This window comes from Pseudomonas sp. LAM2023, from assembly GCF_016620375.1.
In the GTDB taxonomy this organism is placed as follows: domain Bacteria; phylum Pseudomonadota; class Gammaproteobacteria; order Pseudomonadales; family Pseudomonadaceae; genus Aquipseudomonas; species Aquipseudomonas anuradhapurensis.
On the sequence record NZ_JAENHV010000029.1, the window covers coordinates 226,997 to 327,322 of the forward strand.

Genomic DNA, 100,326 nt, shown 5'->3' on the forward strand with positions numbered 1-100,326 from the left:
TGGAAAGGCCTGGGAATAGTCGCGCGAGCGTCAGGTCCAGGTGGTGCTCGACCCCCTCGATGGGTGGGAGCAGTGCATCAAGCTGGTTGTCCAGGGTCTGGAAAAGGGGGGGGATCGGCATGGTCCGTCTCCTGTAGTGAGGGCGGACCATGCTGCGCCAAGGCGCCAGGGCTGCTGTGTTAGCGGGCTACCTCAGCGGTGCCACAGGCCCCGTAGCGAAAACCACGCGGGCAGGCCCAGGCCTAGCCAGGAAAGCCCGTCCCACCAGCGGTCACCGAGCAGGGCGGCGAACAGCCCGAGTGCGGTCAGCGCGGCGATCAGCGCAGGCCAGGCGAAGATACGCGCAGTGGCTTGTGACCTGTGGCTCATGCACGTGCCTCCCTGGCTTTGCGTTGTTTGCCCCACCACAGGTACAGCCCGCTGCACAGCACCACAATGGTCAGCACATCGAGCACCGCCCAGAGGATCTGCATCGGCCTGCCGCCGTAATCACCGAAATGCAGCGGTTGCGACAAGCCCATGGCGTCCATGTACCAGGGGCGCTCGCCAACCGCGGTCAGTTCAAGCGTGCGGGCGTCGATCAGTACCGGTGTGAACAGGTGCGAACTCAGGTGCGTGGCGCCATTCATGAATACGGCGTAGTGGTGTTCGCTGGAGAAGCGCGTACCCGGGAACGCGATGAAATCCGGTCGCATGCCAGGCGCGGCCTGCGCGGCAATTTCCAGCAGGCGGGTGGCCGGGGCGCGCTCGCTGAGCGCTGGAGCGTCGCGGTACGGCGCGACCATGGCGGCCAGGCTGTCGTTGCGCCAGGCGGCGATGACCAGGTCGGACAGGGCACTGATCACTCCGGTTACACCTACCGTCAAGGCCCAGACAAGGGTGACCACGCCGATCAGGTTGTGCAGGTCGAGCCAGCGCAGGCGCCGCGACTTGTCGTGGCGGACTGTGGCGAACGCCAGGCGGCGCATGAACGGCGCATACAGCACGGTGCCGGAAACGATCGCGACGACGAACAGCAAGCCCATGAACGCCAGCAACAGTTTGCCCGGCAGCCCGGCGAACATGTCCACATGCAGGCGCAGCATGAGCATCATGAAGCCGCCGTTGGCCGCGGGCATGGCGACTGCTTCGCCGGTGCGTGCATCGAGCATGAAGGTGTGCGACGAGTTGGGCTCGGTACCGGCAGTGGCCGCGGTGATGGCGACCACGCCGTTGGGTTCGTCTTCGTCATAGCCGAAGTACTGCACGACCTCGCCGGGGCGGTGCTGCTCGGCCTTGATCACCAGCTGTTGCAGGTCGAGGTGCGGGGTGTCGGCTGGCATGTCGCGCAGCTTCGGCGCGTCGCCGAGCAACTGTTCGAGCTCGTGGTGAAAGATCAGCGGCAGGCCGGTCAGCGCCAGCAACAGCAGGAACAGGGTGCAGACCAGGCTGCTCCAGGTGTGGATCGTCGACCAGCGGCGGATGGTTGGGCTTTTCATCACTGTCGGGTATCTGCCTTGTTGGACCTGGGCCGCAAGGCGGCCCCAGCTCACTCAGAACTTGTAGGTGGCACTGGCCACGACGCTACGTTCGTCGCCGTAGTAGCAGTAGTAGGAATCACAGGTCGACAGGTAGTCCTTGTTCAGCAGGTTGGTCGCGTTGATCGCCACGGACGCGCCCTTGAGGCTGTTGTCCAGGCGCCCCAGGTCGTAATGCACCGCTGCATCGAACACCGTGTAGGCGTTGGCCTTGCCCAGGTAGGTATTGGCCTGGTCGCCATAGGTATTGCCGGTATAGCGCGCACCCAGGCCGATGCCGAAGCCATCGAGTACGCCCGCATGCCAGGTGTAGTCGCCCCACACCGACGCCTGCTGGTTGGGCATCAGTTGCAGGCGGTTGCCTTTGAAATCGCCGTCCTGCACTTCCGACTTGGCCAGGGTGTAGGCAGCAATCACCTTGAGGTTCTCGGTCACATCGGAAACCGCTTCAAGTTCCAGGCCACGCACCTTCACTTCGCCGGTCTGGCTGGTGATGGTCACGCCACCAACGGTGTCGGTCACCGCGACGTTTTTCTGGGTCAGGTCGTACACGGCTGCCGACAGCAGGGTGCTGGAGCCCGGTGGCTGGTATTTCACGCCCAGTTCCCACTGCTTGCCTTCGGTGGGCTTGAACGAGTCGGTTGCCGAGGCACTGGCATTGCTGGATGGCTGGAACGACTCGGCATACGACAGGTAGGGGACGAAGCCCGAGTCGAACACGTAGCTGATGGCTGCGTTGCCGCTGAACTGCTGGTCGCGCTGGGTATTGGTGGCATCGCCCTTGTTGAAGAACTTGGTGCTGGTATGCACCCAGTCTTCGCGCCCGCCCAGGGTCAGGCGCCAGTTGCCGAGCGCCATCTGGTCCTGGACATACACGCCGGTCTGGCGGGTTTTCTGGTTGTAGTCATAGAACGCGGTGGTGCGGTCCGGACGGGTGATCGGCAGCCCGTAGACCGGGTTGTTGACGTTGCTGTCCGGCACGTTGAAGCCGAATATCGACAGGTAGTTGGTGTTGATGCGCTGGTGGTCCAGACCGAGCAGCAAGGTGTGGCTGATGTCACCGGTGGCAAAGTCGGCCTGGAAGTTGTTGTCCACCGCGAACTGGCTGATGTCTTCGTCGGTGTTGGTGGACATGCGGCTGACCGTGCCGTCGTCCTTCACCGGCGGATTGTCCTTGTTGTAGCTGCCGGGCGTGATGGTCTGGAAGGCCAGATCCGACTTGGTGTAGCGCAGGTTCTGACGGAACTGCCACACATCGTTGATGCGGTGCTCGAAGGCGTAGCCCAGCGCGTAGTAGGTACGGTCGTAGAACTCGTAGTCAGGGTCACCCAGGTTCTTGTGGTGGGAGATCTTGCCGAACGGCATGTCGATCTTGGTGCCCTGGATCGGCCGGAACTGGCTGGTGGCACCGGTATCGTCGCGGGTGAACTGGGTGAGCAAGGTCAGCGAGGTGTCTTCGTCGATGTTCCAGGTCAGGCTCGGGGCGATGTTGTAGCGCTTGTCGTCGATATGGTCGATCTGCGTGCCACCGTCGCGGATGACCCCGCTGACGCCATACAGAAAGCGGCCTTCGGCATCGATTCTGCCGGTGCTGGCAAAGTTGATCTGGCGATGGTTGTCATTGCCATATTGCAGCTCGATCTCATGCGCGCTGTCGGCCTGCGGGCGGCGGCTGAGCATGTCCAACAGGCCGCCGGGCGGGGTCTGGCCATAGATCGACGAAGCCGGCCCGCGCAGCAGGGCTAGGCGGTCGAGGTTCCAGGTTTCGGCTTTAGGGTTGGCGTATACGCCACGTGGCAACGGCAGGCCATCGAGAAACTGGGTTGGCTCGAAGCCCCGCACGCGCATCCAGTCATAGCGCGTGTCGCTGCCGAAGCTGGCCGACACGATACCCGGCATGTAACGCACGGCATCGTCGAGGCTATGCACGCCACGGTCTTTCATCTGTTCGCGGGTGGCGACAGAAACCGAACGCGGCAGCTCGACCAGTGCGGTATCGGTCTTGGTGCCGGCGGCGCTGCGCTTGGCCACGTAGCCTTCGACCGGGCCCCACGCGCTTTCGCTGATGCTCGCCGCCTCGATGGTGGTTGCCGGCAGCGCCAAGGTACCTTCCGCGACTGCCACCAGGCTGTAGCTGCCTGCGTTGCTCTGTTGCAGTTGTAACCCCGTGCCGCGCAGGGCCGCCTGCAGCGCGCCCAGGCCGTCATACTGCCCATGCACCGGCGCCGAGCTGCGGCCGCTGACCAGCGCCGGGTCGATGACCAGGGCGATGCCGGCCTGGCTGGCGATCTGGTTGAGGGTGGCGGCCAGCGGGGCGCTCGGCAGGTCGTAGCCGCGTGGGGCGGATTGCTCGGCGGCGCACAGGGCAGGGCTGGCCAATGGCGCGGCTACCGCGATGGCCAGGGCCACCAGGCTGGGGCGCAGGATACGTTCAACAGCACGGGACATGCAGCGGCTCCTCGACGGGTAAGTGCTTACTGCTTCCTTGCCGAGCGAGATTGGAAAAGTGACAGGGCGAATCTGAAAAATATCGAGAATTATTTGAAATTGGCTGTTCCTGTCTTGGCCTTTTCGTGGGTACCCGTACCCACGGGTATTCCACGAAGCTTGCAATCTGGGTGAGTCCTGCGTGAGCTGGCCTGTTTGCTTACTTGGGCACCACGTTCACCCACCACTGGGTATGTCGCTGGAGCTTCACCGGCAGTACCGGCAGCAACGACGCCAGGGCCAGGTCGGTATCGGTCAGCGGGAAGCTGCCGGTCACCCGCAGGTCGGCGACCTTGTCGTCCACCCCGAGGTAACCGCTGCGGTACTGGCCCAGCGCCGCCAGCAGGTCAGCCAGGCGCACGTTGTCCACCACCAGCATGCCGCGGGTCCAGGCGTCGGCACCGGCGGCTACCGCGCCGACCCGGCCAAGGCCGTTGGCGTGCATCAGCACTTGCTGGCCTTCGCGCAGCACCTGTTCCTCGCCGCTGTCCAGCGGCTGAGCAGCTACCGCGGCCTGTAGCACCTCCAGGCGCGTACCGTCGGCCTCACGGCGCACCAGGAAGCGCGTGCCCAATGGGCGCAGGCGCCCGTCGGCGGTACGGACCAGCAGCGGCCGCGGGTCCTGATGGCCGGTCTGTACCGAGATTTCGCCCTGGTGCAGCACGATGATCCGTTGTTCGCCCGCGTAGTCGATATCGACGGCGGTATGGCTGTTCAGGCTCAGCAATGTGCCGTCTTCCAGGCGCAGGGTACGCAGTTCGCCGGTAACGGTGCGTTGGTCAGCCAGCCAGTAGCTGGGCGCGAGCGACGGCGCGCCAACCCAGGCCAGCAGCGAGCCGAGCAGCAACATGCCAGCCAGCCCGCTGCCAACCTTGCCGATCCGTCGGCGCAGGCCGACGCGCGACTGCAGCAGGGCCTGGCGTGCCGGGCCGACGGCGGTGCCGACACGCTGGTCCATTGCGCCCAGCTGGCGCCAGGCGCGGGCATGCTCTTCGCTGGCAGCATGCCAGCGCATGAATTCACTGCGCTCATCGGCCGTACTGCTGCCACCGTCGAGGCTGAGTTTCCAGGCAATCGCGGCTTCCAGCACGCGGGACGAAACCGGGGCACTGCTCACGTCGGCTCCCCGTACAGGGCCGTGTAGCACTGGCGCAGGCCCTGGGCGATGTACTGGCGCACGCGCGACACCGAAACGCCCAGGCGCTCGGCAATTTCGGCATGGCCCATGCCATCCAGGCGGTTGTACAGGAAGGCTGCGCGGGCCTTGCTCGACAGCTTGCCCAGCAGGCGGTCGATGGCCTTGAGGTCTTCGAGGATCAGGTGTTGCAGCTCCGCAGACGGTTGCTCGGCTTGCGGCATCAGGGCCAGCTCGGCCAGGTAGGCCTGCTCCAGCGCGGCGCGGCGGAAGTGATCGAACAGCAGCCCCTTGGCCACCGCGGCGAGGAAGGCGCGTGGCTCACGTGGGGTGTCCAGTCGCTCGCGGCCGAGCAGGCGCACGAAGGTGTCCTGGCTCAGGTCTTCGGCACGCTGGCGGCAGGCCATGCTGCGCTGCAGCCAGGCGAGCAGCCAGCCGCGATGGTCGCGGTACAGCGCACCGACCAGATCGGCGTGTGGGCTCTGTGCAGAAGACAAGCAGCGTCCCCCCGGAACGTATGCATTAACTAACGATAATTATTCGCGATTGTTGCAGAGGCAAGGGGAGGGTGCAATGGGCGCTTATCGGATGACCAGTATGGCTGGGGTTGGCTGGTGTTGGGCGTGGGTGGTGTAGCGCCTGTGAGATCGCGCGCCGCCCGCGCGGCGCATCGCGAGCTGCGCTCGCTCCTACGTTTGTTTCGGGCCAATCATTCCTGTGAGATTTGCGCGCGAACGCCTTGGCGCATGACGGGATATCGCGTGGTATGAATCAGGCGGTCGCGCGCGCCTGTTACAGGCGTTACTGGCCTGAAACAAACGTAGGAGCGAGCGCAGCTCGCGATGCGCCGCGCGGGCGGCGCGCGATCTCACAGGCGCCGCACTACTCAAACCTCACAAGCCGTGACTCTGCACCTTGCGCCGCCGCCATCCGCGCAGCCGCTGTTCCAGTTGCAACGGGCTATCCAGCTGCTGGCGCCGGGCCTGGCTGAACAGGATCAGCGCCAGTTCGGCGGTCACCAGGGCATCGGCACTGGCATGATGGCGCTCTTCCACCTGCAGGCCGAAGCGCGCTACCCAGTCATCGAGACCGGCTTCGCGCAGTACCGTGTCGGGGTTGAGCATGGGGGCCAGTTCGGCGATGTCGAGGAAAGGCGACTGCAGGCGATAGCCCAGGCTGTCCTTCAATGCGCGGGCCAGCATGCGCTGGTCGAAGGGGGCATGGAATGCCAGCACCGGGCTATTGCCGATGAAGTCGAGCAGATCGAGCAAGGCTTCGGCCGGGTCGCAACCGGCAGCCAGGGCACTGGGGCCCAGGCCGTGGATCAGCACGCTGGGGTTGGTCTTCTGCGTTGGCCGGTGCAGAGTGCGCTCGAACTGCTGGGCAAAGTCGATGGCGCCGTCTTCGATCGCCACGGCGCCGATCGACAGCACCTGATCACGGTTGAGGTTGAGGCCGCTGGTCTCAAGGTCCAGTACCACCCAGCGCTGCTCACGCAGGGTACAGACCCCCAACGGTGCGGGTTTGGGCAGCCGGGCCAGGCGCTGGCGGGTGGCCGCATCCAGCTCGGGCGCGCTGGGGCGCAGCCAGGCGAACAGGCTCATAACTGGTACCGCAGCGCCAGGCTGCTCTGCAGGCGCTGGGCCTGGCGCAGGGATTCGCGCAGGATGCGCCGGTCAAGGTGGTTGAGGCTGTCCGGGTCGAGCCGGTTGGAGTAGGGCAGGTTATCGCGTGTCTGGCGCTGGTGCTGCTGCATGCGGGTTTGCTGGATGAAGTGGTAGGCCTCCTCATACGCGGCGCCGTCCTGCGCCTCGATGATGCCCTTGGCCACCAGCTGGCGCAGGCGCTCCAGGGTATTGCAGGCAGCAATGCCATTGGCCAGGGCCAGTAGCCGGGCACCATCGACGAAGGGCGTCAGGCCCTGCACCTTGAGGTCGAGGGTGGCGGCCTTGTCGTTACCCTGGCGGGTCAGCACGAACTCGCGCAGGCGGCCAACCGGCGGGCGCTGGCGCAGCGCGTTATCAGCCATCATGCGCTGGAACAGGCGGTTGTCGGCCACTTGCTCGAGCAGGCCCTGGCGCAGTTGCTCGCAACCCTGCTCGTCGCCCCACACCACCCGCAGGTCGAAGTAGATGGTCGAGCCCAGCAGGTTTTCCGGGCTGGCTTCGCGGACGAAACCGGCAAAGCGCCGAGCCCATTCGCTGCGCGACAGGCAGAGCTCGGGGTTGCCGGCCATGACGTTGCCCTTGCACAGGGTGAAGCCGCATTGGGCCAGGCATTGATTGATGTACTGCGCCAGCGGCAGCAGGCGGGTGCGGATGGCGTCGGCTTCGGCGCTGTCGGCTGCTTCGAAGAGGATGCCGTTGTCCTGGTCGGTATGCAGGGTTTGCTCGCGACGTCCTTCGCTGCCAAAGCACAGCCAGCTGAATGGCACGCCGGGGTCGCCGCGCTCGGCCAGCGCCAGCTCGATTACCCGGCACACGGTGTGGTCGTTGAGCAGGGTGATGATCTGGGTTATCTGCGTGGATGACGCGCCATGCGCCAGCATGCGTTCGACCAGCTGGCTGATTTCGCCGCGCAGCGAGACCAGGGTCTCCAGCCGTGGCGCATGGCGGATGGTGCGCGCCAGGTGTACCAGGTCGACTCGCTGCAGGGAAAACAGGTCGCGTTCCGAAACCACCCCGCACAGGCGGCGGTTTTCCACCAGGCATACGTGGGCAATGTGCCGCTCGGTCATCGCCATGGCCGCGTCGAAGGCGCTGGCCTGGGGGCTGAGGTAGAACGGCTGGGCGGTCATGTGTCGTTCGATCGGCGCGCCCAGCTCGGTATCGGCGGCGGCCACCACCTGGCGCAAGTCACGCAGGGTGAAGATGCCGGTCGGGTAGCGCTGTGCATCGACCACCACGATGCTGCCGACCTGCTGCTCGTGCATCAGCCTCACGGCATCGCGCAGCGGGGTGTCGGCGCTGCACACCACCGGGTGGCGCATGGCCAGTTCACCCAGGGGTGTGTTCAATGAATACTGGGTGCCGAGGGTTTCCACCGCACGCTGGCGCACCTGCTGGTTGACCTGGTCGAGCAGGCTGCTGACGCCGCGCAGGGCAAAATCGCGAAACACTTCCGACATCGAGAACACGCGGATGAACGCTGCCTTGTTCAGTTGCAGGCAGAAGGTGTCCTCACCGGCCAGGTGCTCCGTACGGGTCGCCCGCTCGCCGAGCAATGCCGCCAGCGGGAAGCATTCGCCGCTGGTGATCTCGAATGTGGTCTCGACGCCAGGCTTGACCAGGTGCTGGCGCTCGCCAACCACGCGGCCCTGCTTGACGATGTAGAAGTGCTCCACCGGCCCGTCGGCTGGTTTGACGATGCTTTCGCCGCTGGCATAGAAGCGCAGCTGGCACTGTTCGACCAGGTAGGCCAGGTGGCTGTGTTCCATCTGGTTGAACGGCGGAAAGCGCTGCAGGAACTGCAGGGTGCCCTGGATGTTCTGCAGCACTGCTGTCCTGCCCGCCTGGCTGTAGGCGTCCTTTTTGCTCATGAAACTGACCGTATCGCTATGCCGATCTATATATATCTATATATAGGTGCCGGCCATGTTGTTCTCTGCCTCCATGGTCGGCTTGCAGCGGGGTGGTGCCCATTGGACGTAAGTCTATGGGCCGCCCTGTCAAAGACCCGACGAAAGGCGAAACGGGTAACGCAAGTTCTGTGGTCCTAATGCTGAAGCGGAGTTTTTTTGACGAGATGACCATGGTTGAGCCACACGACATCCTGAGCGACGCCGAGCGCGAAGCCTTGGCCTTGGCCAATGCACCAGTAGCCGCCAGGCCACTGGTGCTGGTGGTGGATGACAATGCGGCGAACCGCGATGCACTGATCTACTACCTGAAAAGCCGGGGTATTGATTGCGTAGGGGCGGACGGCGCCGAGGAAGCCAGGCTGTACTTGCATTACCAGCCGCGGATAGGCTTGATGATCACCGATTTGCGAATGCAGCCCGAGGACGGCCTGACGCTGATCCGGCAGGTTCGCGAATCGGAGCGGGCGGCGTTGTCGATCATCGTGGTGTCAGGTGACACCGATGTCGAAGAGGCAGTGGACGTGATGCACCTGGGGGTGGTGGATTTCCTGTTGAAGCCGGTGGACCTGGACAGGCTGCTGGAGCTGGTGAGGAAAGAGTTGCAGATATTGTGAAGCAGGTGAGGGGCTACTTTGCAGCCCACTCGCGAAACAAGGCCGCTGCTACAGGAACGCCGCACGTTCGATGCCTGCGTTGTTCCTGTAGCAGCGGCCTTGTATCGCGATGGGGCCGCAAGGCGGCCCTTTTGGCGGATGCTACCTACAGCCCGTTACGCGCCTTGAACTCACGGCGACGGCGGTGCAGTACCGGCTCGGTGTAACCGTTCGGCTGCTTGCCACCTTCCAGCACCAGCTCCACAGCTGCCTGGAATGCGATGTTGTCGTCGAAGTTCGGCGCCATCGGCCGGTACAGGGCGTCGCCTGCGTTCTGCTGGTCGACCACCACGGCCATGCGCTTGAGGCTTTCCAGCACCTGCTCCTGGCTGACCACGCCGTGGCGCAGCCAGTTGGCCAGCAGCTGGGCCGAGATGCGCAGGGTGGCGCGGTCTTCCATCAGGCCGACGTTGTTGATGTCCGGCACTTTCGAGCAACCCACGCCCTGGTCGATCCAGCGCACCACGTAGCCGAGGATGCCCTGGGCATTGTTGTCCAGCTCGTTGCGGATCTCTTCGGCCGACCAGTTGGTGTCGGCCGCCAGCGGGATGGTCAGGATGTCATCCACCGATGCCGGGGTGCGCGAGGCCAGCTCACGCTGGCGCGCCTGCACGTCAACCTTGTGGTAGTGCAGGGCATGCAAGGTGGCGGCGGTCGGCGACGGCACCCAGGCGGTGTTGGCACCGGCCAACGGGTGGGCGATCTTCTGCTCGAGCATGGCCGCCATCAGGTCAGGCATGGCCCACATGCCTTTGCCGATCTGGGCACGGCCTTGCAGGCCGGTGGCCAGGCCAACGTCGACGTTGTTGTTCTCGTAGGCGCCGATCCACTTCTCGTTCTTCATGGCGCCCTTGCGCACCACGGCGCCGGCTTCCATCGAGGTATGGATTTCGTCGCCGGTGCGGTCGAGGAAGCCGGTGTTGATGAACACCACGCGCTCGGCTGCGGCCTTGATGCAGGACTTGAGGTTGACCGTGGTACGGCGTTCCTCGTCCATGATGCCGACCTTGACGGTGTTGCGCTTCATGCCCAGCAAGTCTTCGACGCGGCTGAAGATCTCGGCGGCGAAGGCGACTTCTTCCGGCCCGTGCATCTTCGGCTTGACGATGTACACGCTGCCGCTGCGGGTGTTCTTGCGGCTGGTGTTGCCGTTGAGGTTGTGCAGGGCGATCAGGTTGGTGAACAGGCCGTCCTGGATGCCCTCGGGAATTTCGTTGCCCTGGGCGTCGAGGATCGCCGGGTTGGTCATCAGGTGGCCAACGTTGCGCACGAACAACAGCGAACGGCCGTGCAGGGTCACGCTGCCACCGTTGGGCGCGGCGTACTCGCGGTCCGGGTTCATGGTGCGGGTAAAGGTCTTGCCACCCTTGCTCACGTTTTCCGCCAGGTCACCTTTCATCAGGCCCAGCCAGTTGCGGTAGACCACCACCTTGTCATCGGCGTCGACAGCGGCGACCGAGTCTTCGCAGTCCATAATGGTGGTCAGCGCCGATTCCATCAGGATGTCCTTCACGCCGGCGGCGTCGGTGCTGCCGACCGGAGTGCTGGCATCAATCTGGATTTCGAAGTGCAGGCCGTTGTGCTTGAGCAGCACGGCAGTCGGTGCGCCGGCATCACCGTGGAAGCCGATCAGCTGGGTGTCGTCACGCAGGCCGCTGTTGCTGCCGCCCTTGAGGGCAACGATCAGCTTGCCGCCTTCGATGCGGTAGCCGATGGAATCGACATGCGAGCCAGCCGCCAATGGCGCGGCTTCATCGAGGAAGGCGCGGGCGAAGGCGATCACTTTGTCGCCACGCACCTTGTTGTAGCCCTGGCCTTTTTCGGCGCCGCCTTCGTCGCTGATGGCATCGGTGCCGTACAGCGCGTCATACAGCGAGCCCCAGCGGGCGTTGGCAGCGTTCAGGGCGAAACGGGCGTTCATCACCGGTACGACCAGCTGTGGGCCGGCCATGTGGGCGATTTCTTCGTCCACGTTCTGGGTGGTGGCCTGGAAATCGTCAGCTTGTGGCAGCAGATAGCCGATTTCCTGGAGGAATGCTTTGTAGGCTGCGGCGTCGTGGGCCTCGCCTTTGCGTGCCTGGTGCCAGGCGTCGATCTTGGCTTGCAGCTCGTCGCGCTTGGCGAGCAGGGCTTTGTTCTTTGGAGCGAGGTCATTGATGATCTTCTCTGCACCCGCCCAGAACTGCTCGGCGACGATGCCGGTCCCGGGGATGGCTTCGTTGTTCACGAAGTCGTACAGGACCTTGGCGACCTGAAGGCCACCGACTTGAACGTATCCAGTCATTGCTTGCCTCACTCTGCTCAGCTATTTCGCTCTTCTGTATTAAGCCTGTAGCGCTTCTCTAAACACGGCACCAGTGCATGCGCCCAAGGAATGCCCGAGCGCGGCTGGGTGCGGCCTGCCAGACTGGCTGGCAGACAGTGTGCGTATTTTCACAGGCGCCTTGGCAGACATCCAAACAGCGTTTTGTAGTCCGCGCCACGGGATACTACATGAAGCAGTAGGCGGGGCAAAATCAGACTAAAAGCGCCGTTATGCGACCCGTTGGTCGCGTATGGTCACGCTGGGAGTGGGTATGTTCGCAAAAAACAGGTGGATTGTTCCAGATAAATCTTGAAACAGTACACGATTTGTTATGCAAATTGCCCTGCGGCAGGTTGCCGCGCCTTGCCTATACTGAGTCGATCCCCTGATTTCCTGCCGCCCGGCGCGGTCCGACACGAGGAACGGCTTGTGGATCATCTTGTACTGACTGTGATTGCCCCGGACAAGGCCGGGCAGGTCGAACGCATCGCCCAGTGCATTGCCGACCACAGTGGCAACTGGCTGGAAAGCCGCATGTCGCGCATGGCCGGGCAGTTTGCCGGGATCCTGCGGGTGGCGGTGCCGGCAGAAAACTACGCCGAGCTGGTGGCGTCGTTGCAGGGGTTGGTGCGGTATGACATTCGCGTGCTGATCGCCGAGAGCGGCATCGAGCCGTCATGCACCTGGAAACCGATTGCCATGGAGCTGGTAGGTAACGACCGGCCTGGAATCGTGCGTGACATTACCCGCTTGCTGGCGGACCTGGGCGTGAACCTTGAACGCTTCACGACAGAGGTGCGCCCGGCGCCGATGAGCAGCGAGCCGCTGTTTCATGCCGATGCGTTGCTGGCCATGCCGTTGACGCTGTCGCTGGATGAGTTGCAACAGAAGCTGGAGAGCCTGGCGGATGACTTGATGGTGGAGTTGAAACTGCGGCCGCAGGAATGACCAGAGGATGCCGGGGCCGCTTTGCGGCCCTTCGCGACACAAGGGCGCTCCTACAGCAAACCGGTTTATCCACAGCTTTCGCGGTCCCAGGTAGGAGCGGCCTTGTGTCGCGAAGGGCTGCAAGGCAGCCCCCTGCGGTTATCCCGATATCACGGGGAAGGCCCTGTGGATAACCTGGGGGTGCACCTCTCCAGCCCACAAGATCCGCGCTCTGCACAGCTTTGCTCAAAAAACACCCAAAAATCAGCAGCTTGTGCACAAAGCACGGGGACGAGGGTGTGGATAACCTTTGGAGATGTCGCTGCAGGCCCCGAGCCACGAGGCTTGCAGCATAATGGTTGTTTTTTGATCAGCTGCGCTTGCGCAAGCTCAACCACGCATCGACGCTATACACCGCCAGCCCCGCCCAGATGAACATGAACGCCACCAGTGTGCTCGGCGACAGATGCTCATCGAACAGCAACACTGCCTGCAGCAGCACCAGGGTTGGCGCCAGGTACTGCAGGAAGCCCAACGTGGTGTACGGCAGGTGCCGCGCGGCAGCGTTGAAGCACACCAGGGGAATCAGCGTCACCGGCCCTGCGGCCATCAGCCATAACGCTTCGCTGCTGGTGTAGAACGCGCCCTGGGCACTCATTGCCGCCGGGTGCAGCAGCAACCAGCCAAGCGCCAGCGGTACCAGCATCCAGGTTTCCACCACCAGGCCCGGCAGCGCCGCTACCGGCGCCTGTTTGCGGATCAACCCGTAAAAGCCGAAGCTCAGTGCCAGCGCCAGCGACACCCATGGCAGGCTACCCACCTGCCATACCTGCTGGGCCACGCCCACGGCAGCCATGGCCACTGCCAGCCATTGCAAGCGGCGCAGGCGCTCGCCAAGAATCAGCATCCCCAGCAGCACATTGATCAGCGGGTTGATGTAGTAGCCCAGGCTGGCCTCGAGCATGCGACCGTTGTTCACCGACCACACGTAGGTCAGCCAGTTGCCGGCAATCAGCGCCCCGCTCAGGGCCAGGATGCCCAGCCGGCGTGGGTTGTCACGCAGTTCACGCCACCAGCCGGGGTGTTTCCACACCAACAGCAGCAGCGAGCCGAAGAGTGCCGACCACAGCACTCGGTGGACGATGATCTCTACCGCCGGGACGCTCTGGATCGCTTTGAAATACAGGGGAAACAGCCCCCAGATGATGTAGGCGCTGAGGCCCAGTAGGTACCCGCGACGCGGGTTTGCGGCGTGCATGCAGAATCCTTGCTTAGGTAGCTAAATAACGCGACGCCTATTGTAGACAGAGACGGGCTCGCTTCTAGAACAATTTCAGTGGCGGTTCATCCAGGGCCGCCAACTGCTCGCGGAATGCCAGGATCTGGTCGCCCCAATAGCGTGGCTGGCCGAACCAGGGGAAACTGGGCGGGAAGGCCGGGTCGTCCCAGCGCCGCGCCAGCCAGGCGCTGTAGTGCAGTTGGCGCAGGGCGCGCAACGGTTCGATCAAAGCCAGTTCGCGCGGGTCGAAATCGTGAAACTCGTTGTAGCCATCGATCAGCTCGGCGAGCTGCCCCAGGCGCTCCTCACGGTTGCCAGCCAACATCATCCACAGGTCTTGCACGGCCGGGCCCATGCGACAGTCGTCAAGGTCGACCACGTGGTAGACCTCGTCGCGATGCATCAGGTTGCCGGGATGCAGGTCGCCGTGCAGGCGGATGAGCTGGTGCGGTGTGCGGGTGTAGGTGTCTTCCACGCGCTTGAGCAGGTCGCGGGCCACCGACTCGAAGGCCGGCAGCAGGTCACGGGGCACAAAGCCGCCTTCCAGCAGGGTGTTCAGCGCGGCGTGGCCGAAGTTTTCCACAGCCAGCGCCTCGCGGTGCTCGAACGGTTTGCTGGCGCCTACGGCATGCAGGCGACCAAGCAGCTGGCCAAGGCGGTAGAGCTGGTCAAGGTTGCCTGGCTCCGGGGCGTGGCCGCCACGGCGGGGGAACAGCGCGAAGCGGAAACCCTGATGTTCGAACAAGCTGCGCCCGCCGTGCTGCAGGGGTGCAACCACCGGCACTTCGCAGTCGGCCAGTTCGGCGGTGAAGCTGTGCTCTTCCAGGATAGCCGCATCGCTCCAGCGGCCTGGGCGGTAGAACTTGGCCACCAGCGGCTGCGCGCCCTCGATACCCACCTGGTAGACGCGGTTCTCGTAGCTATTCAGCGCCAGCACCCGGGCATCGCTGAGAAAGCCCAGGCTTTCCACGGCGTCCAGGACCAAGTCGGGGGTGAGGGTGTCGAAGGGGTGGGACATGAGGGCTCCGGGGGTAAGCGGCATGGGGGCCATGGTACCGCGTTATGCCTGTGTCGGCCTCTTCATGGGCACGCCCGCGCACCGCGCAACCAGCCTAGGCGGGAACCCCGATCAACACATAAGAAGGATGAAACTGCACCCGTACCGTACTGCCATCCGCCACCCGGTGCTCAGCCAGCCAGTGCGCCTCGGCAAACGCACACAGCGTCTGCCCGTTGCCCAGCGCCAGCCGCACCTCGCTCGGCCCATCAGGCTCCGCCAGCACTTGCTCCACCGTCGCCTTCAGGCAGTTGCTACCCGTTTCGGCCTCTTCCCCTGGCGCCAGCAACCGCACCCACCCGGCCTTGAGCAGCGCCACCACCGTTGTTCCCGGAGTCAGCTCCAGCCGGGCAGTGCTGTCATGCGTGATCAGCGCCTCGATCTCCAGCCCGCCGCCCAAGGCCAGGCTGACGCGGTCATGCCGTCCCTCGCGGCGAAGGCAGCTGACCTGCCCCTGCAACTGGTTGCGCGCGCTGGTGCGCAGCATCAGGCGACCAAGCAGGTCGAGGTCACTGGATTGTTCGGCCGCTTCGAGGATTTGCGCCTGCAGGGCCTGCAGGCGCTGATACAGGCGCAGTACCCGCTCGCCTTCCAGCGACAAGCGGGCACCGCCGCCGCCACGCCCGCCTGTGCTGCGCTCGACCAGCGGCTGGCTGGCCAGGTTGTTGAGTTCGTCGATGGCGTCCCAGGCGGCCTTGTAGCTGATCCCCGCTGCCTTGGCGGCGCGGGTGATAGAGCCTTGCTCGGCAATGTGATGCAGCAGGGCGATGCGCTGGGGGCGGCGGGCGATATGCTGGGTGAGGAGGGCGGGCAGGGACATAGGTAATGTAGTCGTCAACGGATAAAGGGACGGTGCCTCTCCTGTTCGGGCCAGTCAAGTGAGCCGGGGCCGTTTCGCGCCCCATCGCCGGCAAGCCAGTTCCTGCAGAGGCAACGTTGACTCCACGGCAACGCTCTCCGTGCAGGAACCGGCTTGCCAGCGATGGTGCCCCTGAGATCACACATGACCCGGCTTGGGCGTGCGTGCCAGGCAATACACATCGACCTGCCGCGCCCCGGCCTTGCGGAGTACTTCGGCAACCGCCTGCGCGGTGGCGCCGGTAGTCAGCACGTCATCGACGATGGCGACATGCCTGCCCGTCAACTCGCCTGCCACGGCGAACGCCTGGCGCAAATTGCGCCGCCTTGCCGATGCATCCAGTTGCTGTTGTGCAGGAGTGTCGCGGGTGCGTGCCAGCAACCGTTCGTCGCAATGTATGCCGAGTTGTGCCGACAACCAGCGCGCCAACATGCCTGCCTGGTTGAAGCCGCGCTCGCGCAGTCGACGCCTGGCCAGGGGCACCGGCAACAGCAGGTCGGGCCGGGCCAGCCCTTCGGCGAAGCGATGCAGCAAGCCATGCCCGAGCATTTGGGCCATCAGTCGCCCCAGGGGCCACTGGCGCTTGTGCTTGAAGCGGCTGACCAGCGTGTCTACCGGAAAGCCGAAATGCCACAGCGCAACCACCCGCTCGAAAGCCGGCGCACGGCGGCTGCACTGCGCGCAGGTCAGGCCAGCCATTGGCATGGGCAGGGCGCAGCGCAGGCATTGATCAACCAGCCAGGGCAGCTCCTGTTCGCAGGCGACGCACAACGGGTAGGCCTGCTCGGCACGTTCGTCGCACAATAGACACGTTTGATTAATAATTAACCACTTGTAAACCAGCCTTTTCCATTGCGGTTGACAGTTCATAGGCCTTCCATGACTATGCGAGCTATCCGTGATGCGCTGGCGGGCTTTCCTATCCCGGCGCCAGCTACAGCCTAAACAAGGAAACACCGATGAGCGCCAGCACAACTGCAACAACACGTCACGACTGGTCCCTGGCCGAGGTCAAGGCGCTGTTCCAGCAACCGTTCAATGACTTGCTGTTCCAGGCGCAGACCGTGCACCGCGCGCACTTCGACCCGAACCGCGTGCAGGTTTCGACCTTGCTGTCGATCAAGACCGGCGCCTGCCCGGAAGATTGCAAATATTGTCCGCAATCCGGCCACTACAACACCGGGCTGGAAAAACAGAAGCTGATGGAAGTGCAGAAGGTGCTGGAAGAAGCCGCACGCGCCAAGGCCATCGGCTCCACCCGCTTCTGCATGGGCGCGGCCTGGAAGCACCCGTCGGCCAAAGACATGCCCTACGTGCTGGAAATGGTCAAAGGCGTGAAGGCCATGGGCCTGGAAACCTGCATGACCCTCGGCAAGCTCGACCAGGAGCAGACCAAGGCCCTGGCCCAGGCCGGCCTGGATTACTACAACCACAACCTCGATACCTCGCCGGAGTTCTACGGCAGCATCATCACCACCCGCACCTACAGCGAGCGCCTGCAGACCCTGGCCTACGTGCGTGATGCCGGGATGAAGATCTGTTCCGGCGGCATCCTCGGCATGGGCGAGTCGCTGGACGACCGCGCCGGCCTGCTGATCCAGCTGGCCAACCTGCCCGAGCACCCGGAGTCGGTACCGATCAACATGCTGGTCAAGGTCGCCGGCACGCCGCTGGCCGAGGAAGAGGACGTCGACCCGTTCGACTTCATCCGCATGCTGGCGGTGGCGCGTATCCTCATGCCCAAGTCGCACGTGCGCCTGTCGGCCGGCCGTGAGCAGATGAACGAGCAGATGCAGGCCCTGGCCTTCATGGCGGGCGCCAACTCGATCTTCTACGGCGAAAAACTGCTGACCACTGCCAACCCGCAGGCCGACAAGGACATGCAACTGTTCGCACGCCTGGGCATCCAGCCCGAAGCACGTGAGGAACATGCCGACGAAGTGCACCAGGCAGCCATCGAGCAGGCGCTGGTCGAGCAGCGCAGCAGCGAGATGTTCTACAACGCCGCGTCTGCCTGAGATGGCCTTCGACCTGGCCGCGCGCCTGGCCGAACGGCGCGCGGCGGACCTGTATCGGCAGCGGCCACTGCTGCAGAGCCCGCAGGGGCCGCAAGTGGTGGTCGACGGCCAGCCCCTGCTGGCCTTCTGCAGCAACGATTACCTGGGCCTGGCCAACCACCCGCAGGTGATTGCCGCCTGGCAGGCCGGCGCCGAGCGCTGGGGCGTCGGTGGTGGCGCCTCGCACCTGGTGGTCGGCCACAGCACCCCGCACCATCAGGTGGAAGAGGCCCTGGCCGAACTCACCGGGCGCCCGCGCGCGCTGCTGTTCTCCACCGGCTACATGGCCAACCTGGGCGCTATCACTGCGCTGGTGGGGCAGGGTGACACGGTGCTGCAGGACCGTTTGAACCACGCTTCGCTGCTGGATGGCGGGCTGCTCAGCGGGGCCCGTTTCAGCCGCTACCTGCACAACGACCCGGCCAGCCTGGCCAGCCGCCTGGACAAGGCGGTCGGCAATACCCTGGTGGTGACCGATGGCGTGTTCAGCATGGACGGTGACCTGGCCGACCTGCCGGCACTGGCCGCTGTCGCCAAGGCGCGCGGCGCGTGGCTGATGGTCGACGATGCCCATGGCCTGGGCTCCCTCGGCAATCAGGGCGGCGGTGTCGTCGAGCACTTCGGCCTGGGCGTGGATGAGGTTCCGGTGTTGATTGGCACGCTGGGCAAGGCGTGCGGTACCGCCGGTGCCTTTGTCGCTGGCAGCGAAGAACTGATCGAGGCGCTGGTGCAATTCGCCCGCCCCTACATCTACACCACCAGCCAGCCACCGGCGCTGGCCTGCGCCACGCTGAAAAGCCTGGAACTGTTGCGCCGCGAAACCTGGCGCCGCGAGCACCTGGCGGCGTTGATTCGCCAGTTCCGCGAGGGCGCGCAGCAGATCGGGCTGCAATTGATGGACAGCCCGACGCCGATTCAGCCGATCGTCATCGGCGACAGCGCGCAGGCCCTGCGCCTGTCGCGCATGCTGCGCGAGCGCGGCCTGCTGGTGACGGCCATCCGCCCGCCTACTGTACCGGCGGGTAGCGCACGCCTGCGGGTGACCTTGAGCGCCGCCCACAGTGAGGCGCAGGTGCAGCTATTGTTGAATGCATTGGCCGAGTGTTATCCACAGTTGGAGAGCGCCGATGCGTAATCGACTTGTTCTGTTGCCCGGCTGGGGCCTGGGCACTGCGTCCCTGGAGCCGCTGGCCGCCAGCCTGCGCGGCCAGGACGCCCGCCTGCAGGTAGAGCTGATGCCCCTGCCGGAGCTGCCTCACAGCGATGTCCAGGCCTGGATCGAGTACCTCGATCGCAAGCTGCCGAACGATGCCTGGCTGGGTGGCTGGTCGTTCGGCGGGATGCTGGCCAGCGCCCTGGCGCACAAGCGCGGCGACCACTGCTGTGGCCTGCTGACCCTGGCCAGCAACCCTAGTTTCGTCGTGCGCCCGGGCTGGCCCCACGGCATGGCCGAAGATACCTTCGGCACCTTCCTCGACGGCTGCCGTAGCCATACCCAGGTCACCCTCAAGCGGTTCCGTACGCTATGCAGCGACGGTGCCCAGCAACCCCGTACCCTGCTGCGCCAGTTGGGTATCGGCGTGCCGGACACCGACCCGTTGTACCTGGCCACCGGCCTGGAAGTGCTGGCCAAGCTGGATACCCGCGAAGCCCTGCAGGCCTACGCCGGCCCGCAGCTGCACCTGTTCGCCGGCAGCGACGCACTGGTGCCGGCAGAAGCGGCTAAAGCCCTGAGCGAGCTGTTGCCTGATGTGGAAGTGGGCCTGGTCGAAGACAGTTCCCACGCGTTCCTGCTGGAGTACCCGCAGGAGCTGGCGGCGGGCATCAAGAGTTTCCTGCATGAGAGTGGCGATGACTGACCTTTCCCGTCCGACCCTGCCTGGCGCACTGCCCGACAAGCGCCAGGTGGCGGCTTCGTTCTCCCGCGCTGCGGCCAGCTATGACAGCGTGGCGGCGCTGCAGCGTGCCGTGGGCCTGAACCTGCTGGCGCAGTTGCCGCAAGGCCTGCAGCCGTCGCGCTGGCTGGACCTGGGCAGCGGCACCGGCCACTTCAGCCGGGCGCTGGCCGAGCGTTTCGCCGCCGCCAGCGGCGTGGCGGTGGATATCGCCGAAGGCATGCTGCGCCATGCGCGCAACGAGCAAGGTGGGGCGCACTATCACGTCGCTGGCGATGCCGAGCGCTTGCCGTTGCGGGATGCCAGCGTCGACCTGGTGTTTTCCAGCCTGGCGGTGCAATGGTGCGACCAGTTTGCCAGCGTGCTGGCAGAAGCGCGGCGGGTATTGCGACCGGGCGGTGTGCTGGCCTTCAGTAGCCTGTGCGTGGGTACCCTGGATGAACTGTGCGCCAGTTGGCAGGCGGTGGATGGCCTGGTGCATGTGAACCGCTTCCGTCGCTTCGAAGACTACCAGCGGCTGTGCGCGGCCAGCGGCCTCGAGCAACTCCAACTGCAGCGTTGCCCGCATGTGCTGCACTACCCTGATGTGCGCAGCCTGACCCACGAACTGAAGGCCCTGGGTGCGCACAACCTGAACCCAGGGCGGCCGTCCGGGCTGACGGGCCGGGCGCGCATGCAGGGCTTGCTGCAGGCCTACGAGGCGTTTCGCCAGCCTCAAGGGCTGCCAGCCACTTATCAAGTGGTCTATGGTGTGTTGCGCAAGACACAGGCGTGAGGGGAGCGAGATGAGCCAGGCCTATTTCATTGCCGGTACCGATACCGACGTTGGCAAGACCACCATCGCTGCCGGGCTGTTGCATGCGGCGCGCCTGCAAGGCTTGAGTACGCTGGGGGCCAAGCCGGTGGCGTCGGGTTGCACGATGACGGCGAAAGGGCTGCGCAACAGCGATGCCCAGGCGCTGATCGATGAAAGCTCGATCAAGCTGCCCTACGAGCAGGTCAACCCGTTTGCCTTCGAGCCGGCTATCGCACCCCATGTGGCAGCACGTGAGGCGGGGGTGACCCTTGCGGTACCGGAGCTGCTCGCGGCGATGCGCAATGTGCTGCAACAGAATGCCGATTTCACCCTGATCGAAGGGGCCGGCGGCTGGCGCGTGCCGTTGTCGGGGCAGGCCAACCTGTCCGACCTGGCCATTGCCCTCAAGCTGCCGGTGATCCTCGTAGTGGGGGTGCGGCTGGGGTGCATCAGCCATGCCCTGCTCAGCGCCGAGGCAATCGCCCGTGACGGGCTGCAACTGGTGGGATGGGTAGCGAACATCATCGAACCCCGTACTTCGCGGCTGGAAGAGAACCTGGCCAGCCTGGCTGAGCGGTTGCCGGCGCCTTGCCTGGGGCGGGTGCCCAAGCTCAAGCAGGCCAGCGCCGATATGGTGGCCGAGCATCTGCAGCTGGATCTGCTGGATTAGGCGGTTCCAGGCCAGGCCCCTCCGCGGGCACGGCCGCTCCGGCAGGTACTGCGCGGGGTTCAGGTAATCGGGCTACCAGGTATACCCAGGGCCTATCGAATGGCACCAGGCCATTAGGGATTTAAACGGGCCTTTTTGCGCCCGGCCTGCTTTAATTGGGCCTGTTCGTCATCCAGCGTCAATGGAGTCCTGACATGGAAATCACCGGTAGCTCCGCCTACTACGCAGGCCTGAGCGCAATCCAGACCGGCCAGAACCGCGTCGATCAGGCTGCCAGCCAGATTGCCAATACCACCGCCGAACGTTCTGCCACCAGCCAGTCCAGCGACTTTCAGGCTGAACGCTTGCGCGCGGTCGACCGCAGCCAGCAGATGGACCTCGCCACCAGCACCGTGCAATTGGCCGTGGGCAAACATGAGGTCGAGCTTGGCGTGAAGATCGCCAAGGCATCCGACGAAATGCTCGGCCGGTTCATCGATACCTACGCCTGATACGGCGGCCTTTCCCGAACCCGACGCTATCCCTGTGGGAGCGGCTTTGCCCGCGAATGCGTCCGCCCGGACATCTCTGTTTTCCGGGCTGGCCCATTCGCGGGTAAACCCGCTCCCACAGGGGTTGTGTCATGGCTTGGCGTTTTTGCCATTTTTCGTGGCGTAAATGGCACCATAGTCCATCCTTGACATAAGACGGAGCTAAACGTAAGTTTCAAACAACTGTTTGATCGTTGCCGCATGGCGCGCGTCACCCCACAGAACTCACCTAGAGGTTCATCGCAATGCCTGACTACAAAGCCCCCTTGCGTGATATCCGCTTCGTTCGTGACGAACTGCTCGGCTATGAGGCGCACTATCAGAGCCTGCCGGGTTGCCAGGACGCCACGCCCGACATGGTCGACGCGATCCTTGAAGAAGGCGCGAAGTTCTGTGAGCAGGTGCTGTCGCCGCTGAACCGTGTGGGTGACCAGGAAGGTTGCACCTGGAGCGAATCGGGCGTGAAAACCCCGACTGGCTTCAAAGAGGCCTACCAGCAGTTCGTCGAAGGCGGCTGGCCGAGCCTGGCGCATGATGTCGAGCATGGTGGCCAGGGCCTGCCGGAGTCGCTGGGCCTGGCCCTGAGCGAAATGGTCGGTGGGGCGAACTGGTCGTGGGGCATGTACCCTGGCCTGTCCCATGGCGCGATGAACACCATTTCCGCGCACGGTACCCCTGAGCAGCAGCACACCTACCTGACCAAGCTGGTCTCTGGCGAGTGGACCGGCACCATGTGCCTGACCGAACCGCACTGCGGTACCGACCTGGGAATGCTGCGCACCAAGGCCGAGCCCCAGGCCGACGGCAGCTACAAGGTGTCGGGTACCAAGATCTTCATTTCCGCCGGTGAGCACGACATGGCCGATAACATCGTCCATATCGTCCTGGCCCGCCTGCCGGATGCACCGGCCGGCACCAAGGGCATCTCGCTGTTCATCGTGCCGAAGTTCCTGCCTGACGCCGAAGGCGGCGTGGGTGAGCGCAACGGCGTCAGCTGCGGCTCGATCGAGCACAAGATGGGCATCCACGGCAACGCTACCTGCGTGATGAACTTCGACGGCGCCACCGGCTTCCTGATCGGCCCGGCCAACAAAGGCCTGAACTGCATGTTCACGTTCATGAACACCGCCCGGCTGGGTACCGCACTGCAAGGCCTGGCGCATGCCGAAGTGGCCTTCCAGGGCGGCCTGAAGTACGCCCGTGAGCGCCTGCAGATGCGTTCGCTGACTGGCCCGAAAGCACCGGACAAGGCGGCTGACCCGATCATCGTCCACCCCGACGTGCGTCGCATGCTGCTGACCATGAAGGCCTTCGCCGAAGGCAACCGTGCAATGGTGTATTTCACCGCCAAGCAAGTGGACATCGTCAAGTACAGCCAGGATGAAGAGGAGCGCAAGAAGGCCGATGCCCTGCTGGCCTTCCTCACCCCGATCGCCAAGGCGTTCATGACCGAAGTCGGCTTCGAGGCCGCCAACCATGGCGTGCAGATCTACGGCGGCCACGGTTTCATCGCCGAGTGGGGCATGGAGCAGAACGTGCGCGACAGCCGTATCTCCATGCTGTACGAAGGCACCACCGGCATCCAGGCCCTGGACCTGCTTGGCCGCAAGGTACTGATGACCCAGGGCGAAGCGCTGAAGGGCTTCACCAAGATCGTGCACAAGTTCTGCCAGGCGCAGGAAGGCAACGATGCGGTGAAGGAGTTCGTCGAACCGCTGGCGGCTCTGAACAAGGAATGGGGTGAGCTGACCATGAAAGTGGGCATGGCCGCCATGAAGGACCGTGAAGAAGTGGGCGCGGCCTCGGTCGACTACCTGATGTATTCCGGTTATGCCTGCCTGGCCTACTTCTGGGCCGACATCGCCCGCCTGGCCGCCGAGAAGCTGGCTGCCGGCACCAGCGAAGCGGCGTTCTACACCGCCAAGCTGCAGACTGCGCGCTTCTACTTCCAGCGTATCCTGCCGCGTACCCGTACCCATGTGGCAGCGATGCTGTCGGGTGCCGACAACCTGATGGCGATGGACGAGGAAAGCTTCGGCCTGTCCTACTGATTCAACAGTTGTAACTGAAACCCGCCTGCCTTCACCGGCAGGCGGGTTTTTTTGTGTTTCAGGCCCGGCGCGGCCCCTTTTGCAGGGGCAGTGCCTGATTTGAAATTCAACTGTTCATGTGCACTGCCGATGAAGTATGGGCACAATGCCACCATTGATCTGCCGGGTTGGAGATTACCCTTGCTTCGTCTTAATGCTGTTCGCGCGAGCCACTTCCTGCCTTCGCTGATCCTGTTGCTGGCAGGCCTCGCCGCGGCTTATGTGAGAGACCTCAGTGTCTTTTTCACATCGCTGTTCAATGTCCTGCCCACCTTGGTCCTGCTGCTGGGCGGCGCCTATTGCGCGGTATACCGTCGCCAGCGCGAGCTGTTCCTGATGCTCACGGTGTATATCGCCTACTTTTTGCTCGACACCCAGACCGACTTCTACCGTGACCATGGTCGCGTACGCGAGGATGCGGCGTTGGTCTTCCACTTGGTGTGCCTGTTGCTGCCGGCCCTGTTCGGACTGTATGGCGCCTGGCAGGAGCGCACCCATTTGCTGCAGGACCTGGTCGCCCGTGGCGCCGTGCTGTTTGCCGTCGGCAGCGTGGCGCTGGCCCTCGAGCAAAGCTATCCCGAAGCGCTGCTGACCTGGCTGGCAGAAATCCGTTGGCCGTCCCTGCATGGCCAGTGGATGAGCCTGATCCAGATGGTCTACCCGCTGTTCCTCGGCGTATTGATCCTGCTGGTGGTGCAGTACCTGCGCGCTCCCCGGCCGCTGCACGCCGCGTTGATCTCGGGCCTGCTGGGTATTTTCTGGATGTTGCCGCAAACCTTCATCCTGCCGTTCACCCTGAACATCATGTGCAGCCAGGTGATGCTGATGATCGCGGCTGCGGTGGCCCACGAGGCCTACCAGATGGCCTTCCGCGACGAGCTGACCGGCCTGCCCGGGCGCCGCGCGCTGAACGAGCGCATGCAACGCCTGGGGCGCAACTACGTGATCGCCATGACCGATGTGGACCACTTCAAGAAGTTCAACGACACCCACGGCCACGATGTCGGCGACCAGGTGCTGCGCCTGGTCGCCAGCCGCCTGTCCAAGGTGACCGGCGGTGGCCGGGCCTACCGTTATGGTGGCGAGGAGTTTGCCTTGGTGTTCGCTGGCAAGACCGCCGAAGAATGCGTGCCGCACGTGGAGGCGGTGCGCGAGGTGATCGCCAATTACGTGATGCACCTGCGCGACCCGCATAGCCGCCCGCAGGACGATACCGCCGGGCGCCAGCGGCGTGCAGGCAGCAGCGGTGGGACGGTGTCGGTCACCATCAGCATCGGCGTAGCCGAGCGCCAGGCCGAGCATCGCAACCCCGAGGCTGTGCTGAAATCCGCCGACCAGGCGCTGTATAGCGCAAAGAGCGCAGGGCGCAATTGTGTCATGGTGCACGGGCAACAATCGCAGCGTGGCGCGGTGCGCATGGCGTGACTGAAACTGACTGTACGGTCTGTTGATGACCCTATGTGTCGTAAAAGTTGTTCGGTTACACTGCTCGTTACCCAGTGTCGCGGTTCCCCGAGACCGCCCCGACCGACTAGCGAGAGGTTGTCATGGCTGAATATAAAGCGCCCGTGCGCGACATGCGCTTCGTACTGAATGAAGTCTTCAACGTGGCCGAGCAGTGGGCGCAACTGCCCGGGTTGGCCGAGGTTGTCGATGCCGACACAGCCATGGCGGTGTTGGAAGAAGCCGGCAAGGTCACTGCCAGGTCCATCGCGCCGCTCAGCCGCGCCGCCGATGAAGAGGGCTGCCACTGGGACAATGGTGCCGTACGCACCCCGGCCGGCTTCATCGAGGCCTACAACACCTACGCCGAGGGTGGCTGGGTGGGGGTGGGTGGCGACCCGATGTTCGGCGGCATGGGCATGCCCAAGGCCATTTCGGCCCAGGTAGAAGAAATGGTCAACGCCTCCAGCCTGGCGTTCGGCCTTTACCCGATGCTGACCGCCGGTGCCTGCCTGTCGATCAATGCCCACGCCAGTGAAGCACTGAAGGAAAAGTACCTGCCGAACATGTACGCCGGTGTGTGGGCGGGCTCCATGTGCCTAACCGAGCCGCACGCGGGTACCGACCTGGGCATCATCCGCACCAAGGCCGAGCCACAGGCCGACGGCAGCTACAAGGTCAGCGGCACCAAGATCTTCATTACCGGGGGTGAGCACGACCTGACCGAGAACATCATCCACCTGGTGCTGGCCAAGCTGCCAGATGCACCGGCGGGGCCGAAAGGCATTTCGCTGTTCCTGGTGCCGAAGTTCCTGGTCAATGAAGACGGCAGCCTCGGCGCGCGCAACCCGGCCACCTGCGGCTCCATCGAGCACAAGATGGGTATCCAGGCTTCTGCCACCTGCGTGATGAACTTCGACGAAGCCGTCGGCTATCTGGTCGGCGAGCCGAACAAGGGCCTGGCGGCGATGTTCACCATGATGAACTACGAGCGCCTGGGCGTGGGTATCCAGGGCCTGGCCTCGGCCGAACGCAGCTACCAGAACGCCGTGGAATACGCCCGCGAGCGCCTGCAGAGCCGCGCCCCGACCGGGCCGCAAGCCAAGGACAAGGCCGCCGACCCGATCATCGTCCACCCGGATGTACGCCGGATGTTGCTGACCATGAAGGCACTGATCGAAGGTGGCCGAGCCTTCTCCACCTACGTGGCCATGCAGCTGGACAGTGCCAAGTACAGCGAGGACGCCGGCGTGCGCAAGCGCAGCGAGGAGCTGGTGGCATTGCTGACGCCGGTAGCCAAGGCCTTCCTCACCGACCTTGGCCTGGAGTGCGCGGTGCACGGCCAGCAGGTGTTCGGCGGGCATGGCTACATTCGCGAGTGGGGGCAGGAGCAGTTGGTGCGCGATGTGCGTATCACGCAGATCTACGAAGGCACCAATGGCATCCAGGCCCTGGACCTGATGGGGCGCAAGGTGGTGGCCAGTGGTGGCGCGTACTACCGCCTGTTCTCCGACGAGATTCGCCAGTTCATTGCCAGTGCAGGTAGCCAGCTGGAGGAATTTGCCAAGCCGCTGGCGGCCGGCCTCGACCAGCTCGACGGGCTGACCGAATGGGTGCTGGAGCAGGCCAAGGGCAACCCGAATGAGATCGGCGCGGCTTCGGTCGAGTACCTGCACGCCTTTGGCTATGTGGCCTACGCCTACATGTGGGCGTTGATGGCGCGGGCGGCGCAGGCCGGTGACGGGGATGAGGCGTTCTACGCGGGTAAGCTGGGTACGGCGCGGTTCTACTTTGCGCGGTTGCTGCCACGGGTGGATTCGCTGGTGGCTGCCGTGAAGGCGGGCAGTGAATCGCTGTACCTGCTGGATGCTGAGCAGTTCTGACAGGTTATGGGGCCGCGCAGCGGCCTCGATTCCCAACCGGCATGCGAACAATCTGCTCGTGTAAGCTTTTTCCTACATGACGTGGTGACTTTTCACCACTGTTCTCACATTGGATCCACGGTTAATCTTTCCCACATGGACGTTGCGCAGGAAGCGCAAAGTACAGATCACGGAAGACAACGAAGGAACACCTGCCAGGATGGCGGGGCGATACGGATGTCACAGGGAAACAGTCTGGAAAACCCCGCTTAGGCGGGGTTTTCTTTGTGCCCGCGTTTTTTCAAGCGAGCACATCCAGTGGCGATGTCCCCAACAGGCGGGCGTCGGTTTCTTCCTCCAGCAGCGTGCGCAGCAGCTCCACTGAGGCCTGCTGGCGCTGGGCATCGCGAAACACCAAGCCCACCTTCAGCGGCACGCGCGGCTCGCTCAAAGGCTTCCACAACAACGCCTGGTCATCCTCGGCGGCCTCCTTGGCCCGGCCCGGCAGGATGGTCGCCAACGCCGTGTGGGCCAGGCTGTCGAGTATCCCGGCCATGTTGTTCATTTCCGCCTGTACCTGCGGCCGACGCCCCTGGCTGGCCAGCTGCGCCTGCCAGATCTGGCGGATCTGGAATTCTTCCCCGAGCATCAGCATGGGTAGCTCGGCGGCCTGGCGGATGGACACTTTCTTGAAGTCCTTCAGCGGGTGCGTAGCGGGGATGACCAACTGCAGCTCATCTTCGTACAACAACAGGCCATGCAACCCCGGCTGGCGTGGCGGCAGGTAACTGATGCCGATGTCCAGGCTACCGTTGAGCAGGCGCCGTTCGATTTCCAGCCCCGACAGTTCGTAGATCTGCACCACAAGGTGCGGCTGTGCCCTGCGCAGGCGTTCGAGCAGTTGCGGCACGAGGCTGGGGCGCACGGTCTGCAGCACACCGATGGCCAGGGTGCGTAGCGACTGGCCCTTGAAGTTGCGCATCGCCTCGTGTGCGCGCTGCAGGCCGTCGAGCAGCGGCAGGGCATGGTTGTACAGGGTGTGTGCGGCCAGGGTCGGCAGCAGGCGCTTGTTGCTGCGCTCGAACAGGCTCAGGTCGAGGCTGTGCTCCAACTGGCGGATCTGTTGGGAAAGCGCCGGCTGGGACAGTGACAGGCGCTCGGCGGCGCGGCCCACATGCCCCTCTTCATACACCGCGACGAAATAACGCAGTTGGCGAAAATCCATAAGTGATACTTATCGAAAATGCTGGAAAAACGAAATGGTCGAAAACCCCCGCGAGGCCTAGTCTATCGCTGTATTCCAAAGGGTTACAGCAATCAATGATTCGATTGTTACCTTGGATGAAAAACACTTTTGATAGGAAAGGCAAAATATCGAGTGGCGGCAAGCAGACCGCACCGACAACGCCTTCTACCGTGATTGGTTGGAGCCCTGATGAACCTGTTCAAGCTGCGCCGCCCGGCCCTCTCCGCCGTCGCCGAGCCCAAGCGTGCGCCGGTGATCGTGCCGGAAGCGCCGCAGCTGTCGCATGAGCGACTGATGCCTGGCAGCGAACGCGCCGCGCAGGTATTCGTACGTGGCCAGGGTTCCTGGCTGTGGGACAACGACGGGCATGCCTACCTGGACTTCACCCAGGGCGGCGCGGTCAACAGCCTGGGGCACAGCCCCAGCGTGCTGGTCAAGGCACTGGGCAACCAGGCCCAGGCGCTGATCAACCCGGGTTCGGGTTTCCGCAGCCGTGGTTTGCTGGAGTTGGCCGACCGCCTGTGCCAGAGCACCGGCAGCGACCAGGCCTACCTGCTCAACAGCGGTGCCGAAGCGTGCGAGGGCGCGATCAAGCTGGCGCGCAAGTGGGGTCAGCTGCACCGCAACGGCGCCTATCACATCATCACCGCCAGCCAGGCGTGCCACGGCCGTAGCCTGGGGGCGCTGTCGGCATCCGACCCATTGCCGTGCAATCGTTGCGAGCCCGGCCTGCCCGGCTTCAGCAAAGTGCCGTTCAACGACCTGGCGGCGCTGCACGCCGAAGTCAATTCGCGCACCGTGGCGATCATGCTGGAGCCGATCCAGGGCGAGGCGGGTGTCATCCCGGCGACGCAGGAATACCTCAAGGGGGTGGAAACCCTCTGCCGCGAGCTGGGCATCCTGCTGATCCTCGACGAAGTGCAGACCGGCATCGGCCGCTGTGGTGCGCTGCTGGCCGAAGAAAGCTATGGCGTGCGTGCCGACATCGTCACCTTGGGCAAAGGCCTGGGGGGCGGTGTGCCACTGGCAGCGTTGCTGGCCCGGGGCACGGCGTGCTGCGCCGAACCTGGCGAACTGCAGGGTAGCCACCATGGCAATGCGCTGATGTGTGCCGCAGGCCTGGCTGTGCTGGACGCCGTGCAGGAGCCTGGCTTCTTTGCCCAAGTGCAGGACAACGGGCGCCACCTGCGCGAAGGCCTGAGCCGCCTGGCCGGGCGTTACGGCCAAGGGGAAGTGCGCGGGCAGGGTCTGCTGTGGGCACTGCAGCTGAAAGAGAGCCTGGCCCAGGAGCTGGTGAGTGCAGCCCTGCACGAAGGCCTGCTGCTCAGTGCGCCACAGGCGGATGTGGTGCGCTTCTCGCCGGCCCTGACCGTGAGCAAGGGCAACATCGACGAAATGCTGCTGCGCCTGGCCCGCGCCTTTGCCCGCCTGCACGCCCGCCAGCAGGCGCGCCGGGAAATGCCGGCATAGCGGGTTGGCGAAACCGAGAATTCTACGAACCGTCTGGCGTTCCTGCGCATCGCCCCTGGCCTGTTTCATTCGGCCCGGGGCGTTTTTTTTGCGCGTGGAACCTCTGTGGCGAGTGGCTAGTCTGTGAGGTAACCCCTTCAGGAGAGACTCGCATGGACTTCATACGCATCATCATCGCCATCATCCTGCCGCCGCTGGGGGTGTTCCTGCAGGTGGGGTTCGGCGGGGCGTTCTGGCTGAACATTCTGCTGACCCTGCTGGGTTACATTCCGGGGATCGTGCACGCGGTGTACATCATCGCCAAGCGCTGAGTCCTTCTGGGCCGCAAAGCGGCCCTCGAATCTCACCCCCCCAACACCCGACAATAGAACTTCCACTCTTCTTCCAGCGCGTGCGCCAGGTTCTCGGCCTTGCGGAACCCGTGCCGCTCGCCTGCATAGAAGTGCCCTTCGGCCTCGATCCCGTTGGCCTGTAACGCCGCCAGCATCGAGCGCGTCTGCTCCGGCACCACCACCGCATCCAGTTCGCCCTGGAAGAAAATCACCGGCACCCCGATCTGCCCGGCATGCAGCAGTGGCGTGCGCTGGCGGTAGCGCTCGGCGTCATGCTGCGGGTCACCGATCAGCCAGTCCAGGTAGTCGCCCTCGAACTTGTGCGTGGCCCGGCCAAGCGCCAGCGGGTCGCTGACCCCGTACAGGCTGGCGCCGGCGCGGAACACATCATGAAACGCCAAGGCGCACAGCGTGGTATAGCCGCCGGCGCTACCGCCGCGAATGAACGCCTTGCTGCGGTCGATCAAGCCACGTGCCGCCAGGTGTTCGACAGCCGCACAGGCATCGGCCACATCGCTTTCCCCCCAGCGCAGGTGCAGGGCCTGGCGGTATTCCCGGCCGTAGCCGGTGCTGCCCCGGTAATTGAGGTCGGCTACGGCGAAGCCGCGCTGGGTCCAGTACTGCACGCGCGGGTCGAGCACCGGATAACACGCCGAGGTCGGCCCGCCATGGATGAACACCACCAGCGGCGTGGCCCCTTGCGAGCGGGCTGCCGGATAGAAAAAACCGTGCGCCTGGTGGCCCTCGCTGCCATAGTCGATCGGCTGCGGCAGGCTGATATGCGTGGCTGCAAGCACTTGCGCGCCACCAGCCAGAACGCTGACCTGGTGGTTGTTGCGGTCGATGCTGATGACTGCCGGCGGACTTATCGGCGAGGCGGCTATGGCGTACAGGTGGTCGGCATCCATGGCCAGGCTGCGAAAGCGCGTATAGGCACTGGCGAATCGCTCCAGGCCATCGACGGTGCGTAGCCCCAGTTGCCCAAAGCCGTCTTCGAACCAGCTGGCCAGGTAACTCTGCTGCCCCAGTGCCAACCAGGTGCTCGCGCCCAATTGCCAGGGGGCGGCGGCATGGTCCGCCGGCTCGGCAGGCAGCGCCTGCCAACCACCATCAAGCTCACCCCAGGGCTGCCAGAAGCCGTTACGGTCGGACAGGCAATAAAGCCGGCCTTGGGCATCGAAGCGTGGCTGCTGCAGTGACTCGTCGGCACCGGCCACATACTGCGCGGGCCCCCATTGGCCGCTGTTGTCGCGCGTGCGGCACATCAGCCGGGTGACCGTCCAGGGCTGCGCCGGGCGGTCCCACTCGATCCACGCCAGGCGCTGGCCATCGGCACTCACGGTGGGCGAGGCGTAGAAGTCGGCGCCTTCGGCAAGCACCTGCCGGCTTCGTTCCGCCAGGGCAACCAGTCGATGCTCGACCCGTTCGCCATGCCGCTCTTCGACCGCCAGCACCAGGCCGGCGTGCCACTGCAGGTCGCCGTAGCGGCAATTCGCGTCGTGGCTCAGAGGCCGTGGCGCTGCTGCTGCCAGGCCCTGGGTGTAGACCTGCTGGTCCTTTTCGTTGACGAACAGCAGTCCGTCGCCGCCCAGGCAGAAACTCCCCCCACCGTACTCATAGACCCGGCTGCGCACGCTGAAACCATCAGGTGTCAGGCAGCGGGCCTGCTGGTGCTGCCAATGCCAGATGCGGCACGCGCCATCGGCGGGGCGGAACTCGTTCCAGAACAGCCCGGCAGCGCTGACCTTGAGTTCGGCGAAGTCTGTGCCGGCCGCGACTGCCTGAGCCGCACTGAATTCAGCCGCGGGCGATGACACGGGAGTTTCGCTCATTGCGGAAGGTCATCTGTTCAATCGCGAGCTGGGCGCTTTCCGCCTCCTCGCGGGCCTTGAGGATGACGCCGTGGTCGGCCGACTTGGCGCATACGGGGTCGGCGTTGCTGGCATCGCCGGTCAGCATGAAGGCCTGGCAACGGCAGCCGCCGAAGTCCTTTTCCTTCTCGTCGCAGGAACGGCAGGGTTCGCGCATCCACTCATAGCCACGGAAGCGGTTGAAGCCGAACGAGTCATACCAGATATGCTGCAGGTCGTGGTCGCGCACGTTGGGGAATTGCACCGGCAGCTGACGCGCGCCGTGGCACGGTAGCGCGGTGCCGTCCGGGGTAATGGTAAGGAACAGGCTACCCCAGCCGTTCATGCAGGCCTTGGGGCGTTCTTCGTAGTAGTCCGGGGTGACGAAGATCAGCTTGCACGGGTTGCCTTCGGCCTTGAGCTTGTCGCGGTACTCGTTGGTGATGCGTTCGGCCCGTTCGAGCTGCGCGCGGGTCGGCAGCAGGCCCAGGCGGTTGAGGTGGGCCCAGCCGTAGAACTGGCAGGTGGCGAGTTCGACGAAGTCCGCTTCCAGGGCGATGCACAGCTCGATGATGCGGTCGATCTTGTCGATGTTGTGCCGATGGGTGACGAAGTTGAGCACCATCGGGTAGCCGTGGGCCTTCACCGCACGGGCCATTTCCAGCTTCTGCGCAAAGGCTTTCTTCGAGCCGGCCAACAGGTTGTTCACCTGCTCGTCACTGGCCTGGAAGCTGATCTGGATGTGGTCCAGGCCAGCCTTCTTGAAGTCGGCGATGCGCGCCTCGGTCAAGCCGATGCCCGAGGTGATCAGGTTGGTGTAGTAACCCAGCCGGCGCGCCTCGCCGATCAGTTCGGCGAGGTCCTGGCGCACCAGCGGCTCGCCGCCGGAAAAGCCGATTTGCGCGGCGCCCATTTCCCGCGCTTCGGCCATTACCTTGAACCACTGCGCGGTGCTCAGCTCCTGACCCTGGGCGGCGAAGTCCAGCGGGTTGGAGCAGTACGGGCACTGCAGCGGGCAGCGGTAGGTCAGCTCGGCCAGCAGCCACAGCGGCAGGCCGACTGCGGGCGTGGGTGGTAACTCAGGCGAGGACGATCCAGTGTTCGGCACGGGCCACCTCCATGAACTGCTCGATGTCGTCGGCCACTTGCGGGACACCGGGGAACTGTTGTTCGAGTTCGGCAATGATCGCGGCGACGTCGCGCTGGCCGTCGATCAGGCCTCCGATAAGGGCTGCGCTGTCGTTGAGCTTGATCATGCCCTCGGGGTACAGCAACACGTGGCCCTTTTGCGCCGGTTCGTACTGGAAGCGGTAGCCGGGGCGCCAGTTCGGCACTTGATTACGATCGAAACTCATAGGGTGATCCCTTTGTGCCATACCCGTTCCTGGGTGACGGAGTGATAGGGCGGGCGGTTCAGCTCGTAGGCCATGCTCATGGCGTCGAGCATGCTCCAGAGGATGTCCAGCTTGAACTGCAGGATCTCCAGCATACGCTCCTGGCCTGCGCGGGTGGTGTAGTGCTGCAGGGTAATCGCCAAGCCGTGCTCGACGTCACGCCGGGCCTGGCCCAGGCGGGTGCGGAAGTATTCGTAGCCGGCCGGGTCGATCCACGGGTAGTGCTGCGGCCAGCTGTCCAGGCGCGACTGGTGGATTTGCGGGGCGAACAGCTCGGTCAGCGAGCTGCTGGCCGCTTCCTGCCAGCTGGCCCGCCGGGCAAAGTTGACGTAGGCGTCCACGGCAAAACGTACGCCGGGCAGCACCAGCTCCTGCGAGCGTAGCTGGTCCGGGTCCAGGCCCACGGCCTGGCCCAGGCGCAGCCAGGCTTCGATACCGCCGTCTTCGCCGGGTGCGCCATCATGGTCGAGCAGGCGCTGGATCCACTCGCGACGTACTTCGCGGTCCGGGCAGTTGGCCAGGATCGCGGCGTCCTTCATCGGGATGTTGACCTGGTAGTAGAAGCGGTTGGCCACCCAGCCCTGGATCTGCTCGCGGGTGGCGCGGCCCTGGTACATCGCCACGTGGTAGGGATGATGGATATGGTAGTAGGCGCCCTTGGCGCGCAGGGCCTGCTCGAATTCGGCAGGGGACATTGGCAGTGCGTCGCTCATTCGGCTGGCTCCTGTATAGCTGAGTCTCGGCTCACCTCGCCCCCTGTGGGAGCGGGCATGCCCGCGAACACCGGCGAAGCCGGTGCCATACACCGTGTCGGATTTTTCGCGGGCATGCCCGCTCCCACAGGGTTTGTGTCACCTCAAGGGCTGTGCTTACAACTCGATACTCATGCCGTCGAAGGCCACTTCCACACCCCGGCGCAGCACTTCGGCACGCTCGGGCGAGTCTTCGTCGAGGATCGGGTTGGTGTTGTTGATGTGGATAAGTACCTTGCGCTGGCGCGGGAAGGCCTCGAGCACCTCCAGCATGCCGCCAGGGCCATTCTGCGCCAGGTGGCCCATTTCACGCCCGGTACGGGTGCCTACGCCACGGCGCTGCATCTCGTCATCTTCCCACAGGGTGCCGTCGACCAGCAGGCAGTCTGCGCCGTCCATCATCGCCAGCAGCTTGTCGTCCACCTGGCCCAGGCCTGGGGCGTAGAACAGCTTGCCGCCGGTGCGGGTGTCCTCGACCAGCAAGCCAAGGTTGTCGCCGGGGTGCGGGTCGAAGCGGTGCGGCGAGTAGGGCGGTGCGGCGCTGCGCAGGGGGAACGGGGTGAAGAGCAGGTTGGGGCAGGCGTCGATCACGAAGCTGCCTTGTAGTTCGATGCGGTTCCATTGCAGGCCGCCGTTCCAGTGGCTGAGCATGTTGAACAGCGGAAAACCGGTGGTCAGGTCCTGGTGGACCATGTCGGTGCACCATACCTGGTGCGGGCAGCCTTCGCGCAGGCTGAGCAGGCCGGTGGTGTGGTCGATCTGGCTGTCCAGCAGCACGATGGCGTTGATGCCGGTGTCACGCAGGGCGCGGGCCGGTTGCATCGGCGCAAAGGCCTGGAGCTGGGCGCGGATATCGGGCGAGGCATTGCACAGTACCCAGTGCACGCCGTCGTCCGACAGGGCAATGGACGACTGGGTGCGTGCCGTGGCCCGCAAGGTGCCGTCACGGTAGCCCTTGCAGTTGACGCAGTTGCAGTTCCACTGAGGGAACCCGCCACCGGCGGCGGAACCGAGAACCTGGATATACATGGCCACTCTCTATGCAGAAAACCGTAGCGAATAAACGAAAACGCCCCGGCAGGCCGAGGCGTTGAACCCTAAGCCAGGCTTAGCGGTTGGCGAAGTACATGGTGACTTCGAAGCCGATGCGAAGATCAGTGTAAGCAGGTTTGGTCCACATGGAATTACTCCTTCCGGATGAGGGTTGGGTTTGTCAGCTAATACTAGGGTACCGCCATGGGCTGGAGGTTCCCTTGATTCGAGATTGCGCTATCTTACAAGAAATAGGTGTACCGAAAGGTTAATTATTAGCAAAGTGTCCTTGCATCTAGCGTAATAATCACGCGGTCGCGGTCAACCAGGCGCCATCTGGCGCGGCGGCGTTGGCCAGGCACAGCCACCTGCTGTCGTTGCCGAGCAGGTGGTCCAGCAGGTCATCCAGATCCGCCTGCTGGGTGCCCATAATTGCCCTGCGCAGCGCATCCAGCCCACCAGCTTGCGTGGCCAGGCATGTCTGCCATGCCCATTCGGCAACTTCCTCGTTGGCCATCGCAGGTTCCGCGAATTGCCCGGCCAGTGCCCGGCGAGCGGCCGGATCGAAGGTAACGCCCTGGCGTAGCAAGGTGAGCAGGTGTTCGAGTATCTGCGCCTGGCTGGTGTGCGGCGACTGCACGCCGAACAGCAGGCCGCCGACCCCTTCGACCTGACGAAAGGCACTGAATACCGCATAGCCGAGCTGCAGTTCTACCCGCAGCCGTTGATAAACCGGCCCTTGCAGCGCTTGGGCGAGCAAGCGGCCAGCGGCTTCCATCGCCGCCGGCAAGGGGCAGAACAGCAGCAGGGCATGTTCACTGCCGGGGGCGTCGACCTGTTGCCAGCGGTGGTTGGCCCAGGCCGGTAGTGGGCCCGGCGCCGAACCTTGGCCGGGGCAATGCAGCAGCGCCGTCGCCAACGCATTCAGGGGGGGGGCGTCGAAGCCGACCGCCAGGCCATGCCAGCGCGCCTGCTGCCACAGGCTGTCGAGCTGGGCTTGTGCCAGCGTGCCGGGCGCACCAGGCGCCGGCAGCGCCCCCAGCACCGCGTCGGGTAGTTGCTTGAGCAGGGCCCTGAGCGGGATCAGTGCCGCAGGCGGCGGCGAGGACGCCTGCCAGCTGTCGGCCGGTGGCGATACCAGCAGCGTCAAGGCCTGCTGCACGGTGCGTAGCACCGCTGCCGGCAACCCGGCGCAGCGCAGTTGCCAGTATTCGCCAGCGGCACTGAACTGCAGCTGCACTGCCACGCGGGCGCAGCGCTCCTGCAGCGGCTGCAAGGCGCGTTCGAGGACCGGGTACAACTGTTGGCCTGCGGCTGAGGGAACCTGCCAGCGCAGGTACAGTGCCGCGTATTGGCGGGTACCGGGGAGCTGGTCGCTGATCTGCAGTGCCGCCGGCAGCGGTTGCGGCCTGGCAGCAGGCAGTTCGGCCTGGAGCAAGGGCTCGCCAGCGGGTAACTGCCAGTGCCCATGCACGCGACTCGGCAGGCCTGCCAGCAGGGCACGGAAGGCCTGCAGGGCTTGCCCAGGCAAACCGGCGAACGCTTGGCCGGCGCTGTCCCGTCGGGCCAGCTCAATGGCGCTGGCACTGCGTTCGCGGCTCTGCTGCAGCAACTCGAATTCGGCATTCAATGGCTCTGCCGCGGCCTGGCGGAGGAAGCCGAACCAACCCTGCAACAGGGCATCGACCTCTTCTTGGCAGGCGTCCTCGGTAAGCTGCAGGTCGATATGCCACAACAATTGCCCAGCGTACGCATACAGCGCCTCGGCCTTGAAACCCCGCAGCCAGCCACGCTGGCGAAGGGCCGCCAGCCAGGTGCCCGGGCGGCTGTCGCCAAGGCAGCTGATCAGCAGTTCCAGGGCTTGCTCGGCGCCCGCAGGCAGCTGCGCGTGGCTGAACACCCGCGGCAGGGTCGCGGCCGCCAGCGGCGGTGGCAGGGCCTGAGGTACACGTGCACCCGCGGTGAACTGCGCGGCATGCTGGCGGCCGAGCAGTTCCAGTTCATCCAGCGGCTGCGGGCCGCAGAGGCTCAGGGTAACTTGGCCGCCCTGGTAGAAGCGCTGGTGAAAACCCTGCAACGCTTGCTGGAAGGCCGGGTCGTGCAAGGCCAGGGTGTAGCGGTTGCCGGCATGAAAGGCAGCCAGCGGATGCTCGGGCGCCACCGCCTGCAGCAGGGCAAACTGCTGCTGGGCTTGCGGGTTGCGTGACCAGGCAATGAACTCGGCATGGATCACTTCGCGTTCGCGACGTTGGCGCTCGATGCCCAGGTCCGGTTCGGCGAGCATCTGGCACAAGCGCTCGAGCCCGCCTGCCAGGGCACTGGGCGGCACCTCGAAGAAAAAGTCGGTGGTGCGTTCCCAGGTGCTGGCGTTGACCTGGCCGCCCAGTGCCTGCACGTAGCGCATCAGGCCGTCTTCAAGCGGGAAGCGTGGGGTGCCGAGGAAGAACAGGTGTTCCAGAAAGTGCGCAAGCCCGGGCCATTTGCCCGGGGCATCGTGGCTGCCCGCGTGCACCCGCAGGGCCGCGGCCGACCGCTTCAGGCGCGGGGCGTGGCGCAGGGTCAGCTGCAGGCCGTTGGCTAGGCTCAGTTGGCGGGTGGCGTCAGGCATAGGGGCTCCGGTTGTTGCATGCCATGCTAACCCATTTGCTGGCAGGCTCGGCCTCTTTGCGGGTAAGCCCCTCAGGTCCGGAGCAAGCCTCGGTCCTGTGGGATGCATGCCCGCGAAAGGGCCTTCAGCTTTTACGCAGGTGCAGCTCCTGACGCAGATCGGTCAGGTAGGGGAATGCCGCCCGTCCCTGCACCACTCGGTCATGCTGGAGTTCGGCCAGCAACTGGCATTCGTCATGCCCGGCCATCGCCAGCAGGCTGCCATCGGGGCCGATGATGCTGCTCTGCCCACAATAGTGGATCTCGCCTTCCGCACCGCAGTAGTTGGCATACACCAGGTAGCACTGGTTCTCCTGTGCCCGTGCTCGCACGGTCACCTGGCAGACGAAGTCGTACGGCGCCATGTTCGCCGTCGGCACCAGGATCAGTTCGGCACCGTCCAGCGCCAGGCGGCGGGCATTCTCCGGGAACTCGATGTCGTAACAGATCAGCAGGCCGACCTTCCAGCCCTCCAGTTCCACCACTGGAAAGTGGTCGGGGCCTGCGCTGAACATCGAGCGGTCCAGTTCGCCGAACAGGTGGGTCTTGCGATAGTTGCCCAGGCTGCGACCCTGTGCATCGATCAACTGCACGCTGTTGTAGATCGCGCCGTCATCGCCGCGCTCCGGGTAGCCATAGACGATGGCGATGCGGTGCGCCTGGGCGATCTCCACTACCGCCATGGCTGCCGGGCCATCGTCGGCCTCGGCCAGGCGCCCGACCTGGGCCAGGCCGATGTTGTAGCCGGTCAGGAACATTTCCGGGCATACCAGCAACCGGGCGCCGCGTTCGGCCGCCAGTTGCGCCTGGTGGCGCAAGCGTTGCAGGTTGCCGGGCACGTCCAGTGGCTTGGGCGCGCCCTGGAACAGAGCGATGCGCATGCTGCCTCCTTGTCTCAGTCCGCCAGGGTGATCGGGCCGATTTCGTTGAACACGTCGCCTGGGCCAGGGTTTTCCGGGTGGGTGCGACCACCGAAGTGGTTCATGATACCCCACACCGCATTCAGCGAGGTTTGCACAGCGCCTTCGACCCAGGCGGGGGTCCAGGACACGTCGTCACCGGCGATGAAGATGCCACGCTGCTCGGCAGGCATGTCTTGCTGCATGAAATGGGCATACATGCGCTGGTTGTAGCGGTAATGGCCTGGCAGCGCGCCCTTGAAGGCACCGAGGAAGTACGGGTCGGCTTCCCAGGAAACGGTGATCGGGTCGCCGATGATATGCCCGGCGATGTCGGTCTTCGGGTAGATCTTCTTCAGCGCGTCCAGGGCCAGTTGCACGCGTTTTTCCACCGGGTGCGGGAGCATTTTCAGGGCGTCGCTCATCCAGGCGTAGGACAGGCAGATCACCCCCGGCTTGTCGTCGCCGTTGTCGAACAGGTAGGTGCCGCGGGTGAGGCGGTCGGTGAGGGTCATGCTCATCAGGTCGCGGCCGGTTTCCGGGTCCTTGTCCTTCCAGAATGGCCGGTCGACCATGACGAAGGTCTTCGACGATTGCATGTAGCGGGTGCGGTCCAGGGCCATCCACATCTTTTGCGAGAACAGCGATTCCTCGCAGTCGATCTGGGTGGTCAGCAGCCAGGTCTGGCAGGTGGCGAGCACGGCGCTGTAGTGCCGCGTGTCGCCCCAGTTGTCGGTGACCGCCAGGCGGCCGTCGGCAGCGCGGGCGATGCGCTTGACCCCGGTACGTGGCGCGCCGCCATGCAGCGCGCTCAGGCTGGTGCCTTCGGGCCAGTGCACGCAACGCTCCGGCACATGGCGCCAGATGCCTTGCGGCACCTGCTCCACCCCGCCGACCACCAGATGCTGGTGGTCGTCGCAATTGGTCATCACCACGCGGAAGATTTCCAGCATCGAGTTGGGGAAATCCGAGTCCCAGCCGCCGGTGCCGAAGCCGACCTGGCCGAACACCTCACGGTGCTGGAAGCTCAGCTTGGCGAACGAGCGCGAGGTGGCCACGAAGTCGTAGAAGGTGCGGTCGTCCCACAGCGGTACCAGCTTGTTCCACAGCTCTTTCAGGCGCGGCACGTCACGGTCGCGGATGGCCTGCTGGATGTCGGCGAACTGGGCGCCGCTTTCCAGCGCGTCGGCCCAGGCGTCGGCCACTTCCTGGAACAGCTTGGGCAGGTCGCCGGGTTTTTCGGCGTAGTAGGTCTGGCCTTCCAGGTCGATAACGGTGCTGCCCGAGGCCGGGGTCAGCGGGTTGGGGAAGGGCTTGGTTTCCAGGCCCAGCTTGTCCACATAGTGGTAGAAGGCGGTGGACGACACCGGGAAACGCATGCCGCCCAGTTCGGCGATGACCCCGTCGGTACCGTTGAAGGCTTGCGAGCGCAGCCGGCCACCCAGTTTGGAGGCCTCGTACACCACCGGCTTGAGGCCCAGCTTCATCAGCTCGTAGGCCGCCACCAGCCCGGCGATGCCGGCGCCGACGATGGCCACTTCCTCACCATGGCGCTCGGCCGGGATGCTGCCCAGGCCTGCGGGATGTTCCAGCCAGTCGTCGAAGGCGAAGGGAAAGTCCGGGCCGAAAATGGTGATGGGCTTTTTGCCGTCGGCGGGGTGGCGGTTTTTCTTGTTCATGGAGTGACCTTGCCAGAGGGGCTGCGCGAGGAGCGGAGCCTGAGTATAGGAGATGCCTGGGGTCATTTTAGGGAGTGGGGTGTTCGTTATTAAGGCTTATTGTGTTGTCTGAATGTAGGTTTTTTCGTCTAAATGATTGTTTGATTGTTATTTTTGACGGGTTTTCGTCTTGAGGTTTGTGGTGTCTGTGCGATCGAGCGCTGCCCGCGCGGCGCATCGCGAGCTGCGCTCGCTCCTACGTTTGTTTCGGGCTATTTATTCCTGGGGGATTGGCGCGCGGACCCTTTGGCGCATGGCACGATATCGTGTTGTATGCACCAGGCAGTCGCGCGCGCTTTTCACAGGCGTTACTGGCCCGAAACAAACGTAGGAGCGAGCGCAGCTCGCGATGCGCCGCGCGGGCGGCGCTCGATCGCACAGGCCCTGCAAATCGCAAGGCAAGCCCCTAGTGGCCCTCATGCGCCCTATCGGCATCCCGCGCATTTTGAAAGGCGCTGATCAGCCAATTCCTACACCCATCCCTAGATTCAAAGAATTACCCTACGCCAGCTATAGCCTCGGTCTGGCTGCGTGGGAAACGCCTCATCGTTAACTTCACTGGGTCGCCGCTGTTCGGGCGAGCGGGTGTGAGAACCCATCCTCCAACTTCGCACCAAGGCTTGTGTCATGGCAGCTGTGCGCGGGCAGGCTTCGGCCTGGCCGGATTTCCAAGTTGGCCGGTTTCTCACCCCGTGCATGGCTGCCGCCCATATCCCGTGAGAAGGAGTTGGCCGGCAGTTTCCTCAAGACTCAATTTGGAAATTGCATCGTGAAGAAATCTGATTCAGGCCAACCCGCAAAACTGCAACCCACCGCCGAAAAAACCTTCTGCAACTGCGAATCCAGCCACCCGCCGCTGTTCGCCATCCGCCCCGGCATCGACGCCGCAGACGCTCTGGTTCACGCCTGCCTTCTGGCCCGTGGCCTCGATCAGATCGTCACCGACTACGCCCAGCACCATGCACCCGAGCGCAGCCGCGACCTGGTCTGGGCGATGCAGCATTGCGCCGAAAGCCTCTCGGCGATCCTGGACAGCCTGCTCGACGCCCAGGAGGCCTGAGTGCCAGCCAGCTCAGAGCGGCTGCCCGCGGTCCACCTTGCTGCTGAGGATGATCGATGTGGTGGTCTTCTCCACCCCGTCGACACTGCCGATCTGGTCGAGCAACTGGTCCAGCTGTTCGGGCGAGTCGGTACGCAACCAAGCCACATAGTCGAACTCGCCGCTTACCGCGCACAGCTGCTGCACCTGCCCCATGGCACTCAAGCGCCGCACCACCTCCTTGCCCGAGCGCGGTTGCACCTTGATCCCCACATACGCTTGCAGGCCGCCGCCCAATACCCGCTGGCCCAGACGCACGCCATAGCCGGAGATGACCTTGTTCTTCTCCAGCCGCTCCAGGCGCGAGTTGACGGTAGTGCGGGCGATACCCAGCTGGCGGGCAAGGGTGGCGACACTTTCGCGGGCGTTGATCTGCAGCAGGGCGATCAGCTGGCGATCGATTTCATCCAGCGTGATGGAACGAGAATCCGACATGGCAAGTCTCTACGGTTGGCTCGCTAGCCTAGCCAGCGAGCGCTGACCAGAGCAAGTGCGGTTACAGCGGGCCGTGTCGACACGGTCTGCTATCGACTGGACTGGCCCTACGGCTGTGCCTTGGGCATCATGCAGTACATATCCAAATGGAACTTCAGCGTGAACCTCGACTATCTGTTCGAATGCTGGCGACAGGAAGTCTCCAACAAGAAAAAGGCCGGACGCCGCATCAGCCTGCTGTTCAACGTGGTGCGTCGCGCACGCAAGGACAACAAACTACGGTTTCTCTTCGCCTTCCGTCTGGCCCAGTACTTCAGCGCCCGTGGCGGAGTGTTCCGGCGTCACGCGCGGCGCATGCAACAACGCCTCAATCTCAAGTACGCCGTGGATATCGACATCGGCGCGCAGATCGCCCCCGGCCTGCGCATTGGGCACCTGCCCGGCGTGGTCATCACCCGGCACGTCAGCATCGGGCGGAATTTTTTCATTCGGCAGAACTGCTCGATCGGCATCAAGACCCTGGGCTTGCAGGAATACGCGCTGCGCATTGGCGACAACGTGAGCATGGGGGCCAACAGCTGTATCGTTGCTGATCACATCGACATCGGGGACGACGTGGTGATCGGGGCAATGTCGCTGGTTACGCGGGATATTCCGGGCGGAATGATTTTCTACAATCCGCGACAGGTTGAGATGCGGCCGCGAGGGGAATAGCCAAAAACGTTTCGTTCATAACGGCTATTCATCAATGAGCCGAATACTGATCCTATTCGGCTCACTATCGGATGCAAGCGAGTTGTCTGGGGCAAGAAACACGAAAGCCGCGCAATTGCGCGGCTTCGTCGTAGCTGGTGGGCCCACACGGACTCGAACCGTGGACCAAAGGATTATGAGTCCTCTGCTCTAACCGACTGAGCTATAGGCCCTCAGTAAGTGGCCGGATTATAACGAGGGTTTCGCACCTGTGCCATCTGAAAGATCCGATAGTGCTATGCGAAGGAACCCTGCCGCAAACTCCTCCGGTGGCAGCGGCAGGCTGACGATGTAGCCCTGGATCTGTTCGCACCCTTCAGCTGCCAGAAAACGCTGCTGGGCCTGGTTTTCCACGCCTTCGGCAATGATGGTCAGCTGCATGCTGCGGCCCAGGGCGATGATTGCCCGGGCGATGGCTGCATCGTGCGGGTCATCGGGCAGGCCGCGGATGAACGACTTGTCGATCTTGAGAATGTCCAGCGGCAGGCGTTTGAGATAGCTCAGGGAGGAATACCCGGTGCCGAAGTCGTCTATGGCCAGTTGCACGCCCAGCTTCTTCAATTGGTACAGCACGGCCAGGGCTTCTTCTGCCTGGCTCATGATGAAGTTTTCGGTGATTTCCAACTGCAGGTCGCCAGCTTGCAGCTGGTATTGCCTGAGCAACTGTTCGATACGCCGGGCCAGGTGCGGGTGGCGCAGCTGCGCGCCGGCGAGGTTGATCGACAGCGGGCCGAAGGGTTCGTAGTGCTGCTTCCAGGCCTGTATCTGGCGGCAGGCCTGCTCCAGTACCCAGTCGCCAAGCTGGAGAATGGTGCCGTTTTCTTCCGCCAGGTGGATGAAATGTTCCGGCGGCACTTCACCAAAGGTCGGGTGGCTCCAGCGGATCAATGCTTCGGCACCCACCAGGCTCTGGGTCCTGAGGCTGAGCTTGGGCTGGAAGCACAGGCTCATTTCATTACGTTCGATGGCGCGGCGCAGCTCGTGCTCCAGGGCAATGCGTTCACTGGCTTGGGCAGTGAGGTCGAGGGTATAGGCTTCGACGCGGTTGCGGCCTTTGGCCTTGGAACGGTACATCGCCGCGTCGGCGTTGCGAATCAATGTGGAAACGTCGGTGCCGTCCTGTGGATAAAGGCTGATGCCGATGCTGGCGCTGGTGAAGAACTCATGTTCGCCGGCCTGGAACGGCGCGTTGAAACAGGCCAGCAGCTTGTTGGCGATGGTGCTGGCGTCGCTGGGTTTGTGCAGGCCCGGCAGCAGGATGATGAATTCGTCACCGCCCAGGCGGGCCACGGTGTCGACGTCGCGTACCTGCTCCTTCAGGCGTTGGGCGATGCCCTTGAGCAGCAGGTCGCCGACCGGGTGACCGAGGCTGTCGTTGATGTGCTTGAAGCGGTCGAGGTCGAGGAACAATACCGCGCCCTGGCGGTTGGACTCCTGTTCACTGGTGAGTACGGCCTGCAGGCGGCTTTCGAACAGGGTGCGGTTTGGCAGCCCGGTGAGCGGGTCGTGGTGAGCCTGGTAGTCCAGCTTGGCCTGGGCGTGCTTGAGGCTGGAGATGTCGGCAAACACCGCGACGAAGTGGGTGATTTCGCGCTCGCTGTTGCGCACGGCGCTGATGGTCAGCCAGCCGGGGTACAGCTCGCCGTTCTTGCGTTTGTTGTAGATCTCGCCTTGCCAGTGGCCTTCGTCGGTCAGCTGGTGCCACATGGCTGCATAGAAGGCGCTGTCGTGCTGGCCGGAGGCGAGCAGGCGCGGGGTCTGGCCGAGTGCTTCAATCTCGCTGTAGCCGGTGATTTCGGTGAAGGCGCGGTTGACCGCACTGATGCGCTGGTCGATGTCGGTGATCAGCACCCCTTCGGCAGTGTTCTCGAACACGGTGGCAGCCAGTTGCAGCTTTTCCTGCATCAGGTGGCGCTCGGTGATATCGCGGGCGATGGTCAGCATGCAGTCTACGCCGGCAATCGGCAGGGGCCGGGCGGACAGTTCGCAAAGGCGGATCTGCCCGTCGCTGCGGCGAATGTGGCAGATGAAGTCACGCACGAAACCGTCGCGGTTGAGCTGCTCGACCAGGCGCTTGCGCTCGTTGAGGTCGACCCAGATGCCCAGGTCCAGCGAGGTCTGGTCGAGGGTCGGGTTGAGGTCGTAGCCGGTGAGGCGACAGAAGCCCTCGTTCACTTCAAGCAGCAAGCCGTCGGTCTGGCGCGACAGCAGCAGGCCGTCGGGGGAGGCGTGGAAAGCCTTGGCGAATTTTTCTTCCGAGGTTTGCAGCTGTTCCTGGGTTTCCTTGAGCTGGCTGATGTCGCGCACGGCCACCACCAGTGCTGGGGTGCCGTCGAGCTCGAAGGTTTCCGCCGAGGTCAGGCCGGTGAACAGTTGGCCGTTGCTGCGTCGGAAGCTCATCTCCAGGTTACGGATACCGCCCTGGTGCAGACGTTCGAGCAGGCGCGGGCCGGTACCTTCGACGCCCCACAGGTTCAGGTCGGTGGCCGTACGGCCGATGACCTGGTCCGGGGCCAGGCCGATCTGCTCTTCGAAGGCTTCGTTCACCTCCAGCAGGCAGCCGTCGCTGTGGCGGGCGATCAGCAGGATGTCCGGGCACTGCTGGAACACCGAGGCGAACTTCTGTTCCGACAGGCGCAGGGCGTTCTCGGTGCGCTTGGTCTCGCTGATGTCGATCATCAGCCCGCGCATCACCGGTTTGTGGCCGTACTCGATCATGCTGACGATGTTGCGTACCCACAGCGGCTGGCCATCGGCGCGGATCACCCGATAATCCAGGCTGTGATCACGCCCAGCCGCCGTTTCGCTGTCGCAATAGGCCTGGGCCCAGAGGGCGTCATCCGGGTGCAGGATGCTGCGCCAGAAGCCGGGCTTGAGCCATTCGCTGAGTGGATAGCCCAGCAGGTCCTCGGCGTGTGGCGAAACGTAACTGTAGATGAAGTCGTTGGCGTCGGCTTCCCAGGCAATGGCGGAAAGGCTCTCGACCAGGCTGCGGTAGCGGTATTCGCTGCTGCGCAGCTCCTGTTCGAGGGCGATGCGCCGGGAAATTTCTGAGCTGAGGCGGCGGTTGATGCGGATGACCACCGCCAGCACCACCATCAGCAGCAGTACCGCCGGCAGGCCGTAAGTCAGCAAGTCGGACCAGAACATCCGTTGGTCGACCACATTGCCCACCCAGCGTTGCTGGATCTGGCTGACTTCGCCGCTGCTCATGTCGGCAATCACCTTGTCCAGAATCCCGACCAGTATCTTCTTGTCACGCGGCACACCCATGGCCAGTTGGTAGCGGTAAGGGGTCTCGCCGCTGACGTAGAGGCCATCGAGCTTCAGCTGGCGCAAGCTCCAGATACTCGAGGCGAGGTCGCCGACCACGGCGTCTACCTGGTCGGTGGCCAGGGCCTGCAGCGTGGAGCTGACATTGGGCAAGGCCACCAGGTTGAGGTCTGGGTGGTGCGTGCGCAGTAATTCGTGCGGGGCGTAGTTCTCCACCACGGCAACCTTCAGGCCGTACAGCTCGTCGAGGTTGCGCGGCTGTGCAGCGCCTTTATGGGCGAGGATGACGATGGGGAAATCGAGGTACGGGCGGGTGAAGGCCAGGTAGCCTTGGCGCTCGGGGGTGGACATGATGCCGGGCAGCAGGTCGATGCGGTTTTCCCGCGCCATCGCCAACACTTCGGTCCAACTGCGCGGTTCGACCGGTTTGAGCGTCACCTCCAGGCGTTGCTGGATGGTGGCGATGTAATCGGCGGCCAATCCCTGGTACCGGCCCTCCTGGTCGCGAAACTCGAACGGTGGCCAAGAGGCGTCTACACCCAGGCTCAACTGCGGATGGGCAGCCAACCAGGCTTTTTCCTCATCTGTCAGGGTCAGGGCGCCGGCCGCTGTGTTCCACAAAAGCAGGAACATCAACAGGATGGCCGGCAACAGGGACATAGCGGCCTCGCTTTCAGGGGGGACTGAAGTCGAGTGTAGACGGGCATTGCTGCTGGTGTTGGGTGGAAGGTGGAGTCTTTCGTGCAGGCCTGCACGATCCATGCGGGAGTGGCAGGTTGCACAGGGCGGAAAGAAAAACCCCGGCCTGGGCCGGGGTTTGTCATCACTCGTCGAGGAAGGAGCGCAGGTGCTCGCTGCGAGTCGGGTGGCGCAGTTTGCGCAACGCCTTCGCTTCGATCTGACGGATCCGCTCACGGGTCACGTCGAACTGCTTGCCTACCTCTTCGAGCGTATGGTCGGTGTTCATGTCGATACCGAAGCGCATGCGCAGTACCTTGGCTTCACGCGCGGTGAGGCCGGAGAGCACGTCGCGGGTGGCTTCCTTGAGGCTTTCGACCGTGGCCACATCGATCGGGGACTGCATGGTCGAGTCCTCGATGAAGTCGCCCAGGTGCGAATCTTCGTCGTCACCGATCGGGGTTTCCATGGAGATCGGCTCTTTGGCGATCTTCAGTACCTTGCGGATCTTGTCCTCAGGCATTTCCATGCGCTCGCCAAGTTCTTCCGGGGTCGGTTCGCGACCCATTTCCTGCAGCATCTGGCGGGAAATACGGTTGAGCTTGTTGATCGTCTCGATCATGTGCACCGGAATACGGATGGTGCGTGCCTGGTCGGCGATCGAACGGGTAATCGCCTGACGGATCCACCAGGTGGCATAGGTCGAGAACTTGTAGCCGCGACGGTATTCGAACTTATCCACCGCTTTCATCAAGCCGATGTTGCCTTCCTGGATCAGGTCGAGGAACTGCAGGCCACGGTTGGTGTACTTCTTGGCGATGGAAATCACCAGACGCAGGTTCGCCTCGACCATTTCTTTCTTGGCGCGGCGGGCCTTGGCTTCACCGATCGACATGCGACGGTTGATTTCCTTGATCTCGGCAACGGTCAGGCCGCTTTCGTTCTCAAGGTCGATCAGCTTCTGCTGGCAAGCGACAATGGCAGCGTCCTTTTCACCCAGGGCGGCAGCCCACTTGGTGTTGCGCTTGGCCAGGTCACCGCTCCAGGTCTGGTCGGTTTCGTTGCCCGGGAACATGCGCAGGAAGTCGGCGCGCGGCATGCGCGCATCACGTACGCACAGCTGCATGATGGCGCGTTCTTGCTGGCGCAGACGGTTCAGGGCGTCACGCACACGCTCTACCAGTACCTCGAACTGCTTGGGTACCAGCTTGATCGGCATGAACAGGTCGGCCAGGGCCTGCAGGGCCTCGATGCTTTCCTTGTGGGCGCGACCGTTTTTCTTCAGGACCTTGTTGGTGGCCTGCAGCTGATCGGCGACAGCACCGAAACGCTGGCGGGCGACTTCCGGGTCCGGGCCGCTCTCGGCCTCTTCCTCGTCGTCACCGCTTTCGGATTCTTCCTCGTCGTCGTCGGACTCTTCCTTCGCGGTCGCGGCCTTGGCGCCCGGGATCGGCACTTCCTCGGTCGGTGCAGCGATGTTGTCGTCAGGGTCGATGTAACCGCTGAGAACGTCGGACAGCCGGCCACCTTCGCTGGTGACACGGTCATATTCGCCGAGAATGTAGTCGACAGTGCCCGGGAAGTGGGCGATGGCGCCCATGACTTCACGGATGCCTTCCTCGATACGCTTGGCGATTTCGATCTCGCCTTCGCGGGTCAGCAGCTCGACGGTACCCATTTCGCGCATGTACATGCGCACCGGGTCGGTCGTGCGGCCGATATCGGTTTCAACTGCCGCCAACGCAGCAGCGGCTTCTTCGGCCGCAGCTTCGTCGGTGTCGGCTTCCGCCAACAGAAGGGCATCCGCATCCGGAGCACTCTCGAATACGTTGATCCCCATGTCGTTGATCATGCGGATGATGTCTTCCACCTGTTCCGGATCTGAAATATCCTCAGGCAGGTGGTCGTTGACCTCCGCGTAAGTCAGGTAGCCCTGCTCACGACCGCGGGTGATCAACTCTTTGATACGAGACTGCTGTTGCGCTTTTCCGGACATAACACCCTATCCACTGAAGGTCTTGGCGGGCAAAAAACAAGCCGAGGATTATACCCGAGCATGGGCCTCACGCGCCAGATGAGGTCGGCGTTTGTGCGGGAACATTCCGGCTCAGCAGGGCGAGGAGCTGGGATTTCTCCTCGCTGGTCAATTCGCTTTGACGTGATTTCCTGAGCAGTTGTTCCAGGCTGCGCTCGCGTTGGCGGGCGGACAAGCTAGTTATAGTGTCGAAAAACTGTTGTTCAAGGTTGTCGGCCACGATCAGCCATTCCTTTTCCGCCAGCGCCCGTAGCAGGCGGCCCTGTTCGGTGCCGTGCCAACGTGCGATCAACTGCATTGAGCTTAGCCCAGGATTTTTCTGCGCGGCTTCGATCAGGGCCACCAGCAGCTGGCTGTACAGGTGTTCTTCGTCGGCAAAATGGCTGGCATCTTCCACCTTGCCGGCCAGCAGCGGGTGGTGCAGCAGCGTGCGCAGGGCGGCCAGGGTTGGCGGTTCGACCGGGGCCGGCACGCGCGGTGGCGCTTCGTCACGTTGTTGCCAGGGTTTGCCGCCCTTGCGGTTCTTGTCCCAGGGCTTGTCGCCCCATTGCTTCTTGCCGGCGCCCTTGTTCGGCTTCCACGCCTGTTCCTGCTGGGCAGGGGCGTAGTCGTGCTGCGGCATGTCGCCGTAGTCGGGGGTGTAGCTGGCCATGGCGTCGTAATCGTAGCCAGGGTCGTAGTCCGGCACGTTGCCGGGGGCCGGGGCGTGTTGCGCCAGTTGCTCGACCTGCTGCGGGTCGAGGCCGGTAATTTCGCGCAGGCGGTTGCGCATCAGCTGGCGCAGGTTGGCGCCGGGGATCTTTTCGATCAGCGGTGCTGCCAGGGTCGCCATGTGCGCCTTGCCTTCCAGCGAGCGCGGGTCGGCTTCCACGCCCAGTTGCTCGAAGAAGTAGTCGGCCAGCGGCTGGGCGTGCTGGTTGATGCGCGCCATGAAGGCATCGGTGCCTTCGGCGCGCACCAGGCTGTCCGGGTCTTCGCCTTCGGGCAGGAACAGGAAGCGCGCACGGCGGCCGTCCTGCAGGTTCGGCAGGGTCGACTCCAGGGCGCGCCAGGCGGCCTTGCGCCCGGCCTGGTCACCGTCGAAGCAGAACAGCACGCTGGGCACCACGCGGAACAGGCGCTTGAGGTGCTCTTCGCTGGTGGCGGTGCCAAGGGTGGCCACGGCGTTGCGCAAGCCCTGCTGGGCCAGGGCGATGACGTCCATGTAGCCCTCGACGACGATGATCTCGTCGAGGTTGCGGTTGTGCTTGCGTGCCTCGTACAGGCCGTACAGTTCCTGGCCCTTGTGGAACACCGGGGTTTCCGGGGAGTTCAGGTACTTTGGCTTGTCGTCGCCGAGCACCCGGCCACCGAAGGCGATGATGCGCCCACGGCTGTCACGGATCGGGAACATCACCCGGTCGCGGAAGCGGTCGTAGCGCTTGCCGCTTTCGGCGTTCTCGATCAGCAGGCCGGCGTCGATCATCACCTTCTGCTGCAGGCTGTCGGCACCCAGGTGCTTGAGCAGGTTGTCCCAGCCTGGCGGGGCGAAGCCCAGGCCGAAGTCGCGGGCGATTTCCCCGGACAGGCCGCGGCCCTTGAGGTAGTCCACCGCCGCCTTGCGGGTCGGGTGGCTGCGCAGGGCCTGGCGGTAGAACTCCGAAGCGGCGTCCAGCAACGGGTACAGCGGCGAATCGGTGGGCTGGCGCGGTTTGTGGTCGCGGCGGCCTTGCTCGCGGGGTACTTCCATGCCAGCGGCGCGGGCCAGTTCCTCGACCGCCTGGGGGAAGTCCAGGTTGTCGTGGTCCATGACGAAGCCCAGCGCGTTGCCACCGGCACCGCAGCCGAAGCAGTAGTAGAACTGCTTGTCGGGGCTGACCGTGAAGGAAGGGGTCTTTTCCTTGTGAAACGGGCAGCAGGCGGAGTAGTTCTTGCCGGTCTTTTTCAGCTGGACGCGCGAACTCACCACGTCGACGATGTCGAGGCGGTTGATCAGGTCGTCAATGAAACTCTGGGGAATCAGCCCGGCCATGGCAGTCTCGTCATCTGGCAACTGGCAAGTCTAATCGCTCACACGCCGAATGGGGCGGGTGCCGCTTGGAGAAGTACGAGGGAAAATGTGCTCGCCGCCAGCCCGGTGGGGCCCGTCAGTCGGACGTGCACGTCTGGTCATACAACAAGAAGGACCAGCTCTGACGTTTCAGGCAGGTTGCCCATGTGCAGTTCGCAAGAAGCTTATGCAGGGCCTTGAGCTAGCTGCTCAAGTTTGAAGCGACCACTGCCATCGCCCGGCGGTTAGCCGGGCAGGGCAGAAGCTTTGCGTAGAACGCCTGTATTAGTACAGACGAACGGCGCGGCGCTGTTCGCGCTGAACTTTCTTGGCGTGACGCTTAACAGCAGCAGCTGCTTTGCGCTTACGCTCGGCGGTCGGCTTCTCGTAAAACTCGCGGCTACGAACTTCAGCCAGTACACCGGCTTTTTCGCAGGAGCGCTTGAAACGACGCAGAGCTACGTCGAAGGGTTCGTTCTCTTTAACTTTGACGGCTGGCATCCAGGGCTACCTTAATTCATTACCGGGGTAGACGTGCTCCTGGCAAAACAAAGGTGTGCTGGAGAACGTCGGTTTTCAAGGGTTGCGGATGTTAACCCTTAGCAAGCCGGAATGCAAAGCCTCTGATCGAAAACCGCTGGTCGGCATCCGACACGAGGACTATCATGCGCGGCTTCGAATTCAGCCCCCACAAGGGACGAGCCCATGCTAGTACTGGGATTGGAAACATCCTGCGACGAAACTGGCGTCGCATTATATGACAGCGAGCGTGGTTTGTTGGCCGACGCACTGTTCAGCCAGATCGACCTGCACCGTGTGTTTGGCGGTGTGGTGCCCGAGCTTGCCTCGCGTGACCACGTCAAGCGCATGCTGCCGCTCATCCGCCAGGTGCTGGACGAGGCCGGCTGCGTCGCCACCGAGATCGACGCCATCGCCTACACCGCCGGCCCTGGCCTGGTCGGTGCCTTGCTGGTGGGCGCGTCCTGTGCGCAGGCACTGGCCTTTGCCTGGGATATCCCGGCGATTGGCGTGCACCATATGGAAGGCCACCTGCTGGCACCGATGCTGGAGCAGAACCCGCCGGAGTTTCCGTTCGTCGCCTTGTTGGTTTCGGGTGGCCACACCCAGCTGGTGCGCGTCGACGGCATCGGCCAGTACGAGCTGTTGGGCGAGAGCCTGGACGACGCCGCTGGCGAAGCGTTCGACAAGACCGCCAAGCTGATCGGCCTGAACTACCCCGGTGGCCCGGAAATCGCTCGCCTGGCCGAGCGCGGTGTGCCGGGGCGCTTCGTCTTCCCGCGGCCGATGACCGACCGCCCGGGCCTGGAGTTCAGCTTCAGCGGCCTGAAAACCTTCGCCCTGAACACCTGGCAGCAGTGCCGCGATGCTGGTGACGACAACGAACAAACCCGTTGCGACCTGTCCCTGGCGTTCCAGCAGGCGGTGGTGGAGACTCTGACCATCAAGTGCAAACGGGCGCTGAAGCAGACCGGCCTCAAGCGCCTGGTCATCGCCGGTGGCGTCAGCGCCAACAAGGCCTTGCGGGCGTCCCTCGAAGACATGCTCGCCAGCATCAAGGGCAACGTGTACTACGCGCGCCCGCAGTTCTGCACCGACAACGGCGCGATGATCGCCTACGCTGGCTGCCAGCGGTTGTTGGCTGGGCAGCAGCAGGACCTGGCCATCAGCGTGCAGGCACGCTGGCCGATGGAGCAGTTGCCGCCGGTCTGATGGCTAGAAATGCCGTTCCCGCCCGGCGAACAGGTCGCGCAGGTTGTTGCGGTGGCGCCAGACGATCATCAGTGTGAGCACGCTGATCGGCAGCAGCGCCTCTGGTTCGCGCCAGGCGAGCAGGGGCAAGGTCAGCGGCGTGGCGATCAGCGCCGCCAGCGAACTGGTGCGGGTAAGGTAGAAGGTCAGCAGCCAGGCGCCGATGGCCAGCAGTGCGGCCGGGAAGTACAGGGCCATGAGCATGCCGGCGGCAGTTGCCACGCCCTTGCCGCCGCGGAAGCGGAAGTACAGCGGAAACAGATGGCCCAGCACCGCGCACACGCCAACCCAGGCCTGCGCGTGCAGGTCCAGCCCGGCAAGGCGGGCGAGCCATACCGGCAACAGGCCCTTGCACAGGTCGCCAAGCAGGGTCAGGATCGCCAGCTTGCGGCCTGCCAGGCGTAGCATGTTGGTGGCGCCAGCATTGCCTGAACCGCTGGAACGCGGGTCCGGGCTGCCCGCAAGGCGGCTTAGGACGATGGCGAAGGACAGCGAGCCGAGCAGGTAGGCGAGCAGCGCCAGTAACCAAAACATGCTAACTATTCCGGGCGAGGACGCCCTGATTCTAACGGCGCCAGTCGCCCTTGTCGTGCTGTGGAGAGAAGTGCTTGGACAGAGTGTTCATCGAAGGCCTGGAAGTCGATACCGTCATCGGTGCCTATGACTGGGAGCGGGATATTCGCCAGTGCTTGCGCCTGGACCTGAGCTTCGCCTGGGACAACCGCCCGGCTGCGGCCGGTGACGACCTGAGCCTGGCGCTGGATTACGCCAGTGTGTCGGCGCGTATCCAGGCGTTTGCCGAGCAGGCCCGTTTCGAACTGGTGGAAACCTTTGCCGAGCGCCTGGTGGCAACGCTGATGGAGGAGTTCCACATCCCATGGGTGCGGTTGAAGCTGACCAAGCCGGGTGCGGTGCCTGCGGCCCGTGGTGGTGTTGGCGTGGAGATCGAGCGCGGATGTCTCTGAGCACGGTGTACCTGGGCCTTGGCAGCAACATCGATCGCGAGGCGCACCTGTGTGCCGGGCTCGATGCACTGGCCGGCATCCTGATCGACATGCGTTGTTCGCCGGCGTTCGAAAGCCAGGCGGTGGGTATCAAGAGCGGGCCGTTCATCAACTTCGTGGTGACTGGGCAGACGGCGCTGCCATTGATCGAGCTGGACCGCCGGCTGAAGTTCATCGAGGCCGACAACGGCCGCTATGCACCGGACCGCAAGGGGCTGCCGCTGGATATCGATGTGCTGATGTATGACGACTTGCTGGGCACGTTCGATGGGCTGGTGCTGCCCCGTGCCGAGATTCTGAAGAATGCCTTCGTGCTGTGGCCGCTGGCGTTGCTGGCGCCCGACCTGGTGCATCCGGGGGTGGGCAAGAGCATGGCGCAGTTGTGGCAGGAAGCGCGGATTGACCAGGTACTGGCACCTGTTGCCTTCGAGTGGCGTGGGTTGCAGCTGACGCCGGCTTGAGCCTGTACCGGCCCTTTCGCGGGCACGCCCGCTCCCACAGGTAAAGCACTGTTCTGTGGGAGCGGGCGTGCCCGTGATGAGGCCGGTGAGATCAGCCGAGCTGGTAAGTCTCAAGCGCTTTCAACCGCTCAGCTTTGAGCGCTTCGCCCAGTGCCTGCCCAGTCAGCCCGGCCTGCACCAGCGGTTTCACATCCACCGCCCGCGCTGCCACTGCTGCCCCTCGCAGGTAATCGGCCTGTGGATAACCTACTTTGCCCTCGCCCAGTGCGATCATCTGGCAAGCGATCAGGAAGTCCTCGAACCGCTGCGGCCGCCGGTACACATCGAACTTCTGTAACAGCTCCAGCAACGCCGTCGCTGGCAACGCCAGCGCCTGGTTGCCTTGCGCCAGGCACTCCCCGGTCAGCAACGCCAGCTCCTGGCATTCCCGCGGCGCCTTGAAGCGCTGGTTGACGGCTTTGATCGAAGCGGGAGCCAGCCCGTGCAGCAGGCAGGCCCAGCGTACGTGCAGGGCCTGCTCATGCAGTGCAGCCTGCTCCAGCGCCAGCATTGCCTGGGTATGCTCTCCCAGCTCGGGCAGCAGCTCCGCCAGGGCGCCACAGGCCTGCAGGACCTGGAAGAACACCTGCGGCTGCGCTTCCATCAGCGCCCGCTCGATTTCCTTCCAGCTGCGTTCGGCAGTCAGCGCCTGCAGCTCGCCGGCAGCACTGATCTGGCGCATCAGCTCCAAGGTTTCCTCGGCCACCCGGAAACCCAGCGGTGCATAACGGGCAGCGAAGCGCGCAACGCGCAGCACACGCAAAGGATCTTCGGCAAATGCCGGGGAAACGTGGCGTAACAAGCGTTGATCAAGATCGTTCTTACCGTGATAGGGGTCGTACAAGACGCCCGCTTCGTCCTCGGCCATCGCATTGATGGTCAGGTCGCGGCGTATAAGGTCTTCTTCCAGCGTCACTTCGGGGCTGGCGTGGAAGGTGAAGCCACCGTAGCCACGCCCGCTCTTGCGCTCGGTGCGTGCGAGGGCGTATTCCTCGCCGGTGGTCGGGTGCAGGAACACCGGGAAGTCGGCGCCGACCGGCCGAAAGCCCTTGGCGTGCATTTCCTCGACGGTGGCGCCGACCACCAGCCAGTCGATATCGCTGACCGGGCGGCCGAGCAGGCGGTCGCGCACGGCGCCGCCGACTTTGTAGATGTGCATGTGCAACTCTCCATAACTGCCGACAGGATAACCTGTCGACAGCCATGGCGTTGCATCAGAGGTGGTGGATGACGGCCAGGTCCATGCGCCCGTAGTCGGCGTTTTCGCCGTGCTCGCCGCGCGGTGGCATGTGGTGGGTCTTCATCACCTGGTCGCCCTGCACGGTCTCCAGGTGGATGTCGAAGCCCCACAGGCGATGCAGGTGCTTGAGCACTTCATCGGTGGAATCGCCCAGCGGTTTACGGTTGTGTTGTTGGTGGCGCAGGGTCAGCGAGCGGTCGCCGCGGCGATCGACGCTCCAGATCTGCACGTTCGGTTCGCGGTTGCCCAGGTTGTACTGCGCCGCCAGTTGCTCGCGAATGATCCGGTAGCCGGCCTCGTCATGAATGGCGGGCACCAGCAGGTCGTCGCGCTGGTCATCATCGAGAATGCTGAACAGCTTGAGGTCACGCATCACCTTGGGTGACAGGTACTGCAGGATGAAGCTCTCGTCCTTGAAGCTGCTCATGGCGAACTTGATGGTAGAAAGCCAGTCGCTGCCGGCAATGTCGGGGAACCAGCGGCGATCTTCTTCGGTCGGGTTTTCGCACATGCGGCGGATGTCGGTGTACATCGCAAAGCCCAGTGCGTACGGGTTGATGCCGTTATAGTAGGGGCTGTCGAAGCCAGGCTGGAACACCACGCTGGTGTGCGACTGCAGGAACTCCATCATGAAGCCTTCGGTGATCAGGCCCTCGTCGTACAGGTCGTTCATCAAGGTGTAATGCCAGAACGTCGCCCAGCCTTCATTCATCACCTGAGTCTGGCGCTGTGGGTAGAAGTACTGGGCAATCTTGCGCACGATGCGCACCACTTCACGCTGCCACGGCTCCAGTAGCGGGGCGTTCTTCTCGATGAAATACAGGATGTTTTCCTGTGGTTCGGCGGGGAAGCGCGCATCATCGCGTTCGTTGCCCTTGTCAGCGCTTTTCGGGATGGTCCGCCACAAGTCGTTGATCTGCCGTTGCAGGTGCTCCTCGCGTTCTTTCTGCCGGCGCCGTTCCTCTTCGGCGGAAATCGGGTAAGGGCGCTTGTAGCGGTCGACGCCATAGTTCATCAGCGCATGGCAGGAGTCGATCAGGTCCTCCACGGCATCGATGCCGTGGCGTTCCTCGCACTGGGCGATGTACTGCTTGGCGAACACCAGGTAGTCGATGATGGAGCTGGCGTCGGTCCAGGTGCGGAACAGGTAGTTGCCCTTGAAGAAACTGTTATGGCCGTAGCAGGCATGGGCGATCACCAGTGCCTGCATGCACATGGTGTTCTCTTCCATCAGGTAGGCGATGCACGGGTCGGAGTTGATCACGATTTCGTAGGCCAGGCCCATCTGGCCCCGGCTGTAGGACTTTTCCGTGCTGAGGAACTGTTTGCCATAGGACCAGTGGTGATAGCCCAGTGGCATGCCGACCGAGGCATAGGCGTCCATCATCTGCTCGGCGGTAATCACCTCGATCTGGTTGGGGTAGGTGTCCAGGGCGTAACGCTCGGCCAGGCGGCTGATTTCCCGGTCGTAGGTCTGGATCAGTTCGAACGTCCACTCGGACCCGGTGGAAATGGGTTGGCGTCTCTGTGCTCTGGCGGTCATGTGGCTAACCTGCGCTGGAAGAGTTCACGGAAGACCGGGTAGATGTCGCCGGCCGATACCAACTGCTGCTGGGCGAACGTGTCGGGGAAGGCTTCGCCGATGCGCTCGTATTCGTACCACAGCGCCTGGTGCTCACGTGGGGTGATCTCGACGTAAGTGTAGTACTGCACATGCGGCATGATCTGCTTGGACAGGATCTCGCGGCAGATCGGCGAGTCATCGTTCCAGTTGTCGCCGTCCGAGGCCTGGGCGGCGTAGATGTTCCAGTCGCTGGCCGGGTAGCGCTCGGCCATGATTTCCTGCATCAGCTTGAGCGCACTGGACACGATGGTGCCGCCGGTTTCCCGCGAATAGAAGAATTCTTCCTCGTCGACTTCACGGGCGCTGGTGTGGTGGCGGATGAACACCACTTCGATGCGGTCGTAGTTACGCTTGAGGAACAGGTACAGGAGAATGAAGAAGCGTTTGGCAATGTCCTTGGTGGCCTGGGTCATCGACCCGGACACGTCCATCAGGCAGAACATGACCGCCTTGGAGCTGGGGTTGGGCTGCTTGACCAGCAGGTTGTACTTGAGGTCGAAGGTGTCGAGGAAGGGCAGGCGGTTGATCCGTGCCTTCAGGCGTTCGATTTCCTGTTCGACTTCCTGGATATCGCTGAAGTTGTCCGGCTCTTCGATCTTCAGGCGGGCAAGTTCCTTCTGCGCCTCGCGCAGCAGGGCACGGCTGCTGCCGGTGAGGGCGATACGCCGGGCATGGGCCGAGCGCAGGGTGCGCACGATATTGATGCGCGACGGGTTGCCTTCGTTGGCGATGCCGGCGCGCACGGTCTTGAAGGTGTCGGCACCGGTCAGGTGGCGTTTGACCAGGTTGGGCAGTTCGAGGTCCTCGAACATGAATTCGAGAAACTCTTCCTGGGTGATCTGGAAGACGAAGTCGTCCATGCCCTCGCCGGAATTGCCGGCCTTGCCACGCCCGCTACCACCCCCGCCTCCTTGTGGCCTGGGGATGTGTTCGCCGGCGGTGAATTCCTTGTTGCCCGGGTGCACGATGGTCTGCTTGCCGCCGCGGCCATGGTGCAGCACCGGTTCGTCGATGTCGCGCCCCGGAATGCTGATCTGCTCGCCATGTTCCATGTCCATGATGGAACGGCGGCTCACCGCCTCTTCGACGGCTTTCTTGATGTGTTCGCGGTACCGCCGCAGAAAGCGCTGGCGGTTGACCGTGCTCTTGTTCTTGCCGTTCAGGCGTCGGTCTATAACGTAGCTCATGGTCCCTCCGGTAGCTGGAGCAGCTGCAAGCCACAAGCTTCAGGCTGCAGGAAAGAGCAGCCACCGCTGCTGCAGGCTGCAGCGCCGGGCTTGCGCTCGGCGCCGTGCAGCCTGGAGCTCGCGGCTTGTAGCTTGCCGCTTTATTGCGATTTCCTGACCCGCAGGTACCATTCCGACAGCAGACGAACCTGTTTGTCGGTGTAGCCACGCTCCACCATGCGCGTGACGAAGTCGTTGTGTTTCTGTTGGTCCTCCTTGCTGGCCTTGGCGTTGAAGCTGATGACCGGCAGCAGGTCCTCGGTGTTGGAGAACATTTTCTTCTCGATCACCACCCGCAGCTTCTCGTAGCTCAGCCAGCTCGGGTTCTTGCCGTTGTTGTTGGCCCGGGCACGCAGCACGAAGTTGACGATTTCGTTGCGGAAATCTTTCGGGTTGCTGATGCCGGCCGGCTTCTCGATCTTCTCCAGCTCTTCGTTGAGGGCGATACGGTTGAGGATTTCGCCGGTTTCCGGGTCGCGGTATTCCTGGTCCTGGATCCAGAAGTCGGCGTACAGCACGTAGCGGTCGAAGATGTTCTGCCCATACTCGCTGTAGGACTCCAGGTACGCAGTCTGGATCTCCTTGCCGATGAACTCGATGTAGCGCGGTGCCAGGTACTCCTTGAGGTAGCGCAGGTAGCGTTCGCGCACTTCGGCAGGGAACTGTTCCTGCTCGATCTGCTGCTCCAGCACATACAACAGGTGTACCGGGTTGGCGGCCACTTCGTGCGGGTCGAAGTTGAACACCTTGGACAGGATCTTGAAGGCGAAGCGGGTCGACAGGCCGTTCATGCCCTCGTCGACGCCTGCGGCATCGCGGTATTCCTGGATCGACTTGGCCTTTGGATCGGTGTCCTTGAGGTTTTCCCCATCGTACACCCGCATCTTCGAGTAGATATTGGAGTTTTCCGGTTCCTTGAGGCGCGACAGCACGGTGAACTGGGCCAGCATCTTCAGCGTGTCCGGGGCGCAGTGGGCCTTGGCCAGCGAGCTGTTGACCAGCAACTTGTCGTAGATCTTGATCTCATCGCTGACGCGCAGGCAATACGGCACCTTGACGATGTAGATCCGGTCGATGAACGCCTCGTTGTTCTTGTTGTTGCGGAAGGTGTGCCACTCCGATTCGTTGGAGTGGGCCAGGAGGATCCCGGAGTAGGGGATGGCGCCGAGGCCTTCGGTACTGTTGTAGTTGCCCTCCTGCGTGGCAGTGAGCAACGGGTGCAGGACCTTGATCGGTGCCTTGAACATTTCCACGAATTCCATCAGGCCCTGGTTGGCCCGGCACAGCGCACCCGAATAGCTGTAGGCGTCGGCGTCGTTCTGCGGGAATTCCTCGAGCTTGCGGATATCCACCTTGCCGACCAGGGCCGAGATGTCCTGGTTGTTCTCGTCACCCGGTTCGGTCTTGGCAATGGCGATCTGGTTGAGGATCGAGGGGTACAGCTTGACCACCTTGAACTTGCTGATGTCACCGCCGAACTCCTGCAGGCGCTTGGTGGCCCAGGGCGACATGATGGTGTTCAGGTAGCGCCGGGGGATGCCGAATTCCTCCTCGAGAATCGCCCCATCTTCGCTGGCGTTGAACAGCCCCAGGGGCGACTCGAACACCGGCGAACCCTTGATGGCATAGAACGGAACCTTTTCCATCAGCTGCTTGAGTTTTTCCGCCAGCGACGATTTACCGCCGCCCACCGGGCCCAGCAGATAGAGGATCTGCTTCTTCTCTTCCAGGCCTTGGGCGGCATGGCGGAAGTACGAGACGATCTGGTCGATGCACTCTTCCATGCCATGGAAGTCGGCAAACGCCGGATAGCGGCGGATGACCTTGTTGGAGAAGATACGCGACAGCCTGGAGTTGGTAGAGGTGTCGATCAGCTCTGGCTCACCGATGGCCAGCAACAGGCGTTCGGCCGCCGATGCGTAGGCACTGCGATCCTCTTTGCACAGCTCGAGGTACTCCTGCAGCGTTAATTCTTCCTGGCGCGTTGACTCGAAACGTTGTTGGAAGTGGCTAAAAATACTCATGACGTCACCTCGCTCGATACGTTGAGACGACGCCGGATCAGTCAGCTGATGCTGGCACGCAACCGGGTTGCCGATTGCTGTATACCCCCCAAACACCCTGTAACGCTACCGATGACCCGCACGCCGGTGTACCGGCTCTCCCCTTTTTCTGGATGGCCTGCGCTTAAGAATAGTTGGTTATCCGCAAGGTCAAGGGCGAGGGATGGAGAAGTTGCGAACGACCGTTCGTCAGATAAGGCGCGAGCCCGCACAGGGCGCGGGCTGCAGTGTAGATGAAAAATTTATTCGGCAGCGCCCTGGGCGGTCTCGGCCGGGTAGGTGGCGCGCCACAGCTCGAAGCCGCCGTCGACACTGTAAACGTCGGAGAACCCTTGGTTGACCAGGTAGGCTGCGGCGCTCTGGCTGGAGTTGCCGTGGTAGCACACCACCAGGGTCGGGGCATCGAGGTCGGCATTGCGGATGAACTCGGCGACCGAATGGTTATCCAGATGCTTGGCACCGGTAATGTGGCCGGCGGCGAAAGCCTGGGAGTCGCGAATGTCGACGACCACCGCACCTGGTTGCTTGCGAAGCTCCAAGGCCTGCTCGGGAGGGATGCGCTTGAATTCGCTCATGGGTACTACTTCCTTCAGGTGTGGTCGTTGAGTGTAGTGGGTTGTGCCGGTTGGCGCAGGGTGCCGTCGTCGGCGCAGTCACAGCGGTGGTATTCGCCGCTGTCGACGTTATACAGGGTCATGGCGCCACCCCATACGCAGCCGGTGTCCAGGGCAATGATGCCGGGTTCGTCAACCTGGCCCAGCAGGGCCGCCCAGTGGCCGAAGATGATCTTCACGTGGCGTGAGCGGCGCTCCTTGTGGGCGAACCAGGGCTTGTAGCCTTTGGGGGCGGTGTCCAGGCCTTCCTTGCTCTTGAGGTCGAGTTTGCCCTCGGCGGTGCAGAAACGCATGCGTGTGAGGTAGTTGGTGATGACCCGCAGGCGTTCGACGCCGCAGAGGTTCTTGCTCCACTTGTTCGGTTCGTTGCCGTACATGCCGTCCAGGTACTGCTTAAGGCGGCTGTCGTCTCGCAGCACCTCTTCGACTTCACCGGCCAGCGCCAGGGCTTTGCCCAAGGTCCATTGCGGTGGGATGCCGGCGTGGACCAGGGCAATGCCACGGGGCTCGTCGTAGTGCAGCAGCTTTTGCTGGCGCAGCCAGTCGAACAGCAGGTCGGCGTCGGGCGCTTCGATGATTTCGCGCAGGGTGTCGCTTTTCTTCAGGCGCTCGACGTTATGCCAGACGGCCAGCAGGTGCAGGTCATGGTTGCCCAGCACACAGACCAGCGACTGGCGGATCGAATACAGGAAACGCAGGGTCTCCAGCGACTCGGGGCCACGGTTGACCAGGTCGCCGACCAGCCACAGGCGGTCGACGGCGGGGTCGAAACTGACGCGTTCGAGCAGGCACTTGAGTGGCTGCAGGCAGCCCTGCAGATCCCCGACAGCGTAGGTAGCCATCAGTGCAGCGCCCCGGGCACCGCCAGGCGGAAGGGTGCGATCTGGGCATCGAAGCGTTTGCCGTCTTCGGCGAACATCTGGTAGCTGCCCTGCATGGTGCCTACGCGGGTGCTGATGACGGCGCCGCTGCTGTAGGTGTGGCTCTGGCCGGGGGCGATGTTGGGCTGCTGGCCGACCACGCCGGCACCGCGTACTTCCTCGACCTCGCCGTCACCGTTGGTGATCAGCCAGTGGCGCGACAGCAGCTTGGCGTTGAGCGAGCCGTTGTTCTGCACGGTGATGGTGTAGGCGAAAGCGAAACGACTGTTTTCGGGGTCGGATTGTTCTTTGAGGTAGCGGGTCACGACGCTGACGTCGATCTGATAGCGGGGGTCGGACATGCAAGGGCCTTGGGAAAACTGACGCAGTAATGCAGTCTAGGCCATTGAGCGGGGGGAGGGCCAGCGGTGTGGCGGCTTGGGGATATCTATAGTCGGTACCGGCCTCTTCGCGGGCGTGCCCGCGAAAAGGCCGATCCAGGTGGTCAGGCCTGCTGGTCGGCCAGTTGGTCAGCCAGGCGCACGAAGGCCGCCAGGTCCAGCTGTTCAGGGCGCAGGCTGCCGTCCACACCCGCAGCCTCGATGGCCGCGCTGTCGAGCAGGCCTTTCATGGTGTTGCGCAGGGTCTTGCGGCGCTGGTTGAAGGCTTCGCGTACCACCTGCTCCAGCAGCTTTGCATCCTTGGCCGGGTGCGGCAGCACTTCGTGCGGTACCAGGCGGACGATGGCCGAATCCACTTTTGGTGGCGGGTTGAAGGCACCTGGGCCCACATTGAACAGATGCTCCACACGGCAGTGGTACTGCACCATGATCGACAAGCGCCCCCAGTCGCCACCGCCAGGGCCGGCGGCCATGCGCTCGACCACTTCCTTCTGCAACATGAAATGCATGTCGCGGATCAGCCCGGCATGGCTGAGCAGGTGGAAGATCAGCGGGGTGGAAATGTTGTAGGGCAGGTTGCCTACTACCTTCAGGCTGCGCGCTGGCACGCCCAGCTGGTTGAAGTCGAACTTCAGGGCGTCGCCCTGGTGCAGGCGGAAGTTGCTGCGGTTGGCGAACTTGTGCTGCAGGATCGGCACCAGGTCCTTGTCCAGTTCCACCACGTCCAGCTGTGCGCCGCTGCCCAGCAGGCCTTCGGTCAAGGCGCCCTGGCCCGGGCCGATTTCCAGCAGGTGTTCACCAGCCTTGGCGTTGATGGCACGCAGGATGCGGTCGATGATGCCGGCGTCGTGCAGGAAGTTCTGGCCGAAGCGCTTGCGCGCCCGGTGTTGGTATTGCTCGTTCATGGTCGGTTCTCGGCCATCTGGTAGGCGGTGTCCAGCGCGACGCGCAGGCTGCCGGTGTCGACCTTGCCAGTGCCGGCAAGGTCCAGGGCGGTGCCGTGGTCAACCGACGTGCGGATGATCGGCAGGCCCAGGGTAACGTTCACGGCTGCGCCAAAGCCTTTGTACTTGAGTACCGGCAGGCCCTGGTCGTGATACATCGCCAGCACCGCATCGCAGTGCTCCAGATATTTGGGGGTAAACAGGGTATCGGCCGGCAGCGGCCCGCGCAGGTCCATGCCCTCGGTGCGCAGGCGGGCCAGGGTCGGCTCGATGATGTCGATTTCCTCGCGGCCCAGGTGGCCACTTTCACCCGCGTGCGGGTTGAGGCCGCACACCAGGATGCGCGGGTTGGCAATGCCGAACTTGTCACGCATGTCTGCGTGCAGGATGCGGGTCACACGTTCGACGCGCTCGGCAGTGATGGCGTCGGCAATGTCGCGCAGCGGCAGGTGGGTGGTCACCAGGGCGACGCGCAGACCGTGGGTGGCCAGCATCATCACCACTTGTGCGGTGTGGGTCAGTTCGGCAAGGAATTCGGTATGCCCGGAGAAGGCGATGCCGCTTTCGTTGATGACGCCCTTGTGCACGGGCGCGGTGATCATCCCGGCGAAGTGCCCGTCCAGGCAGCCTTGCCCGGCGCGGGTCAGGGTTTGCAGCACGAACGCAGCATTGGCCTTGTCGAGCTGGCCAGGAATTACCGGGGCCGCCAGGGGCGTGTCCCAGACGTACAGGCTACCCGCCGGTGCGGGCTGCTCGGGCCATTGGCCCGGCGCTACCGGCAACAGCTTGACGGCCAGCCCCAGCTGGGTGGCCCGCTCGGCGAGCAGGTCACGGCTGGTGATGGCAATCAGGGGGTGGGGCTGGGCGTCTGCGGCGAGCAGCAGGCACAGGTCGGGACCTATGCCGGCTGGTTCGCCGGGGGTGACGGCGAAGCGCAGGGGCTTCACGGGGCGGCCTGGTCAGCGCCAGGCAGCTTGATTTCAACGTAGGCTTCGTCGCGAATCTGGCGCAGCCAGGTTTGCAGCTCTTCGTCGTACTTGCGGTTGCGCAATACGTTCATGGCCTGCTGTTCGCGAGCCTGCTCGGTGCTGTCGGTGGCGCGGCGGCCCAGCACTTCGAGGACATGCCAGCCGTACTGGGTCTTGAACGGACGGGTGACTTCGCCTTGGGTAGCGTTGGCCATCTGCTCGCGGAACTCCGGTACCAGGCTGTTCGGGTCGACCCAGTTGAGGTCGCCACCGTTGAGCGCGGAACCCGGGTCTTCCGAGAAGCTCTTCGCCAGTTCGCCGAAGTCCTCGCCGTTCTTGATGCGCTCGTACAGGCGCTCGGCCAGTTGCTCGGTGGCCGCTTCGCTGCGGATTTCGCTCGGCTTGATCAGGATATGGCGTACGTGCACTTCGTCACGCAGCACGTTCTCGCTGCCGCCGCGCTTCTCCTCGAGCTTGAGGATGATGAAGCCGTTGGGGATGCGGATCGGCTGGGTGATTTCACCCACCGGCATGCTGCTGAGCATCTTGGCGAAGTCCGGTGGCAGCTGGCCGGCTTTGCGCCAACCCATCTCACCGCCTTCCAGGGCGTTTTCGCTGGCCGAGTGGGCAATCGCCATCTGGCCGAAATCGGCGCCCTGGCGCAGTTGCTGGTACAGGTCACCGACCTTGCGTGCAGCCTTCTGGATATCGTCCGAGCTGGCCGCTTCCGGCGTCGGGATCAGGATGTTGGCCAGGCGGTACTCTTCCGACATCTGCATCTTGCCCAGGTCGGAGTTGAGGAAGTTCTTCACTTCCTGCTCGGACACCTGGATGCGTTCGGCCACACGACGCTGGCGCACGCGGCTGATGATCATCTCGCGCTTGACCTGCTCGCGGGCGTCGTCGAACGACAGGCCGTCGCGGGCCAGGGCGGCACGGAACTGGTCCAGCGACATGCCATTGCGCTGGGCAATGGTGCCGATCGCCTGGTTCAGTTCTTCATCGGTGATGCGGATGCCGGAGCGTTCGCCGATCTGCAATTGCAGGTTCTCGACGATCAGGCGCTCCAGTACCTGCTGGTCCAGCGCGCCGGCAGGTGGCATGCCGCCTCCGCGCTTGGCGATGGTTTGCTGAACTTCGCGGACGCGCTGGTCGAGCTGGCTTTGCATGACCACGTCGTTGTCGACGATGGCCACCACGCGATCAAGAGGTTGTACCGCGGCATGCACCGCGCCACTCAGCAATGCGACGCCCAGCAGCGCTGGGCGCAGTCGATCAATAAGCTTGGTCTTCACGTTCACGGTAACCTTGAATGCCTTGGTCGAGGAAAGATTCGACCTTGTTGCCGACGACACCACCGAGGCCCTTCAGGACGATCTGAAGGAAGATGCCGTGGTCGCCTTTCTCGTTCTGCGGAAGCGCCTGGCTGAAGTCGTCGTAGTCGATCCAGTAACGGTTGATCAGGCGCAGCTTCCAGCAGCAGTTGTCGTACTCGAAACCACCCATGGCTTCCAGGGTGCGGTTGCGGTTGTAGTCATGCTGCCAGCGCGCGATGACGCTCCACTGCGGAACGAGTGGCCAGATGACCGAGAAGTCATGCTGCTGGATCTTGTAGTAGTCCTTCACGTAGTTAGGACTGCCCGGGGTGCCATAGTCGCCACCACCCACTTTCCAGGTACCGGTCGTGGAGTCGTAGGCGATGGTGTCGTTACGGTAGCGATAACCGAGGTTGACCACCTTGTTCGGGTTGTCTTCAGGCTGGTAGTGGAACATCGCGCTGCCCGAGCGGGTGCTGCGGCTGTCCGGGTCCCAGTTGAAATCCGAATTGAAGCGCCAGTCGCGGTTGAAGAAGTAGTTGTACATCAGCGCGTACGGAGATACGTCGGACTGCGCGTCTGTGCGTTCCTTGTAGTTGATGCCCGGCAGCTGGACCTTGCGGTCCTTGAAGTAGTACGCCTGGCCGATGCTGAAGTTCTGGCGTTCGAAGCCATTGTCCTCGATCCAGCGGGTGGTCACGCCCAGCGACAGCTTGTTCTCGTCACCGATGCGGTCGGTGCCGCTGAAGCGGTTGTCGCGGAACAGCGAGTCGTAGCTGAACAGGGTTTCACCCGAGTCGAACAGCGGGATGTCCTTCTGGTCCTCGTACGGGACGTAAAGGTAGTACAGGCGCGGTTCAAGGGTTTGCTTGTAGTTGGAGCCGAACAACGACGTATTGCGGTCGAAGTAAAGCCCGCTGTCCACGCTGAAGATCGGGATATCGCGATTCAGCGAGCTGTTGTAGCTGCCGTACGCCGGGTTGGCCGACTGCGCGATTGCCTGGGTTTTGCCTTGGCTGTCCAGATCCAGGTCGTAGTGGGTGTATGCATACTTCAGCTTGGGGGTCAGGAAGCCGTAGCTGGCTTCCATCGGCAGGCTGATCGACGGTGCGACATTGAAACGGTTGCCGTTGGCACGGGCAATACCGCTGACGTTCTGGTCCAGGCGGCGGCCTGCTGCACCGGCGGAGAAGTCGGGGTTGCCGTCTTTATCGAATACGAAGTCGTCTTTCAGGTCGCGCTCAAAACGGACTGCCTCGGTTTCGTAGGCAATATTAAGCCCACCCGGTTCGTACGGCAGCTTACCGTTGAAGGTAATCTGCGGCAGGCGATCATACGGGGTGATCTTCGAAATGGTCGCCATCTCGTAGGCATGCACGTTCAGCCGCGCGGTGTAGCTGTCGCCGCGGTAGGTCAGAGCGCCCTGCTGGTTCAGCAGGTCCTGGGTTTCGACGCCAATCTGGTCGGTTTCCAGGTCCTGGAAGTAGAACGGGTCGCTGATGTCGGTGTAGTCCACCTCGGTCATCAGGCGCTCGTCCAGCCCGCCCTTGTGCTGCCAGTTGACCATCCAGCGCTGTTCTTTGTAGTCAGTCTGGTCTTTACGGTCGTCGTTCTTGTCGTTGAGGTACGCACCACCGAACTGGCCTTCGCTGGAAGGCGTCAGGTAGCGGAACTCGCCTTCCATCAGCAGGCCGCGCTTGGTCATGTAGCGCGGGTACAACGTGGCGTCGTAGTTTGGCGCCAGGTTGAAGTAGTACGGCGTGACCAGCATGAAGCCGGTGTCGCTGGTGCTGCTGAACGATGGCGGCAGGAAGCCGGACTGGCGACGGTCGTCGATCGGGAAGTAGATGTACGGTGTGTAGAACACCGGGAAATCCTTGACCCGCAGCGTAACGTTGGTCGCGGTACCGAAGCCGGTGGCCGGGTTAAGGGTGATGTTGTTGCCCTTCAGCTGCCAGGCGTTGCTGCCCGGTTCGCAAGTGGTGTACGTACCGTCCTTGAGGCGGATGATGGCGTTTTCGCCACGCTTGGCGTACAGGGCGCTGCCGCGGATGTGCGACTTGTGCATCACGTATTCGGCGTTGTCGACCTGGGCTTCGCCGGTGTCGAGCTGGATCTGCGCCTCGTCACCGACCACCAGCGAACCGTTGTCACGGATCTTGACGTTGCCCTTGAGCTCGCCACGGTTTTCGGTCTGATAGAGGTTGGCCTCGTCGGCCTCGGCCTGCATGCTGCCCTGGCGCATCACCACGTCACCGGCGAGGGTAGCGATCTGCTGCTCCTGCTGGTACTTGGATACCTTGGCATTGATGTAGGTCGGCGACTCATCCTTCGGCGTGGTGTCGGCCATGCCCGGGCGGGTTGGCTCGATGTACGCGCCACCACAGTACGGGCCGGTTTCGGCCAGCTGCGCGGCAGTGAGCTTTTCTCGCGGTACCCAGTCCAGGTGGCTGTAGTCTTCGCTGCGCGACTTCAGGGCGCGGCCCTTGGCCTCGGTGACCAGCATCGGCCGGTCCGCAGTTTCGCCTTCGTTCGCGGCTTCGGTGCCGGCGCTGACGGCAGCACCCTCATGCACCGGGCGCGGTGGCAGGTTGTTGACTGGGGTCTTGGGCTTGCAGTCCCAACCACCGGAGGCGGACACTTGGCAGTCGAACTGTTCGGCTGCCACCACGTACGACGTGGCCAGAGGTTGCAGGGCCAGCAGACCGCCGGTTACCAGCAACGGAAACTTTCTACGAAACGCGGGGGATTTCAATGCCATCTTATTAGTCCGGGCTTCCTGCGTGCCATCTGCCCGCGTGTGGGGCCGCACGCCTCTCGATGGTCTGAAAAAGATGCTGGATAATAAAGCATGACCCGCTTGACGGCTAGGGCCGTCGGAGACCCTTGTAATGCCTGAACACGATGTACGCCTGCAACAACTGACGGTCTGGCTCGATGAGCAGCTCAATGATCTTTTCCACAGAAACGCCTGGGGCGAAGTGCCCGCAGGCAGCCTGACCGCGGCCAGCAGCGACGCCAGCTTCCGTCGGTATTTCCGCTGGCAGGGCGCTGGGCACAGCTTCGTGATCATGGATGCGCCCCCGCCACAGGAGAATTGCCGACCGTTCGTCGCCATTGACCACCTGCTGGCCAGCGCCGACGTGCACGTGCCGCTGATTCACGCTCAGGACCTGGAACGCGGCTTCCTGCTGCTGGGCGACCTGGGCCACCAGACCTACCTCGACATCATCGATGCCGACAACGCCGATAGCCTGTTCAGCGATGCCATCGACGCCCTGCTGGCCTTCCAGCGCCTGCCGATGGAAGCGCCGCTGCCGAGCTACGACGACGCCCTGTTGCGCCGCGAAGTCGAGCTGTTCCCCGAATGGTACGTGGGGCGTGAGCTTGGCCAGACCTTCAGTGACGCCCAGCAAGCCACCTGGCAGCGTGTCAGCCAGCTGCTGATCGACAGCGCCCTGGCCCAGCCCAAGGTGCTGGTGCACCGTGACTACATGCCGCGCAACCTGATGCAGAGCACGCCCAACCCCGGCGTGTTGGACTTCCAGGACGCGGTGTATGGCCCGGTCACCTACGACATCACCTGCCTGTTCAAGGACGCCTTCGTCAGTTGGCCACAGGCGCGGGTCGAAGGCTGGTTGCGTGATTACTGGCAAAAGGCGCGGGCTGCCGGTATCCCGGTGCAGGCTGACTTCGAGGCATTCCAGCGCGCCAGCGACCTGATGGGGGTGCAGCGCCATCTGAAGGTGATCGGCATCTTTGCCCGAATCTGCCATCGCGATGGCAAACCGCGCTACCTGGGCGACGTGCCGCGTTTCTTCGCCTATATAGAAGAAGTGATCGGTCGCCGGCCCGAATTGGCGGAGCTGGGCGAACTGATTGCCGAGTTGCAGGCCGGAGCGCGTGCATGAAGGCAATGATCCTGGCGGCAGGGAAAGGCGAGCGCATGCGCCCGCTGACCCTGCATACACCCAAACCGTTGGTCCCGGTCGCGGGTCAGCCCCTGATCGAGTATCACTTGCGCGCCCTGGCGGCGGCGGGCGTCAACGAGGTGGTGATCAACCATGCCTGGCTTGGCCAGCAGATCGAAGACCACCTCGGTGATGGCAGTCGCTTCGGCCTGAGCATCCGCTATTCGCCCGAGGGCGAGCCGCTGGAAACCGGCGGTGGCATCTTCAAGGCATTGCCACTGCTGGGCGACGCGCCGTTCCTGCTGGTCAACGGCGATGTCTGGACCGATTATGACTTCAAGCACCTGCAGTCTCCCGTGCAAGGCCTGGCTCACCTGGTGCTGGTCGACAACCCGGGCCACCATGGTCGTGGCGATTTCCGCCTGGTGGGCGGCAAGGTGGTGGATGGTGATGACGCCCCTGGCACGCTGACTTTCAGCGGCCTCTCGGTGTTGCACCCGGCGCTGTTCGAGGGCTGCCAACCGGGTGCCTTCAAGCTCGCGCCGCTGCTGCGCCAGGCCATGGCAGCAGGGCAGGTGAGTGGCGAACACTACCGCGGGCACTGGGTGGATGTGGGAACCCTCGAGCGCCTGGCCGAAGCCGAACGCCTGATCGGCGAGCGTGCCTGACATGTGGTGGCCAAGCACGGTGATTGGCGCCGGTGCCGGCTTTGCCGTTGCCAGCATCCCCGGTGCCTTGCTCGGCGCATTGCTCGGTCAGTTCATTGACCGCCGCCTGCGTTTGCAGGGCTGGGAAGACCTGCGCGAACGCCTGGGCGGGCGCCCGGCCTTGCAGGATGACGAGTTGCTGTTCGTGATGCTCGGTCGCCTGGCCAAGTGCGATGGCCGGGTGGCCGAGCAGCATATCCAGCAGGCGCGTCAGGAAATGGTGCGCCTGGACCTGGCCGAAGAAGCCCGGCTGCGTGCGATTGCCGCGTTCAACCGCGGCAAGGCAGGCAAGGACCGGCTGGGTGGGCACCTGCGGCGTATCCGCCAGCAGCCACATGCGGCGGAAGGCACCTTGCGGGCCTGTTGGCGCATGGTCTGGGCCGACGGCAAGATGGGCAACAAGGAGCGCGAGTTGCTGCTGGAATGGGGGCACAAACTGGGCCTGAGCCGGCGCCAGGTCCAGGCCATGTCGCTGGAGTACGAGCCGCGCAGGGCTGCCGGTGCCCGTGAGGTACCCATGACCTACGCGGCTGCGCTGAGGCTGCTGGCAGTCGAGGCGGACACCGAAGGCGACAAGATCAAGCAGGCCTATCGGCGGCTGGTCAGCCGCCACCATCCGGACAAGCTGGCGGGCACGGGGGCGAGCGAGGCACAGTTGCGTGAAGCGACCGAGCGCACCCGCGAGTTGCACCAGGCCTATGCCATGATCCGCAAGCGGCGCGGCCTGTAAAAGCCTGCGCGGTACATGTAGGAGCGGCCTTGTGTCGCGATGGGGCGCGCAGCGGCCCCAAGTGGCCAGCTTCGCAACTGATACCGCAGGGGGGCCGCTTTGCGGCCCTTTCGCGACGCAAGGCCGCTCCTACAGGCTCATCCACCCTCGCACCCGGCGGAACAGTTGCTCTTGTTCCGCTGCCTTGTTCCCCGGCATGGCAATCAGCGACAACTGCCGGTACTGGCTGTCCTTCTGCCGCTTGCTGGCCTGCAGGCGCTGCGCGGCCGCGCTGCGGTCGGCGCTGCGGGTGGCGTAGTAGATGTCGGCAGTGGGCACTTTCAGGATGGGAACCAGGCTTTCCAGGTCATGCTCCACCCGCGCCGGTGTCTGTGCAGCCACCAGCACCAGCTTTTGCACCTGCGGTGGCTGCTGTTCGCTCAGGTAGCGGGCCGCCCAATACGCGCCGCTGCCATGGCCAATCAGCACGATGCTGCGAGCGTTATGCTGCTGGGCAAAGGCCACTGCAGCATCCAGGCGCGCGAAGATGCGCGCGGCATCGGCCGGGTCGGTTTGCTCGCTGGCCTGTGCGGCATCAGTGCTTTCTGCCGTGTCGGCATCGGCCGCAGTGGCTTGGGCGACATTGGCGTTGGCATCGGCTGGCAAGTCCTTGGCCGGGGCGCTTTCGCCCTGTTCTGGCGCTGGCTTGGCCGCCGGCTTGGCTTCGACCCGCGCCTGCGGGCTGTCGGCCAGCAGGTCGGGCAGGCTGATGCTCAGGCTGTGCCAGCCGACATCGGGGAACTTGCGCCGCAGCGGACCGACCGCGTTTGGCCAATCCGCCGTTTCACCGGCGCCGGGCACGATGATCACAGCCCCTTGCGGGTCGCTGTCGTTGGCCGGTTTCCACAGTGCCAGGAAGCTGTCGGCGCCGCCTTGCAGCGTCTGTTGCTCGGCCTTGGGCACCAGCCGTTCGAGCGCCTGGGCGTCCTCCTGGCTACGCTCCAGCAACGGCGGACGCGGGGCTGGAGCAGCCGGGGCCTCGTTGGTGACAGGTGGTTGTTCGGCATCGGCGGCCAAGGCGCCGAGTGGAAGGAACGAGGCCAGGCAGCACATTGCCAGCGTCGTGCGATAAAGTGTGGACATGAGTCAACCCAAGGCCAGAATGATACCGGCAGCCTAATAGTATTTGCCCGTGACGGCCATGCTGCATGGCCGCCTTTGCCAAGACGAGCGTGTAGATGAAGCGAGTGCGTCGCCTGTTGGTTATCGGCTGTTTATGGCTGCCCTTGATTGCATTGGCCAGGCCCGAGGCGCTGCCCTCGGTAGTGCTGGAGCCTGCCCAGCAGCAATGGCTGGACACGCATCGCAGCCTGCGCGTGGGCTTGGTGCTGCAGGCACCGTACGCGCAGTTCGACCGACGTCTGCAGCAACTCTATGGGGCCAATGTCGAGTTGGTCAGTAGCCTGGCGCAAGCGCTGCAGCTGGACCTGACCTGGCGCAATTTCGCTGACCAGGCCAGCCTTGAGCACGCCCTGCAGGCGGGGGAGATCGACTTTGCCCCGGGCCTGACCCAGACCCCGGCCAGCTTGCGCCTGTGGCTGTTCAGCGACCCGTACATGCGTGTACCGCAACTGGTGGTCGGGCCACGCACCGGGGCGATGGCCGTGGAGCTGGAAAGACTCGAGGTCGAGCAGCGTGTGGCGGTACGCATGCCCAGCCAGCTGGCGGACTACCTGCGCGCCAACTACAACAACCTCAACCTGCAAGGGGTGCCCAACGAGCGCGAGGCGTTGCAGCTGGTGGTGGGCGGCCAGGCCAGTTTCGCGGTGCTGGATGAAGCCCAGCTCAGCCGCCTGTCCCGCGAGAGCGAGTTCGGCGAGCTGGCAGTGGTCGGCGACATCGGTTTGCCGCAGTTGCTGCGCATCGGTTCGCGGCGCGACTGGCCGCTGCTGGCCGATGTGCTCGAGCGTGGCCTGCAGGCGCTGCCGGCCAAGGAGCTGGAGCAACTGCACCAGCGTTGGTTGCAACCGAAGTACCCACGCCTGAGCGAGTCGACCGGCTTCTGGCAGAACCTGGCCTTGCTGTCCGCCATGCTGTTGCTGTGCGCGCTGGCCACCCTGGTATGGCAGCGCCGACAGCAGCGCCAGCTGGAGCGCAGCCTGCTGGCCACGCGGGAAACCCTGGCAGAGCGACAGGTCCGCGAAGAAGCGCTGCGCCTGAGCCAGTTCGCCATTGACCAGAGCACCGTGGGCATCCTCTGGGTCAACTGGGACAGCCATGTACGCTATGCCAACCATGCCGCCGAACGCATGCTCGGCTATGGCGAAGGCGAGCTGCTGGAACGGCCGCTGAGCACCTTCGAGCCCAACCTGACCATGGATCGCTGGCTCGAGCTATGGAAGGGCGCGCGCGCCGGCGAGGTGGGTGTCGGCCAGTTTGAAACGCATTGCCGGCGGGCCGACCAGAGCCTGCTGCCGGTGGAATTGTCGCTGAGCTTCCTGCGCTTTCGTGATTCCGAGTACCTGGTGGTCTACCTCGCCGATGTCACCGAGCGCCACCGCGCCCTGGCGGCGCTGCGCGAAAGCGAGGCGCGGCTCAAGGGGATTGCCGGCAACGTGCCGGGGCTGGTGTTCCGCCTCGAACGCGACCCGGCCGAGGGTGACCTGGAGTTCCCCTACATCAGCGAGGGCAGCGAGGCGCTGGTGGGCTATGCGCCCAGCGAGATCCAGCACCCGCAGATGGGCCTGCGCAACCTGGTGCACCCCGACGACCGTGCCGATTACCACCGGGTACAGGACTTGGCCCTGGCCAGCGATCAGGACTGGTCCTGGCAGGGGCGTATCCTCACCCGTCAGGGCGAACAGCGCTGGGCCGACATCAAGGCCAGTACCCGGCGCCTGGCTGATGGTCGGGTGGTATGGGATGGCGTGGTGTGGGACATCACCCAGGGCAAGCGGGCCGAGTTGGCGCTAGCCAAGTCCCAGGAGCAATTGCGCGAATTGTCGGCCCACCTGGAGAGCGTGCGCGAGGAAGAAAAGGCCCGCATCGCCCGCGAAGTGCACGATGAGCTGGGGCAGATGCTGACCGTGCTCAAGCTGGAAGTGTCGATGTGCGAACTGGCCTTCGCTGGACTGGACCCGGGCCTGCACGAGCGCCTGGACAGCATGAAGCGCCTGATCGCCCAGCTGTTCCAGCTGGTGCGCGATGTGGCCACCGCCCTGCGCCCACCGATCCTCGATGCTGGCATTGCCTCGGCCATCGAGTGGCAGGCGCGGCGCTTCGAGGCGCGCACGCAAATCCCCTGCCTGGTACAAGTACCGGATAATCTGCCAGCATTGAGCGATGCCAAGGCCACTGGGCTGTTCCGTATTCTCCAGGAGGCGCTGACCAATGTGATGCGCCATGCCCAGGCACACAGCGTGGAGATCGAACTGGTGCATGAGCACGGGCAATTGCGCCTGACCGTCAGCGATGATGGGCAAGGGTTTCGCCGCGACCAGCCCCGGCCTGCGTCGTTTGGCCTGGTAGGTGTGCGTGAACGGGTGCTGATGCTGGGCGGCAGCATGGCGCTGGACAGTGAACCGGGCGAAGGCACCAGCCTGAGCGTGGCCATTCCGTTGGAGTAGGAGAGCGATCGTGATTCGAGTGCTGGTGGCCGAAGACCACACCATTGTCCGTGAAGGCATCAAGCAGTTGATTGGCTTGGCCAAGGACATGCAGGTGGCGGGGGAGGCAGCTAACGGCGAGCAACTGCTGGAAACCTTGCGCCATACGCCGTGCGAGGTGGTGTTGCTGGACATCTCGATGCCGGGCGTGAATGGCCTGGAGGCGATCCCGCGCATCCGTGCCCTGCATGACGCGCCGGCGATCCTGATGTTGTCGATGCACGATGAGGCGCAGATGGCGGCGCGCGCGCTGAAGGCCGGGGCGGCGGGCTATGCCACCAAGGACAGCGACCCGGCGTTGTTGCTGACCGCCATTCGCCGGGTTGCTGCAGGCGGGCGCTATATCGACCCGGCGCTGGCCGACCGCATGGTATTCGAAGTGGGCCTGACCGAGTCACGGCCGTTGCACACACTGTTGTCGGAGCGCGAGTTTTCGGTGTTCGAGCGCCTGGCCCAGGGCGCCAACGTCAATGACATCGCCCAGCAGCTGGCGCTGTCGAGCAAGACCATCAGCACGCACAAGGCGCGCTTGATGCAGAAGCTGAAGGTGAACTCGCTGGCAGAGTTGGTGAAGTACGCCATGGAGCACAAGCTGGTCTGATTGCGACACTCATCTGGCTTTGCGCGGGTTTTGTAGGAGCGGCCTTGCGTCGCGATGGGCTGCGAAGCGGCCCCGGCAACATGTGCCTATTGGCTGGCGCCTGGGGGCCGCTTCGCAGCCCATCGCGACGCAAGGCCGCTCCTACAGGAAAATCGTATCTGTCCTGAACGCGTCATCCTTGTAGGGGAATCCCTACAACAAATCTTCCAACCGGATGATGGCATTCTCTCAGCACCCCCGATTTCCGGGCGCATGCGCCTTGTCTAATCTTTTGCCTACGCAGTCATCCAACAAGAAGGTGCAGGCATGAGCGAGGCGAAGTCGAACGCTGCAACCAGCGAAACGCTGGTCAGCTTCCGTGGTGTGCAGAAGAGCTACGACGGCGAGTCGCTGATCGTCAAAGACCTCAACCTGGATATCCGCAAGGGCGAATTCCTTACCCTGCTCGGCCCGTCCGGCTCGGGCAAGACCACCAGCCTGATGATGCTGGCCGGCTTCGAGACCCCAACCGCCGGTGAAATCCAGCTGGCCGGGCGTTCGATCAACAACGTGCCACCGCACAAGCGCGACATCGGCATGGTGTTCCAGAACTACGCGCTGTTCCCGCACATGACCGTGGCCGAGAACCTGGCGTTCCCGCTGACCGTGCGCAACCTGAGCAAGACCGACATCAGCGAGCGGGTCAAGCGCGTGCTGAACATGGTCCAGCTCGACGCCTTCGCCAAGCGCTACCCGGGGCAGCTGTCCGGCGGCCAGCAGCAGCGCGTGGCCCTGGCCCGCGCCCTGGTGTTCGAGCCACAGCTGGTGCTGATGGACGAACCGCTGGGTGCGCTCGATAAACAGCTGCGTGAGCACATGCAGATGGAGATCAAGCACATCCACCAGCGCCTGGGCGTGACCGTGGTCTACGTGACCCACGACCAGGGCGAAGCGCTGACCATGTCTGACCGTGTGGCGGTGTTCCACCAGGGCGAGATCCAGCAGATTGCCGACCCACGTACCTTGTACGAAGAGCCCTGCAACACCTTCGTCGCCAACTTCATCGGTGAGAACAACCGCATCAACGGCACCTTGCTGGCCAGCGATGGCAAACGCTGCCAGGTGCAGCTGGCGCGTGGCGAGCGGGTCGAGGCGCTGGCGGTGAATGTCGGCCAGGCCGGCGAGCCGGTGACCCTGTCGATCCGCCCGGAGCGTGTGCGCCTGAACGGCCACAGCGAGCGCTGCGTAAACCGCTTCTCGGGGCGGGTGGCCGAATTCATCTACCTGGGCGACCACGTACGGGTGCGCCTGGAAGTTTGCGGCAAGGGCGACTTCTTCGTGAAGCAGCCCATTGCCGAGCTCGACCCGGCCCTGGCCGTGGGCGATGTAGTACCCCTGGGCTGGGAGGTGGAGCACGCCCGCGCGCTCGATCCGATTGCCGAAGCCCATTGATGGATTGCTTCACCAACCCTGTACTGTGGAGAGAATAATAATGCGCAAGCAGTTGAAACTGACCGCCCTGGCCCTGGGGCTGTTCGCCGCTGGCCAGGCCATGGCCGCAGACCTGACCGTGGTGTCGTTCGGCGGTGCCAACAAGGCGGCCCAGGTCAAGGCGTTCTATGAGCCGTGGGAAAAGGCCAACAAGGGCAAGATCGTCGCTGGCGAATACAACGGCGAGATGGCCAAGGTCAAAGCCATGGTCGACACTAGGAGCGTGTCGTGGAACCTGGTGGAGGTAGAATCGCCAGAGCTGGCCCGTGGCTGTGACGAGGGCATGTTCGAAGAACTCGACCCGGCGCTGTTCGGCAATGAGGCCGACTATGTGCCAGGCGCCATCCAGCCTTGCGGCGTAGGCTTCTTCGTGTGGTCCACGGTGCTTGCCTACAACGCCGACAAGCTCAAGACCGCACCTACCAGCTGGGCGGATTTCTGGGACACCAAGAAATTCCCAGGCAAGCGCGGCCTGCGCAAGGGTGCCAAGTACACCCTGGAATTCGCCCTGATGGCCGACGGTGTGGCACCGAAGGACGTGTACCAGGTGCTGGGCACCAAAGAGGGCGTGGACCGCGCCTTCAAGAAGCTCGACGAACTCAAGCCAAGCATCCAGTGGTGGGAAGCCGGTGCCCAGCCGCCGCAGTACCTGGCATCGGGTGACGTGGTCATGAGTTCGGCCTACAACGGCCGCATCGCCGCGGTACAGAAAGAGAGCAACCTGAAGGTGGTGTGGAACGGCGGCATCTACGACTTCGACGCCTGGGCCATCCCGAAAGGGGCCAAGGATGCCGACGAGGCGAAGAAATTCATCGCCTTCAGCGTGCAGCCCGAGCAGCAGAAGACCTATTCCGAGAACATCGCCTACGGCCCGGCCAACTCGAAAGCCGTGAGCCTGCTGTCGGACGAGGTGAAGAAAGACATGCCGACCACGCCTGAGAACATTGCCAACCAGGTGCAGATCGACGTGGCCTTCTGGGCCGACAACAGCGAGCAACTGGAGCAACGCTTCAACGCCTGGGCGGCGAAGAAGTAACAGCCCGGTGTGTGGGGCCGCATGGCGGCCCCTATTTCAGCCTGTATTGCGGAGTTCGCCATGGCCATTGCAGTGCCCCTCAACGAAGGCGCAGGTCCAAGTCTCAAGCAGCGCCTCAAGCACGCCGAGCGGGTCAACCGCTGGAAGGCGCAGGCGTTGATCGCGCCGCTGGCGCTGTTTCTCCTGCTGGTGTTCCTGGTGCCGATCGCGGCATTGCTGTACAAGAGCGTCGGCAACCCGGAAGTGGTTGGCGGGCTGCCGCGTACGGTGGAAGTCATCACCCAGTGGGACGGCAAGAGCCTGCCGGGCGAGGATGTCTACAAGGCGCTGAGCCAGGACCTGGCCGAATCGCGCAAGAACCAGACCCTGGGCGACCTGTCCAAGCGCCTGAACATGGAGCTGGCCGGCTATCGCAGCCTGTTGGCCAAGACCGCGCGGGCGCTGCCATTCAAGAGCGAACCCGCTTCCTATAAAGATGCCTTGCAGGCACTCGACGAGCGTTGGGGTGACCCGGCCTACTGGCAGGCGATCCGCCGCAACACCAGCACGGTGACCTCGTTCTACCTGCTGGCTTCGCTCGACCATCGTATCGACGACCTTGGCGAACTGGCCAAGGCCACCCCTGACCAGGCCATCTATCTGGACATCTTCGCCCGCACCCTGTGGATGGGGGTGGTGATTACTGCCATCTGCCTGGTGCTGGCCTACCCGTTGGCCTACCTGCTGGCCAACCTGCCGACCCGGCAGAGCAACCTGCTGATGATCCTGGTGCTGCTGCCGTTCTGGACTTCGATCCTGGTGCGAGTGGCCGCGTGGATCGTGCTGTTGCAGTCCGGTGGCCTGATCAACAGCGCGCTGATGGCCATGGGCATCATCGACCAGCCACTGGAACTGGTGTTCAACCGCACCGGCGTGTACATCTCGATGGTGCACATCCTGCTGCCGTTCATGATCCTGCCGCTGTACAGCGTGATGAAGGGCATTTCGCCCAGCTACATGCGCGCGGCGATCTCGCTGGGCTGCCACCCGTTCGCCAGCTTCTGGCGGGTGTACTTCCCGCAGACCTACGCCGGTGTAGGCGCGGGTTGCCTGCTGGTGTTCATTCTGGCCATCGGCTACTACATCACCCCGGCCTTGCTGGGCAGCCCGAACGACCAGATGGTCAGCTACTTCGTCGCCTTCTACACCAACACCAGCATCAACTGGGGCATGGCCACCGCGCTGGGCGGGCTGTTGCTGCTGGCGACCGTGCTGTTGTACCTGATCTATAGCTGGCTGGTCGGCGCCAGCCGCCTGCGCCTGAGCTGAGGAGCCTTGTCATGCTGAGCCCTTACATGTCGCCCGTGGAGCGGGTGTGGTTCTACAGCCTGCGTATTCTTTGCGGTCTGGTCCTGCTGTTCCTCATTCTGCCGGTGCTGGTGATCGTGCCGCTGTCGTTCAACAGTGGCAGCTTCCTGGTGTACCCGTTGCAGGGCTTCTCGCTGCACTGGTACCAGGACTTCTTCGGCTCGGCCGAATGGATGCGCGCCTTGAAGAACAGCATTATCGTCGCCCCGGCGGCCACGGTGCTGGCCATGGTGTTCGGTACCCTGGCGGCGATCGGCCTCACCCGTGGCGATTTCCCGGGCAAGTCGCTGGTGATGGCGCTGGTGATTTCGCCGATGGTGGTGCCGGTGGTGATCATCGGTGTGGCCAGCTACCTGTTCTTCGCCCCGCTTGGCATGGGCAACAGCTTCACTTCGCTGATCCTGGTGCACGCGGTGCTGGGGGTACCGTTCGTCATCATTACCGTGTCGGCGACCCTGCAAGGCTTCAATTACAACCTGGTGCGCGCGGCGGCCAGCCTGGGCGCCTCGCCGCTGCTGACCTTCCGCCGGGTGACCCTGCCGCTGATCGCGCCCGGGGTCATCTCGGGGGCGTTGTTCGCCTTTGCCACGTCGTTCGACGAGGTAGTGGTAACACTGTTCCTCGCCGGCCCGGAACAGGCGACCCTGCCACGGCAGATGTTCAGTGGCATCCGCGAAAACCTGAGCCCGACGATTGCGGCGGCGGCCACCTTGTTGATCGCCTTCTCGGTGATACTGCTGCTGACCCTGGAGTGGTTGCGTGGGCGTAGCGAGAAGCTGAGGACCCAGCAACCGGCCTGATTGTCAGTTGTCTGAACTGGCCTCTTCGCGGGCACGCCCGCTCCCACAGGATTTCCACTGCCCTTGGGCCTTGTGGGGTACCTGTGGGAGCGGGCGTGCCCGCGAAGAGACCAGTTCAGGTTGAAACAGCTGGTCGAAACCCGTTGATACCAATCAGCCCTCATCCGCTTGCCTGGGTTACAATGCGCGCCACCGTGATTCTGCCAACAGGTGCGCCATGCAGCCCTACGCTATTGCCCCCTCCATTCTCTCCGCCGATTTCGCCCGTCTGGGCGAGGACGTCGACAAGGTATTGGCGGCGGGTGCCGACATCGTCCATTTCGATGTCATGGACAACCACTACGTCCCCAACCTGACCATTGGTCCGATGGTCTGCAGCGCCCTGCGCAAGTATGGCGTCACCGCCCCGATCGACGTGCACCTGATGGTCAGCCCGGTCGACCGCATCATCGGCGACTTCATCGAAGCCGGCGCCACCTACATCACCTTCCATCCAGAAGCCTCGCAGCACATCGACCGCTCCTTGCAACTGATCAAGGACGGTGGCTGCAAGGCCGGCCTGGTGTTCAACCCGGCCACCAGCCTGGATGCCCTGAAGTACGTGATGGACAAGATCGACATGGTGCTGCTGATGAGCGTCAACCCGGGCTTTGGCGGGCAGAAGTTCATCCCCGGCACCCTCGACAAGCTGCGTGAGGCGCGTGCGCTGATCGATGCCAGTGGCCGTGATATCCGCCTGGAAATCGACGGAGGCGTCAACGTCAACAACATCCGCGAGATCGCTGCCGCTGGCGCCGACACTTTCGTGGCCGGTTCGGCGATCTTCAACGCCCCGGACTACCAGGAAGTCATCGCCAGGATGCGCGCCGAACTGGCTCAGGCGCGCCCATGAGCGGCTTCGAGCAGCTGTTCCCGGGGACGCTGCCCAGGCTGGTGATGTTCGATCTGGACGGTACCCTGATCGACTCCGTGCCAGATCTGGCTGCCGCCGTGGACCGCATGCTGCTCGAACTGGGGCGCCCGCCCGCTGGCCTTGCGGCGGTGCGCCACTGGGTGGGTAACGGCGCCCAGGTGCTGGTGCGCCGGGCGCTGGCCGGCGACATCGAACATGCCGCCGTGGACGACGCGTTGGCCGAAAAGGCGCTGGCGCTGTTCATGGACGCCTATGCCGAAAGCCACGAACTGACCGTGGTCTACCCCGGCGTGCAGGACACCCTGCGCTGGCTGCACAAGCGGGGCGTGGAGATGGCGCTGATCACCAACAAGCCCGAGCGCTTCGTCGGCCCGCTGCTGGACCAGATGAAGATCGGCAAGTACTTCCGCTGGATCATCGGCGGCGACACCCTGCCACAAAAAAAACCGGACCCGGCGGCGCTGCTGTTCGTCATGCAGATGGCCGGCGTCACCCCGCAGCAGTCGCTGTTCGTCGGTGACTCGCGCAGTGATGTGCTGGCCGCCAAGGCAGCTGGTGTGCAGTGCGTGGGCCTGAGCTACGGCTATAACCATGGCCGGCCGATCCACGACGAATGCCCCAGCCTGGTGATCGATGACCTACGTGCACTGCTGCCTGGTTGCGCAGACCTGGCCACTGGGATAACGTTGGCGGACCTTCAAGCCTCACAAGACAGAGACTCCACCGTGGCGGTTACTGGCAAGTTCTGGATGAAAGTCATCAAGGCCCTGGCCCGTTGGCGTTGGCGCGCCTGACTTCTGCCTGCCGGCGCGTGCCGGCCCGTCCGTTTGCCTGACTTATTGCTGCTTGCCACGAGGCTACCCATGACCCGCGAAGAATTCCTGCGCCTGGCCGCTGCCGGCTATAACCGCATTCCCCTGGCCTGCGAAACCCTGGCCGACTTCGACACACCGCTGTCGATCTACCTGAAACTGGCCGACCAGCCCAACTCGTACCTGCTCGAATCGGTGCAGGGCGGCGAGAAGTGGGGTCGCTACTCGATGATCGGCCTGCCGTCGCGCACGGTGATGCGTGTACACGGTTACCACGTCAGCATCCTGCAAGATGGCGTGGAGGTGGAAAGCCACGACGTCGAAGACCCGCTGGCCTTCGTCGAAACCTTCAAGGACCGTTACAAGGTCGCCGACATCCCTGGCCTGCCGCGCTTCAACGGCGGCCTGGTCGGTTACTTCGGCTATGACTGCGTGCGCTACGTGGAAAAACGCCTGGGAGCCAGCCCCAACCCAGACCCGTTGGGTGTGCCGGATATCCTGTTGATGGTGTCGGACGCGGTGGTGGTGTTCGACAACCTGGCGGGCAAGATGCACGCCATCGTGCTGGTCGACCCGGCTGAAGAGCAGGCATTCGAACGCGGCCAGGCGCGTCTGCAAGGGTTGCTGGAAACCCTGCGCCAGCCGATCACGCCACGCCGTGGCCTGGACCTGAGCGGCCCGCAGGCCGCCGAGCCGGCGTTCCGTTCCAGCTACACCCGTGAGGACTACGAGAACGCCGTTGGCCGTATCAAGGAATACATCCTGGCCGGCGACTGCATGCAGGTGGTGCCATCGCAGCGCATGTCGATCGACTTTAACGCCGCGCCCATCGACCTCTATCGCGCGCTGCGCTGCTTCAACCCCACGCCGTACATGTACTTCTTCAACTTTGGCGACTTCCACGTAGTCGGCAGTTCGCCCGAAGTGCTGGTGCGGGTCGAGGACAACCTGGTCACCGTTCGCCCGATTGCCGGTACCCGCCCGCGTGGTGCCACCGAAGAGGCCGACCGCGCGTTGGAAGACGATCTGCTGTCGGATGACAAGGAGATCGCCGAGCACCTGATGCTGATCGACCTGGGCCGCAACGATGTCGGCCGTGTGTCTTCCACCGGTAGCGTGCGCCTGACCGAGAAGATGGTGATCGAGCGCTATTCCAATGTGATGCACATCGTGTCCAACGTCACCGGCCAGCTGCGTGAAGGGCTGACGGCGATGGATGCGCTGCGGGCTATCCTGCCGGCCGGTACGCTTTCCGGGGCGCCGAAGATTCGCGCGATGGAGATCATCGACGAACTGGAGCCGGTCAAGCGCGGGGTCTACGGCGGGGCGGTCGGTTACTTTGCCTGGAATGGCAACATGGATACCGCGATTGCCATCCGTACCGCTGTGATCAAGGACGGCGAGCTGCATGTGCAGGCTGGTGGCGGCATCGTTGCCGACTCGGTGCCAGCGCTGGAGTGGGAAGAAACCATCAACAAGCGCCGGGCGATGTTCCGTGCGGTGGCGTTGGCAGAGCAGACCTCGGCTAAGTAGCTCTGGCCCCAGGGGCTGCCGTGCAGCCCTTTCGCGACACAAGGCCGCCCCTACCGGCGATCACGTTTCCTTCGGGTCACGCGTCCCCTGTAGGAGCGGCCTTGTGTCGCGATGGGCCGCAAGGCGGCCCCGGCAATCTAGAAGTCGATACTAACCCCCAGGCTAACCCCCTGTTGCGTCAGCTCATCACTCTTGCGCCAGTTGTAGTTCCCACGCAGGTGCACCCCCGCTACCACCTCATGGCTCACCCCAAGGCTGGCCCGGGTCAGGTCGCTGTGTGGCGTATACCCGGTCAGGGTGAAGTCATTCGCCGGCAGACTGGTCAGGTGCATCGTCACATCCTGCTGGTCATCTTCAAACTCATGCTCCTGTGCCAACTCGGCGAACAGCCGGGTGCCTGATGAAACCTGCACGCTGCCCAGCAACCCCACGCCCAGCCGACGTGACGTGCGCTCCTGATCATCGAAGCCCAGCGCCGTCGAGCGCCCGCTCTTCTCGTCATAGCCATCCACCTTTACCCGCGCATAGTCGGCGCTGATGAACGGCGCCAGCTGCCAGCTGCTGCTCTCGGCTGCGAGGTTGTAGCCCAGTCGCCCCGACATCGCCCAGGCCTCGCCGTCGGTATCACCCTTTTCGCTGCGGTCGTTCACGCCAAGGGCGAAGGTACGCTTCAGATCGCTGTAGTCCAGGTGCCCGGCAGTCAGCGCAGCATCGGCCCACCAGCGGTCCTGGCGGTATTGGGCGAAGGCGCTGGCCAGGTAGCTGTCCAGCTTGTAGTCCGAGTCCTGTTCGCCGGCTTCCAGCTTCTGCCGATACACGCCGCCGGCCAGGCCCAGGCGCCAGGCGTCGTTCAACCGATAGCTGCCGCCCAGCGTCAGGTTGTAGCCGCGGCCATCTCCGCTGGCCGCGCTGCTTTGCTCATCGAAGTCCAGGTCCTGGGCACCGGTGGAGACGAAGGCCTGCCATTGGCCAACCGCCTGCCAGGGCGTCTGCCACTGGTTGCGCAGTTCGTCCTGGTGGGCGCGCAGGCTAGCGTGGGCCATTTCCGGTAGCAGGGTCAGCTCCCAGGGGGCTGCGAGGATCGAATAGGCGTAGTCGGCAATCAGTTGCTGACCGGCGATGGTCGGGTGCACCGAGTCGTTGAACAGCAGCTTGGTAGGGTCTGGCGCGCTGCCATTGATGCCATACACCGGGTTCTCCACGCAGCCTTCGCCGCTGTAGCAGGTGCCGACCAGGTTCTGGCCACTGGCCAGGCCATACTGGCTGGGATCAGCCAGCGCTTCACTCAGCAGCACGGGAATGTTGAGCGGAATGATTTCGGCATCGATCTGCCCCAGCTGGCCGAGCAACGCCTGGTTGAACGCGCCAGACAGCAGCGACAGCTGGTTTTGCTCGGGCGTGCCACTGAAGTTGGGGGTTTGGCCGAGGTCGGGTAGCAGCCAGACCATGATGTAGCGGGCGCCACCTTGTTGCAGGGCCTGGGCGCTGGCGGCCAGGCGGGCACCGGCGGCCACCGCGTCGGTGGGGCTGCTGATCAACCCTTGCAGGAAGTCATTGCCACCGCCGGTCAGGTAGTACAGCGCGTTGGGGTCGGCGCGCAGGCCATTGGCCAGGTAGCCCGGTTTGTCACGCAGCACCAGCCCGGCACCGGGGCGCCCGGGCGGGATGACGACCTCGGACGTGGTGGTGATCGAATCCAGGATCTGTTGGGTGGTGTAGCCGCCTACCGCCCAATTGTTGCCGTCAGGCAGCCCGAGGGCCGGGTTGAGCGGCGAAGTGGAAGGGCCAAGCTCTGCCGGGTTAACGCCCAGGCGCCCACCCAGGATCATGGGGGAAACGGGCGCATAGTTGCCATTGGCATCGCGGTTGGTGAAGCGTATGCCACCGAACTGCCCGGAATCACTCAGGCTGTCGCCAAACACGATCATGGACGAGTAGGGCGAAGGTGCAGCGAAAGCCTGGCTGCAGGCCAATGCCAGTGAGGCGACGGTAAAACGTACGAACGCAGCTTTTCGCATCAGAGAACATCCTTTTCTTTGTTTTTATCTGGACAACCCGATCGACCTTAGCAAATCGCAGGGCATCCCTCCCAAGTCCATTCGTTTCCCCGTGTTTACGGGCATATTGCGCCCGTCGCCCCGGTAGGCTACTGTGCCGTGACGTATGAGCGAGACCTATCCTGTGTTGATCGTCAGCAAACTCTTGATGCGCGTAATCAAGGCCCACGCCCGTTGGCGTTGGCGCGCCTGACTTTATCTCCTGCCGGCCCGCCCGGCCCGTCCCCGTTTGCCTTCCTGTCTACCGCCCCTTGTGGCAAAGCTGCGCCTGTTGGCTGGCGCAGGAAGGTTCGAATTCTGAAGTCAGTAGATTCAAGAGGTTTAACCCGATGTTACTGATGATCGACAATTACGACTCATTCACTTACAACGTCGTTCAATACCTTGGCGAGCTGGGTGCCGAGGTCAAGGTCATTCGCAACGACGAAATGACCATCGCCCAGATCGAAGCCCTGAACCCCGAACGCATCGTCGTTTCCCCAGGGCCATGCACGCCGAGCGAGGCGGGTGTGTCCATCGAGGCCATCCTGCACTTTGCCGGCAAGCTGCCGATTCTCGGGGTATGCCTGGGCCACCAGTCGATCGGCCAGGCCTTTGGCGGTGACGTGGTGCGTGCCCGCCAGGTGATGCATGGCAAGACCAGCCCGGTCCACCACCGTGACCTTGGCGTGTTCGCCGGCCTCAACAACCCCCTGACCGTGACCCGCTACCATTCCCTGGTGGTCAAGCGCGAGACATTGCCCGAGTGCCTGGAAGTGACGGCCTGGACCGCCCACGCTGATGGTTCGGTCGACGAAATCATGGGCCTGCGCCACAAGACCTTGAATATCGAAGGGGTGCAGTTCCACCCTGAATCGATCCTTACCGAACAGGGCCACGAGCTGTTCGCCAACTTCCTCAAGCAGACCGGCGGCCGCCGCTAAGGATTGACCATGGATATCAAGAGCGCGTTAAGCCGTATCGTCGGCCACCTGGACCTTTCCACCGAAGAAATGCGCGACGTCATGCGCCAGATCATGACTGGCCAATGCAGCGAAGCGCAGATCGGTGCCTTCCTGATGGGCATGCGCATGAAAAGCGAAAGCATCGACGAAATCGTCGGTGCGGTATCGGTGATGCGTGAACTGGCTGACAAGGTCGAGCTGCAAAGCCTCGATGGCGTGGTCGATATCGTCGGCACCGGCGGCGATGGTGCCAACATCTTCAACGTCTCCACCGCTTCGTCGTTCGTTCTGGCAGCGGCAGGTTGCACCGTGGCCAAGCATGGTAACCGCGCGGTTTCGGGCAAGAGCGGCAGTGCCGACCTGCTGGAGGCGGCAGGCATCTATCTGAACCTTACACCCACCCAGGTGGCTCGCTGCATCGACAGCCTGGGCATCGGCTTCATGTTCGCTCAAAGCCATCACAGTGCCATGAAGCATGCCGCTGGCCCGCGCCGCGACCTGGGGTTGCGTACCCTGTTCAATATGCTCGGCCCGCTTACGAATCCGGCCGGAGTGAAGCATCAGGTGGTTGGGGTGTTCACCCAGGCCCTGTGCCGCCCGTTGGCCGAGGTACTGCAACGTCTGGGCAGCAAGCACGTGCTGGTGGTGCACTCGAAGGACGGCCTGGATGAGTTCAGCCTGGCTGCGCCCACCTTCGTCGCCGAACTGAAAAACGGCGAGATCACTGAATACTGGGTCGAGCCGGAAGACCTTGGCATGAAGAGCCAGAGCCTGCACGGCCTGGCGGTCGAGAACCCGCAGGCGTCGCTGGAGCTGATCCGCGACGCGCTGGGGCGGCGCAAGACCGAGAACGGCCAGAAGGCCGCCGAAATGATCGTGCTCAATGCCGGCGCAGCGCTGTATGCCGCTGACCATGCCATGAGCCTGAAGGCCGGTGTGGAACTGGCCCACGACGTACTGCACACCGGGCTGGCCTGGGAGAAGCTGCAGGAACTGGGTGCCTTTACTGCAGTATTCAAGGTGGAGAACGAAGCATGAGTGTGCCGACGGTGCTGGAAAGGATCATTGCCCGCAAGTTCCAGGAAGTGGCCGAGCGCAGTGCGCGCGTCAGTCTTGCTGAACTGGAAGCGCTGGCAAAGGTGGCCGACGCCCCGCGTGGCTTTGCCAAGGCGTTGATCGAACAGGCCAGGCGCAAACAGCCGGCTGTGATTGCCGAAATCAAGAAGGCCTCGCCGAGCAAGGGTGTGATCCGCGAGCATTTCGTGCCGGCGGAAATCGCCGTCAGCTACGAAAAAGGCGGGGCGACCTGCCTGTCGGTGCTGACCGATGTGGATTATTTCCAAGGTGCCGATGCCTATCTGCAGCAGGCCCGCGCGGCAGTTTCGCTGCCGGTGATCCGCAAGGATTTCATGGTCGACCCGTACCAGATCGTCGAAGCCCGGGCCTTGGGCGCAGACTGCGTGCTGCTGATCGTGGCGGCACTGGATGACGTGAAGATGGCCGAGCTGGCGGCCACGGCGAAGGACGTCGGCCTTGACGTGCTGGTGGAAGTGCACGATGGCGATGAGCTGGAGCGCGCGTTGAACACCCTGGATACACCGCTGGTGGGGGTCAACAACCGCAACCTGCACACCTTCGAGGTCAGCCTGGAAACCACCCTTGACCTGCTGCCGCGCATTCCGCGTGATCGCCTGGCTGTTACCGAGAGCGGTATCCTGAACCGCGCCGATGTGGAGCTGATGGAAATCAACGAGGTCTATTCGTTCCTGGTCGGTGAGGCGTTCATGCGTGCCGAACAGCCTGGGCTCGAGCTGCAGCGGTTGTTCTTCCCGGAACAGGTGAAGAAGACTGTTCAGCAACTGGACTGATCGAAACCAAGCCGGCGTCAATGCCGGCTTTTTTGTATGCCTGCAATAGGCTCTTCGCGGGCGTGTCGAGCCGCCGCGAAGAGCCCCTGAAAAACAACATCAAAGGTGGATCAATGACCGATCAACCCCTGGCCCTGACTGTCGAACAAGGCCTGCACGCCGAACAGGAGTTGTTGGCCGCCGTGTGCCGCGGCGAGCGCGACAGTGGCGTACTGTTCTGGCGTCCTACCGACCACGCCCTGGTCATGCCGCGGCGCATGAGCCGCCTGGATAATTTCGAAGCCGCCTGTGCGGAGCTGGCGATTGCCGGCTGGCCGGTGCTGCTGCGCGAAACCGGCGGCGAGCCCGTGCCGCAGTCGCATGCGACGGTAAACGTTGCACTGGTCTATGTCGCCCCCCGCAGCGAAGGTGACCATGGCCGTATCGAAAACGCATACGAGCGCCTGTGCCTGCCGCTGTGCGACGTGCTGCGCGAGTGGGGCGGCGTGGCCTCGGTGGGTGAGATCGACGGGGCCTTCTGCGACGGCCGCTACAACGTCAACCTCAATGGCCGCAAACTGGTGGGCACCGCACAACGCTGGCGCCAGGGGCTGGGCGGCAAGCGCCCGGTAGTGCTGGTGCATGGTGCGCTGCTGCTGGACAACGAGCGCGAGTCGATGGTGGCAGCGGTGAACCGCTTCAACGAGTGCTGCGAACTGGACCAGCGCTGCCGTGCCGACGCACACATCGCCTTGCATGAAGTGGCGCCCGAGGCGCCCTGGTTCGAGCGCCTGTCGCAGGCCTATGCCAAGGTGCTGGCGGACCTGCCCAGCGATTAGCGCGTGCCGTAGACCACCATGGTCTTGCCTTTGACCTGCACCAGGCTGCGTTCTTCGAGGTCCTTGAGGACGCGGCCGACCATTTCCCGCGAGCAGCCGACGATGCGGCCGATCTCTTGGCGGGTGATCTTTATCTGCATGCCGTCGGGGTGGGTCATGGCGTCAGGTTGCTTGCACAGGTCGAGCAGGCAACGGGCAACCCGCCCGGTGACGTCGAAGAACGCCAGGTCGCCGACCTTGCGGGTGGTGTTGCGCAGGCGCTGGGCCATCTGGCTGCCCAGCGCGTAGAGAATCTCCGGGTCCTGGCGTGCCAGTTCGCGAAATTTCTCGTAACTGATCTCGGCCACTTCGCATTCGCTTTTCGCGCGCACCCAGGCACTGCGGTGCTGCTCGCTATTGGCGGGCTCGAACAGGCCCAGTTCGCCAAAGAAATCGCCGCTATTCAGGTAGGCGATGATCATTTCATGGCCTTCGTCGTCCTCGATGAGGATGGTCACCGAGCCTTTGATGATGAATGACAGTGTTTCGGCCCGGTCGCCGGCGCAGATGATATTGCTCTTGGCGGGATAGCGGCGGCGCTGGCAGTGCACCAGCAGTCTGTCGATGTTCTTTATCTTGGCGGGTAAGGCAGAGGCAACCATCACGAAATCCTGTTCGATGCGACGCATTGGCTTTTTCAAAGGGCAGCTGGCGACAGGCGCCAGTCAATTGGCGCCAGCTTATCAGACACTACAGGATGTTTCGGTAATAAACCGACAGGACACGTACTTTTCCCACAGCCATACAAGGTCTAAGCTGACACCCTTTTCCCAAAATCAGGAGTCCGGGTAGATGAAGGCACGTATCCAGTGGGCCGGTGAGGCAATGTTCCTCGGCGAATCGGGGAGCGGCCACGTCGTCGTGATGGACGGCCCGCCCGAGGCCGGCGGCCGCAACCTGGGTGTGCGACCGATGGAGATGCTGTTGCTGGGCCTGGGTGGCTGCAGCAGCTTCGACGTGGTGAGCATTCTGAAAAAGTCGCGGCAGGCGGTGGAAAGCTGCGAGGCGTTCCTCGAGGCCGAGCGTGCAGGCGAAGACCCGAAGGTGTTCACCAAGATTCATATGAACTTCGTGGTGAAAGGGCGCGGGCTGAAAGAGGCGCAGGTCAAGCGTGCGGTGGAGCTGTCGGCAGAGAAGTACTGCTCGGCTTCGATCATGCTGGAGCGTGCCGGGGTCGAAATCAGCCACGGCTATGAAATCGTAGAGCTGGGTTGAAGCCACGGTTCCTGGGCTGCTGCGCAGCCCATCGCCGGCAAGCCAGCTTCCCCAAATGCGGCAGGCTCAGGCCCGCGCGGCACCTGCGGGAGCTGGCTTGCCGGCGATGGGGCGCCAAGCGGCGCCAACACTATCAGCTGCGAAGCGCAGGCAATGCAGCCAGCACCCATTCAGGCAGCCAACCCCGCATCACCTTGCTCAGTTGCTCCCGCCGCTTCTGGTAAGCCAGGCCCAGTCCGATCACCCCGAGCCCGATCAAGGTGACCACCACCGGGAACAGGAGTGACTCGGCAAACACCTCATACGACAGGTAGCCGAGGTAAGCCGCTACCCCTAATGCGCCAAATACCATGAACACCGGCCGGCGCAGCAGTACCGCCATGCCCATGAGCGCGATATTGATCAGGCAGTACATGGCCTTGCCCAGCTCGCTGCCGCTGTCCATCAGCGTCATCCCGCCCCAGAACGCCGCCAGCCCGGCCAGATAGCCCCAATGCGCGTAGTCCTCGCGTGTGCGACCGTCGACCACGATGAATACAGCCAGCAAGCCCAGCCCGAACCACAACGACACTTCGCGGCGTTGCTCCCAGCTGAACGGCGAGCCGAAGAACCATTCGCTCAGGTCCATCGACATGAACCACAAGGCCACGGCAACCGGCATGACGATGAACGGGTAGGGGATCAGCCTCAGCATCAGCAGCCCGGCGACTACCGTGGCCGCTTCCATTGCCAGCCAGCCGCCCTGCACATAGGTGTAGTACTGGTGATAGTCAGCCTGCACATCGTCCAGTGGCCACCAGCCGGCCAGGCGTTCGACGGCGAATACCGCCAGCGGCACGATGCTGACCGCGACCGCCGCCAGCACTCCGGCAGCGACCGGCTGGGCGCGATGTTGCAGGTTAACGGCGAACAACGTGAGCAACAGGATATAAAGGCTGGCGATGGCCAGCAGTGCCCAGTCGCCAATGCTCATCCAGGCTTCGGTGAGCAGCCAGCCCATGGCCGCCATGATCAGCATGGCGCCGAAGTAGAAGGCCACGTGAGCCAGCTGGAAACTGCCGCGTGGTGCCGACTGCTGGCGCAGGAAGGCCACAAGGGCCTGGTCCTGGCCAGGTTGGAGAATGCCGGCGTGCACGGCGCGCGCCAGGTCCTTGGCGTCGAAACGATCCGTCATGCTAATGCCTTCAGATACGGTAGGTGCTCTTGGTCATGACCTTGGCCAACAGGCTCATGCCAAAGCGGACCGGGGCGGGGAAGCGATAACCGCCGGCGGCCAGTGCAGAATCGGCGTGCTGTTCTTCATCGATACGCATCTGTTCGAGGATGGCCCGGGACTTTTCGTCTTCCTGCGGGATCTGTTCCAGGTGTTCGTCGAGGTGCTTGCACACCTGGTGCTCGGTGGCAGCGACGAAGCCCAGGCTGACCTTGTCGCTGACCAGCCCGGCGAGTGCGCCGATACCGAACGACATGCCGTAGAACAGCGGGTTGAGCACGCTGGGGTGGCTGTTCAGCTGGCGGATACGCTGTTCGCACCAGGCCAGGTGGTCCACTTCTTCCTCGGCGGCGTGCTCCATGGCCTTGCGTACTTCGGGCAGCTTGGCGGTCAGGGCCTGGCCCTGATACAGCGCCTGGGCACAGACTTCACCGGTGTGGTTGATGCGCATCAGCCCGGCAACGTGGCGGGCCTGCTGCTCGTCCAGGTCGATGTCCGGCTGCACGATAGCCGGCGAGGGGCGGGCGGGTTGGCCGCTGAAGGGCAGCAAGGTGCGCATGGCGGTATCGGCCTGCAGCAACAAGCGGTCGAGCGGCGAGTAGTGACGTTCGGTAGCCATCGGGCACCTCCGCAAGAATGTGCCCGACAGTTTACCGCAATAGTGGCAGGGTGGCTTGCCGTGGATCAGCCCGGTGGCCAGTGCATCTGGCGCTGGCCAAGCACGTGCATGTGGATGTGGTACACGGTCTGGCCGCCTTTCGGGTTGCAGTTCATGACCACGCGGAAGCCTTCCTCGCAGCCTTGCTCGACGGCCAGGCGCTGGGCGGTGAACAGGATGTGGCCGGCCAGTGCCTTGTCCTCTTCGGTCAGGTCGTTGAGCGTACGGATGTGCTTTTTCGGGATGACCAGAAAATGTACGGGGGCCGCGGGTGCAATATCCTTGAAGGCCAGGATCTGGTCATCTTCGTAGATGATATCCGCCGGGATTTCCCGGTTGATGATTTTGAGGAATAAATCGTCCACAGCACTTGCTCCATGGTGAGGGTCGGGCCGAGTGTACTCAGCCAGGCGCCGCTCGCCCAGTGGCTATTCCATGCCGAGCGGGCAGTAGCGGCGATGGATGACGCCGGCCAGCTTGCGCACCAGCCAGCGGGGCAGCAGGCGCGGGGCGAACGCCAGCCAGCGGTTGCGTCGGCCGGGCATGATCAGCGCGCGGTTCTTGTCGAGCGCGCGCACGGTGTACAGCGCCACTTCCTCCGGGCTGAGGCAGCGTGGCTTGCCATCGAGCCGTGGGATGCGCCGACGCGCAGAGCGCACCGGGCCCGGGCACAGCACCGACACCTTGATACCGGTACGCTTGAGTTCTTCGCGCAGGGCCTGCGAGAAGCTCAATACATAGGCCTTGCTGGCGGCATAGGCGGCCATCCACGGTCCCGGCGCCACGCCGGCCAGGCCGGCGACGTTGAGGATCTGCCCGCCACCCTGTACCGCCATCAGGTTGCCGATGGCGTGGCACAGGCGGCTCAGCGCCAACACGTTGACTTCCAGCAGGTCCTGCTCGTCGGCCCATTCATGAGCCAGGAATGGGCCGTAGGTACGCAGGCCGGCACAATTGACCAGCAGGTCGATACGCCGCTCACCTTCTTCCAGTTCCAGCACAAAGCCCGACAGGCGCAGAGGCTGGCTGAGGTCGCAGGCGCGGAACAGCACTTCCACGCCAAAGCGCTGGGTAAGCTCGATGGCCACTGGCTCCAGCGTTTCACGCTGGCGTGCCACCAGGATCAGGTTGCGCCCGCGCCGCGCCAGCGCTTCCGCCAGGGCCAGGCCCAGGCCGCTGGAAGCACCAGTGATCATGGCGTAACGGGTCATGCAAGGCTCCTGGGGGCTGAAGAGGCGCCTAGTGTACAGCTTGGCCGGGGCAGGTGTTGCCTTTTGCTACGAGCCGCGATGCCCCAGGGCCTGGCAGCGCTGCACGGCATCCCGGTATTCGTGGTAGAGCCGTTCGATCAGCGCACCGGCATCCGGCAGGTCGTCGATACCGCCGACACCCTGGCCCGCCGACCACACGGTCTTCCAGGCCTTGGCTTCGTCGTGTATCGGCTTGAGCTTGCCTTGCTCGTGGCCGCGCTTGAGGGCGTCCAGGTCGTAGCCGGCCTGCTCCAGGCTCGCGCGCAGAAAGCTGGCAGGCACGCCGGACACTGCCGGAGTGTGGATGATGTCGGCGGCATGGGCATCGAGCAGCATCTGCTTGTAGGCATCCTGGGCCTGGCTTTCGGCCGTGGCGATGAAACGGGTGCCCATGTAGGCCAGGTCAGCGCCGAGCATCTGTGCCGCCAGGATCTCGTGGCCATGGTTGAGGCAGCCGGCCAACAGCAAGGTCTTGTCGAAGAACTGGCGAATTTCCGCGACCAGGGCGAACGGGCTCCAGGTGCCGGCATGGCCGCCTGCGCCTGCGGCCACCGCGATCAGCCCATCGACTCCGGCCTCGGCGGCCTTTTCGGCATGGCGGCGGGTGGTGACATCGTGGAATACCAGGCCGCCGTAGCCGTGCACGGCATCGACCACTTCCTTCACCGCGCCCAGGCTGGTGATGACGATCGGCACGCGGTGTTCCACGCACAACGCCAGGTCGGCCTGCAGGCGCGGGTTGGTCGAATGAACGATCAGGTTCACGGCATACGGGGCTGGCGCCGGCAGTTGCCCCAGGCCGTTCTCGATCTCCTCCAGCCAGGCCTTGAAACCGCCGCTGTCGCGCTGGTTCAGGGCCGGGAAGCTGCCGACTATGCCAGCGGCGCAGCACGCCAGCACCAGCCTGGGGTTGGAAATCAGGAACATCGGTGCGGCAACCACTGGCAGGCGCAGGCGTTGTTCGAGCGAGGCGGGTAGCGCCATGGCGAGGCTCCTTGAGCGGCGGGCGGTGTCAGAACGGCTTGACCACCACCAGGATCACGATGCCCAGCAGGAACAGCACGGGCACTTCGTTGAACCAACGATAGTAGACGTGGCTGCGGGTATTGCTGCCGCTGGCGAAGCGTTTGCGCTGGGCGCCGCACATGTGATGGTAGACGGTCAGCAGGATGACCAGGGTCAGCTTGGCATGCAGCCAGCCCTGGCTGAGCCAGCCCGGGGTGAGGTACAGCATCCATCCGCCGAACACGTAGGTGGCGATCATCGCCGGGTTCATGATGCCGCGGAAAAGCTTGCGTTCCATGGTCACGAAGCGTTCCTGGCTGATGCTGTCCTGGCTCTGGGCGTGGTAGACGAACAGCCGCGGCAGGTAGAACAGGCCGGCGAACCAGCAGACCACGCTGACGATGTGCAGCGCTTTGATCCATAGGTAAAGCATGGGGGAGTTCCTTCAGGTATTCACGGTCGTCAGATAGTAGTGGTCAAGCGCCCGAAGGGTCATCCGAAGAGTTGTTACAGGCGCCTTGCGCCCCTATTATCGTGCGCTTTCCAGACGGCTCGTTGATAAGGGGCAAGCGTTATGATCAAGGTCGGTATCGTCGGCGGCACGGGTTACACCGGCGTCGAACTGTTGCGTCTGCTGGCACAGCATCCACAGGCCGAAGTGGCGGTCATCACTTCGCGCTCCGAGGCGGGCGTGGCGGTGGCGGACATGTACCCGAACCTGCGCGGCCATTATGACGGGCTGGCATTCAGCGTGCCCGACAGCAAGACCCTGGCGGCCTGTGACGTGGTGTTCTTCGCCACACCGCACGGCGTCGCCCATGCACTGGCCGGTGAACTGCTGGCGGCCGGTACCAAGGTGATCGACCTGTCGGCCGACTTCCGTTTGCAGGACGCCGCCGAGTGGGGCAAGTGGTACGGCCAGCCGCACGGCGCACCGGAGCTGCTCAAGGACGCGGTTTACGGCCTGCCTGAAGTCAACCGTGAGAAGATCCGCCAGGCACGCCTGATCGCCGTGCCGGGCTGCTACCCGACCGCTACCCAGCTGGGCTTCCTGCCGCTGCTGGAGGCAGGCCTGGCCGACCCGTCGCGCCTGATTGCCGACTGCAAGTCCGGGGTCAGTGGTGCTGGCCGTGGTGCGGCGGTGGGCTCGCTGTTCTGCGAAGCCGGCGAGAGCATGAAGGCCTATGCAGTCAAGGGCCATCGCCACCTCCCGGAAATCAGCCAGGGCCTGCGCCTGGCGGCTGGCAAAGACATCGGCCTGACCTTCGTGCCGCACCTGACGCCGATGATCCGTGGCATCCACGCCACCCTGTACGCAACCGTTGCCGACACTTCGGTCGACCTGCAGGCGCTGTTCGAGAAGCGCTATGCCGACGAGCCGTTCGTCGACGTGATGCCGGCCGGCAGCCACCCGGAAACCCGCAGCGTGCGCGGCGCCAACGTCTGCCGCATTGCCGTTCATCGCCCACAGGGCGGCGACCTGGTGGTGGTGCTTTCGGTGATCGACAACCTGGTCAAGGGCGCATCCGGCCAGGCGGTGCAGAACCTCAACATCCTGTTCGGCCTGGACGAACGCATGGGCCTGTCCCACGCTGGCCTGTTGCCGTAAGCCGCCATAGGTGGAAAGGCCCGCGTCGTGCGGGCCTTTTTGTTTGTCGCGACTAAAGCCGCACAATTCTTGACCGATTTTCTCGGGAAAGCGGATAATGCGCGTCATCGAGTTTTATGGCGGCTACCGCGCCGGGAGAATCAACATGAGCGTCGAAACCTTCACCCCCACGGCTTTGGAATTCACCCACGGCGCTGCGCAGAAGGTGAAGAACCTGGTGTCCGAAGAAGGCAACGATCGTCTGAAGCTGCGCGTGTTCGTCACCGGTGGCGGTTGCTCGGGCTTCCAGTATGGCTTCACCTTCGATGAAGACGTGGCCGAAGATGACACCATCGTCGAGCGCGAAGGGGTGTCCCTGGTGGTCGACCCGATGAGCTTCCAGTACCTGGCCGGCGCCGAAGTGGACTACCAGGAAGGCCTGGAAGGCTCGCGCTTCGTGATCAAGAACCCGAATGCCACCACCACCTGCGGTTGCGGCTCGTCGTTCTCGATCTGAGCCCTGCTCATACGAAAACGCCGCGCAATTGCGCGGCGTTTTACATTGTGGCGTAGTGTTCAGGCCGGGTAGATCGCACCCAGTACACGCAGGCCCTTGGCCGCTGTCACGCTGGGGCGATTGGCCGCGATACCTTCCAGGCAGCAATGGGCCAGCCAGGCGAACGCCATGGCCTCGACCCAGTCCGGGTCAACGCCATGGATGCCGGTACTGGCGACCCGGGCTGCGGGTAGCAGTTGGCCGAGGCGCGCCATCAGGGCGCCATTGCGCGCGCCGCCACCGCACACCAGCAGCGCTTCGGTGCCTTGCTGGGCATTGCTCAGCGAGTCGATGATGCTGCGTGCGGTCAGCTCCAGCAGCGTCGCCTGCACATCCTCGTCGCGATAAGCAGGGAGGCGAGCGAGGTGGCCATCCAGCCAGGCCAGGTTGAACACTTCGCGGCCTGTACTCTTCGGGCCGCTGCCTGCGAAGAACGGGTCGGCCAGCAGGGTGTCGAGCAAGTCCGCCTGTACCCTGCCGGTAGCCGCCCAGGCACCATCCGCATCATAGGCCTGGCCGCGCTTGCGCTCGATCCAGGCATCCAGCAATACGTTACCGGGGCCACAATCGAAGCCATGGACCGGCTTGTCGTGTTCGATCAGGCTGAGGTTGCTGAAACCGCCGACGTTGAGCACGGCCAGGCGCTGCCCGAGATGGCTGAACAAGGTCTCGTGGAAGGCCGGGACCAGCGGTGCACCTTGGCCACCGGCTGCCACATCGCGGCGGCGGAAATCAGCGACCACACTGATGCCGGTAAGCTCGGCCAGCAGCGCCGGGTTGCCGATTTGTACGGTAAAGCCGCGCGCGGGCTCGTGACGGATGGTCTGGCCATGGCTGCCAATGGCGCGGATGGCGTCGGCCTGCAGCCCCTGGTCGGCCAGCAGCTGGCGGATGCCTTCGCTGGCAAGCGTGGCCCAGCGGTTTTCTGCCAGCGCGGCGCGCGCGATCTCGTCCGCGCCGCTGCTGCACAAGGCAAGCAGCTCCTGGCGCAGGTCGCCGGGCATGGGCAGGTAGTGGGTGGCGAGCAGCTCAGGCTGCTCGCCTTGTGCGATCAGGGCAATGTCCAGGCCATCGAGGCTGGTGCCGGACATCACCCCCAGGTAGAGCGCCATGGCTCAGCGCTTGTTCGCGGCGAGCAGGGTGGCCTTTTCCTGATCCATGCGGGCAATCAGGGGCTGGCTCTGCTGCAGGAAGCGCTGGCGCTCGTTGCGGGCGATCGGGTCGGCCATTGGCACTTTCTGACTCAGCGGGTCGACGTGCACACCGTTGACCTGGAACTCGTAGTGCAGGTGCGGGCCGGTGGACAGGCCGGTGGTACCGATATAGCCGATGATCTGGCCTTGCTTGACCATGCTGCCGGTCTTGATGCCCTTGGCGAAGCCCTGCATGTGGCCATACAGCGTCTTGTAGCGGTTGCCGTGCTGGATGATCACGGTGTTGCCGTAACCGCCACGGCGCCCGGCCAGTTCGATGCGGCCATCACCAGCTGCCTTGATCGGGGTGCCGCGAGGGGCGGCATAGTCGACACCCTTGTGCGCGCGGATCTTGTTCAGGATCGGGTGCTTGCGGCCTGCGGAGAAGCGCGAGCTGATGCGGGCGAAATCCACCGGGGTGCGGATGAACGCCTTGCGCAGGCTGTTGCCGTCGGCGGTGTAGTAGCTGGTGTTGCCCTGCTTGTTGGTGTAGCGCACGGCGGTGTAGGTCTTGCCGCGGTTGGTGAACCGCGCAGAGAGGATATTGCCGGTGCCGACGACTTTGCCGTCCATCACCTTCTGCTCGTAGACCACGTCGAATTCGTCGCCCGGGCGAATGTCCTGGGCGAAATCGATGTCATAGCCGAGCAACCGAGCCATGTCCATGGTCATGCTGTGGGACAGGCCGGCGCGCTGTGCCGAGGCCGACAGCGAGCTTTTGATCACGCCATGGGCATAGGCGGTCCGCACGACCGGCTTGCTGATCTCGCGATTGAAGGTATAGCCCTTGTCGGTCTTGGTCAGGCGAATGGTTTCAAGGTTGCTGACCTTGCTGTGCAGGCTGGCCAGCTGGCCGTCCTTGTCGAGTTCGAACTGCAGCACCTGGCCGTGCTTGAGCTGGCTGAACTGCTTGGCCTGCTTGTTGCTGGCCAACAGGTCGTGCACTGCATTGCTCGGCAGGCCGACCTTGGCGAACAGGGTGGACAGCGTGTCGCCACGGGCCACTGTGACTTCACGGTGGCCGGGCTCCTTGGCGGTTTCGGCGACCGGTTCTGCGGCAGGGGCGTCTTCCTGCTTGGCGTTCTGGGTTTCGGGGGCGGCGTCCTCGATCTGGGCGAATGGCGAGCCTTGCTCACCTTCTGCCTGCACCAGGGGCGCAGCGCGGGATTCGTCCTTCAACTGCTCGGCAGGGCTCTCCAGCTCGAGGTTGAGGGTGGTCTTCTTGGCTTCCACTTCGCTGGAGGGAAACACCAGCAGGGCCAGGCTGAGCAGGGCGGCGATGCCGCTGGCGGCCAACAGATGGCTTTTCGGATAAAGCGGGGGCGCTTTAGGCGGTTCGTTGGTCATGGGCACGGTGACTTTGAAAAAGGTGAAATGGAAAAGATGAATGACATGATGAAGATGAAATAACTGTATAAAATATAACCAAAACCATTTTCACGCAAGGGCGCGTAGACGCCGCAAGCCTGTGCCCGGGTCACATTCCTTTGCGAAACTTGTAATTGACGGCCGATCTTGTATGGTTGGCTCCCCCTGAATCTGAGCCTTGCGGGTTTGTCTATGAAGTCGGTTGAAGAGCAGCTGGCGCTTATCAAGCGCGGTGCGGAAGAAGTACTGGTCGAGTCGGAACTGGTGGAGAAGCTCAAGCGCGGCCAGCCTCTGCGCATCAAGGCCGGCTTCGACCCGACCGCGCCGGACCTGCACCTTGGGCACACGGTGCTGATCAACAAGCTGCGTCAGTTCCAGGACCTCGGGCACCAGGTCATCTTCCTGATCGGTGACTTCACCGGCATGATCGGCGACCCGAGCGGCAAGAGTGCCACCCGCCCGCCGCTGACTCGCGAGCAGGTGCTGGAGAACGCCGAGACCTACAAGCAGCAGGTGTTCAAGATCCTCGACCCGGCCAAGACCGAGGTCGCGTTCAACTCCACCTGGATGGACAAGCTGACCCCGGCTGACTTCATTCGCCTGGCTTCGCAGTACACCGTGGCGCGCATGCTCGAGCGTGACGACTTCCACAAGCGCTACACCACCAGCCAGCCGATCGCCATTCACGAGTTCCTGTACCCGCTGGTGCAGGGCTACGACTCGGTGGCGCTGAAGGCCGATGTCGAACTGGGTGGTACCGACCAGAAATTCAACCTGCTGATGGGGCGCGAGTTGCAGCGTGCCTATGGCCAGGAAGTGCAGAACATCGTGACCATGCCGTTGCTCGAAGGGCTCGACGGTGTGAAGAAGATGTCCAAGTCGCTGGGCAACTACGTAGGTATCCAGGAAGCACCGGGGGTGATGTACAGCAAGCTGGTATCGATCCCGGATACCTTGATGTGGCGTTACTTCGAGCTGCTGAGCTTCCGCTCGATGGAGGAGATCGAGCAGTTCCGTGCCGACGTCGCCAATGGTGCCAACCCGCGCGATATCAAGATCAAGCTGGCGGAAGAAATCGTGGCGCGCTTCCATGGCGAAGAGGCTGCGGCCAATGCCCACCGTGCAGCAGGTAACCGCATGAAGGATGGCGAGTTGCCAGAAGATCTGCCGGAGGTCGAAGTGGCTGCGGCGGAAAGCCTGCCGATTGCTGCCGTGCTGAACCGGGCTGGCCTGGTCAAGAACTCGGCGCAGGCTCGGGACCTGCTGAGTGGGGGGGCGGTGAAGGTTGATGGTGCGGTGGTTGATCGCGATTTCGTGTTTGCGCTGGGTGCTACGCATGTGTGCCAGGCGGGCAAGAAGTCGTTTGCGCGGGTTACCCTCAAGGCTGAGTGATAGCCGGCGGGTGTAGCTATATAGAAGCGGGGAGGCCGGTAGGCCTCCCCGCTTTGTTTTTCAGTGATATGAAGGTTTCTTGAAATTAAAGGTTGACGCGGTTTCGAATGCCCTTATAATGCGCCCCACTTCCAGCGACATCGGAACGAAAAACTCCTTATTGATCAATGAGTTAAGGAGTGATGAAGAAGCTGAAAGGGCTACGATCGAATGATCGGCAGCGGTCGAGATGAAGGTTGACAGCGTTTCAAAACGCTGTATGATTCGCCTCCCGCTACGAGAGATCGCAGCGAGTCAAGTGTTTGAAGCTAAACGAGTTTCTCGCAAAAAACTTCAAAATAAACG

89 protein-coding genes and 1 tRNA gene (1 of these 90 running past the window's edge) are annotated in these 100,326 nt (G+C 63.6%); 38 read left to right on the forward strand and 52 right to left on the reverse strand.

The window, feature by feature from the left end:
* From JKP78_RS19350 to JKP78_RS19385, 8 genes are all read right to left on the reverse strand, one after another.
* Window positions 1-121, reverse strand: the beginning of a protein-coding gene (locus tag JKP78_RS19350; protein ID WP_200627261.1) for a dermonecrotic toxin domain-containing protein. 2,903 nt of this gene lie to the left of the window's left edge; 121 of the gene's 3,024 nt are visible here — the first part of the coding sequence; its start codon is at window positions 119-121; the stop codon falls past the left edge of the window.
* A gap of 71 nt (window positions 122-192) precedes the next feature.
* Entirely contained in the window at window positions 193-369 is a 177-nt protein-coding gene (locus JKP78_RS19355) for a hypothetical protein (protein ID WP_170027901.1), read from the reverse strand.
* Complete coding sequence (locus JKP78_RS19360; protein WP_170027902.1) at window positions 366-1,478, reverse strand: PepSY-associated TM helix domain-containing protein; 1,113 nt, start codon at window positions 1,476-1,478, stop codon at window positions 366-368. Before JKP78_RS19360 ends, JKP78_RS19355 begins: the two co-directional genes overlap by 4 nt.
* Window positions 1,479-1,532: 54 nt before the next feature.
* On the reverse strand, window positions 1,533-3,965 hold the full coding sequence (locus JKP78_RS19365) for a TonB-dependent siderophore receptor (protein WP_200627263.1): 2,433 nt from the start codon (window positions 3,963-3,965) through the stop codon (window positions 1,533-1,535).
* A 199-nt stretch (window positions 3,966-4,164) separates the two neighbouring features.
* Entirely contained in the window at window positions 4,165-5,121 is a 957-nt protein-coding gene (locus JKP78_RS19370; protein WP_186687480.1) for a FecR domain-containing protein, read from the reverse strand.
* Window positions 5,118-5,636: an RNA polymerase sigma factor gene (locus tag JKP78_RS19375; protein ID WP_170027905.1), complete on the reverse strand. Its 519-nt coding sequence runs from the start codon at window positions 5,634-5,636 to the stop codon at window positions 5,118-5,120. The genes JKP78_RS19370 and JKP78_RS19375 overlap by 4 nt, the downstream gene beginning before the upstream one ends.
* A gap of 396 nt (window positions 5,637-6,032) precedes the next feature.
* Entirely contained in the window at window positions 6,033-6,743 is a 711-nt protein-coding gene (locus JKP78_RS19380) for a 3'-5' exonuclease (RefSeq protein WP_200627265.1), read from the reverse strand.
* Complete coding sequence (locus JKP78_RS19385; protein ID WP_186690768.1) at window positions 6,740-8,677, reverse strand: DUF294 nucleotidyltransferase-like domain-containing protein; 1,938 nt, start codon at window positions 8,675-8,677, stop codon at window positions 6,740-6,742. The genes JKP78_RS19380 and JKP78_RS19385 overlap by 4 nt, the downstream gene beginning before the upstream one ends.
* A gap of 116 nt (window positions 8,678-8,793) precedes the next feature.
* Here JKP78_RS19385 and JKP78_RS19390 point away from each other — a divergent pair, with 116 nt between their 5' ends.
* On the forward strand, window positions 8,794-9,333 hold the full coding sequence (locus tag JKP78_RS19390) for a response regulator (protein WP_186690759.1): 540 nt from the start codon (window positions 8,794-8,796) through the stop codon (window positions 9,331-9,333).
* A gap of 145 nt (window positions 9,334-9,478) precedes the next feature.
* On the opposite strand, the gene JKP78_RS19395 is transcribed toward JKP78_RS19390, so the two are convergent.
* Window positions 9,479-11,656, reverse strand: coding sequence for a malate synthase G (locus JKP78_RS19395; protein WP_200627267.1), 2,178 nt, complete (start codon window positions 11,654-11,656; stop codon window positions 9,479-9,481).
* 450 nt (window positions 11,657-12,106) lie between these two features.
* Here JKP78_RS19395 and JKP78_RS19400 point away from each other — a divergent pair, with 450 nt between their 5' ends.
* Entirely contained in the window at window positions 12,107-12,625 is a 519-nt protein-coding gene (locus JKP78_RS19400; protein WP_170027910.1) for a glycine cleavage system protein R, read from the forward strand.
* A 349-nt stretch (window positions 12,626-12,974) separates the two neighbouring features.
* Here the strand turns inward: JKP78_RS19400 and rarD are convergent, their stop codons facing one another.
* The 4 genes from rarD to JKP78_RS19420 form a co-directional block, all read right to left on the reverse strand.
* Window positions 12,975-13,862: an EamA family transporter RarD gene (rarD, locus tag JKP78_RS19405; protein WP_170027911.1), complete on the reverse strand. Its 888-nt coding sequence runs from the start codon at window positions 13,860-13,862 to the stop codon at window positions 12,975-12,977.
* 64 nt (window positions 13,863-13,926) lie between these two features.
* Window positions 13,927-14,901, reverse strand: coding sequence for a serine/threonine protein kinase (locus tag JKP78_RS19410; protein ID WP_200627276.1), 975 nt, complete (start codon window positions 14,899-14,901; stop codon window positions 13,927-13,929).
* A 94-nt stretch (window positions 14,902-14,995) separates the two neighbouring features.
* Window positions 14,996-15,760, reverse strand: a complete 765-nt coding sequence (locus JKP78_RS19415) for a TOBE domain-containing protein (RefSeq protein WP_200627278.1) — start codon at window positions 15,758-15,760, stop codon at window positions 14,996-14,998.
* Between the two features lie 177 nt (window positions 15,761-15,937).
* A complete protein-coding gene (locus JKP78_RS19420) occupies window positions 15,938-16,669 on the reverse strand; it encodes a ComF family protein (RefSeq protein ID WP_186690525.1) in 732 nt (243 codons plus the stop codon).
* Window positions 16,670-16,758: 89 nt separating this feature from the next.
* Here JKP78_RS19420 and bioB point away from each other — a divergent pair, with 89 nt between their 5' ends.
* The 9 genes from bioB to JKP78_RS19465 all read left to right on the forward strand — a co-directional run bounded on the left by bioB (window position 16,759) and on the right by JKP78_RS19465 (window position 27,163).
* Window positions 16,759-17,817 (forward strand): biotin synthase BioB, encoded by a 1,059-nt coding sequence (gene bioB / locus JKP78_RS19425; protein ID WP_170027915.1) that lies wholly within the window; start codon window positions 16,759-16,761, stop codon window positions 17,815-17,817.
* A 1-nt stretch (window position 17,818) separates the two neighbouring features.
* Window positions 17,819-18,991 (forward strand): 8-amino-7-oxononanoate synthase, encoded by a 1,173-nt coding sequence (gene bioF, locus JKP78_RS19430; RefSeq protein WP_186690526.1) that lies wholly within the window; start codon window positions 17,819-17,821, stop codon window positions 18,989-18,991.
* Complete coding sequence (locus tag JKP78_RS19435; RefSeq protein WP_170027917.1) at window positions 18,984-19,715, forward strand: alpha/beta fold hydrolase; 732 nt, start codon at window positions 18,984-18,986, stop codon at window positions 19,713-19,715. The genes bioF and JKP78_RS19435 overlap by 8 nt, the downstream gene beginning before the upstream one ends.
* Entirely contained in the window at window positions 19,708-20,526 is an 819-nt protein-coding gene (gene bioC, locus JKP78_RS19440; RefSeq protein WP_200627280.1) for a malonyl-ACP O-methyltransferase BioC, read from the forward strand. The genes JKP78_RS19435 and bioC overlap by 8 nt, the downstream gene beginning before the upstream one ends.
* Before the next feature lie 10 nt (window positions 20,527-20,536).
* A complete protein-coding gene (bioD, locus tag JKP78_RS19445) occupies window positions 20,537-21,217 on the forward strand; it encodes a dethiobiotin synthase (RefSeq protein ID WP_170027919.1) in 681 nt (226 codons plus the stop codon).
* Window positions 21,218-21,411: 194 nt separating this feature from the next.
* The gene (locus JKP78_RS19450) at window positions 21,412-21,708 is read left to right on the forward strand and encodes a pyrroloquinoline quinone biosynthesis protein PqqE (RefSeq protein WP_170027920.1); all 297 of its coding nucleotides are present in this window, start codon (window positions 21,412-21,414) and stop codon (window positions 21,706-21,708) included.
* A gap of 284 nt (window positions 21,709-21,992) precedes the next feature.
* Window positions 21,993-23,798: a phenylacyl-CoA dehydrogenase gene (locus JKP78_RS19455; RefSeq protein ID WP_186690533.1), complete on the forward strand. Its 1,806-nt coding sequence runs from the start codon at window positions 21,993-21,995 to the stop codon at window positions 23,796-23,798.
* 180 nt (window positions 23,799-23,978) lie between these two features.
* Window positions 23,979-25,262 (forward strand): GGDEF domain-containing protein, encoded by a 1,284-nt coding sequence (locus JKP78_RS19460; RefSeq protein WP_200627282.1) that lies wholly within the window; start codon window positions 23,979-23,981, stop codon window positions 25,260-25,262.
* Window positions 25,263-25,384: 122 nt separating this feature from the next.
* Window positions 25,385-27,163 (forward strand): acyl-CoA dehydrogenase C-terminal domain-containing protein, encoded by a 1,779-nt coding sequence (locus JKP78_RS19465; protein WP_200627284.1) that lies wholly within the window; start codon window positions 25,385-25,387, stop codon window positions 27,161-27,163.
* A gap of 280 nt (window positions 27,164-27,443) precedes the next feature.
* Here the strand turns inward: JKP78_RS19465 and JKP78_RS19470 are convergent, their stop codons facing one another.
* Window positions 27,444-28,367, reverse strand: a complete 924-nt coding sequence (locus tag JKP78_RS19470; RefSeq protein WP_170027924.1) for a LysR family transcriptional regulator — start codon at window positions 28,365-28,367, stop codon at window positions 27,444-27,446.
* Between the two features lie 210 nt (window positions 28,368-28,577).
* Here JKP78_RS19470 and JKP78_RS19475 point away from each other — a divergent pair, with 210 nt between their 5' ends.
* The gene (locus JKP78_RS19475) at window positions 28,578-29,858 is read left to right on the forward strand and encodes an aspartate aminotransferase family protein (RefSeq protein ID WP_186690537.1); all 1,281 of its coding nucleotides are present in this window, start codon (window positions 28,578-28,580) and stop codon (window positions 29,856-29,858) included.
* Between the two features lie 152 nt (window positions 29,859-30,010).
* Window positions 30,011-30,169, forward strand: coding sequence for a YqaE/Pmp3 family membrane protein (locus tag JKP78_RS19480; protein WP_009681539.1), 159 nt, complete (start codon window positions 30,011-30,013; stop codon window positions 30,167-30,169).
* Between the two features lie 32 nt (window positions 30,170-30,201).
* On the opposite strand, the gene JKP78_RS19485 is transcribed toward JKP78_RS19480, so the two are convergent.
* The 9 genes from JKP78_RS19485 to JKP78_RS19525 all read right to left on the reverse strand — a co-directional run bounded on the left by JKP78_RS19485 (window position 30,202) and on the right by JKP78_RS19525 (window position 40,442).
* Window positions 30,202-32,022 (reverse strand): alpha/beta hydrolase family protein, encoded by a 1,821-nt coding sequence (locus tag JKP78_RS19485; protein WP_200627286.1) that lies wholly within the window; start codon window positions 32,020-32,022, stop codon window positions 30,202-30,204.
* Complete coding sequence (gene pqqE, locus JKP78_RS19490; protein WP_200627288.1) at window positions 31,988-33,148, reverse strand: pyrroloquinoline quinone biosynthesis protein PqqE; 1,161 nt, start codon at window positions 33,146-33,148, stop codon at window positions 31,988-31,990. Before pqqE ends, JKP78_RS19485 begins: the two co-directional genes overlap by 35 nt.
* Window positions 33,120-33,395: a pyrroloquinoline quinone biosynthesis peptide chaperone PqqD gene (pqqD, locus tag JKP78_RS19495; RefSeq protein WP_186690540.1), complete on the reverse strand. Its 276-nt coding sequence runs from the start codon at window positions 33,393-33,395 to the stop codon at window positions 33,120-33,122. Before pqqD ends, pqqE begins: the two co-directional genes overlap by 29 nt.
* On the reverse strand, window positions 33,392-34,147 hold the full coding sequence (gene pqqC / locus JKP78_RS19500; protein WP_003255592.1) for a pyrroloquinoline-quinone synthase PqqC: 756 nt from the start codon (window positions 34,145-34,147) through the stop codon (window positions 33,392-33,394). The genes pqqD and pqqC overlap by 4 nt, the downstream gene beginning before the upstream one ends.
* Window positions 34,148-34,303: 156 nt before the next feature.
* Entirely contained in the window at window positions 34,304-35,215 is a 912-nt protein-coding gene (gene pqqB, locus JKP78_RS19505; protein WP_186690545.1) for a pyrroloquinoline quinone biosynthesis protein PqqB, read from the reverse strand.
* Between the two features lie 79 nt (window positions 35,216-35,294).
* Window positions 35,295-35,366, reverse strand: coding sequence for a pyrroloquinoline quinone precursor peptide PqqA (gene pqqA, locus JKP78_RS19510; RefSeq protein ID WP_003243383.1), 72 nt, complete (start codon window positions 35,364-35,366; stop codon window positions 35,295-35,297).
* Between the two features lie 159 nt (window positions 35,367-35,525).
* Window positions 35,526-37,826, reverse strand: a complete 2,301-nt coding sequence (pqqF, locus tag JKP78_RS19515; RefSeq protein WP_200627290.1) for a pyrroloquinoline quinone biosynthesis protein PqqF — start codon at window positions 37,824-37,826, stop codon at window positions 35,526-35,528.
* A gap of 124 nt (window positions 37,827-37,950) precedes the next feature.
* A complete protein-coding gene (locus JKP78_RS19520) occupies window positions 37,951-38,745 on the reverse strand; it encodes a carbon-nitrogen hydrolase family protein (RefSeq protein ID WP_200627292.1) in 795 nt (264 codons plus the stop codon).
* Between the two features lie 14 nt (window positions 38,746-38,759).
* Window positions 38,760-40,442, reverse strand: a complete 1,683-nt coding sequence (locus tag JKP78_RS19525) for a flavin monoamine oxidase family protein (protein ID WP_186690548.1) — start codon at window positions 40,440-40,442, stop codon at window positions 38,760-38,762.
* An 808-nt stretch (window positions 40,443-41,250) separates the two neighbouring features.
* On the opposite strand from JKP78_RS19525, the gene JKP78_RS19530 reads away from it, so the two are divergent.
* Complete coding sequence (locus JKP78_RS19530; protein WP_186690182.1) at window positions 41,251-41,541, forward strand: hypothetical protein; 291 nt, start codon at window positions 41,251-41,253, stop codon at window positions 41,539-41,541.
* Window positions 41,542-41,553: 12 nt separating this feature from the next.
* On the opposite strand, the gene JKP78_RS19535 is transcribed toward JKP78_RS19530, so the two are convergent.
* The gene (locus JKP78_RS19535) at window positions 41,554-42,015 is read right to left on the reverse strand and encodes an Lrp/AsnC family transcriptional regulator (RefSeq protein ID WP_112251518.1); all 462 of its coding nucleotides are present in this window, start codon (window positions 42,013-42,015) and stop codon (window positions 41,554-41,556) included.
* A 159-nt stretch (window positions 42,016-42,174) separates the two neighbouring features.
* Between JKP78_RS19535 and JKP78_RS19540 the strand changes: the two genes are divergently transcribed.
* Window positions 42,175-42,729 (forward strand): serine acetyltransferase, encoded by a 555-nt coding sequence (locus JKP78_RS19540; protein WP_200627294.1) that lies wholly within the window; start codon window positions 42,175-42,177, stop codon window positions 42,727-42,729.
* Between the two features lie 135 nt (window positions 42,730-42,864).
* Here the strand turns inward: JKP78_RS19540 and JKP78_RS19545 are convergent.
* The 5 genes from JKP78_RS19545 to rpsU form a co-directional block, all read right to left on the reverse strand.
* Window positions 42,865-42,941: transfer RNA gene (locus tag JKP78_RS19545), tRNA-Ile, on the reverse strand.
* A gap of 16 nt (window positions 42,942-42,957) precedes the next feature.
* Window positions 42,958-46,701, reverse strand: coding sequence for an EAL domain-containing protein (locus JKP78_RS19550; protein WP_200627296.1), 3,744 nt, complete (start codon window positions 46,699-46,701; stop codon window positions 42,958-42,960).
* Window positions 46,702-46,864: 163 nt separating this feature from the next.
* The gene (gene rpoD, locus JKP78_RS19555) at window positions 46,865-48,715 is read right to left on the reverse strand and encodes an RNA polymerase sigma factor RpoD (RefSeq protein ID WP_170027940.1); all 1,851 of its coding nucleotides are present in this window, start codon (window positions 48,713-48,715) and stop codon (window positions 46,865-46,867) included.
* Between the two features lie 67 nt (window positions 48,716-48,782).
* Window positions 48,783-50,765 carry a DNA primase gene (gene dnaG / locus JKP78_RS19560; protein ID WP_170027941.1) on the reverse strand — a complete coding sequence of 661 codons (1,983 nt, stop codon included), beginning with the start codon at window positions 50,763-50,765 and terminating at the stop codon, window positions 48,783-48,785.
* Between the two features lie 303 nt (window positions 50,766-51,068).
* On the reverse strand, window positions 51,069-51,284 hold the full coding sequence (gene rpsU, locus JKP78_RS19565) for a 30S ribosomal protein S21 (RefSeq protein WP_003255575.1): 216 nt from the start codon (window positions 51,282-51,284) through the stop codon (window positions 51,069-51,071).
* 204 nt (window positions 51,285-51,488) lie between these two features.
* On the opposite strand from rpsU, the gene tsaD reads away from it, so the two are divergent.
* Window positions 51,489-52,514 carry a tRNA (adenosine(37)-N6)-threonylcarbamoyltransferase complex transferase subunit TsaD gene (gene tsaD, locus JKP78_RS19570; protein WP_170027942.1) on the forward strand — a complete coding sequence of 342 codons (1,026 nt, stop codon included), beginning with the start codon at window positions 51,489-51,491 and terminating at the stop codon, window positions 52,512-52,514.
* Between the two features lie 3 nt (window positions 52,515-52,517).
* Here tsaD and plsY read toward each other — a convergent pair whose 3' ends face one another.
* The gene (plsY, locus tag JKP78_RS19575; protein ID WP_170027943.1) at window positions 52,518-53,087 is read right to left on the reverse strand and encodes a glycerol-3-phosphate 1-O-acyltransferase PlsY; all 570 of its coding nucleotides are present in this window, start codon (window positions 53,085-53,087) and stop codon (window positions 52,518-52,520) included.
* Window positions 53,088-53,161: 74 nt separating this feature from the next.
* Here plsY and folB point away from each other — a divergent pair, with 74 nt between their 5' ends.
* Entirely contained in the window at window positions 53,162-53,518 is a 357-nt protein-coding gene (folB, locus tag JKP78_RS19580; protein WP_019471281.1) for a dihydroneopterin aldolase, read from the forward strand.
* Complete coding sequence (gene folK / locus JKP78_RS19585; RefSeq protein ID WP_200627298.1) at window positions 53,509-54,018, forward strand: 2-amino-4-hydroxy-6-hydroxymethyldihydropteridine diphosphokinase; 510 nt, start codon at window positions 53,509-53,511, stop codon at window positions 54,016-54,018. The genes folB and folK overlap by 10 nt, the downstream gene beginning before the upstream one ends.
* A gap of 91 nt (window positions 54,019-54,109) precedes the next feature.
* Here the strand turns inward: folK and JKP78_RS19590 are convergent, their stop codons facing one another.
* The 11 genes from JKP78_RS19590 to JKP78_RS19640 all read right to left on the reverse strand — a co-directional run bounded on the left by JKP78_RS19590 (window position 54,110) and on the right by JKP78_RS19640 (window position 68,074).
* Window positions 54,110-55,216 (reverse strand): multifunctional CCA addition/repair protein, encoded by a 1,107-nt coding sequence (locus JKP78_RS19590; protein WP_200627300.1) that lies wholly within the window; start codon window positions 55,214-55,216, stop codon window positions 54,110-54,112.
* A gap of 55 nt (window positions 55,217-55,271) precedes the next feature.
* A complete protein-coding gene (locus tag JKP78_RS19595) occupies window positions 55,272-56,840 on the reverse strand; it encodes a SpoVR family protein (RefSeq protein WP_170027946.1) in 1,569 nt (522 codons plus the stop codon).
* On the reverse strand, window positions 56,837-58,108 hold the full coding sequence (locus JKP78_RS19600; protein WP_186690151.1) for a YeaH/YhbH family protein: 1,272 nt from the start codon (window positions 58,106-58,108) through the stop codon (window positions 56,837-56,839). Before JKP78_RS19600 ends, JKP78_RS19595 begins: the two co-directional genes overlap by 4 nt.
* Before the next feature lie 140 nt (window positions 58,109-58,248).
* A complete protein-coding gene (locus JKP78_RS19605; RefSeq protein ID WP_170027948.1) occupies window positions 58,249-60,171 on the reverse strand; it encodes a PrkA family serine protein kinase in 1,923 nt (640 codons plus the stop codon).
* A gap of 281 nt (window positions 60,172-60,452) precedes the next feature.
* Window positions 60,453-60,785, reverse strand: a complete 333-nt coding sequence (glpE, locus tag JKP78_RS19610; RefSeq protein WP_186690149.1) for a thiosulfate sulfurtransferase GlpE — start codon at window positions 60,783-60,785, stop codon at window positions 60,453-60,455.
* Between the two features lie 14 nt (window positions 60,786-60,799).
* Window positions 60,800-61,666, reverse strand: a complete 867-nt coding sequence (locus JKP78_RS19615) for a symmetrical bis(5'-nucleosyl)-tetraphosphatase (RefSeq protein ID WP_186690147.1) — start codon at window positions 61,664-61,666, stop codon at window positions 60,800-60,802.
* Window positions 61,666-62,046, reverse strand: a complete 381-nt coding sequence (apaG, locus tag JKP78_RS19620) for a Co2+/Mg2+ efflux protein ApaG (RefSeq protein ID WP_186675034.1) — start codon at window positions 62,044-62,046, stop codon at window positions 61,666-61,668. The genes JKP78_RS19615 and apaG overlap by 1 nt, the downstream gene beginning before the upstream one ends.
* A gap of 143 nt (window positions 62,047-62,189) precedes the next feature.
* Complete coding sequence (gene rsmA, locus JKP78_RS19625; protein WP_186690145.1) at window positions 62,190-62,990, reverse strand: 16S rRNA (adenine(1518)-N(6)/adenine(1519)-N(6))-dimethyltransferase RsmA; 801 nt, start codon at window positions 62,988-62,990, stop codon at window positions 62,190-62,192.
* Window positions 62,987-63,976: a 4-hydroxythreonine-4-phosphate dehydrogenase PdxA gene (gene pdxA, locus JKP78_RS19630; RefSeq protein ID WP_186690143.1), complete on the reverse strand. Its 990-nt coding sequence runs from the start codon at window positions 63,974-63,976 to the stop codon at window positions 62,987-62,989. The genes rsmA and pdxA overlap by 4 nt, the downstream gene beginning before the upstream one ends.
* A complete protein-coding gene (surA, locus tag JKP78_RS19635) occupies window positions 63,973-65,292 on the reverse strand; it encodes a peptidylprolyl isomerase SurA (RefSeq protein ID WP_170027954.1) in 1,320 nt (439 codons plus the stop codon). Before surA ends, pdxA begins: the two co-directional genes overlap by 4 nt.
* A complete protein-coding gene (locus tag JKP78_RS19640) occupies window positions 65,273-68,074 on the reverse strand; it encodes an LPS-assembly protein LptD (RefSeq protein WP_200627302.1) in 2,802 nt (933 codons plus the stop codon). The genes surA and JKP78_RS19640 overlap by 20 nt, the downstream gene beginning before the upstream one ends.
* Window positions 68,075-68,204: 130 nt before the next feature.
* Between JKP78_RS19640 and JKP78_RS19645 the strand changes: the two genes are divergently transcribed.
* From JKP78_RS19645 to JKP78_RS19655, 3 genes are read left to right on the forward strand one after another with little or no spacing between them, the layout of a single operon-like run.
* On the forward strand, window positions 68,205-69,224 hold the full coding sequence (locus tag JKP78_RS19645; RefSeq protein ID WP_200627304.1) for an aminoglycoside phosphotransferase family protein: 1,020 nt from the start codon (window positions 68,205-68,207) through the stop codon (window positions 69,222-69,224).
* Entirely contained in the window at window positions 69,221-69,892 is a 672-nt protein-coding gene (gene murU / locus JKP78_RS19650; RefSeq protein WP_186690137.1) for an N-acetylmuramate alpha-1-phosphate uridylyltransferase MurU, read from the forward strand. Before JKP78_RS19645 ends, murU begins: the two co-directional genes overlap by 4 nt.
* A gap of 1 nt (window position 69,893) precedes the next feature.
* On the forward strand, window positions 69,894-70,661 hold the full coding sequence (locus JKP78_RS19655; protein ID WP_186690134.1) for a TerB family tellurite resistance protein: 768 nt from the start codon (window positions 69,894-69,896) through the stop codon (window positions 70,659-70,661).
* Window positions 70,662-70,790: 129 nt separating this feature from the next.
* Here JKP78_RS19655 and JKP78_RS19660 read toward each other — a convergent pair whose 3' ends face one another.
* Window positions 70,791-71,783, reverse strand: a complete 993-nt coding sequence (locus JKP78_RS19660) for an alpha/beta hydrolase family protein (RefSeq protein WP_186690132.1) — start codon at window positions 71,781-71,783, stop codon at window positions 70,791-70,793.
* A 95-nt stretch (window positions 71,784-71,878) separates the two neighbouring features.
* Between JKP78_RS19660 and JKP78_RS19665 the strand changes: the two genes are divergently transcribed.
* From JKP78_RS19665 to trpE, 9 genes are all read left to right on the forward strand, one after another.
* Window positions 71,879-74,266 (forward strand): PAS domain-containing sensor histidine kinase, encoded by a 2,388-nt coding sequence (locus JKP78_RS19665; RefSeq protein WP_200627306.1) that lies wholly within the window; start codon window positions 71,879-71,881, stop codon window positions 74,264-74,266.
* 7 nt (window positions 74,267-74,273) lie between these two features.
* The gene (locus JKP78_RS19670) at window positions 74,274-74,906 is read left to right on the forward strand and encodes a response regulator (RefSeq protein ID WP_170034010.1); all 633 of its coding nucleotides are present in this window, start codon (window positions 74,274-74,276) and stop codon (window positions 74,904-74,906) included.
* A gap of 306 nt (window positions 74,907-75,212) precedes the next feature.
* A complete protein-coding gene (locus tag JKP78_RS19675) occupies window positions 75,213-76,337 on the forward strand; it encodes an ABC transporter ATP-binding protein (protein WP_170027961.1) in 1,125 nt (374 codons plus the stop codon).
* A 40-nt stretch (window positions 76,338-76,377) separates the two neighbouring features.
* A complete protein-coding gene (locus JKP78_RS19680; protein WP_200627308.1) occupies window positions 76,378-77,412 on the forward strand; it encodes an ABC transporter substrate-binding protein in 1,035 nt (344 codons plus the stop codon).
* 60 nt (window positions 77,413-77,472) lie between these two features.
* Window positions 77,473-78,720 carry an ABC transporter permease gene (locus JKP78_RS19685; protein ID WP_200627310.1) on the forward strand — a complete coding sequence of 416 codons (1,248 nt, stop codon included), beginning with the start codon at window positions 77,473-77,475 and terminating at the stop codon, window positions 78,718-78,720.
* A gap of 11 nt (window positions 78,721-78,731) precedes the next feature.
* On the forward strand, window positions 78,732-79,559 hold the full coding sequence (locus JKP78_RS19690; protein ID WP_170027964.1) for an ABC transporter permease: 828 nt from the start codon (window positions 78,732-78,734) through the stop codon (window positions 79,557-79,559).
* A 217-nt stretch (window positions 79,560-79,776) separates the two neighbouring features.
* Window positions 79,777-80,451, forward strand: coding sequence for a ribulose-phosphate 3-epimerase (rpe, locus tag JKP78_RS19695; RefSeq protein ID WP_170027965.1), 675 nt, complete (start codon window positions 79,777-79,779; stop codon window positions 80,449-80,451).
* Entirely contained in the window at window positions 80,448-81,266 is an 819-nt protein-coding gene (locus JKP78_RS19700) for a phosphoglycolate phosphatase (protein ID WP_200627312.1), read from the forward strand. Before rpe ends, JKP78_RS19700 begins: the two co-directional genes overlap by 4 nt.
* A 69-nt stretch (window positions 81,267-81,335) precedes the next feature.
* Window positions 81,336-82,817: an anthranilate synthase component I gene (trpE, locus tag JKP78_RS19705; RefSeq protein ID WP_170027967.1), complete on the forward strand. Its 1,482-nt coding sequence runs from the start codon at window positions 81,336-81,338 to the stop codon at window positions 82,815-82,817.
* A gap of 137 nt (window positions 82,818-82,954) precedes the next feature.
* On the opposite strand, the gene estP is transcribed toward trpE, so the two are convergent.
* Window positions 82,955-84,835, reverse strand: a complete 1,881-nt coding sequence (gene estP, locus JKP78_RS19710) for an esterase EstP (protein WP_200627314.1) — start codon at window positions 84,833-84,835, stop codon at window positions 82,955-82,957.
* A gap of 368 nt (window positions 84,836-85,203) precedes the next feature.
* Between estP and JKP78_RS19715 the strand changes: the two genes are divergently transcribed.
* The 4 genes from JKP78_RS19715 (at window position 85,204) to JKP78_RS19730 (ending at window position 88,504) form a co-directional block, all read left to right on the forward strand.
* Window positions 85,204-85,797, forward strand: coding sequence for an aminodeoxychorismate/anthranilate synthase component II (locus JKP78_RS19715; protein ID WP_003259809.1), 594 nt, complete (start codon window positions 85,204-85,206; stop codon window positions 85,795-85,797).
* A gap of 9 nt (window positions 85,798-85,806) precedes the next feature.
* The gene (gene trpD / locus JKP78_RS19720) at window positions 85,807-86,856 is read left to right on the forward strand and encodes an anthranilate phosphoribosyltransferase (protein WP_170027969.1); all 1,050 of its coding nucleotides are present in this window, start codon (window positions 85,807-85,809) and stop codon (window positions 86,854-86,856) included.
* Window positions 86,853-87,686, forward strand: a complete 834-nt coding sequence (trpC, locus tag JKP78_RS19725; RefSeq protein ID WP_200627316.1) for an indole-3-glycerol phosphate synthase TrpC — start codon at window positions 86,853-86,855, stop codon at window positions 87,684-87,686. Before trpD ends, trpC begins: the two co-directional genes overlap by 4 nt.
* A gap of 113 nt (window positions 87,687-87,799) precedes the next feature.
* Window positions 87,800-88,504, forward strand: a complete 705-nt coding sequence (locus JKP78_RS19730; RefSeq protein ID WP_170027971.1) for a lipoate--protein ligase family protein — start codon at window positions 87,800-87,802, stop codon at window positions 88,502-88,504.
* Here JKP78_RS19730 and crp read toward each other — a convergent pair.
* On the reverse strand, window positions 88,501-89,145 hold the full coding sequence (gene crp, locus JKP78_RS19735) for a cAMP-activated global transcriptional regulator CRP (RefSeq protein ID WP_170027972.1): 645 nt from the start codon (window positions 89,143-89,145) through the stop codon (window positions 88,501-88,503). The two genes, JKP78_RS19730 and crp, sit on opposite strands and share 4 nt — an antisense overlap.
* Window positions 89,146-89,335: 190 nt before the next feature.
* Here crp and JKP78_RS19740 point away from each other — a divergent pair, with 190 nt between their 5' ends.
* A complete protein-coding gene (locus JKP78_RS19740; RefSeq protein WP_170027973.1) occupies window positions 89,336-89,758 on the forward strand; it encodes an OsmC family protein in 423 nt (140 codons plus the stop codon).
* Window positions 89,759-89,891: 133 nt separating this feature from the next.
* Here JKP78_RS19740 and JKP78_RS19745 read toward each other — a convergent pair whose 3' ends face one another.
* The 6 genes from JKP78_RS19745 to hemJ form a co-directional block, all read right to left on the reverse strand.
* Window positions 89,892-90,932: a DUF2157 domain-containing protein gene (locus tag JKP78_RS19745; protein ID WP_186690120.1), complete on the reverse strand. Its 1,041-nt coding sequence runs from the start codon at window positions 90,930-90,932 to the stop codon at window positions 89,892-89,894.
* A 10-nt stretch (window positions 90,933-90,942) separates the two neighbouring features.
* Window positions 90,943-91,590 carry a 2-polyprenyl-3-methyl-6-methoxy-1,4-benzoquinone monooxygenase gene (coq7, locus tag JKP78_RS19750; RefSeq protein WP_186690118.1) on the reverse strand — a complete coding sequence of 216 codons (648 nt, stop codon included), beginning with the start codon at window positions 91,588-91,590 and terminating at the stop codon, window positions 90,943-90,945.
* A gap of 65 nt (window positions 91,591-91,655) precedes the next feature.
* Window positions 91,656-91,994 (reverse strand): histidine triad nucleotide-binding protein, encoded by a 339-nt coding sequence (locus JKP78_RS19755; protein WP_011531867.1) that lies wholly within the window; start codon window positions 91,992-91,994, stop codon window positions 91,656-91,658.
* Between the two features lie 63 nt (window positions 91,995-92,057).
* On the reverse strand, window positions 92,058-92,840 hold the full coding sequence (locus JKP78_RS19760; RefSeq protein WP_170027976.1) for an SDR family NAD(P)-dependent oxidoreductase: 783 nt from the start codon (window positions 92,838-92,840) through the stop codon (window positions 92,058-92,060).
* Window positions 92,841-92,906: 66 nt separating this feature from the next.
* Complete coding sequence (locus tag JKP78_RS19765) at window positions 92,907-93,863, reverse strand: NAD(P)H-dependent flavin oxidoreductase (RefSeq protein ID WP_170027977.1); 957 nt, start codon at window positions 93,861-93,863, stop codon at window positions 92,907-92,909.
* Between the two features lie 28 nt (window positions 93,864-93,891).
* Window positions 93,892-94,317, reverse strand: a complete 426-nt coding sequence (gene hemJ / locus JKP78_RS19770) for a protoporphyrinogen oxidase HemJ (protein ID WP_186690116.1) — start codon at window positions 94,315-94,317, stop codon at window positions 93,892-93,894.
* 141 nt (window positions 94,318-94,458) lie between these two features.
* Between hemJ and argC the strand changes: the two genes are divergently transcribed.
* A complete protein-coding gene (gene argC, locus JKP78_RS19775; RefSeq protein ID WP_025337480.1) occupies window positions 94,459-95,493 on the forward strand; it encodes an N-acetyl-gamma-glutamyl-phosphate reductase in 1,035 nt (344 codons plus the stop codon).
* 145 nt (window positions 95,494-95,638) lie between these two features.
* Window positions 95,639-95,989: an iron-sulfur cluster insertion protein ErpA gene (erpA, locus tag JKP78_RS19780; protein ID WP_170027979.1), complete on the forward strand. Its 351-nt coding sequence runs from the start codon at window positions 95,639-95,641 to the stop codon at window positions 95,987-95,989.
* A gap of 59 nt (window positions 95,990-96,048) precedes the next feature.
* Here the strand turns inward: erpA and JKP78_RS19785 are convergent, their stop codons facing one another.
* Both JKP78_RS19785 and JKP78_RS19790 read right to left on the reverse strand, forming a co-directional pair.
* Complete coding sequence (locus tag JKP78_RS19785) at window positions 96,049-97,140, reverse strand: anhydro-N-acetylmuramic acid kinase (RefSeq protein WP_186690114.1); 1,092 nt, start codon at window positions 97,138-97,140, stop codon at window positions 96,049-96,051.
* A gap of 3 nt (window positions 97,141-97,143) precedes the next feature.
* Window positions 97,144-98,568: a peptidoglycan DD-metalloendopeptidase family protein gene (locus JKP78_RS19790; protein ID WP_200627319.1), complete on the reverse strand. Its 1,425-nt coding sequence runs from the start codon at window positions 98,566-98,568 to the stop codon at window positions 97,144-97,146.
* A gap of 213 nt (window positions 98,569-98,781) precedes the next feature.
* Between JKP78_RS19790 and tyrS the strand changes: the two genes are divergently transcribed.
* Window positions 98,782-99,981 (forward strand): tyrosine--tRNA ligase, encoded by a 1,200-nt coding sequence (gene tyrS, locus JKP78_RS19795; RefSeq protein ID WP_186690110.1) that lies wholly within the window; start codon window positions 98,782-98,784, stop codon window positions 99,979-99,981.
* The last annotated feature ends 345 nt before the right edge of the window (window positions 99,982-100,326 follow it).

Coding starts and splice junctions, on each gene's coding strand:
- estP (WP_200627314.1), bottom strand. CDS start 84,835: ATGCGAAAAGCTGCGTTCGTACGTTTTACCGTCGCCTCACTGGCATTG.
- JKP78_RS19745 (WP_186690120.1), bottom strand. CDS start 90,932: ATGACGGATCGTTTCGACGCCAAGGACCTGGCGCGCGCCGTGCACGCC.
- erpA (WP_170027979.1), top strand. CDS start 95,639: ATGAGCGTCGAAACCTTCACCCCCACGGCTTTGGAATTCACCCACGGC.
- murU (WP_186690137.1), top strand. CDS start 69,221: ATGAAGGCAATGATCCTGGCGGCAGGGAAAGGCGAGCGCATGCGCCCG.
- JKP78_RS19415 (WP_200627278.1), bottom strand. CDS start 15,760: ATGTCCCTGCCCGCCCTCCTCACCCAGCATATCGCCCGCCGCCCCCAG.
- JKP78_RS19525 (WP_186690548.1), bottom strand. CDS start 40,442: ATGAACAAGAAAAACCGCCACCCCGCCGACGGCAAAAAGCCCATCACC.
- plsY (WP_170027943.1), bottom strand. CDS start 53,087: ATGTTTTGGTTACTGGCGCTGCTCGCCTACCTGCTCGGCTCGCTGTCC.
- JKP78_RS19660 (WP_186690132.1), bottom strand. CDS start 71,783: ATGTCCACACTTTATCGCACGACGCTGGCAATGTGCTGCCTGGCCTCG.
- JKP78_RS19480 (WP_009681539.1), top strand. CDS start 30,011: ATGGACTTCATACGCATCATCATCGCCATCATCCTGCCGCCGCTGGGG.
- glpE (WP_186690149.1), bottom strand. CDS start 60,785: ATGAGCGAATTCAAGCGCATCCCTCCCGAGCAGGCCTTGGAGCTTCGC.
- dnaG (WP_170027941.1), bottom strand. CDS start 50,765: ATGGCCGGGCTGATTCCCCAGAGTTTCATTGACGACCTGATCAACCGC.
- JKP78_RS19685 (WP_200627310.1), top strand. CDS start 77,473: ATGGCCATTGCAGTGCCCCTCAACGAAGGCGCAGGTCCAAGTCTCAAG.
- JKP78_RS19395 (WP_200627267.1), bottom strand. CDS start 11,656: ATGACTGGATACGTTCAAGTCGGTGGCCTTCAGGTCGCCAAGGTCCTG.
- JKP78_RS19465 (WP_200627284.1), top strand. CDS start 25,385: ATGGCTGAATATAAAGCGCCCGTGCGCGACATGCGCTTCGTACTGAAT.
- bioF (WP_186690526.1), top strand. CDS start 17,819: ATGGCCTTCGACCTGGCCGCGCGCCTGGCCGAACGGCGCGCGGCGGAC.
- JKP78_RS19640 (WP_200627302.1), bottom strand. CDS start 68,074: ATGGCATTGAAATCCCCCGCGTTTCGTAGAAAGTTTCCGTTGCTGGTA.
- JKP78_RS19730 (WP_170027971.1), top strand. CDS start 87,800: ATGACCGATCAACCCCTGGCCCTGACTGTCGAACAAGGCCTGCACGCC.
- trpC (WP_200627316.1), top strand. CDS start 86,853: ATGAGTGTGCCGACGGTGCTGGAAAGGATCATTGCCCGCAAGTTCCAG.
- JKP78_RS19455 (WP_186690533.1), top strand. CDS start 21,993: ATGCCTGACTACAAAGCCCCCTTGCGTGATATCCGCTTCGTTCGTGAC.
- pqqC (WP_003255592.1), bottom strand. CDS start 34,147: ATGAGCGACGCACTGCCAATGTCCCCTGCCGAATTCGAGCAGGCCCTG.
- tsaD (WP_170027942.1), top strand. CDS start 51,489: ATGCTAGTACTGGGATTGGAAACATCCTGCGACGAAACTGGCGTCGCA.
- rpoD (WP_170027940.1), bottom strand. CDS start 48,715: ATGTCCGGAAAAGCGCAACAGCAGTCTCGTATCAAAGAGTTGATCACC.
- coq7 (WP_186690118.1), bottom strand. CDS start 91,590: ATGGCTACCGAACGTCACTACTCGCCGCTCGACCGCTTGTTGCTGCAG.
- JKP78_RS19360 (WP_170027902.1), bottom strand. CDS start 1,478: ATGAAAAGCCCAACCATCCGCCGCTGGTCGACGATCCACACCTGGAGC.
- JKP78_RS19550 (WP_200627296.1), bottom strand. CDS start 46,701: ATGTCCCTGTTGCCGGCCATCCTGTTGATGTTCCTGCTTTTGTGGAAC.
- JKP78_RS19785 (WP_186690114.1), bottom strand. CDS start 97,140: ATGGCGCTCTACCTGGGGGTGATGTCCGGCACCAGCCTCGATGGCCTG.
- JKP78_RS19365 (WP_200627263.1), bottom strand. CDS start 3,965: ATGTCCCGTGCTGTTGAACGTATCCTGCGCCCCAGCCTGGTGGCCCTG.
- pqqF (WP_200627290.1), bottom strand. CDS start 37,826: ATGCCTGACGCCACCCGCCAACTGAGCCTAGCCAACGGCCTGCAGCTG.
- JKP78_RS19535 (WP_112251518.1), bottom strand. CDS start 42,015: ATGTCGGATTCTCGTTCCATCACGCTGGATGAAATCGATCGCCAGCTG.
- JKP78_RS19645 (WP_200627304.1), top strand. CDS start 68,205: ATGCCTGAACACGATGTACGCCTGCAACAACTGACGGTCTGGCTCGAT.
- rpe (WP_170027965.1), top strand. CDS start 79,777: ATGCAGCCCTACGCTATTGCCCCCTCCATTCTCTCCGCCGATTTCGCC.
- JKP78_RS19590 (WP_200627300.1), bottom strand. CDS start 55,216: ATGCACATCTACAAAGTCGGCGGCGCCGTGCGCGACCGCCTGCTCGGC.
- JKP78_RS19485 (WP_200627286.1), bottom strand. CDS start 32,022: ATGAGCGAAACTCCCGTGTCATCGCCCGCGGCTGAATTCAGTGCGGCT.
- JKP78_RS19765 (WP_170027977.1), bottom strand. CDS start 93,863: ATGGCGCTACCCGCCTCGCTCGAACAACGCCTGCGCCTGCCAGTGGTT.
- rarD (WP_170027911.1), bottom strand. CDS start 13,862: ATGCACGCCGCAAACCCGCGTCGCGGGTACCTACTGGGCCTCAGCGCC.
- bioD (WP_170027919.1), top strand. CDS start 20,537: ATGAGCCAGGCCTATTTCATTGCCGGTACCGATACCGACGTTGGCAAG.
- JKP78_RS19655 (WP_186690134.1), top strand. CDS start 69,894: ATGTGGTGGCCAAGCACGGTGATTGGCGCCGGTGCCGGCTTTGCCGTT.
- JKP78_RS19675 (WP_170027961.1), top strand. CDS start 75,213: ATGAGCGAGGCGAAGTCGAACGCTGCAACCAGCGAAACGCTGGTCAGC.
- JKP78_RS19690 (WP_170027964.1), top strand. CDS start 78,732: ATGCTGAGCCCTTACATGTCGCCCGTGGAGCGGGTGTGGTTCTACAGC.
- pqqD (WP_186690540.1), bottom strand. CDS start 33,395: ATGAGTTTCGATCGTAATCAAGTGCCGAACTGGCGCCCCGGCTACCGC.
- JKP78_RS19410 (WP_200627276.1), bottom strand. CDS start 14,901: ATGTCCCACCCCTTCGACACCCTCACCCCCGACTTGGTCCTGGACGCC.
- JKP78_RS19760 (WP_170027976.1), bottom strand. CDS start 92,840: ATGACCCGTTACGCCATGATCACTGGTGCTTCCAGCGGCCTGGGCCTG.
- JKP78_RS19600 (WP_186690151.1), bottom strand. CDS start 58,108: ATGAGCTACGTTATAGACCGACGCCTGAACGGCAAGAACAAGAGCACG.
- JKP78_RS19475 (WP_186690537.1), top strand. CDS start 28,578: ATGAACCTGTTCAAGCTGCGCCGCCCGGCCCTCTCCGCCGTCGCCGAG.
- JKP78_RS19680 (WP_200627308.1), top strand. CDS start 76,378: ATGCGCAAGCAGTTGAAACTGACCGCCCTGGCCCTGGGGCTGTTCGCC.
- JKP78_RS19450 (WP_170027920.1), top strand. CDS start 21,412: ATGGAAATCACCGGTAGCTCCGCCTACTACGCAGGCCTGAGCGCAATC.
- JKP78_RS19715 (WP_003259809.1), top strand. CDS start 85,204: ATGTTACTGATGATCGACAATTACGACTCATTCACTTACAACGTCGTT.
- JKP78_RS19605 (WP_170027948.1), bottom strand. CDS start 60,171: ATGAGTATTTTTAGCCACTTCCAACAACGTTTCGAGTCAACGCGCCAG.
- JKP78_RS19435 (WP_170027917.1), top strand. CDS start 18,984: ATGCGTAATCGACTTGTTCTGTTGCCCGGCTGGGGCCTGGGCACTGCG.
- hemJ (WP_186690116.1), bottom strand. CDS start 94,317: ATGCTTTACCTATGGATCAAAGCGCTGCACATCGTCAGCGTGGTCTGC.
- JKP78_RS19385 (WP_186690768.1), bottom strand. CDS start 8,677: ATGAGCAAAAAGGACGCCTACAGCCAGGCGGGCAGGACAGCAGTGCTG.
- JKP78_RS19390 (WP_186690759.1), top strand. CDS start 8,794: ATGGGCCGCCCTGTCAAAGACCCGACGAAAGGCGAAACGGGTAACGCA.
- tyrS (WP_186690110.1), top strand. CDS start 98,782: ATGAAGTCGGTTGAAGAGCAGCTGGCGCTTATCAAGCGCGGTGCGGAA.
- trpD (WP_170027969.1), top strand. CDS start 85,807: ATGGATATCAAGAGCGCGTTAAGCCGTATCGTCGGCCACCTGGACCTT.
- JKP78_RS19355 (WP_170027901.1), bottom strand. CDS start 369: ATGAGCCACAGGTCACAAGCCACTGCGCGTATCTTCGCCTGGCCTGCG.
- pqqB (WP_186690545.1), bottom strand. CDS start 35,215: ATGTATATCCAGGTTCTCGGTTCCGCCGCCGGTGGCGGGTTCCCTCAG.
- JKP78_RS19470 (WP_170027924.1), bottom strand. CDS start 28,367: ATGGATTTTCGCCAACTGCGTTATTTCGTCGCGGTGTATGAAGAGGGG.
- JKP78_RS19740 (WP_170027973.1), top strand. CDS start 89,336: ATGAAGGCACGTATCCAGTGGGCCGGTGAGGCAATGTTCCTCGGCGAA.
- JKP78_RS19615 (WP_186690147.1), bottom strand. CDS start 61,666: ATGGCTACCTACGCTGTCGGGGATCTGCAGGGCTGCCTGCAGCCACTC.
- JKP78_RS19520 (WP_200627292.1), bottom strand. CDS start 38,745: ATGCGCATCGCTCTGTTCCAGGGCGCGCCCAAGCCACTGGACGTGCCC.
- rsmA (WP_186690145.1), bottom strand. CDS start 62,990: ATGAACGAGCAATACCAACACCGGGCGCGCAAGCGCTTCGGCCAGAAC.
- argC (WP_025337480.1), top strand. CDS start 94,459: ATGATCAAGGTCGGTATCGTCGGCGGCACGGGTTACACCGGCGTCGAA.
- rpsU (WP_003255575.1), bottom strand. CDS start 51,284: ATGCCAGCCGTCAAAGTTAAAGAGAACGAACCCTTCGACGTAGCTCTG.
- JKP78_RS19595 (WP_170027946.1), bottom strand. CDS start 56,840: ATGACCGCCAGAGCACAGAGACGCCAACCCATTTCCACCGGGTCCGAG.
- JKP78_RS19380 (WP_200627265.1), bottom strand. CDS start 6,743: ATGAGCCTGTTCGCCTGGCTGCGCCCCAGCGCGCCCGAGCTGGATGCG.
- JKP78_RS19700 (WP_200627312.1), top strand. CDS start 80,448: ATGAGCGGCTTCGAGCAGCTGTTCCCGGGGACGCTGCCCAGGCTGGTG.
- crp (WP_170027972.1), bottom strand. CDS start 89,145: ATGGTTGCCTCTGCCTTACCCGCCAAGATAAAGAACATCGACAGACTG.
- JKP78_RS19790 (WP_200627319.1), bottom strand. CDS start 98,568: ATGACCAACGAACCGCCTAAAGCGCCCCCGCTTTATCCGAAAAGCCAT.
- JKP78_RS19420 (WP_186690525.1), bottom strand. CDS start 16,669: ATGAACTGTCAACCGCAATGGAAAAGGCTGGTTTACAAGTGGTTAATT.
- bioC (WP_200627280.1), top strand. CDS start 19,708: ATGACTGACCTTTCCCGTCCGACCCTGCCTGGCGCACTGCCCGACAAG.
- JKP78_RS19665 (WP_200627306.1), top strand. CDS start 71,879: ATGAAGCGAGTGCGTCGCCTGTTGGTTATCGGCTGTTTATGGCTGCCC.
- trpE (WP_170027967.1), top strand. CDS start 81,336: ATGACCCGCGAAGAATTCCTGCGCCTGGCCGCTGCCGGCTATAACCGC.
- bioB (WP_170027915.1), top strand. CDS start 16,759: ATGAGCGCCAGCACAACTGCAACAACACGTCACGACTGGTCCCTGGCC.
- folK (WP_200627298.1), top strand. CDS start 53,509: ATGTCTCTGAGCACGGTGTACCTGGGCCTTGGCAGCAACATCGATCGC.
- apaG (WP_186675034.1), bottom strand. CDS start 62,046: ATGTCCGACCCCCGCTATCAGATCGACGTCAGCGTCGTGACCCGCTAC.